The sequence below is a fragment of the Paenibacillus harenae DSM 16969 genome, assembly GCF_000422465.1.
Classification (GTDB): Bacteria; Bacillota; Bacilli; order Paenibacillales; family Paenibacillaceae; genus Pristimantibacillus; species Pristimantibacillus harenae.
Genome location: NZ_AULV01000016.1, coordinates 1 through 115,343, shown reverse-complemented (window position 1 = coordinate 115,343; position 115,343 = coordinate 1). Strand labels below are relative to the sequence as shown.

Here is a 115,343-nt window from a genome sequence, read left to right as displayed (position 1 = left end):
GCTTTCCTTGCGTCTTGCAATCGCGGCATATTCGCCTATTTCGCCTGATAGTCCGATTGACTCATCCCAAACCACAGGCAGCTTCTCCCAAAACCGTATTTCTTGTTCGCCCTTCCAATCAGAGGGCTTATCATACCAGAACATCATCTGCATAGGACTATATACAATAACGCCCATAGCAAGCATATGTGCATGAGTCACTTTCAATCGTTGATCAAAATAACAGAGAGTATAATCGCCCGCACCAGCCTGGAACCGTACAAAAGGCAATGTTGTATTATGCGAGGCTGTGGGAAAATGCTCGTTCCCCCGAATCCCCTCCTGCGTTAGCAAATTAGGATAAGTGCGAGAAAGGCCTGTAGGGCGGTATGCATCGTGAATGTTTACCATCAATCCATATTCATGGCACTTTTTTACGGCCTCCACAACCCAACGCGTCCACTCTTGAGGCCCCGTTTTCACAAAACCCAATTTTATGCCTGCTATCCCCCATTCCTTCCATACAGGCAGTGAAGCATCCAAATACGGTTCTGCCGCCGTTCTATCCACATACAGGAATATCCCTATTCCTTTTTCTTTGGCATACGAAATGACTTTCCTTAGATCCAGGTCGCGGCTCGGGTCCTCCCTTCTAGGATCAATTGCCTTATGTTCAAGCGAATCAAGCGGTCCATACCACCCTCCATCAAACAGAACATATTGAAAATGATGATCTGCGCAAAAATCGATGCAAGTTAGCGCACTTTCTGTAGTCAGCAGCATATCCCGCAACGCTTTTCCAGGCTTTACATATGAAAAATCCTCAGCCTTGCATGGTTCGCTTAAATTAAGCGTCATATTGCTCCGGCATAACAACTCCGCTGCATGATCTGCAAGTATAAAAGTACGCCATGGCGAAGCAAATGGCGTGTCTCCTTTCACATTGGAAACTAAACTATCCGGTTCATCCTCATTTAATGTAAACCCATACCCTACATAATCATCTTGGCTGAAAAGCCCGCACAAATGTCCTGACAAATGGACTTTCAAGGTGTTTTCTGCTTCTTCATCTTTTACAATCAACATTCTGGCATAATCGATTAGACCGGCTTCATGAATAAGAACATATCCGCCTTCCGGTAATTGCACGGCAAATGGACGCTCACAATATCCGCTTACGTCTGTCACTGGTTTTACAAAATATTCTCCTTCAACTCCATGCTCTTCCCATGCCATACTTCCTTGAGGAAAGGTAAATCTAGTATCCTCGCAAGTAATCGTGAAATGATTGATAGACTCCTGTTCAGGCAAGAAGTATTGAAAAGCCGTTCCCTCGGCATATGCACGTAAACGGATTCCCATTATCCTGCCGAAGTCATCTTCCACGCAAATGGTTGCCTCTTCGAAACTTTCATCAATGACAGCCCGCTCGCCGTATAAAGGGTTCCAAGAGCCTTTCACAATTCTTTTTGTAACGCTCCCGATTTTGAAACCGTCACATAAAGGATGGGCATCTGCAAGATACAGACCAAGCCTTGATGGCATAACCATAGTTGATCCGTTACGCTTAACGGTATACCATAGTTTCCCGTCCTGATCCAAGCGGAGGCCAATACAATTCCCGCCATACGATGCTTCAACCGTCATTTCTCTCGACCCTCTTTACGGAACTGAATGCCTTTAGCGTGTTCGTTGATGTCGAAATTCCCCTGCTCCGCGTCCAGAATCCACTCGCCGTTTATACAGAGATTGGTGAAGATGACGCCCTCCACGGTCCGCTCACGGTCAAACCCGTAAATACGGTTTTTATTTTCATTTTTTCCGTTATAGGTCACATTCCGGAATTGTACGTTTTCAATCCGGTTGCCGGGTACAGGGTTGTATTTCTCATTCCACACTACCCGAATGTCCACTAACTGGCCGAGTTCGAAATCCTCCACGCGGATATCCTCGTAAGTAACATTCCGCACCGTGTTCTTGTCGCCGCAATTGATATTCATTGCGCCCCAATAATTGGGCTGGGGCTCATGATGCTCCAAAATATCGATATTGCGGAACTCGATGTCCTGAATCACGTCTCCACGATGGTGGTCCCCGTGTCCGCCGATATTCAGCGCATGAGCCACATCGGCCCAGAGTACGGAGTCTGTGACGCGGACGCAGCAAGAGTCCCCTCTGTAGTCCCAACGGCTTCCGTATATGGCAATGCAATCGTCGGATGTCCTCAGGAATACATCTTCAATCTCAATATGCGAGCTGGACATCATGTCGATGCCGTCGGACCAGCCCCGCGTGCTGAAGGATTTGAAGTTGCGGATCCGGATATATTCGGACTTGCCGATGTATATGCTGTAGTGCGGCGGGTCCAGCAGCACGATTCCTTCCACCGTAATATGGTGCGAATGAATGATCCGCACGCCTCGGAAAGCGGAAAACCGGTGGAAGTCGGATAAATACAGCACGCCCCTGCCGCGAATAGTGACATCGTGAACATGGTCGCACACGAGGGAACCGACTAGGATGGCGCCGCCGGCAATATAGACGGTTTTCCCGGACGGTATACGGAAGATCGTTTCCTCCAGATAGTGCATCCCCGGCCCAAAATAGATCACTTCCGGCGCCGCACCTCCAGGCAGCGGACTATCCACTAGACGTTGAATATCTTCCATCCTGTGGATGGCAGGCTTCAAGAACAGCACATTCGGGTCATCCGGTTTCGGCGGGTTGTCCTCCGGGGCATTCGCGAAAAGATGCAAATTGCCAAACCGGTCCCCATTCACTTCAATGGACAGCTTACACGGTTCATTCAAACGGAAGGTAACCGCCGCTCCTTCTACCTTGAACGGAATTTGCTTCGAGAGGGGCCGGATGACCGCTTGATGAACAGGCCCCTTCCGGCTCTCAACCCTTACCTCCACCGTTCCTTCCATTTCGAAAAAAACCATGGAGGCCTGTCTGACATTGTGCATGTCAACCTTTGCTTCGTATACGAAAAGCGGCATCCAGCTCTCTCCCGGAATGCGGACGCTAACGTCAAAATCATCCCTGCCTACCGCCTTTTCGGGCGCCTCCCAAACCTTTAATAAGCTCATCGGTGTTCTCCTTAAGATGATTTTAGTAAGCCGGCACCCATCAAAGTAAAACTTTGATAAGCGCCGGCCGTTTTATGATCTCTGCCGTCTATTTACCGCCTGCGTCAAGATAAGCTTGTACTTGCTTGAGGACTTCCTCACGTACTTTTTCCAAGCCTAAATCGCGCCATTCTTTATTGGATTTCTCCGCAAATGGTTTCCAATTCGGCTCCAGACCGGTCATCAGAATGTCATAGGTTTGCTGCAGCTTGGGATTGATCTTTGCGATTTCCGTTGCGACCGGTTTGGAATCAAAGACGAAGCCGGACAGCGGAACTTGGTAGTAGCTGCTTGTGTCCTGCGCATACTCAACGTATTTGATCACTTCCGGTTCATTGCTCGTATTCAGTCTGGACAACGTCGGATTCCAGGTCATTTCATAGCCTGGGAATTTATAATCCGGAGACTTGTCCGTCGTTTGGAATCCGCTGTCTCCATCGGCAATCCAATGCTCGCCCTCGATCCCCAGCTCGATCAAGGCATGATTCTCCCGGTTGCTGAACATCCAATCCAGGAATTTCATGGTGCGGTCCACATTTTTCGAGCTTGCGGGAACAACCGCACTATTGTTGGCAATGAAGGTGGTGCGTATCGCGCCTGGCTTCATATCCCGAATATCGTCGCTGGTATAGAAGAAGGGCTCGTAATCCGCATCCGGTTTAAGCTTCTGAAGCTTCAATCTATCTTGGCTCAGATTGGAGATGGTTGTTTCGATTGCCCCCTGCTTGATCGGGTCAAGCGCATCCGTTGCTTGTTTCGATAAAGGATCCTCGTTCGTGTACGTTCTGTACTCTACTCTCGTTCCGAAATGGCCGTAAATCGAATCGTGCGTGTTAAACGGCGCCGGGAAATCGGCAAATGCGGATTCCGGATCGCCGATGGTTGCCGCGCCGAGCACTTTCTTCCCGTCCGGCGAGATGGAAACGCTGAACGGTATTCCGCCAGTAAACGATTCCGGTTTGATCGTGGCAAGCCGAATGTCATTGCGCCCTTTCTCCTCCGGTAAGCCAAGACGGAAAATACCGCGGCCGCCGATCACCATCGGCACATAGTCAGGAAGCTGCGTCTTTACGGCTTCCAGATAGTTTTTGAAATCATCCATCGTTTTGACCGGCGGCAAGCCCAATTGTTCCCGGACATCCTTCCGGATCCCTATAATGAATGGATCGGCATAAGACGTTTGGAAAGGTATCGTGTAGATATGGCCGTTGATTTTATTCGATTCCATCATCTCCGCAGGGAACGCATTCTTCAGTCCCGGGTACTCATCATTGTTGAAGTACTTGTCAAGCGGCTGATAGTAACCCAGACTGAGGTGGTTATAAAGCGTCGCCCAAGGCGCATCGAAGGTCAAGTCAAACGACTCGCCGGTTGACATGGCTAATAGCTGTTTTTGTCTGAACTCGGCGCCGGGGACGAAATCAAATTCGATTTTGGTATTCAGTGTGTCTTTGGTGCGTTTCTCGAATTCGGCGAGCACCTTATCCAAATCTGTCGGCTTATCGCCGAAGAACATGAACTTCAACGTTGCCGGGTCTGGCGCTTGCGCAGCATTTGTGTCTGTGTCCTGTGACTCTTCTTGCTTTGTGCCGCTGTTAGTATTGCCAGCGGATTCGTTGCTTGAGCAAGCTGCCAATACGGTGCTCAACATAAGAAGCAGTGCAATTACGGGTAAGGCGGCTTTCCTGAATTTGCCTTTCATTTTCTTTTTTCCTCCCTTTATATGATGATTCTATACTAAACCGCCGAAGCGGGTTTAGCCTATCTGTGGATCAGCCTTTCACGGCACCGATCAACAAGCCTTTAACGAAATACTTTTGCAGAAACGGATACAAGAAAATAATCGGACCGATCGTCACAATGGTAGCGGCCAACCTCGTTGTCAACGTAGGCGTCGTGTACTCGAAGATATTCACATTTTGTGCGAGTTCCCTGCTGAAATCGGCACTGTCGAGAATCCGTTTAATCAAATATTGCAGCGGGAACAAATTCTCGTTTCGAATATAGAGCATGGCCTCAAACCATTTGTTCCAAAAGGCCAACGCATAAAACAAACTGATAGCCGCAATAGCGGGCATAGATATTGGAATCATGATTCGAAACATAATGTAGATCTCGTTAGCGCCGTCGATTTTGGCCGATTCCGCCAACGATTCATCAATCGATTTGAAAAAGTTGCGCATCAAGAACATATTAAACGGATTGAGCAGCGATGGAATAATCAGCACCCAGATCGAGTCCGTCATCCCCAAATATTTGGTGATCAGAATATAGCTGGAAACCAGCCCTCCATGAAACAGCATCGTAAAGAAGACATAAAAGGTAATATGGTTGCGATATTTCAAGTGACGCAGAGACAACGGATAGGCCATGGCACACGTAACCAACATGGCGAGAACGGTCCCGACGACAGTGACAAAGATGGTTACGCCATAGGATTTATAGATCGTGTCGTTCTGTAACAATAACTTATACGCCTCTAACGAAAACGCTTTGGGGAACATTTGAAAACCAAATTGCTGAATCGATGATTCCGTGGTCAGCGATGAGCTGAGTACGGTAACGAACGGAATCAAACAAACGAGTGCAAAGACGGCAATTCCCGCGTACATAAGGATAAGCAGCAGACGGTCTCCGGAACTTTCTTTAACCTCCATGCGTTCATTCACCTCTATCTTGTTGAATGTTAATATAACGCCGAATCAGGCGAATATTTGCGTGTGATTTGGTTGACAGTCAGTACGAGTATAAAACCGACAAAGGATTGGAATAACCCGATCGCAGACGACATGCTGATATTGGAAAATTCCGTAAGCGCACGATACACATAGGTATCGATTACATCGGTGGTTGGATAAAGAAGAGCATTCTTGCCGACAATGGCATAGATCATTCCAAAATCACCGTAGAAGATTCCCCCCAAGGCGAGCAGCAGCAACAGGATGATCGTTGGCTTCAACAAAGGCAAGGTAATATGCCATATCTTCCTCCACCTGGTTGCGCCATCCATCGATGCCGATTCATAAATTTCGGGATTAATGCCGGAGATGGTCGCCAAATAAACGATTGACCCGAAGCCCGCCGCGTGCCAAACCTTGATGAATACCAATAAAAACGGCCAGTATGCGGCTTCATTGTAGAATGCAACCGATTCAATTCCGAACGCGTTCAAGATTTGATTCACCACTCCGCCTTGATACGGCAAGTAAACCGCTACAATCATGGCGACAACCGTCCAGGACAAAAAATGAGGCAAGGTTGCAAGAGTTTGGGTGATAACTTTGAACTTTTTCAGCTTAATCTCAGAAAACATGACCGCAAGCGAAACGGAAACGACCGTCGTGAATAAGATAAACAAAACGTTTAAAAATACAGTATTCATTACAACGCGATAGACCTCTTTCGATTCAATGAAAAAACGGAAGTTTTCGAATCCGACAAAAGGGCTTCCAAAAACCCCTTCTATGGGTCTGAAATCCTGGAACGCAATGACAATGCCGAATATCGGCAAGTAAGCAAAAACAAAGATTAACAGGATTCCCGGCAAAGTCAAAAGGTAAAGCAAATGATTTTTGCGAATTTCTCGAATGAACGAGTTTTTACCCATTTTTTTTATTTTTTGGGGTTGGCTTTGATAGGATATCGTTCTTTCCATATGGCTCCTCCTTCAAGTTTTGCTGCAACTGTTGCTGACACTGACAAGTATGCTTGCTCGCGCCTAACTTGCAAAGGTTAACAAATGGAATATTGAATAAAATGTCGAAAATACCGTATTTAAAAAGCGGAAAATGAATTAATTTGGGCTGAAAAACAAGCTATACAAGCAAAATACAAGCAAAATCAGCTGTTTAAATGATTCTGATGCTAACGAAAGACCGCCGGTTGCTGTTGAGCAACCGGCGGTCTTTCGTCAGTCTGTCATCATTATTTCCAATTTATTCTCCCTGCGATAATGATCCGGCGTCTTCCCTACATGTTTTTTAAACAAGACATAAAAGTAACTCGCATTCTCGAATCCGACCATTTCACCGATTTTTTTGGCTGAATGATCGGTATGGATCAGAAGCTCTTGCGCTTTAAGGAATCGGTGCTCGGCAATATGCTCCGCGACGGATTTGCCTGTCTCCTCTTTGAATAGCTGTCTTACATATCGGGTCGACAAACCGACCCGTTCCGATAATACGTCCAAAGTTAAATTGGGCTCTGAATAGTGGTCTTTAATGTATGCCGTCATTTTTTCAACTGTCTTGCTATTTTTGGATCTTGCTGTTCTATCTCGGATCGCGACAATTCTCTCGCATAACGAATGAAACCAAGTCTCGATTTGTTCAAGCGTATCCAAGCGTAATAATTGCTGTTGGCATGTATGAATTTCCAAATCGGCGTCTTCACGATCGAAGCTTGACATGCCTTTGGCCGTTCGAATGGTCATCACGAGCAATTGCACAAGCGAAAGGATAATCTCATCGTATTTGAACGGATGAATCCCCGCAAAAAATTCAGCTGACAACTCCCGGAGCTGCTCCAATTCACCTGCCTTTAAGCTGTTCATCATCTGCTTCTCTAATTCAACCGGATAGTGATACTCTTTGGTTTCCTCCAAGATAATGTCCTCATAGGATATCAGGCTGTTCGTCCCGTATACTAACCTGAAGTGAACGGCTTGGTAAGCGCCCAGTCTGGAGTATTTCAGGTTCTCAACTTTGGTTGCGACAGGACCAATTGACGCCGTAACGGTCATCTTTAGAAATTTTTCTATATTCATCTGAATCTCTTCCAATATCGACTTGATTTTCGATTCATGTGAATCATCATCAGAACAACCCATATTAAAAATCAGATCAAGCGAATCATGACCGTCTTCGAGGAATTCCAATTTATAAAAACCTGAAGCAACTTCCCTGCCAATATTCTCAATGGCATACTTTAATAACGAAATATCGACCATATCGTATTTTTCCGACATTTTATGGAAGTGATCCATTTTTAGCACACAAACCACATATTGATCCGATTCCAGACCAAGATCAAGCCTCTTCATTGCTTGTTGAACTTCGGCGCCGGTTATTGTCCCATGCAAGATAGAACGTAGAAGACTTTGCTTGCGGGCCGATAACGATTGGTTGATATCGGATTGAAGGGTATTTACTTTATTCTCCAACAAAGAAAACGATTTATTTAATACATCGTACTCATTTAGCAGCGGCTTATCCTTTGTCTCAGTGGTTGCCAAAGATCGCTTCATCAAATGATAAATAGGTACATAAATGATTTTGGTGAAAAACGCCGAGGTAATCGCCATAATGGCTAAACACAGAAGGGTCATTCTTAAAATAAAGTTTTGGAGCGCGGACACTTTGCCCAGCAGCTTATCTTGATTAGCCAAAATAATGAAGTTCCATCCTAGCCGGTCCGCTTTCACGTAAGATACCATATACGTCATGTCATTCAGATTGGAAATCATATTCCCGCGCTTTTCCTTATTGCCCAGAATGGACTTCATCATTTCTTTAAGCGCATCGTTGTCCTGTAAAGTCTCATCTCCTGGGCCGGTAATGATGAGCCCTTGATCATTAACGATCATCATTTTATACGTCCCGTCGCCGCTTCCCTTCATAACAAGCTCCCGCAGCACACTTTGATCCAGATTCACAACCATGCTGTCTCTCATTCCGTCAGGCCGTAAATTCGAGAAAACGATCGAAATCAAATCTTGTCTCTCTGTAAGATCGGGACTATCGGAGAACGAAATGGCAGCTTTGCGCGGAAAAAAAATACTTTGCCCGTACATTTTATTTTCTTCCAGTAAATCGGTCATGCCCTTATCAAAAAAATTGTCAATGCTGCTGAAAGTCATTGCCGAGGAAAAAACAAGCCGTTCATTGTAATTATATACATATATAGAAGCAATCATTGGGTTGCCCTGTTTGAAGTTATGAAGCTCCGAGTTAATTTTGTACATTTCGCCAGAGGTAAAGCTCTTGCCGTTCATGGCGCTGTTAATCCATTCATTCTTGAGAAACAATTGCGAATAATAATTATAGGTAGACGATAGAAGGATGTCAGCCGTATTGTAGGACTGTTCGATCATTCTAGAGGAGGTTTCATTGACTTCGTTAGTCAATTCACTTGAAACCCTATTCAAAATCACGTATGAAAATCCGGCAATAAATAAAATGCCTACTAGAGCATAGGACAGAATCATTTTAAACAGCATATTCTTTTTACGTACAAAAGCTAAAATCTTTTTCATTATGCTCGACCGCCTAAGAGAATATTTTGAAACAGATTAATATATTATACCTTTTAAACGACTAAGAATCACAGATATTGATCTTTTTCTGGAACATTAGATATAGGAAAATTGATTAAATAATTACATGCGGTTTAAATTTGATCCGGATTATAACGTTTACATTTGGCCCGCAAAAGCACGTACTTGCTTATTCCACGCCTGACTTCCCTCAGTAGGACCTCTACTTCGGCTACGTGAGCGCCAAATAGCCCCCACCTATCGGCGGGAGCGAGTTTCGACTATACTTTTGTTACTTCTTGTTCATTCGGCGGTCAGCTGGAAGTGAATCCGACCAAGGTAGTATCTGAATCAATAATAAGTGAATAAATAAGCAATATCGAGGAACTTACATAAAATCCCTCAAAACGTGGAATGGTAATGGAATGTTTAATTACTATTTTAATCCATGGGGGATTTAGGAATGCATATGCATCAGGATAAATTGCAGGAACATGCGCACAAGCTCGCGCTGGAACACGATCCGAGCGGAAAACGCATCACGTCGAAAGCGATATGGGTTCGAATGGAAGAGGATATCCGGGAGCTGCGAAACTTCATTAAGCATCTGCATGAACATCGCGGCTCATGCGAGCAGCCATCCGAAGAGTGGCTGCTGGATCATTCAGAATTTCTGGAAGCCGAATTAATCGGGATTGATGAGGAGCTGGACCAGCTCTATATAAAGCCTCTTCCTACAGTAAGCCATGGCTCGGAGCTAAGAATCTCTTCGATTTGCGAAGCGTACTTGGACTATACCGACGGGTTAGTTGAGGAAGATACGTTCATGACTTATTTCAACTCCTATCAGGAGGTGGCCGTGCTCGCCACGGCGGAGGCTTGGTCAGTCCCTCTATTTATGAGAATGGCTCTGATTCGCCGGCTGGCGCACATCATGAAGCCGGTGAAGGAACATCGCGCCATCTGCGAGCTCGTAGAACGAATGCTATCGGGCATTCCCGCGGCAGAACTGACGCCTGAACGATTCAAGCAAGCCTTGGAGGAGGCAAATGTGGAGCTTCCGTTATCGGGCGCTATGATTGTCCACCTTGTGAAGCATCTAAGAGAACATGCGGAGGATTCAGCCCACATCGGAGAGTGGCTGATCTGCAAGCTGGAGAATGCTCCTGACAATTTGGACTCTATTCTCTCATACGAATACAATCTTCAGGCGCAATATCAGGTGAGCACCGGCCACGTAATCGGGAGCTTGCGCAAGCTTTCCAGATGGACGTGGAGCGACCTATTCGAACAGATCAGCATAGTCGAGCAGACGTTGCTGCAGGAACGCGCCGGAGATTATCCAAGATTGGATAGCGCAAGCCGACATACGCTGCGCCATCGGGTGGAGTTGTTAGCCAGGCGCATGCGGGTTCCCGAAAATCTGGTTGCTTCCCAGTCGATTCAATTGGCAGACACGTGCTACGAGGCCGCAAGCCAATCCAGTGGCTCTTCCTTGCCTCCCAGAAACGCGAATGCCGCTTATTATCTAATGGAAGCACGGGGGATGGGAATGCTGCGGAAGGCGCTCAAGCAATGCGGGAAGACCGGACCATTGCCTGAGGCCGGGTTCAAGCTGAGGGCGCCCGGCTTGTACATTCAATTGCTCGCGCTGTTCATGCTCTCAGCACTTATTGACTTCTCCCTGTCGGTGGGAGCAAGCGGTCCCATCTCCCCGCTTGGCTGGGCAGCCGCGTTATTGCTTCTCGTCATCCCGGCCAGCGAATGGGCTGTCACGGCCATACATTGGGCGATAGAGCGTGTCACCCTGCCCGCCAGATTGCTCCGCTTCGATTTCTCGAAAGGCGTGCCGGAGGAAGCGTCCACGATGGTGGTCATTCCTGTTATTTGGTCCAGACCGGAAGAGGTGACGGCTACCGCCGATCGTCTGGAGCTGCATTATTTGGCGAATCGGGATCCTCATGTTCATTTCGCCATTCTAAGCGACTTCCGGGATGCGGATGCGGAAGAGCTTCCCGAGGATGAAGCGCTTCTGAGCTTGGCCAAGACGGAGATTAACCGCCTGAATCAAGCGTATACGGGCCATACGTTCCACTTGTTCCACCGCCGCAGGCTATGGAACGCTTCTGAACAAGCCTGGATGGGATGGGAGCGGAAACGGGGCAAGCTCGAGGAGTTTGTGCAGCTGCTGAAGGGCAGCGGGAATACGAGCTTTCGCACGCAATTAGGCGATATGGCCGTCTTAAGAGGCATCCGGTACGTCATCACATTAGACGCGGATACGCAATTGCCTCTCGAAAGCGCGCATCGAATGATCGGCGCCATTCATTTACCTTTCAACCGTCCTCGTATGGATGACAACAGAAGCAGAGTCATTGACGGTTACGGCGTGCTTCAGCCGCGGATCGGAATGACTTACGAAAGCGCGCAGAGGTCACGGCTGTCCGCGCTTTTCTCCTACGAAGCCGGGCTTGACCCGTACGCCTTCGCCGTATCGGATCCTTACCAGGATGCGATCGGACAAGGCATATTCACGGGCAAAGGCATTTTCGATGTCGATACCTTCCATCATGTACTCGGCAATCGTTTTCCCGAAAACAGGGTGCTCAGCCACGATCTGCTGGAAGGCGGATTTTTGCGGGCCGGCCTCCTCTCGGACATTGAGCTGATCGATGATCATCCGACCACCTTCTTATCGTATCAGAAGCGGCTTCACCGGTGGACTCGCGGTGATTGGCAGCTGCTTCCTTGGCTTAGGCGCAAAGCGCGGAATGGCAGCGGGAAGTTGGCACCAACGAACTTGTCGATCATGACACGGTGGCAGATTCTCGACAATCTCAGGCGCAGCTTACTCCAACCCGTGCTTGCGGCCATTCTGTTGCTTACCTGCACGGCGCTGCCTGGCTCGCCTATTGCCTGGTTTGGAATCGTTCTGCTCACGTTGCTGCTTCCGCTAATCCGTCAGCTCTTTACTCCGCATACGTTGCTTCAAAGACCAGACAGCTTAGTTCGCACTTTGGGATATGCGTTCCTTTCGTTCCTGACGCTTCCTTTCCAAAGCGCGGTACTGCTGGATGCCATCGTCCGCACGTTATTTCGGCTGTTCTTCTCGAAACGCCGTCTGCTGGAATGGACGAATCATGCAGAGGTAGATCGGTCAAGCCGTACAAGCGGCATTTTGAAGCTGGACGGACTATTCTTCGGATACTTCCTGGTCGCTCTTATGGCGGCAAGCGCCATTCTTAGCGGTTCTGCCTTGGAACGAACATCGGGACTTTCTATCGCTCTGCTTTGGTGTATCGCACCGTTGGTCATTCGGTGGCTTGATCAAGCCCCGGCACGCGCAACGGAGACGTTCAACGAGCAGGAAAGAGAATCGCTGCTCAGGCTTTCGCGCGACATTTGGTCCTTCTACGAGGATTATGTCACGGAACGCGACAATTGGCTGCCCCCGGACAACGTTCAGTTCGAACCGAATAGAGGCATTGCGCATCGCACCTCCCCCACCAATATCGGGATGTATGTGACATGCGCTCTTGCCGCCCGGGATTTCGGGTTCATCGATACCCCCGGACTTGTCGATCGATTGGAACGAACCGTGGATACGATTGAACGGATGGAGAAATGGGAAGGGCATCTCTACAATTGGTACGATACGGAATCGTTGTCCCCTCTAATGCCCGTATACGTATCCACAGTTGATTCCGGAAATATGGTCGCGTCCTTAATGACCGTAAAGGAAGGTCTGCTGGAATGGCTGCGGGCCGACAGGGACGGAATGACGGAGAAGTCTCTCCCTATTCGCCCGGGGGGACAGTCGCAGCAGCGGTTCGAAGTCGCCTTCGCGCAAGAGCTGGGCTCCGCGGGCCTTGAAGAAATAGGGGTCCGCGGCCACCGTCTCGCGGCCCGTATCGATGCCTTTGTAAAGTCTACCGACTTCCGGCCTCTCTATGATCCGAAGTCAAATCTCTTCTCCCTTGGTTATCATGTGCATCAGCATGCAAGGGATAACGGTCTCTACGATCTGCTAGCCTCGGAGGCTCGGCAAGCCAGCTTTGTCGCCGTCGCAATGGGACAAGTGTCGGTCTCGCATTGGAACGCGCTCGGCAGAACCATGACGAAGGTAGGCAGCCTTCCTGTTCTGATCTCATGGTCGGGCACGATGTTCGAATACCTGATGCCATGGTTGCTGATGAAGACCTACCGCCGTACGATATGGGATAGCACCTACAAGGCCGTAGTCGAGCGGCAGATCCAATATGCGAAGCAACGCAACGTTCCATTTGGCATCTCGGAATCCGGTTACTACACCTTCGATAACCAAATGAATTACCAGTACCGGGCATTCGGCGTCCCCGGTCTCGGGTTCAAGCGCGGTTTGGATCAGGATCTGGTGATTGCTCCATATGCAACGATCATGGCATTGCCTTATGCTCCGAAGGCGGGACTTCATGCGCTGAAGCAATTGGAACAGATAGGCGCACGCGGCGAATACGGCTATTATGAAGCGGTCGACTTCACTCATAGAAGACTGCCAGCCGGCCGCGACCATGCGATTGTCCGCAGCTTCATGGCGCACCACCAGGGAATGAGCCTGTTGACGTTGTCCAATATCCTTCTGCCGAATACGATGATTGACCGGTTTCATCGGAACAAGGAGGTGCGCGCAGCCCAATTGCTCCTCCAGGAGCGAGTCCCGCGTCGCTCGAAACTGATCAAGCATCCGGCGTTGTACCGCTTACCGGCTAGAGAAGAGGAGACCGTTCAGGCTGCCGGCCCGCTTCGGGAGTTCACCTCTCCCCACACCGCAACGCCTGAGACATGCCTGTTATCGAATGGACGCTTCACCTCGATGGTAACCGTCAGTGGTAGCGGGTACAGCAGTTGGGACGGACTCTCCGTCTCCAGATGGCGGGAAGAGCCCGTAACCGATTCATGGGGATCCTATGTATATATCCGGGATGTCATGTCCGATCGGATCTGGTCTCCCTCCTACCAGCCGTGTCTCTTGGAATCGACCGAGCAGCGAGTCGTGTTCGAAACGTACAAGGCGACATTTACGCGCCATTATGATGAGGTTGAGACGCGAATGGAAATCTGCGTTTCACCCGAAACAGACACAGAGGTGCGCCGCATTACGCTGATGAATCGTGGAGAGCAACCGAAAGTGCTTGAAATCACGTCTTTCCTTGAGCTGGCGTTGTCCAACCCGATTGCTGACGATGCCCATCCGGCTTTCAGCAAGCTGTTTATCCGAACGGAATATGATGAAGAAACCGGATGTCTGGTAGCCGGTCGGCGGAAACGCGAAGCGAAGGACAGAGATCTCTGGGCCGCCCATACCTTGGGCGTTGAAGGCCACGCCTTGGGAGCGGCGGAATTCGAGACAGACCGGGCATCATTCATCGGCCGGGGGTATCGACTGGCAGAACCGGGCTCGATCCGCTGCCAGTTGAAGGGGCGCACCGGGTCCGTTGCCGATCCCGCCTTCGTCATGAGACGTCGCGTGCAGCTGGAACCGGGCGAGCAGGCCTTCCTGTATGCCGTCACATCGGTCTCGGAAACCAGGGAAGGCGCGGTGGAAGCGACTGCCGGACTGACAGACTCGCAATCCGTGGAGCGTGCCTTCCAACTCGCATGGACACGCAGCAAAGTAGAGCTTCGCAGTCTTCATTTGGATCGGTCGGACGTTAACGCCTTCCAGAGGCTCGCCTCCCAGATTCTGTATACGCCGCCCTTAAGCTCCGACCGCAGCAAGCGGATTGCGGCGAATTCGAAGGGACAGCCGGGTTTATGGCCGTTCGGCATATCCGGGGACAGATCGATTATCCTCGTTCAGATCGACAATCCCGCTCATTTGTCTTTTATTATGAAGCTGCTCACAGGCCATGAATATTTAAGGAGGCTCGGCCTCCGGTTCGACCTTGTCCTTCTGAACATGTCAACCGGCGGCTACCAGCAGAATTTGCAGGACGCGCTGAACCGCGCGGTAGAGCATGGCGTAGACCGGTTCGGTGCGGGTCCCGCCGGCATACATGTCGTTCCGATCAACCGGCTAAGCGAGGAAGAGCACACGCTTCTTATGGCTGTCGCGCGCGTAACGCTGCGGGCCGGCGGGCCGAATTTGGCCGGCCAGCTGCGGCTGCAGCGTCGCGACAACGTGATCAAGTGGCCGAAACCGTCGCAATCGGAGGCTGAATCAACACTTCTTCCGGCAGGAGGCCAATCTCGGCCATCGTCTCCCAAGGCCGATGACGTTCTGTTCTATAACGGCTGGGGCGGATTCACCGCTGACGGAAAGCAGTACAAGCTATCGATCGAGGACGGCAAGCATCTGCCTGCGCCGTGGATCAATGTTCTTGCCAATCCCGGCTTCGGCACGCTTGTATCCGAGCTTGGCACCGGATATACGTTCTGGCGAAACAGCCGGGAATGCAAACTTACGCCGTGGTCCAACGATCCGGTGCTTGACCCGCATGCGGAACTTGGCTATGTCCGGGATGAAGATTCCGGCTCACAGTGGACCATTACCCCTGCCGCCGGTAAGAACATAGAACTTTATGAAGTGACCCATGGTCTGGGCTATACGACCTTCGACCATGAGCGCATGGGCATCCGTCACTCGATGACTATCTTCGTTCCTACGGAAGATCCCGTCAAAATTATGAGGCTCCGACTGAGGAACAACTCATCCGAGACCAGACGTATCTCCGTTACCTATTACGCGGAATGGGTCATCGGTGTGCAGCGACAATCGAGTGCCGCCTTCATTGCCAGCGAATGGGATAAGGAGAATTGTATATTGACCGCCCAGAATCGGTATCAGGAAACATTCCGGGACGCGACGGCCTTCCTCGGGATCTTCACGCAGAATGCGGCTGACCATGATGACTTGTCCTGGACGTCGGATCAACTGGAGTTCATCGGCAGGAATGGCAGCGTATTGCATCCGGCAGCATTGCACCGCTCCCACCTTTCCCGGCGGGCAGATGTGCACCATGCCAGTTGCGGCGCCGTTCAGCGCAAGTTGACACTGGAAGCCGGAAAGGAGACGGAAGTGCTCATCCTGCTCGGCTGCGCCTCTTCGCGAGATGAGGCAGCGGGCTTAGCTCGGCAGTACAGCAACGCTGCCCGCTGCGATGAGGCTTGGCAGGAGAACTTGGACCATTGGAATCTAACGCTTGGTCAGATTGTTGTAGAAACCCCTTCCCGGGACACGAATATCCTCCTCAACGGCTGGCTGCTCTATCAATCGCTCGCCTGCCGCGTATGGGCGCGTTCAGCCTTTTATCAGGCCGGAGGGGCTTATGGGTTTCGGGATCAATTGCAGGATTCGCTCGCACTGCTTCATACAAGACCCGAGCTTACGAGAAAGCAGATTCTGCTGAACGCATCCCATCAATATGAAGAGGGCGATGTGCAGCACTGGTGGCATGAGGAGACGGAACGCGGCATACGAACCTTGTTCTCCGATGATTTATTATGGCTTCCGTATTCCGCTTCCCGTTATATCGAGCATACGGGTGACGGTACGGTGCTGGACGAGCGCGTTGCTTACATTACCAGCGAAATACTAAAGGAAGACGAGCATGAGCGATATGAAGAGACTGTACGATCCGACCAAGCAGGCACGGTATTTGAACATTGCTGCCGGGCCATAGATAAAGCGTTGCAGCGGATCGGCGAGCATGGACTCCCGCTCATTGGCGTTGGGGATTGGAACGACGGCATGAACCTGGTCGGGGATGAAGGGCGCGGCGAGAGCGTCTGGCTCGGGTGGTTCCTATGCGAAGTGCTGCAGCGGTTCGAGGGCTTATGTGCGGAAAGGAGCGGTGAAGCGGAGCGCGGCGCCCGTTACAAGAAGGCGCGCGAGGGTCTGGCAGCGGCTATCAATGAACATGCCTGGGACGGCCAATGGTACCGCAGAGCTTTCACAGATGCGGGTACCTGGCTGGGCTCCATCTATAACGATGAATGCCGGATCGACTCCATCGCGCAATCGTGGTCCGTCATCTCCGGAGCAGCTCCGGAGGACCGAGCTTACCAAGCGATGCAATCCTTCGACCGCGAGCTGGTGGACCGCGAGTTGTCCGTCGTAAGGCTCCTGACCCCGCCGTTCGATCGTACTGAACCTAGTCCGGGGTATATTCAAGGGTATCCGCCCGGCATTCGCGAGAACGGCGCGCAATATACGCACGGGGTTATCTGGAGCATTATCGCCTGGAGCAAGCTGGGCCGCGGTGACAAGGCATTCGAACTGTTCCGCATGCTCAACCCGATTAACCATACACGCACCGACCACGAGGTTCGGCAATATTTCGGAGAGCCTTACGTCATGGCTGCCGATGTCTACACAGCGTCGCCACATCACGGGCACGCAGGCTGGACCTGGTATACCGGAGCTTCGGGATGGATGTATCAGAGCGGAATCGAATGGATACTGGGACTTCGCAAACGCGGAAACCGGCTTTACTTGAATCCGTGCATTCCTGCCGAATGGCCCGGCTTCAACGTAACCTACCGTTACGGCAACACGAAGTATCATCTGTCTTTCCAACGTGACGCAAGCGAGACGGAAACTCTGAAGGCCGGCCCCGCTGCTTACATCGAGCTGGCGGACGAGGGCGCGGAGCATCACATCACGGTTAGATTGTAAGCAAGAACCATCGGCTTCAAGCATCATCACGAACAACCCTCCGAAACTGATTCAGTGGATTCGGAGGGTTTTCCATATTTTCAAGAAAGGCTGCTGTTTACCGGGGAAGTTAATTGGAAACTGACTTCCCGATTCACGGTATCACAATCGTTACAGTTGTTCCTGCTCCCGGACTAGATTGTATGGTGACGCCATATTCTTTGCCGAAGTAGAGCTTAATGCGTTCATCTACGTTGTTGATGCCGACACCGCCCAATCTGGGCAGGGATGATGTCTGTTCGATGTCACCAGCCTGCTTGCGCAAGTCCGTATCGAAGCCTACTCCGTCATCCTTCACTTCGAACATTACGTTTCCGTCATCCGTATAGTCGCACGTAATCTCAAGCAAGCCGGAACCTTCTTTTTCCCGAATGCCATGATAAATCGCATTTTCAACGATAGGCTGCAAAATGATTTTCGGAATCTCCTTGACGGACAGAGCCGGATCAAAACGGATACGATAATGAAGCTTGTCTCCATAACGCTCCTTTTGAATAAATAAATATTGGGAGACATGGTTCATTTCATTTTCAATCGTTGTCATTTCGCTTCCGCCGCTTAACGACAATTGGAAAAACTTAGCTAATGCCTTTGTCGTCGATATGACGCGATCGCTTTCGTTAAATTCCGCCATCCAGACGATGGTATCCAATGTATTATACAAAAAGTGAGGATTAATTTGGCTATGCAGCACACTCAGTTCGTAGGAGTGCAGCGTTTTTTCCTTTGTCTCGATATCCTGCATCAATCGACGCATCTCCGAAACCATCGCATTGAAATGTTGTGCGAGCCCTTGCACCTCCGTCACTCCGGATTCCGGGACGGTCACTTCCAATTTGCCAGCCTTCACCTTCTCCATCGCCTGCTCTAATCGGCGAATCGGCCGGGTAATGCTTTTAGCAATGTAAGGGGATACCGTTATTATAAGCAGAAGCAGTCCAACGCCAACAATAGCGAAAGATCGAAGCAATTGACTGCGAATTTGCTCCAATCCATCCAGAGAGCTGACACCGACTAGCGTCCAATCGGAATTTTTCAGTTGCGTTTTTTTCACCAACAAATTTTGAGACTTATCGAGTCCTTCCTTAGACATGCTGATCTTCATTAGCTGCGCCTGCTTAGCCGGATCACTGAAATAAGACGGATCTTTATGATAAACTATTCCGCCTTTGCTATTAATGATAAAAGCAAAGCCTTTGCTACCCAGATCCAAATCGTTCAAGTAATCCTCGATGCCTTTATATTCGATATCCAGCAAAACAACTCCCAGGTTGCGGTTGTTCTCATCTTTCACTTCTTGGCTCATCGAGATGACCCATTTATCTTTGTCCATCGAAAATTTCGGCATCCTGGCAGAAGTGAGCGCCGGGTTCGTACTGTTTATCGCTTCAACATACCAGGGCTCAGTCATCATATCAGAAGAACGCTGCATATTCAGTTGATTTTCATTCGACAACACGTAACCATCTTTACCGATGACAACAACGGATTTAATGTAGGAATCAGACATCAACACCGTATTGATGAATTGCAACTCTTCCTTCGCCCCGTCTTTCGTCGGAGAGGAAAGGGTCTTGATCGTCTGGGGATTATTAGCAAGCAGCGTGGACGATACCTTCAGGCGATCAACATACATTCCAACTAGGTTGCCGCTCTTTGAAACCGCCATATTGGATGATCGAATGGATTCATTCAGTACCACTTGAGAAATTCCGACATACAAAACAGCGCCTATAATACCTATCGTCGCGATGCTGATCAACATATAAACGAATGAAATTCTAGATTGCAGAGAGCGGAGAAATCGCTTCACGATTGTTTGATCCTTTCCCGGTATTGCTGGGGAGAGACCCCGAATTTTTTCTTGAAGGCGGCGCTGAAATAATTGGGGTTATCAAAGCCTACGGCAGATGAAATTTCATATATTTTCAACTCGGACATCAGAAGTTGAAGCTTGGAACGTTCCAGTCGAACAACCATCAAATAATCTTGGAATGATATATTAAACAATCTTTTGAACAGGACGCTCATGTACCCAGCGCTAAACCCTTTCCGATCCGCCAGGATGGCCAGAGAGAAATCCGGATTTGCTATGTTATCCTCGATGATTTGGGCGATAGATGCTTTGTTGTCGGATTCATCTGTTACTGACAGCGTAGTTTTATAATCACTAATTAAGCTCTGCAGCTCAATTTGCTGATGCTCGCTTTGAAGTTTTTCCACTAATTTGCGCAGCACTTCGTACACGTCATCTTTGGAAACCGGTTTTAGAACATAATCATCGATGCCAATTTTTAAGGAGGTAACGGCATAATCATAATAGTCGTATCCGGTGATAACGGCAATCTTGACATTAGGCTTCTGCTCTTTGGCTTTTCTCGCAAAATCCAATCCGTTCATCTTCGGTATATTAATATCCAGCAGCACGATATCGGGAAGATGAGCGAGAAAGAGCCTAAGCCCTTCCTCTCCGTTACCTGCTTCTATGATTTCCGTGATGTTAAACTTCTCGAACGGCACAAAACGTCTGATTCCATTCCTGACCAGCTCTTCATCCTCGATAAGCAGCAACTTGTACATGGATTCATACCCCTCAATAGTTATTCAACGGCTGCGCGCAAATATCCGTAGCCTTCCTGCTGCATGTTGTCCAGTGGAACAAATCGGATAGATGCGCTATCGATGCAATACCTTTTACCTGTCGATTCGACAGGTCCGTCATCGAACACATGACCCAAATGAATACCGCCTACTCGGCTCTTAAGAGCCGTTCGAACCATGTTGAAGCTGGTGTCCTTCACGTAAGTCACCACATCCGGGTCAATCGGTCTTGTGAAGCTAGGCCATCCACAGCCAGAATCATACTTATCGCGGCTGGAGAAAAGAGGTTCGCCCGTTGCGATATCAACGTAGATGCCAGGATCATACGTATCCCAGTATTCATTGGAGAAAGCTATCTCCTCGCCTCCAAGCACCGTTACGTTATATTGGAGATCCGTTAATTTCGCTTTCAGTTCCTCGTTGCTTGGACGAGTGTACAATGAAGGGTCTACTTTAACGGGCTCATCCAGGATGGTGAGATCCACGTGGCAGTAGCCTTCCGGATTTTTTACCAGATAATCCTGATGCTCCTCTTCGGCTAAGTAATAGTTCGTTAAAGGCAGCACTTCCGTTACGATCTTTTTATCATATTTTCTCTGTTCTTTCGCTACCGCTTCGTGAATAACGGCGGCGTCGCTATCATTTACATAATAAATTCCCGTACGGTAACTGATACCTGCATCGTTCCCCTGCTTGTTCAGGCTGGTCGGATTAATGATTTTAAAGAATCGATCCAGCAGATCAGACAACTCGATTCGTGCCGGATCATATTTGACCTCAACCGTTTCTGCGAACTTGCGGTTTTCCCGAACGACATCCATATAAGTCGGATTTTCCCCTATCCCGTTAGCATATCCCGAAGTCACATCCTGTACGCCAGGTATACGAGAAACGTAGGCTTCAACTCCCCAAAAACAGCCGCCAGCCAAATAGATCGTTTGCAGCTTGCTATTCGAGTAATCAATCTTGTCATTGGGATTTTCGGTTCTCGTAGTCGTAGGCTCTGACTTAGCCGTAGTCGCGGTGGAAGAATCTAAGGATTTAGAAGTGAAGTTTTGATTGGCGCAAGCTGTAATAAACAATAACAGCAGTAAAGAACTGATATAAGGAAATCTTTTCATGTTTTTCCCTCCCCTATTATTTTAGCGATAAATTAAGAAACTCCTTTAAAATTATTCTTTATCACATCATTTGAATTGTGACCTGGCACAGATTTGACCAGAATGCCATCAGAACCGATATAAAACGAGGCAGGATATCCTCTTACTCCAAACTTCTGAGCCCACTTCCCGTCTTCATCCAGCAAAACCGTTAGGTTAGTGCCCGTTTGATCGGCCTGAAGCCCCTTAAACCACTGGGTAAAATCTTTGCTGGATTGCTCCCCTCTATAATTCGGACTTACAATCGTGATCAACTTGAAACCATTGTCCTGCGCGGCTAATTCATTTATTTCATCCAACCCGGCCAAACAGATCGAGCACCAAGAAGCCCAGTACTTCACATACACTTTATCACCGGCAAGACTGGCCAAATCGACCTTGTTCCCATCCAGATCTTTTAACTCAAACATCGGGGCAGCCTGTCCTTTGTTCACTCCGGGCTGACCCGGCTGTACAGTGTCCTTATTCCCGCATGCCGAGAGAACCGCCAGAGAGAGCAAGAAGACGAAAGACATCAACCATTTACTACTAATCATGATAAACCCTCCTTATTGGAATAAAATCACAATGTCATTTAATTGATTCGTCATAAGCAGTACTCCCATCACAATGAGCAGGATACCGGAAATGATTTTTATTCTAGGCATATGCTTGTTAAGTACTCTCAACCGTCCTATCAACAAATCCGAGAAAATCGAAAGAACGAGAAATGGAATAGCCAAACCAAGCGCATAAATAAGCATAAATCCTCCGCCTTGCAGCGACGAGCCTTCGCTAGCGGAAAGGCTAAGAACAGCGGCTAAAATCGGGCCTATACATGGCGACCAGCCGAAGCTGAACGTAAAACCAAGTAAAAATGCCGAAGCAAAACCCTTCTTCCCATTCATGGCTAGGGTCAGTTTTTTCTCGCGTTGCATAAAGAGCAGCTTGACCACGCCAGTTTGAAAGATTCCGAATACGACCACGACGGCTCCGCAAAAGACGATAAACCAGGAGTTATTAATAATGCTCCCCAAGGCCCCTGCTCCGAAACCGAGTAATACAAAGACGAAAGATATTCCGAGCATAAAAAACAATGTGTTTCCGATCAGATGAGGATGAATACGCATCCTTCCCCATTTGACCGCGTTCGTGTCGCTTCCCGGGGAAACACCTCCAAGATGGGCAACATACACAGGCAATAATGGCAAAATGCACGGTGAGAAAAAAGAAAGCAATCCTGCGATAAACACGCTACCAGCGAAAACCTGTTCCACCAACACGGCAACAGCTCCTTTCTTTAATCAAGTTTACGACTTTTTCAGCGCAAATGATCTACACTCTAATGATCAGTTTCTATGAAATGATAATGAGTTATCGAAGCTGTAGCACAAGCAAAAAGAAACCTTCCTAATGGCATTTATAACCGTCGAAAAATAATGCCCGCATACAAAAAAAGCAGTCCAAAGTAGCCTTTGAACTGCTGTTTTTATTAAACGGTTACAAATCCTTCTTCTTAGCGGCAAGCTGCCGGCGATACTCCAACGCAGGCAGCCCACCCCCACCTCAACTCTCGGTAACAACCTCTTCGACAACTACGAAGGTAGATTCTAACGGCTTGTTTAGAACTCTACCAAAACCATAACAAATCCAAATCATGTAAAAACGCCACCTTCACCAAGGTGGCGTTCCCAATCATCTCTTCGCCTTATAAAACTCATCTTTTAGATGAAGAATTACCTGCGGATGATCAAATGTATGGATGACAATGGCGGGCCGTTTCGTGTGTAGGGAAGGCGTTTTGCCTCCCCATTACGCGGTCATCCTCTACAGCTGCACCTGCTGCATCAGCCCATTTTCACCGAAGGTGAGCGGGTCTATGCAGACTTCGCGATGATAGCCTTTTCCATGTGTAAACCGAGTCAGCGGCGTGACAAACCGGTGATAAGCAATCCAATACTTATCGGTGCCGGGCACCTGGAGGATGGAATGATGAGCGGTGCCGAGCATATCCTTTTCCTTATTTTTGACTAGAACCGGGTAATGATAGGTTATCGGTCCGAAAAGATGCTCCGCGGTGCCATAGTTCACGTGATAATCCTCGCTGCCGGTATCGTCGCAGGACCACGTGAAGTGATACTTTCCGCCGCGCCTCAGAACGGTCACAGCTTCCCGAAAGTCTTGCAGGCCGACAAGATTCTTCATCGTAGCCTCAATTACGGTTACCATATTTTCGCCGAGCTGTACGATTGCAGGGTGTGCATTCCCAAACAGCAGGTAAGCCGTACCGTCATCCTCAATAAAGACGGATGGGTCAATGGTCTGGCCCATCGCGATACCGAGACGCGTCATCTGTTCCATCGTAATGAGCGGCTGCGGCTCTGCATGAAACGGGCCAACCGGAGTCTCGGCAACCGCAACGCCTATGGCGCTCTCTCCGCTTATCAATTTGCCGCAGAAATAAAAGTAATATTTACCGTCTTTGCTGGCAATGGCCGGAGCCCATGCGCTGCCGACAGCCCAAGGCACATCCTCCGTCGCAAGATCCAAAATCACGCCTTCGTCATTCCATATCCTCATATCAGCCGAGGAAAACACATGGAATTGCGTGCCGGACCAGCCCGTGAATCCATCGGTTGTGGGATAAAGGTAATAGCGGTCGCCGAACTTCGCAAGGTCCGGATCGGCGAATTGCCCGGGCAGCACCTGATGGCCGTCGCCAAACGCCGCCAGAAGGCGGCTGCTCTCGGCAGCGGTAATTTGGAGGACTCCGCCGTGGCGTTTCTTGGTTTTTCCCAAATCGAACGTCCCTTCCGGCATAACCCTGAATTCACCGCTTTCAAGGTCGGAGGTCAGCAGGGGGAGATAACCCTTTCCTTCCGCAAAGCGATCCACAATAAGACACCACTCCTCGCGGTCGTTCAGCTTGTAAATTTGCGGGCCTTCCACACCTAACAATTCTTCCAAAGCCGGAGCGGGCAGATTGGTAAATGATTCTTTTTCCAACGATGTGCCCCTTTCGACACGGATATTCTTGGTCGTTTCATCCTTGGAAAAACGGTAGTAGGCACCATTATGTGCAATGATCGTAGTGTCAATGATGTGGTTATCCCGTTCAATATACTTTTCAGGCGCCGTAAAGCTGCGAAAATCCTTGGTGCGGGCGCTATAGATTTTTTGTTTCCGCTCCTTCTCATGCGGTTCCTGCGTTGCGGAGGCCCAAAACACCAGGAAATCGTCCGCGGCTTCATCATAGATGGCCTCCGGCGCCCAGACGCAGCCGGCGCCCGGTACGCCAAGCGTGACTGCCCACGGTGAAGACCAATGTACCAGATCGGCGGATTCCCATATGATAATGTCGCGGCTTCCGGCAGTCGACGCGGCGGACCAGCCCATTCCGTTTGCAATGCGGAGATCCGTGGCAATCAGATAAAACTTATCCTCCTTGGGCGAGCGCACGATAAACGGATCCCTCACGCCCTTGTCCCCCAGCTCGGAACGCAGAACCGGCAAGCCCCCGTTCAGGTCTTTCCAATAAAGGCCGTCCTCGCTGTAGGAGAAATAAACCTGCTCGCCGTCAGGCTGTTCCCCGATAAAATGCACCAAAAGATAACCTGAATAACTGCAATGATGTCCAGTCAAAAGAAAGCCCCCCAAATAAATGAATGTTTTCTTGTTATTCTCGCTAATAGGCATATTTGCATCAGATCCGTTGTGAATCCAGATAAGGAGTGTCTGCCCCGTCGTACACTCATCTCGAATTCTCACTCCTTTTAATCGATTCTAAGTGTTTGTTCATCTGGAATCAATCAATTATGATGACAAAAAACTGACCTATCGTGCTTTATTTGGCGTTCAGAATGACTTCTCGCCTTCGATATAGTGCCCGCCGGTTTGCTGGAGTACGCGCAAGTCGTCTTCAGAACAGAAGCCGCGGACTACTACCGTGATGACACGTCCGAGTTTCCAACCGTTCAAGTCTTTTGGCATTTTTCAGATTTGTGTTTTCTACGTCATTAAGGAATGAGTTCTATTATAGATCTGCTTGATTATAACAGCATCATTTGCTAATTCAAGGTACGCAACTTTTTATTTTGGTGTACAATATAGTACCCGTCAGGTACCTGTTTCCTCTCTTGCCTCTCTTATCGCCGCAGATAACCATGATTCGTCGACCTCTACTGTTCGCACCACCCTTGCGATGCTTCGCATGCAAAAAAAGCGTGGTCAGGATTCGAAGATCCCGACCACGTTAGAAAGTAACCTATTTTAGAGAAGACACATCATTTTCTACTTTGACCTGATGATCGAGCACCCACATAAAATATAATGCTTTGGCTGCTTTCTCTCGGGTGACTAACACTTCCGGTTCCAATTCTGTTCCGTTAACCATTTTGCCTCTTGCAATGCCTTTCTCGGACCGGATGAGCCCCAGTTCATAGGCATCCTTTATTTTAGAAACCAAATGGGGTGCGATATCCGCAGTATCCGTCAGCTGCTCCCAGGAAACGAGAGGATAGTACATCGCCCCTCTGGCTCCCGAATCCAGATTCGGATCATACCCCGGATCACCAGGTACCACCGATGTTCCGTTATAATCCGTCATGTATTTCGGCATGCTGGTGAACTTCGCATGATACGCATCATCCAGAATGGCGCCCATCATTTCCCGGGAGAGTTCCCCATCCGGGTATCCGTCGAAAATGGTTTTCTTCAAATCCATGAGCTCAGAAAGGCTTCGAATAAATTCACCAACGGTCATCGCCGCATCGGGATTAAAGTTTCCTTGATGGTCCTTGTTCATCACACCCAGCTGAAGCAATTTCTCAATCTGATTGCGGTAAAAAGCCCCATCAGCGGTTATGGTGTCATTAGCCATTTCAGGGAAAATCTTCGACCAATCTCCTGTTAAGGCTGCCTGCTTCACATTCCCTTTCAGATACGACACAATCGACGAGGCAGTAGGATCGCCGGCAAGCTCCTTCTTCATGAACTCGGTAACAATGATTCGTGCGAATTGTTTGGCCAGCGCTTCTTTATAGTGAGTCCCGTCAATTTTCTTCGACGGGTGTCCGTTGGCGTAGCTTCCGTCGTTTGTCTTACCAGGGGTTTCCCCCGCTTCAATGGACATGAAGATGGCTGTCGTCGCTTCCACACCGATTTCGTTATAATATTTCAAACTCTCGGAGTTAAGATCGATAAGCGTAAGTCCTTTTTCCTCGGCAATCCGTTTCAGAATATCAGGGAACTTTCGGGTTTTGAAAGAGTTGGTGTAGACATAACCCGGACTTGCATCCCCTTTCACTCTAGACATCGGCGTTACTAGTACCGGTATCATGCCCCTAGCCTGAATGGCCGGCAGATAGACCTCTTTTATTAAGGTCTCATACATGGCTTCCGTCGACCCTCTGCCATAACGCCTGAATTCATCGGTACTTTCGTCATTATGTCCGAACTGAATCAACACATAATCACCGATGCTTCCGGTCATTAAAATATCGTTTAGCCGGCCCTCCGTATACGCATTTTTAAACGAGCGTCCACCCATAGAGTAGTTAATCACATTCACCTTGTTCAGATGAAACATAGAATCCATGATCTGGCCCCAGCCGCTCATTGGCGCTTCGTCGAAGGTGTAGGATTTAACGGTTGAATCCCCGAGTATATACATAGTCGGCAGCGTTTCATCTGCTCGCATCCGCGGGGCAATAGGCTGCAAAACAATTTCCTCAATACCGACCGGGGTATTGATTTTATTCGGCTCAATTTCAATGTCCAGATATTCGCGGCCGTTTGCATACGTATAGGTCCACTCTTTGCCTTTTGCCGATATAGTATACTTCATAGGTACCAGCTTAGCCGCATCCCAATACCCGGCTTTCAACAAGCGGCTGGTCTGCATTCCCGAGACGGATACGGTTGTGTCCGCAGCGTCGGATGTGGTTTTCACATAAACGCTATAGGCACCGGGAGGAGCTTGAATGCGGAAAGCCATGCCGTAGTTATTATAATTATCTTTCTCGTATTTCGGTTCGGCATAGAAGCCAGGCTCTTTGATGTAAAAGCCTGTGCCATCGGAAGTAATGGAAGCCGGATGCACTTCCCGCGGCGGTAAAGCACTGGTTTGATTCACAAAACCATAGCCCACCGAGGAGTCATATAAGGGCGCACCGTTATTATCATACACGACAGTCCGGTATCCGGTTTTTTCCTGATTAGTAAAGTTAAACTTATAAGAGCTATCCACTTGAACGGGAGTCCCCTCCTCTGCCAATCCGTTCATGGAGGTTTCTGCAGCAATGCTCTGAGCGGGTATCAGAATAGCTGTAAGAAGAAGAGACGATAGCGCCGCATTCATGAACCTTTTCACTGATTACACTTCCTTCCTGTTAGATCGGTATAATTGATCCGCGCACTCACCTTAGTTAGAAGTCGTCATGTTCACCCGGTACAGAAATTGGTTTTGCGAAGACTCCGGTCAACGTAGGGTCCCAGCTGTCCGCGCCGCCCAATACCCGCTGCACCGTTAAGGCGTTTGCTTCCTCTACGGTCATCTGCTTGCTCCAAGGCACACGGGCTTTGGCATTGGCCCCGGGCCCTGTGCTTCCGAATTCTCCGTAAACCGCCGTGGATTCATTCTCCACCTTGCCCCAGTTATGCCAGCCAACCGGGTAGAAATGCGCATCCATCCACGTGTCTACGAATTTCACATTCCCGTACGGCCGCCAAGGTCTTCCCAGGTATACCGTACTGTTCGTCTTGGAGACCCCCTGCAGCTCTAGATCCCATACGTCATCCCAAACACCGGTATACGTTCCGGCCTGCCCGTATTTCTGGATGTACGGCTTGAGCGAGGTGGTTCCTCTTGTTTTCTTCGCTTGATAAAAAACATACCCGTTTTCCGCCGTCTGATCGTGTGAGGCTGCCGTCGTATAGCCGCCGAACGTGCCGACATGCTTCATCTCGGATCGGTCGAAATAGGCGATTCCGTTACCATAGATATAATCCACGGTCCCTTCAATATACAGATTATGGAAGTATTGCCGCCCTCTCTCCACGTATAGCGTATCTTGAAAACCATACAGATTTATGTCACGGAACACCATCTTATCCCCTGATACGAACAAGGCTAGGGCTTGCCCTACTCCCTTCACTCCGCCCGTATCTTTGTTCGGAAAAGCGGAATTCTGCACCGTAAAGTTTTCCATCGTACTGCCGGCTCCCCTTAGCTCGAAGGTGGCTGTTTGCAGGCCCGGGTGGTACGTCACATTCATGTCATACGTAATGACGACATCTTTGCGGCTTTCCCCGATAAAGCTAAGGTTGGGCTTATTGGCCGGGGCAATGACCTTTTCCCGGTAAATCCCGTTGCGAATATAGATGACGGTTCGTTCCGTTTGATTCGCAGGAACCGCGTTGATCGCCTCTTGAACGGTACGATAATCCCCGCTTCCGTCCTGAGCCACAATGATTACCCGAGAGGGTGTAGCGATCACCGGCTCGGAACCGGGTCCTTCTCCAAACGGGTTGATCGCTGAAATTACATAATAATAGGCTGTACCGTTGCTAACATCGCTGTCGGTGAAAGCTGCCTGTTTCGTTTCTGCAACCTGCGTATATGGTCCGTTGTAAGCCGTTGCCCTTTTCACGATATAGCCCGTAGCTTCCGAAACGACATCCCAGCGTAACATAACCTGACCATTGGTAGCTACGACTACACCGCCGGTTGGAGCGGATGGGGCGCCATCGGGGGCTGTATACGGAACTGCCCTTGCTTGGGAAGAGTTCATGCTTCGAGCGGAAGAGCTTTCCGCACTGACAACGTAATAATAGGCCGTTCCGTCCGCAACGGTGGAATCCGAGTAGCGGGTGAGTGCCGTGGTTCCAATCGTTGTATAAGGACCTCCGGAAACAGCGCTGCGCTTAATCAGATAGATGGCTGCTCCTTCCGAGCCCTTCCATTTGATATCCACCCGGCCGCTCTTGGCAGTGACTTTAAGCGATTCAGGCTCGGAAAGCGGTGCGCTCGGATGGACCTCTAGCGGCGTGCTCTCCTCTCCGGTACCCGCTATATTTGTGCTGGACAGCGTATAATAGTAGGTCTGATCAGCATTCAGGCCCGTATCGTAGTAGCTCGTTGTCGAGTTCGGAATGACCGTCGCTACCGTGTAAGGCCCTTCCTTCGCTGTACTCCGTTTTAAAGTATAGGTAGCTGCATCCGGTACGGCACTCCAAGTGATCATGACGGCGGATTCCCGAGCGGTCGTAGAAATCCCCTGAGGCGGCACCGGTGCCGGCCTCTCGCCGCTTGGCGTTACGGCATACGGAGCCGAATCGGTTGTCCCGTAAGGATTCACCGCCCGAACGACATAATAATAAGTTACTCCGTTCGTCAAGCCAGCATCCCGGAACGGCTCCGAGCTGGAAGCGGCTTTTGTAAGGCCCTGCCCGACCATCGTAAAAGGGCCTTCTTGGGATTCACCCTTCAGCACATCGTAGGTGACTGCATTAGGCGCGGCTGACCAAGACAGTGCAGCCTGACGGTCCCCGCCAATGCCGTACAAGCCAACGGGTGCGTCCGGAGGCGCATTCAGCTTATAAACCTGGACATTGTCAAGCACAATGTTCTCAGCGGTAGTACCTCCGGTGGAAGCGCTGAAAGACTGGATCGCAGCAAAGTCTCCGGCTCGACTGCCGAGCGTCCGGTTGTAGAAGGGCTGCTCCCTCAGTTCACCGACAAGCGTACCGTCACTCCCATTCGTCACGTAGTAATCCACACGAAGCGTGTTCAAATTGACCACCGCTTTGAGGTGGTACCATACGGCATTGGTTAGATTGGCCGGTGTTATGTTCGTATAAATGCCGCCCGTATCCACCCATGCAATTTTGCCGCCTTTCAGGTCCACTTGGATTACCGTATCGGACGTATTGGTTTGGCTGTTCACGCCACCGGTCAGCTTTATTACATTGCGGCCTCTGCTGATGTCATTGTTCGGTCCGTAGAAGTACATATCCTGCTCGACAGTCAGAATGCCATCCGATACACGGGTTTCGAGCCCTTTCGTAATGGTTGTGGAACCGGAGCCGGAGCCGACGGTGCCCGAACCATTCGCTCCGTCCTCGTCCCGAATAAGCAGTGCGTCGGAAGGAAATGGAATTCCGTCCTTACCTGACGATGTAATGCTTACCGAACCGTTCGGACCGGTTACGTTTGCGGTATAGCCTGCTATCGACTTCACCGTGGAAGTGCTGGTAACGTCCGCATCCGTAATACCGTTAAAATCATCATTAATGAAAGCCGTGTTACCCGGCGGGACTGGTAGAGCAGCCGCTGAAACCGTGGAAGGAAGGCCCGTCTCCGTTAAAAAGGCCGCAGCCACGAGAGTAGACAGTACGATCAATCCAACCTTGTTCATCATGAACTTCCCCTCCCGATCGCATTCATAAATCTTTGTTTTCTCATGTCACAATCCTTTCTTTTATGAAAGTCGGTAAACCCTTACACCACCCCTTTCTTACCACCGATGCACGCGGAAGCCGTTCCGATCATACTAGAAAAACCATTGCAGCAGCGATAAGACTAGATTCATCCGCTTCTTCAACCGTAATACCTCCTGATGAAATTAGGTTGCTTTGTTACAACGAACGATGTTCCCCTCACCTCCTTTCCGCGGCGCTCTCAGCCGCTATCGGCAGCCGGCCCGCTGTTCATGCCGATCCCTCGCTCCCGTGCGATATTCACCCGGCGTGATGCCGGTCAGCTGCTTGAATCGGCGGATAAAGCCGGTTACGTTGTTATAGCCGACATCTTCCGCAAGCGCTTTCAAGGTAAGTGACGTGTAAAATTCGCCTCGCCGACAGTCGAGCCGTTTGTTTGCCGGTGTTGATCATTCAGCCGCGCTCGCTTCTCCCGCGAACCAGCTTTCGGACGCCGGAAGATGCTCCAAGGGAAGCTCGGCCAATTCCCGCAGCGTGTACCGGATCAAGACCGCTTGGGTTCCCGCATTCATGTCGCTCTCAACAAGACCAAGTCCGAGCGGAACCGCGATCGGCATATCGGGATATTCCTCGCCCGGCTTCACCTGCGCTACGTTCGGAGCCGGCGGGGAATGCTCCAGCTCCCGCGAGAATCCTCCGTCTTCCCGCTTCAGCTTTGCCAAGTTCGTCAACGTAATGTCCGCAATCTCCGTCAGCTCGCCCGGCGGAATGGATAGCTTCATAGAGGATAGCAAGCTGATCGGATTTCGAATATAGCACATATCGTTAGCTGTATCCGTTCGCAGCACGCGCAGGATAGAATTGTAAATTTGTTCCTTGCGCGGAACCGGCACGCCGAACCGATTGTAGAAGAGCTGCGTCTTGAAAGTGCCCGAAAGCTGCGTGTACGGAGTTCCTTCTCCCCAGAATCCTGTTTCCGGGTTCTGAATACGGTTCAAATAATCAAATACCTCGCGCTGATACGGCTCTCTTGTATCGGCAGGCATCGCTGCCAGATGCGCGCCGCAATGCGACAGCTTGTCGCAGCCGCGCCAGCTGTTCGCTAAACTGATCGAACGCAGCCAAGCTCCGAAGGTTTGCAAGGATTCCATATAAGCGGGCGTCGCCTCGCTCTGATGCCGCGACGGATACAACGGCTCCGCTCCGAACTTCCGCAGCGCGCCAAAGCTGTAACCCGCTGCGCGGCCGACCATAACGTCGTCTAACCTCATATTAGGATTGATATCATAGAAAAATCCGGTCGCCTCATCCTGCTTAGATTGGAAGAATCGAATCGCGCGCTCCCTCACAGGATTGCTTAAACGATCGAGCAGACCGCAGCGTTCAATGATGTTAAAAGCCTGAGCCGTTGATTCGATATCCGGTGTAAACCGCCCGGACTGCTTCGAGCTCCTTGCGTAGAAAAATCCGCCCGACCTCTCGTCATATTGCTCCTTCAGCCATTGGAAAAAGCCGTCAAATAAGGTGTCGCCATAAGCTAATAGGTCTGCCAATCGCCGATTCATGTTCTGTTCCCTCCTACGTTGGTTAGTGGTGCATACGTAAACGAATGGAACGTCGCGCGCCCGTCCCCGACCGTATCCAAACCGACTCTCAAACTCAAAAAACCGCCGAACGTATTATGATGAAATCCGGAAGCATCGATGACCTTATCGTATTTTGACCAAAATATCCCATCAAAGCTGTAGAATAACGAGACAATATGAGCATCGTTCCGAATACGAATCCATGCTTTCCGGGTGTCGCCGGGCATGGTGGAGTAGTTCTTAAACGAGCGGAAGTGACGCACGCCTGCCGCGTTCAACCCTATGCCAAAATAAGCCTCTTCATTATAGTAAAGAAGCACCCTCGCTTCCGCGTCCCCTTCCACCGACACCTCCGCCTCGATTTCGTAACGTTCATGCGCCGGCATATAAAGGAGCGGCGCGGAGGCGGATGCCCCCTCAACCGAAAGTCCTGCCGGGCCGGTGCGGAACCGGTCTGATGGAGAGAAGCCCTCGCACTGCCAATTCAGAGGAAGGGCATCGCCGTTGAAACGCTCTCGAGCAATGACCGGCGGCGGTACGTCTAACCTGCTTGGCGCCGTCTTGAACCATCCGTCCTCCATCCACTTGATCGGCTCAAGCAGCGTCTGTCTGCCTAAGGTATGAAAGCCATTCAAGTACGCATGGTACACGATCCACCACTGGCCGTCAGGCGAATCGATGAGCGACCCATGCCCCTTCGACCACCAACGCTCCTCAGCGGATTCGGTATGGATGATCGGATTATAGGGAGAATGCTCCCACGGTCCCAAAGGGGTCCGCGAACGTGACGATACCGCCATATGGCTGGTAGGCGGGCCTGCCGTGCCGCCGATGGCGACCGTCAAATAATAATAGCCGTTATGAAACGTCACTTTCGGTCCTTCCAAACTGAACGCTTCGACCTCCCAATCGTCGGGGTACCGCCAGCTCTCGTACACATGACGCGGTACACCGGCGACGGATAAACCGTCCTCGGCAAGTTCGACGATATATCCGCCCGACATATGAAGATACCGCTTGCCATCCTGTCCGACCGTATGTCCCGGATCGATGCCCTTGATGCCGAGATCGATCGGCTGGCTCCACGGACCCGTCGGATGAGATGCCGTTACAACCCAGTTTGACCGGTTCGCCGGGAAGTAAATATAATAAGTGCCTTTGTATTCCGTGAAATCCGGGGCCCATACGTCACCGATATATTGCTGCAAAGCGGCTGCCGCCGGCCTCCAGCTTATGAGATCACTGCTTTGCCAAATAATGAGTCCTGGAGTGAGCTTATACGAAGAATGCGTCATATAGTAATGATCGCCGACCCGCAGCATGGATGGGTCGGCGTAATTGCCTCCAATGATTGGAGCATACGGAGTTATTTCCAACATGCCCTTCTCCTCTCATAATCCGAAATTACCCTTTTATCGATCCGAGCAGAGCGCCCTTCGCAAAGTGTTTCTGAAGGAACGGATAAACAAGCAGGATAGGCACCGTAGCAACCACGATAACAGCCATTTTCACTGTCTGCTCCGGCGGACGCACGAAGTCATCCATGCCCGAGGTATCGGCAGCCAAGCCGCTTGCCAGAATGACGATTTGCCGGAGGATAACCTGCACCGGCCACTTCGCTGCATCATTCAAGTACAGAATTGCTGTCATATACGTATTCCAGTACGTTACCGCATAAAACAAGGAAATGGTTGCAATCGCCGGCATCGAAAGCGGAATCACGATACGGAGCAGAATCCCCCAGTCGCTGCACCCATCCATTTTTGCCGACTCCTCCAAGCCATCCGGAAGATTCTGAAAGAAGTTTCGCATAATAATCAAGTTGAAAGCATTGATGGCCGTTGGCACGATGAGAGCAGCCAGAGAGTCGATCAACCCGAGCTCCTTCACAACTAAAAACGAAGGAATCATACCGCCGCTGAACAACATGGTGAACACGACCATAAACATAATGCCTCTGCGCCCGTCCAAATCTCTTCGCGACAAGCCGTATGCCATTAACGCGGTCAATACCATACTGAACAACGTGCCAAAGATCGTAACGCCGATGGATACGCCCATCGATTTCATAATCGTGTTGGTTGAAAAGATATACTTGTACGCGTCGAGCGACCAGACCGTCGGAATGATGACGAACTGCTTTTGCGCCAGCTCCCCCACCGTTGTGAACGAACCGGCAATGACATGAATGAAAGGAAGGAAAGTAACTAATGCGATAATGACAAGCAAAGAGTAGTTAACCGCATCGAATATGCGGCTTCCCAGCGTTTTATCCTGCACCATGGTAACTCCACCTTTTTAAAATAATTAATAAATACCTTCTTCGCCGGCCTTCTTCGATAACCAGTTCGCGCCCATGACCAAGATAAGACCGACGACAGACTTAAAGAATCCAACCGCTGTACTGTAGCTGAACTGCCCTTGACGTAAACCTGCTGTATAAACATACGTATCGAAAATCTCCGCGACCTCGCGATTCATGGAGTTCAATAGGAGATAGATGTGTTCGAAGCCAAGTTCCAGCACGTCCCCGATTTTCAGAATCAACAGCACCATGATGACGCTGCGAATCGACGGCAACGTAATGTGCCATATTTGACGAAAACGGTTAGCGCCGTCAATACGGGCCGCTTCATACAGCCCTGGATCGATTGCCGCCATTGCCGCCAAGTAAATAATCGTGCCCCAACCCGCTTCTCTCCAAATGATCTGAAGCACGTACATCGGCCGGAACCACTCATTGCTCATTAAGAAGTTCACTTTTTCCAAGCCCATCAAGACCAGCAGCTCGTTAATAATTCCGCGGTCCATGGAAAGCATAACGAATGAAATCGACACAATGATAACCCAAGACATGAAATGCGGAATATAAACGATCGTCTGGACTATTCGCTTAAACGCATCCCGCCTGACCTCGTTTAACATTAAGGCGAGAATGATCGGAATCGGGAAATAAAACAGCAGGTTCATAAGGAATAACAGCAGCGTATTTCGTAAAATCGTAAAAAACATCGGTTCGGTGAACAGTCGCTCGAAATGCTCGAAGCCGACCCACGGACTGTTCAGAATGCCCAAATAGGGTTGATAATCTTGCAGCGCAATGAATAATCCGCCCATGGGAATATACTTGAAGATAACGAAGAAGAGGAACCCCGGAAGGATCATTTGATACAACGCCCGATTTTTGATAAGTCTCCTCTTTAGTTCTGAACTTTGTTTCGGTTTGGTGACCATCTCGTTTCCAACGGCTGTATCACGCATCATTTCTTCTCCCTTTCTCTATAGAAAAATGAGGAGGCTATCGCATGCTTCCAACAGCCTCCGGCATTACATAACGACATTATTTCGCTGCAGCGTAAGAAGCATTATATTCGTCGATGATCTTCTGACCGCCTTGCTTCAGCCATTGATCTACCGCTGCTTGGAATCCGGCTTCGTCAATGTTGCCCAACATGAATTTGTAAGAAGCATCTTTAATGATTTCTTGCAGACGCGCGCCGTCTTGATTGTAAGTAAGGGAATCAAGCGCTGCCGCAGGATCGTGGATCAAGTAGTTGTTGTTGTCGACGATCAACTCTTCCGCTTTCGCCTTGGATGGCAATAGGTGTTTTGCCTCCAGCATTCCGTCAATCGTGGAAATACCTCCGATTTGAAGCGATAAGTATGGCTTCGTTTCGCGGTCTGTCAGCGCTGTGTCTGTGGAAGGAATGACTTTGCCGTCTTCAATCGTATGATGCTTGCCTTCGATGCCCCATGTGATTAAATTCATCAGCTCAGCGCTCATCAATTGATCATAGAAAGAAAGGACATCCTTCAACTCTTCTTCCGATTTCACGGCGGATTTCGGGAACAATACGACGGAGCCGAAGCCCGGGATCGCCCAGGTGCCGTATTCGCTGTTCGGACCGCTCACCTTGTGATGGACGTCAAGCAGCGCATCCGGATTTACTTCAGTAATCTTCTGATCCAGGCCCGCCACGTCACCCATGGAACCGACATATACGCCGGCTTTGCCTGTAATCAACAAGCTTTGCTGGTCGGTCTTGCTCGTTACCGGGAAGTCTTGGTTCATGTAGCCTGCACTATGAATGCGCTTAAAGAACTGCAAAGTCTCCATATATTGAGGGAACATAAATTCCGGCATCAGTTTGCCGTCCTGCATTCCCCAATTGTTCGGCGTGCCGAACCAGGAAGCTACCGTCTTGAATGCGCCGTAAACAAAATCGCTGCGATCCGTCATCCCAATCGTATCGTCCTTGCCGTTTCCGTCCGGGTCGTCCGTCGTAAATTTCTCAACCATCGTAAAAAATTCTTCTGTTGTCGTCGGCGCGGAAAGCCCGAGCTTGTCCGCCCAATCCTTCCGGTAGATAAAGCCCTGACGGGACAGCGGACGCTCTGCGTAAAGAGCGTATACTTTGCCGTCTACCGATGTGTTAGCCAATACTTCCTTTTGCAATTTACTTAAATTCGGATATTGATCGAGCAGCGGCCCGATTTCCCAGAACTGGTCGTTCCGAATCGCGTCTCGCAGCATAACGAGCGAGGTTTGGTTTTTAATGTACGTCGCTTGCGGCAGCGTGCCCGTCGCGAATGATGCGTTCATCTTCTCGTCGTAGCTTCCATCCGGTACCCACTGGATTTTAAGATCTGTATTTGTCGCTTCTTCCAGCAACTTCTCGATCGTGTCGTCTGGCACCTCTGGCGTATGAAGATTAGCCATAATGGAAATCTTGACCGGCTCTTTCTTTGTTCCTGCCGGTGTCTCGGTTGCCGTCTGGGTGTTATTGTTCGGCCCCGCTGCGGGGCTTTTCGACCCGCCCGAATTACCTGCACATGCGGTCAATACTGCAAACGCTGTCAATACCGCCAACAGGGCGCTGGCTTTTTTCTTTGCCATGATTATGACCTCCGTATTATTATTGTTGTTGAGATTTCGTTGCCCCCTCAATATAAGACGGTTACGGTCGTTACGTATATAATCCGAGGATTTGCGGGGGAGTAAAAAGCCTGTTCCCGCGCCCTATTTCCGCGATTATACCCCTGATCTAATCTGATGATTATCCCTGTAGCGGAAGTTCCTGCTGAAACGCTGAAAAACCGATGGAGCATAACATCGCTCCATCGGTCTATAAGTTCCAAATATTGCATTCAAAGGATAGCGCTTGTGGAAGATACCTTTGTTATGCGTATATGCGCTGAAGGTACGATCAGGGAGCGCTCCGATACGATACATTATATTCATCGATGATGTCCTGCCCGCCTTCGCTAAGCCAACGATCCACTTCCGCTTGAAAGCCGGCCTCGTCAATCAATCCTAAAATATACTGGTACGTTGCATCCTGAATATATTCTTGAAGTCTGGCTCCCCGTTCATTGAAGGTGTTCGATTCGAACGGCCACGTCGGATCATGAACCAGAATTGAATTATTATCAAGCGTCAAAGTCTCTGCCTTATCTTTGACACCCATATCAAAGTTGGACTCCAAATAGCCCATGATCGTTAGAGGCCCCCCGATTTCAATCGCTTGGTACGGCTTGACGTCCTTATTCGTCATTTCGATATCTGCCGTCGGAACGACCACTCCGTTATCGAGGTTATAATGCTCTCCTTCTATACCCCACCTCAGCAAATTCGCGAATTCCGGTTCCATGAGCTTGTCGAAGAACGAGAGGACCTCCCGCAGTTCCTCCTCGGTCTGTATGGACGAGGTCGGAAACAAAACAACCGTTCCAAAGCCTATAGAAGCCCAAACCCGTTCTCCCTTAGGTCCGGCGATTCGGTTGTGTACATCAAATACAGCAAGAGGGTTCACTTCTGTCGCTTTAATCTGGAGATTATAAACGTCACCCATCGCCCCGATGTATACGCCGGCTTTTCCCGAAATGAAAAGATCCAATTGGTCTGCTTTTGCCGTCACAGGAAAGTCTTGATTCATCATCCCCTCCTGATGCAGCTTACGGTAGAAATTCATCGTATCCCTATATTCCTGGAACATGAATTCAGGTAAAAGCTTACCGGCTTCATCACCCCAGCCATTCGGTGTTCCGAAGTAAGTCGAGACGGTTTTGAAGCTGCCGTAGACCAGATCGCTTCGATCCGTTAATCCGAAGGTATCCTGCAGACCGTTTCCGTCGGGATCGCCATAGGTGAATTGGTGCAGCATATGGTAGAACCCGTCAATCGTTTGCGGCGCTTCAAGGCCGAGACGGTCCGCCCAATCCTTCCGATAGATCAGTCCTTGGCGAGATAAGGGACGCTCTTGATATAGGGCGTATATTTTGCCGTCTACTGAAGTGTTTTGCAGCACCTCGAGCTTAAGCTTCTGCAAATTGGGAAAGTCTTTGAGCATGGGCCCGATCTCCCAGAACATCCCGTTCCGGATCGGATCCCGCAGCCTGTCCAGCATGTCGGCGTTCTTTAAATATACCGCCTCGGGCAGCGATTCCGTAGCCAAGGAAGCATTAAATTTCTCCTCGTAGCTGCCATCGGGTATCCATTGAATGTCGAGCTCAGAGCCAATCTTCTCTTCTAACCATTGTTCGATCTTCTTGGACGGCACTTCCGGCGTGTGGAGATTCGCCATTATCGTGATAGTGCCCCGATCTCCAACTTTAGCGGATTCACGAGATACGCCTCCACCCCCCGCTAGCGGATTCGCGCATGCTGTAAGCACTGTCATTAACACTAAAATCGTTAGCATAAACAAGATCGATGGTTTCCGATTCATAGGCTCGTTCCTCCCGTGTGTGGCTGTCTCTTCAATTATGGCATAATCTGCAGTCTTTTTCATGAGTACCCTGTTTCCAGCTGACAAGATCAAATCCAAGGATTATTAAAGGTTTTAATTGAAGCGTTTACATTAATCTTATACAATGGGGTTATCTATCGAAAGGCGGCGAATCTATTAAATTGAGAAAATTTAGCATGTATACCAATTTGGTCCTATTCGGATTTGCCATCAGCATAGCCCCGATCATTACGCTCGGGTTTTTCTCTTACATGAAATCATCGGATTCGATCCAAACTCATGTCAATCAGAGCAATATTCAGATGATGAATCAACTGAACGGGAACATAGAGCAGGTGCTGCGGACAATCGACTATACGCTAAATTACATTATTAACACGAATCAAGTGCAGGATGCGTTATACCGCCCGCTGACATTTAACGACTTTCAGCTTTATAACCAGATGAAAAAGGAGCTGAATCTCCTGCAATCGCCGGAGATGATGGTGACCGACGTTATTCTGGCCAACGCCTCCTTGAACTGGGTGATTCATAACCGGGGATTGTCCTCGTTCGAGGAATTCTCTAAAGGGACGGCGCTCCCGAGTCTCCTCGAGCTCGAAGGCAGCACAAATTGGGTGATGCTAAAGACCGGATCGCTTGGAGCAAGCGACACATCGAGCTACGCCTGCCCAATCACCTTAACGCTCGTTAAGAAGATGCCGCTTCACACCTTATCGAAACGGGGCGTCGCCCTTGCGACGATTCCGAGCTGCAGCTTAGCGGACATGTTGGAAAATCAGCTTCCCGGAAGCAGTGTCATGGTGATTGATGAGAATCAAAACATTCTGGTGCATCCCGACGTATCGATGCTCGGCAGGACCTTGGCAGAGACGGACTTAATCCATGAATCCGACGCGTCCCGCTTTACGGGACGTACCGGTCAATTCCAGACAAGCATGGGAAACGAGACGATATCGGTGACCTATGTCCGGTCCGAGTTTAACGGTTGGACCTATGCTTCTTTCACGGAAATGTCCGAATTTACGAAGGAAGCGCACTCGATCGGTTGGTTCACGCTGTACGTCTGCTTACTGATCATTTGTTTATGCGTCTTGCTCGTATGGCTCGGAAGCCGCAAGGTATATACGCCGATTCGGGCCATCTTCCAACAGATCGCCGACCGTCTGCCGGAAACCCAAGCGAACAAGAAGAACGAGCTTCAAGTCATCGACGAGCATATCCAGGATCTGTTCGCCTCCAATACGAAGCTCCGTCACGAGCTGCATCAGAACAGCCAGCAAGTGCGGACGTTCTTCCTGCATAAGCTATTTCAGGGCCAGAGCAGCCCCTCCGAAATTGAGGAGAAGATTGCGCTGTTCGGATATACCGACCAGGTGTCGGAATGGAGTCACCTCGCCGTTCTGACGCTTCAAATCGACATTCTCGAGGAAACCCGCTACGAGCAGAAGGATTTAGATTTATTATTGTTCGCTGCAGGCAACATTATAGAAGAGATCGTCCCTGCCTTGGATCATCTTCCTCCCGTCATCGTGGATCAAACCCAGGTGACGCTGATCGGCGGGAAGAGCATGTCCCCGGATCATTTTAATGATTATATCTATAAGCTCACGGAATCCATTCAGCAAAATATGCGCAGCTACCTTGATCTGGATGTCAGCATCGGTATCAGCTTGCCGTTCAAAAGCTTGAAAAGCGCAGCGCGCGCCTACCAAGAAGGCTTGGAATCGCTTAAGCACCGGTTGAAGCTGGGCAAGGGCGTTATCGTCCCCTACTTCAGCTTGAACTCCGGCAAGCATACGCAGGTGTATTTCTACCCGATGCAGATCGAGAATCAGCTCATCGATGCGATCAAACTCGCCGATGAAGAACTCGCCTTCTCGCTGCTCAAGCAATGGCTCGAGCAAGTTTTCCTCAAGGACCGTACGCCGCATGAATATCAGATTTCGCTTATCCGGCTGTTGAACGGGCTCATGATCGTCATGCAGGAAGCCGGGATCCGATTGGAACAGCTGGACATCAAGGAAAGCTCGCTATACGAAGAGCTCCTTGAGCTGTATGTGCACTCGGAAATCGAAAGCTGGTACAAAACCCGAATCATCGTACCGATGATCCGCGTGTTCCAGGATCGGCAATCGTCTCAGTACCAGAACATTTCAGAACAAATCATCGATATCATCCGCAACGAGTTCGAAAGCGACATTACGCTCGAGGAATGCGCAGCCCGCTTGCATTATAACGTTTTCTACTTAAGCAGCGTCTTCAAGAAGGAGACCGACATGACCTTCAGCGAATATTTATCGCAGTACCGTCTGAACATGTCCAAAAAGTGGCTCGTCGAAACGGAGATGTCGGTGAAGAACATCGCCGAGAGGCTAACGTATAATAACCCGCAAAACTTTATTCGTTCATTCCGCAAGCAGGAGGATATGACCCCCGGGCAATACCGGGCGAAATACGCCAAGCCTGATTCATAAGGTATCAAAACAAGAATAGCGTGTAAAAAGCAGCAGGTAAACGGCTGTTTTTTATACGCTATTCGTATGCTCAGACCATTGCTTGGAGCCAATCGAACGAGGCTCGCCCTTTGATTTCATGCGCCCCTTAAACAAGTCAAGCGTCACCCTTTCTACCGCAGCGATAGCTGCGGTAGATGTCCTTTAGTTGAAATGACGCAGCTGAAAGAAGAGAGTCTCTCTTCCGCGTTTCTCTTACCACCTATTTTGTTGTCCGATATTGCTCATTGATCTCTTCAATTACTTTGCCGCCGCCGTCTTTCAACCATTTATCAATTGCAGCCTGAAAGCCCGCTTCGTCCAGGTTGCCCATCATAAATCTGTAAGTAGCATCCGTTATAATCTGCTGGAGTTGAACACCCGACTGATCTCTCGTCGGGGAGTCGAAAGCCACCGCTGGGTCGTTAATCAGAATGTTGTTATTGTCGGCCATCGAATCGTTAGTCAATTGAGCCAGCTCCGTATCCGCGTAACCGACCAACCCGTCGACTGTTTCCGGACCGCCGATTCTCAAGCTTAGTAGCGGACGAACCTCCCGATCGTTGATCGCCGCTTTCTCCGGGTCTTTAAACACCTTCGCTTGTCCGTCTACGATCTCATAATGCTCTCCCTCTATCCCGTAATTCAGTAAATTATAAATTTCCGGTTTCATCAGTTGATCGAAAAAAGCCAATACTTTCTTCAGTTCCTCTTCGCTCTTCACTGTCGATTTCGGGAATAAGACCATGTTCCCATACCCCGGAACGGACCATACGCCAACTTCTCCTCCCGGACCTTTGATCCTGTTTACAACATCCAAGACTGTTTCCGGCATCGACGCGGTCATGTCCCGCTGATACCCCGGGGCGGCGCAAATGCAGCCGACGAACATGCCGGCTTTCCCGGACTTGAACAAAGCCTCGTGATCCGGCTTGCTCGTAACCGGGAAATCGTGATTAATTAAGCCTTCGGATTGCAGCTTTCTGAAAAATTTCATCGTTTCCATGTAAGCCGGAAACATAAATTCCGGTCGAAGCTCCCCATCTTGCTCCCCCCAGTTATTCGGTGTACCGAAGTACGAACTGACGGTTTTAAATGCGCCGTACACGAGGTCGCTTCTGTCCGCCAAACCAATGGTGTCCTTCTGCTTGTCGCCGTCGGGATCTTGCTCTGTGAACGCTTTCATCATATTGTAAAGATCATCGATTGATTCCGGCCTTTTCAGACCCAATTTGTCCGCCCAATCCTTCCGGTAAATAACCCCCTGCCTGGATAAAGGCGTGGCCTGATAAATTCCGTAAATCTTACCGTCAACGGAACTGTTCTTCAATACGGCCGGATCCAGATTGCGTAAATAGGGGTATTCCTCCAGGTAAGGACCGATTTCCCAAAATTGTCCTTCGCGCAGCGACTTTTTGAAATTGTTGTATATCGCCACGTTTCCTACATAAATGGCTTGAGGCATAGTACTGGTAGCCATCGACGAAAGCACCTTTTCTTCATATGCGGCATTCGGCACCCAGTTAATTTTCAACTTTGTATTCGTTTTTTGCTCAATTAACCGTAGAACTTTATCCTCCGGAAGTTCCGGCGTGTGAAGCACGGTCATGATACTCAGTTCGAAAGGCTTATCGGGTGCAGATTGACCGCTCTCCGCCTTCGAATCTGCGTTCCCGCCTGGGTCCGCCGGTTTGGCGCCGCCCGAACAAGCCGCACTTATAACCAGCAATACAAGAGAACCTACGAGCGCGACCCGCTGCCAGCTTCTTTTACGGTCGTTACTTGTTTTCGTCATTAGTTAGTGACCTCCTGTTTCCATTGGACAATAGGATGATTGACTTACCACCCTATCGTACGCAAGGAAAGAGGAAACGCCTATAATCCGCGGATTTGTAATCCTGTATCCATTGCGGGGTTTCCATACAAATATGATGAAATGATTATGCCGGTTATATCCATAGATTCGAAGTCCTGTACCTTTGCCATATCCCCTTCCATACCTGGTCACCGCTATTTATCATGTTAAAGTCTCCACCCCGGCACGGCGAAGCTCGTCTTCGATCAATCCCTGCACCAGTGTTAGGGTAGCTGCCCGGACGGCGCGGAAATCGGCTCAGGGATCTAAGTTACTAGTGAATAGATATTTCATGCACTAGGGTGTATTATCAATATCTCCGGCATCATTAGCTTGTTTTACGAAAGCTTCAATCTGTTTGATCATTCCTTTAAATATGTCAATCTGTGTCTCAGACAGGTCGTAAGAACCAAGGTTATGGTTTCCAGATAAAACCGCTCTACATGAAACACTCTTTGCTATGCAATTATCAGGATATTTTTTTCCCCATTTCTCGTCTGAAACCTTAATGGATACATCTATCCCATAATTAATCGAAGAGATGTCAACAAGAGCAGAAGATAGCCCTTCATACAATTTTTTGAGTGTCATTACGGCATTCTTGATAGGGTTATCGAATGCTGTCATTGAAGTATTGGCCGAAGAGGTCAGGATCGTTAAATTGGCTGAGGTTTTCCCATCCCCAAAAAAATCGGCATTCAATAAGTGTCCTGCCTTGAAATGGCTGTCAGGATAGTCTTGTCTCGCCCTTACGATAGCCTTTGGTAAACTGGAATTGGCATCTGTACCCATCCCTTTTAAGCTATTAGGCCCTAACTTGGCTGTCGTTTTTTTACCGCCTGCATCTCTATGAGCACTTTCTTTTGTATAGAGTGGCCTTCGGAAATGCAGATCCATACTTTTAACCTGTACTACTTTTCGTCTTTTTGGCCGCGAATTAACCTCAGTTTCAACTTTTGTTTTTTTCTCTCTTTTACTTTCCTTTACTTCGACTTCATCCTTACCCTCATCGCTGTCCTCATCTTTGCTATCAACTTCATCCTTAACGTCATCACTGTCATCACTTTTAATGTCGTCTTTATCAATCTCGGTATCTGCTTTTCGTTTTGCTCCCCTTTTATCAGTCTTAACCGAAGCAGCATCAGAGGAAGAAGTGCTGGCTGTAATTGAACTTACGACTGTTCCGGCAGCTTTGTTATCTTCCTCTTCCGCCTTTTCTTTTGTGCCGTAGGCTCTGCCTGTATTGCTGCTCATCCAGCGATATTTTTTACCTTTTTTCCCCCATTTTTTTTTGGTTACGACTCTCTGAATAACTGCTTTAGAACCTGTGTTATCTTTAGACGAATCGTTATTAGCAACGAATTGAGCAACTGTTGGGGCATGCCTAGCATAATCGTACTCTTCGTTATTTGGATAGGAAGCAGACTTATCCTGTCGCTGAGTAACAGGGCTGCCCGTTGTTGAGTGCAGCAGCTGCCCGACAGCCTGATTCCCAACTGAATTCTGAAGACGAAGCATGTCAACCGGACTCAAAACTTGTGGGCCTTTCTTGGCGCGTTGAATAATAGAACCATCATTAGACAAGTAGTTTAGTGTCACATTGTTATACGTCTCTTGCTGAGATAACCGTGGTGAATCACTGAGATTCTGTTGCCGTTCGTTCTGACCTTCTTTACCCATGAATCGTTCCTCCCAATCATATGTATTATATTACCATGAAACGAAATGGAATCTATAATTTTGAATGCGTTATCTTTTTTGACCATCATCATCAAAATTGGTCGTCACAGAGAAACGCAACCTTGGACAGGTTGCGTTGGATGATCGTCCTATTGCAGTACGAATCAGGAGAGATGCTCATAATAGTACCGGATTAAGATATCCTGATTATAATTGCCGAAGCCTTTGCCAAAAAGCGTCAACCCTCCTCTCCCGAAAGCGGCATCCTCGGGGCTTATGCTGAACGTCCAGTAGGGCGTATCCAGTTGCAATTCGTTAAGGTTTATATCTGAAATTCGCTGGCCGTCGATAAAGGTTCCTTTTTCGTTGATGCGCAGCACCTTCAATACGCCATATTGATTGACGTCCGAATGCCACCACTCCGGAGTCAATCTCCCTTTTTGTTCGCCGAAATCCCCTGGACTCGTCCAAATCCCCAGCTTCTTATGGTTTAGCGAAAAACAAATGTCCGATGGCCAGTTTTCATTCACTTGAGGCGCTTCCGAGCTAATTTCCATTGAGATCTCGATTTCTTTCAACTGATGATCCTTACGCAAGTAGTTAGGCACTTTATATTCGACAAAACCGCGGGCAAACCAAAGAATGCCGGCATTCACCCTTTCCGGGTCCATGAAGCAGGCCGGATGATCGAACTGGCCGATCATTTTCGTCGTCGTGGCGATGCCGCAGGTGGGCCATGCCTCATAATCCGTATAATGGCCGACCGGCACGGATATCTCTTGGCAGGTCGTCGCGGTTTCGAAAATAGGCGAGAGCTTAATTTGCATATACTCTTGCTTGACATGACAATATTTGTAGGTGCCTCCGTTCACCCGCCTCATGTGGCTTCCTACGATTCCCGCCTGCTCCAGCTTGTTCACATGGCTGCTTACGATCGCGTTGCTAAGGAAAAGCTCAGCCGCGAGCTCTTTAATAGACATCTCCTTCCGGTACAGCAAGTCGATGATTTTCAAACGCGCCTCGCTTGCTAATGCTTCATATACTTTAAGCGAAACCGAATCCGTCGTTAATAACATAGCGCCACCCTTTAACTCTATTAGAATTAATAATTTTACGAATCCTAAAATATTTTCTTGTTACTATATTCATATTATGATACAAATTAAATAAGATATCAACTTTATGAATTCGCTTTAGACTAAATTCTAATACTATGGAGGGTTATGCTAATGCTAAAGTCCAATATGCTCATTGACAAAAATTTCGCCATTTCCGCCGTCGATCCCCGGCTTTACGGATCCTTTATCGAACACTTGGGCCGAGCCGTGTACGGCGGTATTTACGAACCGGGGCATCCAACGGCCGACGAGAACGGCTTCAGGCAGGATTCCATCGAGGCGATCAAAGCGCTGAACGTTCCCATCATCCGTTATCCGGGCGGAAACTTCGTATCGGGCTACAATTGGGAAGACGGCGTAGGCCCGCTATCGGAGCGAAAACGTCAATTGGAGCTCGCTTGGTGGACGACGGAGACGAACGCGGTAGGCACGAATGAATTCGCGGATTGGGCCAAGCTTGCCGGCACGGAAGTGATGATGGCCGTCAATCTGGGAACGCGGGGAATCGACGCGGCAAGAAATCTGGTGGAATACTGCAACCACCCTTCCGGGTCCTACTGGAGCGACTTGCGCATTGCTCACGGCTACAAAGAGCCTCATCGTTTCAAAACATGGTGCCTCGGGAACGAGATGGACGGTCCATGGCAGATTGGCGCAAAAACGGCGGTAGAATACGGACGGCTGGCAAACGAAACGGCCAAAGCCATGAAATGGGTCGATCCGTCGATCGAACTCGTTGCTTGCGGCAGCTCCGGCAGCGGCATGGACACTTTCGCCGAGTGGGAAGCAACCGTGCTGGATTTATCTTACGAGAATGTTGACTATTTATCCCTGCACACCTACTACAATAACAACAATAACGATACGCCTAATTTCCTGGCCAAATCGCTGGATCTGGACCAATTCATCCATAGCGTGGCTTCGATTTGCGATTATGTGAAGGCGAAGAAGCGCAGCAAGAAGACGCTGATGCTTTCGCTTGACGAATGGAATGTATGGAACTCCATCGGATCCAGCCGCGCAGAGGAACGTTGGCAGATCGCTCCTCCGGAATTCGAGGACGTGTATACGCACGAAGACGCGCTGGCTGTCGGCTGCTTCCTTATAACGCTGCTCAAGCATGCCGACCGCGTGAAGATGGCCTGCATCGCTCAATTGATTAACGTAATCGCGCCGATCATGACCGAAACGAACGGATCGCTTTGGCTGCAAACGACTTATTATCCATTCCTGCACGCGTCGAATTACGGCAGAGGTACCGTGCTTCAATCCATTATATCTTCGGACAAATACGATTCGAAGGACTTCACGGACGTTCCTTATCTGGATGCGGTCAGCGTGTATAACGAGGAGCAGGGCCAAGTTACGATCTTTGCGGTCAACCGTCATCTTGAAGATAAAATGGAGCTCAGCTTGGATGTCCGGTCGTTCGGCGATGCCCGGGTAATTGAGCATATCGTGCTGGAGAGCGACGATCTGAAAGCCGTCAATACAAAATCGAATCCGCGCAACGTCGTTCCCCATTCCGGAGGCCAATCTGCCGTTGATAACGGAAACGTCCAAGCGATACTGAACAAAGCTTCGTGGAACGTCATTCGTCTGCAAATCAAATAAGGTATGGTTACCCAAACAGGGACTCTTCATTCGAAGCGTCCCTGTTTGGGTTTAGCGAGTCCATTTTTTATACACGAGACAGCCTAGCCTCCTGTTCTATTAATGCACAAGCGAGTCATTGAGCGGATTCCCTCGCGAAGTCCCGATACTCCTGAGGGGACATCCCGGTTGCTTTCTTGAAGAAACGAGTGAAGGATTGCGGCGAATCATAGCCGACCCGAGTCCCGATCTCCTGGATCTTCAGATCTTCTGATGCAAACAGCTCCTTCGCTTTCCTGATTCTTGCGTCTTCAATGTATTCCGATACGTTCAAACCTTTCTCTTGTTTAAAAAGGCGGGATAGATAAGACGGGTTGAAATGAACGTACTTAGCCAACCGAACAAGCGAAAGCTCTTCAGAGATATGCTTTTCAATATAATGGCAGACTGCTGCCATGGCTTCAGCAGCCCTGCTGTTCTCGACATTTCGTCTAAGCGTGAATAACAGCTCTGCTGTCCTGGAGAGGTAAACAAAGCCTTCCTGCCACGAGCAATGCGCATCAAAGCGCAGCAATGCCGCTGTCGGAACTTGTTCGTGAAGCTGTCTGCGGTTAATGTAGGATATAAGCACCAAGGCCAAAGAATAATATAACTCCGCAGCTTGGGCACCTTCCGCCAGCCGTCCGGTGTCGATGGGCATAAAAAGCTCTTGCAGGAGTTCCATGAAAGCGTCCTTCCGCCCGCCTTCCAAATGACCGGCAAGCTGTTCGAACTTCTCGCTGCGCACTCGCTCGTTCGTCTGCCCGGCCGGATCGTTCCCTTCGATTTGTACGGTCATCACCATGTTTGCGCCGTCACCAGCCCGGTTGTACTGCAATTGCCTGATTCTGTCATAGGTATCTGGTAAAGTTTCCCAGTGGACAAGCGTCCTGCAGACGGTAAAAGACGATTCTAATTGGAGGGAGTCGCAGCAGACGGCTTGGATATGCTCTAATGTACCTTCAAGAAACCGCATGATTTTTTCATACGTCCGGGCCGATTCGACCGGCGGAGTACAGTCTTCCGGTTGAATCAACCAAAGCAGGTCGCCATATCTGTCAATCAGCCCTACGGATCTTGTTTTTTCTCTGAAATAGCCGTCACCAAGAAGCTTGACGGCTAACGCCGCTTCCTGCCTCTCGGTAAACGATGGCAGTGACCTTGTCCGAATCAAACTGCCTAGAACCATCAGGACCGGATTGTGAGGATCGAGCAAAATATTCAGCTTCCGGAAGTCTTCCGCTCTAGCTGTCGACATGCTTCCTTCGGTACCGAACAGCAAATGACGGAAATAATCGCCATGCGCCAGTGTCTCCAGCGTGTTGCGCTGCTCCGTCGCCCGCTGCAGAAGATGATCCCTCCGCAACTCTCCGTCCAGCTCCCGTAAAACTTCACGCACCTCTGCAATCACTTTGGCATTGCCTTCCGTCTTCAGCAAATATCGCACGCCATATGCCTGAATCGCCTTGTAAATGGATTCAAAATCATTATAGCCCGTCAAGAAAATGATCCGGCATCTCGGCCAGTTCCGGCGAATGATCTCCATCAGCTCTAATCCGCCGATTTCAGGCATTCGTATATCTGAGAGAACAATGTCGATTCTGTTGTCATTTAGCCAATCCAGTGCTTCGCTCCCGGAATAAGCTTTGTGAATATCCAGCCCCGGTATGCCCAGACCGCTCAGAATTTCAGCTAATCCATCCGTTATAATCTCTTCGTCGTCCACAACGAGCAGTTTATACAATTGGTTAACCCTCCCTCAGCGGTACTCGGATCGTTACCCGGATTCCTCCAAGCTCCCCTCGAGATAAGTGCAGGCCGCTCCCCTCGCCGAAAGTGATGACAAGCCGGCGATGGATATTCACCATTCCTGTCGTTTCAGAATTGTCATCCTGATGTACAATTGCAAGGGAAATTCGCTCAAGCTCCTCGTTGCTCAAGCTGTTCCCGTTATCTTCCACGATAATGCATGCCCAATTTAAGATGCGTTCAAATTGAACCGAAATGAAGCCGTTTCGCGCCATTTTTTCGAGACTATGTTCGAACGCGTTCTCAATAATGGGTTGCACGATAAGCCGAGGAACCAGTATCTCCTCAAACGCTGAAGGCAAATCGTCGAACCGGACCTGAATTCGTCGTGAAAACCGCAGCTTCTGAATTTCGGTATACATCCTTGCATGATGAATCTCTTGCTTCAACGTCACCTCATCCGATGCATTACGGGTCACAAATTGGAAGTACTCGCCTAGTTGAACCGAAAACTGCTCGATCCGCTCATTGTCTCCCATCTTGGCCATCGTGTTGATGATAAAAAAGCTGTTATACAGAAAGTGCGGATTAATCTGCGATTGAAGCTGCTTCAATTCCGACCGCTGCGCCAAAATTTTCTGTTTGTACACTTGATCGATAAGCGTCCGCAAATTGGCCACCATCTGATTGAAACGAGCATAGATATAACGAAACTCATCGTTTGAATCATGCGCGATGGCTAGCTCAAGATCACCGCTTTCCAGACGGCGGAATCCTTTGACCAGCTTAAGCAGAGGTTTGTGGATAAACTTGTATGTCGATAAGGCATAAACCATAATGATGATGAGCGTGACAAACGCGAAAAGCCAAGCCCAAATATAAAACTTGTCCAGCGGCCTTCTTACGATTTGCTCCGGGATAAACCGGTAAATGGACATGACCAGTTGACTGGAGTAAGCATGGGAAACGAAATAGGAGCGGCCTTCAAGCTCAAGCGATTCGGAATTGCCGTCAGCTATCTTCGAGAGATCATTCTTAAGCTCTTCCACGTCCTTTGTCCGATCGACTCCTTGTCCGCTTTCGAGAACTAATCCGGCATGGCCGGTAATAAGGACGGCAGAGCTATCCGGATACACATTAAATTGCTGCAGCGCTTCCTGGAGCTTCAGATTATCAAGCCCGATTTCAACGATGAAGAGCGGCTCTCTTTCCATCGTTCCGGCAGGCTTGGCTGCTATAAGGAGAAGATGACCCTCCCATTCCGTCAATTGGGTTTGCTTACCTAACAGTACACGCATAGCCTCGTAACGCTTTTCGTCAAAATCTCTAACGCCGTAAATGGCCGAAATGGTTTTGCCGACCGCCCGAATATGAACGTTGACATCCAAAATATAGTCACTGCTGTTCTGCATTGTAATGGCACGTCCCAGAACCGAATTGATGCTTTCCATCCGTTCAATGTCGCCCATCGATTCCCAAATGATAGCAAGATTGTTCAAATCGGTGTCTTCCACAAAGCCGTACTGAAGGAGCTTCATTCGCTCAATTTCATTCTCCAGATCGTTCAGATAGAACGAGATTTGGGAGACGGCCGTCTTCGAGATGTCTTCGCTCGCGGTTCGGATGCTCCAGTGATAAATATAAATGCCGAGCAGCGCGACAGGCACCATGATCAGCAGAAAGGTGACGATCAACCGGATGAAGATCGTATTTCGTAATGAGAATTCGGGACGTCTAACCAAAACAGTTTCCCCCTGATCTTTTCCTCTAGAATACACCGCCTTCCCCGGTACTTGCTGCGCTATCCTTTTACGCTTCCAAGCACGATTCCCTTGACAAAGTATTTTTGCAAGAACGGATAAGCGGCGATAATAGGGAGTGAGCCAAGAAAAATTTGTGACGCTTTTAATGTTCTATCCGAGATCAGAGCCAAATTCAACAGTTCATCACGCGACATCGATCCGAAGTTCATCTGGATGACGATCGTTTGTATATAGCTCTGCAACGGATAATGAACAGGATTCCCCATCAATATGAGGCCGTCGAACCAACTGTTCCAGTGCTCCACCATCGAGAACAGCGCAAGCGTTGCGATCGCCGGCTTGGATATCGGCACATAAATACGCCATAGGGTCGTCCATTGCCCTGCTCCGTCGATAATGGCGGATTCCTCCAGCTCTTTGGGTACTTCACGGAAAAAATTAAGCAGCAGCACGATGCTGAACACCGGAACCGCACCAGGTAATACCAGCGCCCAGATGGAATCGAGCAATCCAAGCTGCTTAATCGTCACGTACCAAGGGATAAGGCCGCCGTTGAACAGCATCGTCACGAAGAAAATCCAGGCATATACGAGTCGGAAACGGAAATGCTGCGTCTCCTTGGACAACGGGTAGGCAACCAGAATCGTAAGCAAAAGATTCAGCGGGGTACCAATTGCGATCCGCTCCAGGGAGATCACCATTGATCGCCAGAAGCCTTCCCTCCCTGCCGTAAAATCGTACGACGCCAGCGTAAAGTCCACGGGCCACAGCTTTACGTAGCCTGCGGATGCAGCGGCGCTGGAGCTGAATGATAAGGCGATAATATGGAGGAGCGGCAGCACGCACAGAACGGCAACCACAATCAGGAAAGTAGCGTTAACGACGACGAACCAGTCGAAACGTTTGCCGGTTCCTGGCGAGCGGTACATGACAGTAGATGCCGATTTGGTAGAGTTACCTGACATGTTGGAACCTCCTAAAATATTCTGTATTTGGCAAATCGGTAGGCGAGGAAATATGAGCCCGATATCAGGACGAGAGATACGATTGATTTAAAGAAGCCGACCGCCGTAGCTACGCCGTATTGTGCATCTAGAAGTCCTATCCGGTACACAAACGTATCGAGAATATCGCCGCTCTCATACACCTGAGGGCTGTAGAGATTGAACACCTGATCGAATCCCGCATTCAACAGCTGACCGAGACTGAGCACCGACAACAGCACGATGACCATTCGCATGCCGGGCAGCGTAATATGCCAGGCCTTCTTCCATCGATTCGCGCCATCGATCGTTGCCGCTTCATAAAGGCCCGGGTCGATGCCGGTAATTGCCGCCAAATATACAATAGTGCCGTAACCGAAGCTTTTCCAAATATCCGAGACGATCAGAGTAGCCGGAAACCACTTGTTGTCCCCCAAAAAAAAGACGGGTTCGATGGAAAAAGACTTCAGCAATGCGTTAACAATGCCGCCCGAGGGGGACAACAGATCGATCAGAATACCGCCAAGCACAACCCATGACAAAAAATAAGGAAGATAAATCGTCGTTTGGATCGACCTCTTAATGGTCTCATTCTTCAGCTCATTTAGCAGAATCGCGAAGATGATCGGTACAAGCAGGCCGAGCACAAGCTTAAAACTCGAAATGTAAAGCGTATTCCAGAGCACTTGCCCAAAGCTTGGCAGCTCCAATACATAGCTGAAATTATCCCATCCTACCCATTTTTGCTGCCCGAACAGCCCCTTTGCGGGAATGAATTTTTGGAAAGCAATCGTGATTCCGGCCATCGGGATGTAGGAAAAGACCGCGATTAACAATAAAGCCGGTAATATCATCAAGTGAAAAGGAAGCTCTCTCCATGTCCTTGCGCTCCTCATCGTAATCTCCTCCGATGCTTGGGCAAAATGAAGGGGAGAGCCACCAAGATGCACCTCCCCCTGTCCGCCTCTACTTATTGGATGCGTACCAATCGTTTACTTCCTGCGTGATTTGATCGCCGCCGAGCTTCTTCCAATCCGTGACGAACTTATCAAACTCCTCAATCGGCTGGCCCAGGATGATCTTGATAAACACCTCGTTTTGCATCTTCTCCAGCGTCGATTTGCGCTCCACCATCGTTGGCGTAGGCGCGCTCACGAATTTGTCAAGGAGAAACTGGTTGTTTTTATCGTATTGATCGGTGATGCCCATCGAGCCTTCAGGACCGTAAATACGTTCCCAACCCCATACTGCAAAGCCTTCTTCAGAGCCTGAAGTATAGAGATCAATCTTTTCCTGAATCGTCTTGGCTTCGCCCTTAAGCGTCGACATGTCGCCCGCTTTGCGAGCCGCGTCAATCTGACGGAACGCCTCAAGATTTTTCTTAGGCGGAGCTGGGGTTACCGGAGATAGTTGCCATACGCTTTCGGCTTCCTTTGGAGCATAATATTTATCGAACTCAGCCGTATCACCCCAGTTTTTCTCCAGGTGCATATTGAAAAGCTTGATTACCGCTTCCGGATGCTCTGTTCCTTTCCTGACCGCGATAAATTTCGTAGTGCTGAACTTCTGCGGCACCTTCGGCGTTTCGCCATTCTCCGATACGATTGGAAACGCCCGCCATGACGCATTTTTGTCGTTATCTTTGCTCAGCTGGAGAGGCCAGATGGAGTTCCATTGTTCGCCATATTCCATTCCGATGTTGCTTGATGCAATCTGCTCTGCAACCTTGCCACCGTCTTTGGTTCCAAATTCTTTGTCTATCTGCCCTTGTTTCACCATATCCTGAATCACCTGCAGAGCCTTTTTCACCTCAGGCTGGATGCTGCCAAACTCAAGCTGGCCGGATTCATTCTCAATCCAAATATTCGGGTATGCCTTGTAGCCGGCCATGAATCCTTCCAGCCCCATGGCTCCGCCCCAGAGTCCTTTAGTCATACCAAGGCCGTACGTATCCTTCTGTCCGTTACCGTCCGGATCGTCCTCTGTAAACGCTTTCGAAATCGAGAGCACGTCCGACATCGTCTTCGGAGGCTGGAGTCCAAGCTTATCCAACCAATCTGTGCGAATCCAAATGAACATGGAGCGTTCGATTGACGGATCCACCTGCGGGATGGCCATCAGCTTGCCGTTGAAAGTCGCGGCGTCGAAAGGGCTTTTCCCTTCCTGAGACAAAACGTCCTTCGTAAGCGGGGACGCGTATTTCTCGTATAGCTCGGTCATGTCTTCGATCTGGTCCGATTCCGCAAGCTGTTTCAGCTGAATGGCGTTAACCGGGATCATGTCGGGCAGATCCCCGGATGCGAGTGTGACATTCATCTTTTGTAAGTATTGATCAGAGTTATCCGAGCCTTTGACGACCCAATTATATTTAATCTTGATGCCGAGCTGCTCCTCGTACACTCGGGACCATCTGTTGTCTTCCAGCGTTTCGTCCTTCAGAACGCCTAGCACATTGTTCTCGACGACATCGCTCAGGCTTCGAACGGTCGTCACTTCAATTGGCGGATCATACTTTCCCAGCGGTTCCGCGACCCCGCTGTTTCCAACCGTCACTCCTTCGTTTGTGTCAGACGAATTTGTCTTTGCAGGCTCCTTGTTGTTACCTCCGTCATTGCCACTGCAAGCCGAAAGCAGCATGACGGCTGCCATCGCCACCGTCACTCCCTTGGCATAATACTTCTGTCGTTTCTTTTCGTTCACTTCCCTTTCCCCCATTCTTTTTTGGTAACTATGCAGAATGTATGAATGTATTGTGTACGCTTTCATTATATATACCCCGTAATATTCTTAACAATTTTCATCTTTTTACTTTGTTAACCCGGATTTACTTCATGCATACGCTTCCCGGATTTCATGTCGTTAGTTATCCGTATTCATCCGGTCTATCTTAGAAAAGCAGGCTCAACCGTCAATCATCGTTCCCTTCCGCAGTATCCGCGGCACCGACGATTCCCTTGTAGTATCCAGGCGTCATGCCCGTGTATTTCTTAAATACTTTTGTAAAATAATGCTTGTCCTCGTAGCCAACCTGCTGCCCGATCTGGTTAACAGGCAGATGCTGCTCAATCTCCAGCAGCTTCTTCGCCTCGCGGATCCGTAATTCATGCAAATAATTGACAAAATTCATGCCCGTTTCTTTTTTAAATAGACTGCTTATATAATTCGGATGAAGGCTCACGAGCTCGGCAAGCTTATCCAGTGAAATATCCTCCATGTAGTGCCTTTCCAAGTATAAAAGAATTTTTGCGGCATGCTGCGGATATTCGGAATCAACCGTAGTATTGGGCAGCTCGTCTCTGATCTGTTTCAGCAAAACGGCTATTTCATCTCTGTCAATCGGCTTCAGCAAATAGTCGATGACGCCGCATCGCAGGGCCCTGCGAACAAATTCGAATTCGTCGTAGCCCGTCAGAATAATGAAACGGTCGCATAGCCCGTTCTGCCTGGCTTCCTCAATCAGCTCGAAGCCGTTTTGCTCTGGCATCTGGAGATCCGTAACCGTTACGTCTGGCATGAACGTCTTCATCTTCTCGATCGCTTCTTTCGCGTGTCCGGCTGACAGCACCTCCGTGCAGGCCGGGGCGGCCTCCTTGACGACTTTAACCAGTCCGCCCAGAATCAACGGCTCGTCATCCACGATCAGAATCTTCATCTGTATTCACCATCCTTCCAGTCAGGAATAAAGTCAGTATCGTTCCCTTGCCGGGCTCGCTTTCAATTTCGAGCCGCGATGCTCCGCCATAGAACGATTTGACCCTTGCGGCGACGTTGCTCAATCCCCAGCCTCTTTCTCCCTCCTGCGGCATGCCGGCTTCGCTATTGTTCAGCCTTTGGCGAATTTTTCGTAAGTTCTCAGGCAAGATTCCCGATCCGTTGTCGGATATCACGATACGTGCCTCTTCCTCCGTTTCGCAGGCTTCCACTCTGATATGAACGGGACGCAGAACGTTCGAGATGCCGTGCACGATGCAGTTCTCGATGAGCGGCTGCAAAATAAATTTGGGACAAGCGAAGCGTTTGGCGTTGACCGCGACCGCGATTTCGTAAGTCAATCGTTCTTGTAAACGCATTTTATGAATATCCAGATAAAATCGGATGATCTCTATTTCTTTGTCCAGCATCGTCATATCCTTTCCGGTGGAAAGGCTGTATCGCATCAGCTTGCCGAACCAGAACGCAATATCGGCAACTTCTTTGTCATTGTTCGTTTCGGCGAGCATTCGGATCGTTTCCAGCGTGTTGTACAAAAAGTGCGGCTTAATCTGCGCTTGCAGCACTCTGTATGCGGCCTCTTTATTTCGCAGCTCCGCGCGATGAACGTTATTGATCAGCTCATCCATTCGCCCAATCATGTTGTTATAGGCAGTGATCAGAAATCCGATCTCGTCCTGTTTCCCCGGCTTTTCCATTTCGACGATCATCTGCTTCATATTGTCGTCGTCAATAGAGCGCATATGCCTTGCAAGCCGAAGAATGCGCTTGGCGATAATCGACGAGAGTGCGTAATAGAATAGTGATAAAACCGTCAGCAACGCGATAATCGCGGCCACGATAATGATTTCCTTTTCTTTGATCCCGTGAAACACGTCGCGGATCTGTCCGACAATCACGATGCGGGCACCCAGGTCCTCCAGGTACATTTGGTTGATAATGGTTTTTCGATTAATGAAATAGGCGTTCTGCTGGTCCGAGTCCACCCGTTTAATCATCTTTTGAACTTTCTCCGGCAGCTCTCCGCCGGCGTGCAGCGGCTCTCCCGAATCGTTAAGCAGGTATGCTTTCCAATCTCGTTCCACACCGGCCGCTTGATAAAATTTCCCTAGCAGCTCGTCGCCGGCGTGAATCTGAAGGATGCCGATCCTTTCCGTGATCAACGTGTTGTATAGGCTTTGCAAATAAACGAGCTCGGGCTGACTCCCATTCGGGTGGAGAATCGTCCATTTGCCGCTCCCCGGCTTCAGTGACAGGGCAATCGCCTTCTTCTCCGGGTCCATACCGGACACATCGATAAATTGCTCGGTAATAGGAAGTACCTGCTCTTTCATTTTGTAGATCATCAAAGAATCGATCTCCGGATTAGCAAAGAGCGACTGGGTGAATACGGGGCTGATATAGCGAATATAGGCATAAATGCTATCCAGATCGGAAAGGTATTTACCGTCCAAATAATCGGTTACATAAGGATTATATTGCAATACCCGATACACCGATGCGATTCGGTTCAGATCCCCCTTCATATTGGCGTATGCCTGCTCTAAAATTTTTTGCCGGCTTTCAACGAATTGTTGCGTCAAATTTCCGTATATTAACAAGTACATGTAGCTTCCCAGGGCGATAACCGGAATAAGAATCAGAATGACATACCCCATTATCATCTTGCGCGCGATGCTCATGATACTGGATCTCCTCCTGCTGACGGTATGGTGTCGGTTTCCATCACGTGCAAGTAAAAAACGGGTAGAGGCGTCAATGCGCCCCTACCAGCAAATTTCGATATTCACTTTAGCAAGTCCTTTTTCTCCTGATACGTTTGGTTCGCCCAGTCTGTCAACTTTTGTAGCCCGATATTCTCGGCATTTTTTACCAAGGCTTCATAGTTTTGCACGGCTTCCTCCTCGGTTTTCGCCAAATAAATTTTGACCTTCTCGTTCCTGATCATATCGTCGATCTTTGTCTTGATCGTTTTCTCCGAAGAATCCGGCTTCGTTTGGATCATACCGACAGCTGGTTTGGAGGTTCTGATATCTTTTAGCTCCATCAATGCCTGAGTCGTTTGCGTACCTGGTTTATATCCCAGCATCCCCTCGGTGATGCCATCGTTGTAGAGGTACCACCACTTGATTCCGTTGCTGTTGACGAAATCAGCGTCGGAAGGATCGTATTTTAGGTTTGGATAACCTTCCTCATTCCAGGTCCAATGCTCGCCTTCAACCCCGAACATCGTCAATTTTTTGCCCTCTTCGCTGGCTAGGTACTGCAAAAATTGGATAGATTTCTCTGGATTTTTGTTGTCTTTGGTAATGAAGGTTCCGGCGAAGCCAAGCCCCGTGCCTACGACCTTCGCATCTTTCGATAATGCCGAAGGCAGCATTTTGAAGGAGAAATCGCCTCCGTCGTTTTTAATGGCGATGTTGTCCTTGTCCGCCGTGCTTACCGTTTGACTGTGGGCGAACGCTTTGCCGCTCGTCGCATATTGATCGTCGATCAAGTCATTGGCATGAGCGAAGTTCTCGGCTTGTATATAGCCGTTGCGATAAAGGCTGTTCATGAATTTGAAGAAATCCAGCATTTTGGGATGCTTGAGATAATATTCGATCTTTCCGTCCTGTTCGTACCAATTCTCAAAGTAAGCATCGATGCCAAACTGAATGATAAAGTATTGTTCGATCCAGTTTTTGTCCATCGCGAGCGGTACCATATCGGGATACTTCTCCTTGACCATGGCCAAAACATTCGTGAAATCCTCCAACGAGGCGATCGTCGGATTTCCAAGCTCCTTCAGGATGTCTTCCCTTACGGCAATGCCGGGGTTGCCGTCGCTGCCGACCGCGTATTTGTTCTGCTCCGATTCCGCTTGCGTGGCGAAAGAGTTCCGCACCGTGTAGAAATTACCGTCATCCATCGTGTGAATTCCGATTCTCGTGTCGTCGATTTTAAAGTCCGGCGCGTACTTTTCGATTAATTCATTCCAGGGATACGACAATTTGGAATCGGACAGGCGATCAATTTGGGCATAAGTAAAAATGAGATCCGGCAAATCGCCGGAAGCAATCATCAATGGAAGCTGCTTGTCATCCGTCGCGACCGTCACGTTTAATTTAACTCCCGTCATTTCGGTGATTTTTTCCGCTACCGGACCTTTCCATTCCCGGACCGGATACCATGGCATGTCGATAAATAACGACAGCTCTTCGATTTCTCCACCCTTCGCCGATCCGCCGCCGGAGTCGGACGCTTGCGGATTACCGCTGTTCGCGCCGTTGCCGCTGCATGCCGACAGCAATGACAATAATAGAATAACCGCTACAGATGTCGTCAGAGTCTTTTTAAACTTGCCTTGATTCAAAACAACCCCTCCTATGATTTGTATTATATATTAAAGCAAAAAGCTTTAATAACAAGCGGCAGCATCAGCCCTTGACGGAGCCAAGCATAATGCCATGAATGAAAAACCGCTGCAGGAACGGATACACGCAAACGATCGGTGCGATTGAGACCACCATGGCGGATAGCTGCAGGGAATAACTGGTGACGCCGGACGATGCGCTGTTGGCGGCACCGACGGCATCCATCGGCGCATTGCTTTTGTTTATGACCTCCATCATCCGGTAGGCAAGCGTCCGCAAATTATCGGATTGAACAAAATAAGCGGAGTCCACCCATGAATTCCATTGGCCAACGCCCATGAATAGCGCCATCGTAGCGATGAGCGGCATCGAAACCGGGAGAATGATGCGATAGAAGGTAACAAAATCATTCGCTCCGTCCATATACGCGGATTCTTTCAGCTCCCCCGGTATTTCACGGAAGAACGAAATGGCGATCAGCAGGAAGAACGTACTTAGCATAGACGGGATAATATAGACCCCAAATGAATTCAGCAGCCCGACGGAACGCAGCACCACGTAGTAAGGAATCAGACCGCCGGAGAAATACATAGCGAAAATAATCATGGTAAAATAAAACTTGCTAAACAAAAGCTCGCGATGCGAAAGTCCGTATGCAACAAGGCACGTAAGCAGCACGCCCAGCGCGGAGCCGGATATCGTGCGGACCACCGTCACCAGGAACGCCTTATACCATTGCGGATCGTTCAAAAATGTGGCATAGTTCTCGAACGTCACGTTCCGGGGCCAGAAATAAATGCCTCCGAGAAGCGAATCGGTACCTTTGTTAAACGAGAGAATCAAGACATAATAAAACGGGTACAGCATGGCCAGCATGATGACAAACAAAATAACGGTAACAACGCTGTCCATGACAAGATCCTTATTCCTTTGACTTACATTCATCGATGGATCTCCTTTTCTAAAACAGGCCGGAGCCCGAAATTCGTTTGGCAATGTAGTTACTGGAGAAAATCAGCGCGACAGAGATGACGGACTGAATGAAATCGATGGCTGCCGCATAGGAGAATCTTCCGTCTTTCAGGCCGACCTTGAATGCATAGGTCTGTACGATTTCGGAGGTAGGGTTGTTGATGCTGTTTCCGAACAAAAAAGCTTGTTCGAAATTGGAGCCGACCAACCCGCCGCCCAGGATGCTTCCAATCGTAAGAATGAGAACAACGACAATCGTGCCTTGCATGCCGGGAAGCGTAATGTGACGAATCCGGGCCAGCCTCCCCGCCCCGTCTATCTTCGCCGCTTCGTAAAGCGACGGGTTAATGCCCGTAATGGCCGCCAGGAATATAATGGTCCACCATCCCATCTCCTTCCACACGGCGCTGCCAACGGCCAGCCCCCAGAAGTAGTCGGGGTTGGTGAGTAGATCAAGCGGCTTGTCGATAAGCCCAAGGCTCAGCAGCGCTTTATTTACAAGTCCGATATCGGCGGACAAGAAGGCGAATGAAATGCCGACGACGACAACCCATGAGATGAAATGAGGCAGGTAACTGATTGTTTGCGCGAATCGCTTAAATGCCCCGTTTTTGACTTCGTTGAGCAGGATCGCCAGCAAGATCGGAGCCGGGAAGGTGAACAACACTTTAAGAAGGCTTAAGGCCAACGTATTCCTGACAATCGTGCCGAATTGGTAGTCGTTAATAAACTCGTCGAAATGTTTGAGTCCGACCCATTCGCTGGTGAAAATCCCAACAATTCCTTCGGATATCGTGTAATTCTTGAAAGCCATGATAATGCCGAACATTGGCGTATACGAGAAAACAATCAGAAAAATCATCCCGATGCCCACAAACAAATGCAGCATCCATTGTTTTTTAAACCGCTTCCATTTTCGCGTTTGCCCCAATTTAACCGTTTCCATCACTTGTGAATCCACATTCATGCGATAATCCTCCTTTGCTACAAGTCTATACGTTCGGGACAGCGCCCAGATAGAAGACATTCTTAAGAAAGCGTTGTCATTTTTGAAGATGCATCGTTCGGAACGCAACGTACGCGTTCGACGAACAAACCAAATGAAACAACGTCAGCCGGACAAGTAAAACGGAGTCCTGGGCTGACGCTGTTTGTATGTATATCTGCTTTGAATCAGAAGCTGACCTCCACGGGTTAGTGCTGCTCCGTAGTATTTTAAGCGAATGTTACCTATCCGATAAAATAAAAAAACCATGATATATGAGGCCACTGAAGAACTTGTGGTTTTGATAAAACAGTAAAGGTGAATGCACCAAAAACGACTTCCATTCCCAGTATATGGGCTTGGAGGTCGTTTTTTCTCTAAGCAATAGATGCTCAGATTGTAGTCGCTAGACAAGTTATCTAAAAATGAGTTGGGAAAAATGGTATAAATCGTTCTTCCAAACCGGCCAATCGTGACCGCCGCTCTCCTCGTACCAAATGTGTGGCACATTGTTCTGTTTCAAATAAGTATGCGTCCGATCGCTGACATGCTTAAGATTATCCAAAAGCCCGCATGACAACCAGAGCAGTCTGAGCCTAAACGACGTTTCTTCCGGATCCGGGACAAGCAACTCGGGCTCCTTCGTGTTAGGCGCGGAAGAAAAACCCCCAATCCAAGCAAATCGATCGAGATTGCCTAAACCGATGTTGAGCGATTGGCCTCCTCCCATCGATAAACCGGCAATAGCACGGTTCTCTCGCCCCATTAGAACTGAATAGTTCGATTCTATATAAGGTATGAGATCATGTAGCAAATCGGATTCGAAATCTTCGAACGCCTTTAATTTGTTTGCTTCAAATAGGTCCCCCTCCGCCCGGTCGTTCAGCATTGCACGACCGTTGGGCAAGACCACGATCATAGGCGCAAGCTTGCGGTCTGCATACATATTATCAAGAATCACTTGCGGACCCGCATGATTGTACCATTCCGCTTCGTCACCGCCGATACCGTGCAATAAATAGAGAACGTTATACCTTTGATCTTTGGAATAACCGGGAGGGAGGTAAATCATCGCTTTGCGCTTACTTCCCACTGTCATTGAGAAATACTCAACCGTTGTTATTTTTCCGCGGGCAATGTTTTCCCTGTACTGGTCATACCCTGGCTGAGCGGCATGTCTTATAGATTCATCGTGATCCGGATTCAACATATTCCCTTCCCCTTTCTGATTGCACTTGTTTTATTTCCAAAAATTATAAACTTTACAAACTGTACTAACAACCCGTCAATTGATACTTCTCACTCGTACGTCAAAGTTAGAGTTAAAAGGGGCATAGAACCATTATTTGACAGGTTAAGAATGAGTAACGGGTATTGGAACATCCTCAACGTGAACAGCAATAAAGCGGTTGAGGTCGTCGGATCCTCCACCGCCGATGGAGCGAAGATTCAACAAAATCTATATCGCGGCGATCTCAATCAGCAATGGCAACTGGTACAAATTAATTAGCAGGAAGATATATAAAAGAAGGTATCCTAAAAGCCTTGGCTTCTAGGACACCTTCTTTAGATTCCTTCTTTCTCGCCTCCATTTTACGCAAGTAAAAGGTCGCAATTATTTCGGTGACATCATTGAAAAACCCTTCATTTTCTCGGTGAGTCAGCCTGGCATTGAATATTTCCCAACTCTAACTCTTCTTTTTCACTCCGCAACCGGTCTCATCGTTCGCAGCATACCATAGATGCCGTTCAGCTTGTCTTCCGGAACAAACCTGAATTCCACTTGCGATTTCCCCTTCACGATCTCAGCGGGGATCAGATAGCGCTTCGTGATAAAGTCGCGTTTCCACTCCCAGGATGGCTGCTCGCGTACAAGCAATTCGCCATCCGCATAAATGTTCATCACCCGATCATGATGGATGCAGAAATACATCACCTGAAGCACGTTCTCGCTTTCCGGATCGACGTTAAGCTTATAGCTGAACCATCCGCCGGGATGCGCCAATCTTCCATTTTGTCCGTCCCAGGCTCCACTGAACGTTTCTTGTCCATGTACTTCATGCTGAAGCTCGTATTGATCATTGCCGACCTGGACGCTGTCGATCGTCGCCTCTTTCACAAGCTGCTCCATTCGTCCAAGCGCCAAATGCTGTTTCAGCTCTTCCGAGTCCGCTTCGACAATATTCCAATAGATGCCGTAACGCTCCTGATGCTGCTTATAATGCGGGGTAAATACAAGCCGCTCGTCCTCATCGGTATTTCGGAGCCTGAAGACGAGCTGGCCGTCTTCCTTCACCAGGTGCCGCTCGATATCGCCCAGCCACTGCTGCGGGCTCATTCCCCGGGGAATAATAAAATCCTTCACAAGCATTCTGCGTGTCGGCACTCTTACCATAATCCCCGTATTCGCCTGGGTCATGTCCTCTGTTCCGAGCGCCGCGCTTAAGACGACCGGCCCATATTGAAAACCGACCGCATAGCGATTATCCGGCAGGCCGGAGTAAAATACCTTCATCGGGAGCTTAAGTGTGAGCGTATCGCCATGGTTCCATTTACGGTCGATCACGATGTAATGGTCCTTGACTTCGAGCGCCAGCGGCTCACCGTTCAAGTGCGCTCTGACATCTCCCCGAACCCAGTACGGAATGCGAAGATGAAGCTTGAGCGACCTCGGCTGTTGATCATCCGTCTCAAGCCGGAGCGTTACGCAGTCGCTGTCCGGGATGCCGGAGCTCAGAGCAAGACGTGCTTGCTGCTCGCTCCAGTCTAACGTGGAGCTTACATATTGATTAATAAACAGCTCATTCGCTTTATGGAAGTAGATGCTGTCGCCCAGCTTCGTAAAGCTCTCCATCCCCGTTCCCGTACAGCACCAGAAGTGCTCGAACGGCGAGCTGTAGATCTTGAAATATCCTGTCGCCATCGGCTGGAAATACATGGTCATGCCCGTTTCGGGATTCTGCGAGGAAAGGATCGCGTTCATATAGGTTGTCTCGTAGAAGTCCGCATACTTTCGGTCTCCGGTCAGCTTGAACAGCTCGCGGGTCAGCTTCAGCATGTTGTAGCTGTTGCACGTCTCGCAGGTGATATCCGTGCGTCTCTGATCGAGTGAATCCGGCTCGCCAAAATGTTCCGCTTCGCTGTTGCCGCCGGTCATATAACTGTGGTGATCAACTACGATATCCCAGAAATTCATAGCCGCTTCCAGATAGAAACGCTCGCTTTCCCCCAGCACGAGAAAACGGTTCAACGCTCCCAAAAATTTCGGAATCGTCGTGTTTGCATGCTTCCCCCTCAATATATTCCGGCCTTGCCGGATCGCCTCAAACAAGGGGAGCTCGTCGAATTTGTGAGCCGCCTCCAGATGCTTCGGATCGCCGGAAATTTTGTACAAGTCATAGAGGCAGTCATTCATCCCCCCATACTCGACGGCCAGTACGGTTGCTTGCAGCTCGTCTGACCAACGGGATGTCCGCGACGCCACCCAGTCACCCAATTTCACAACCGTGTCGAAGGCGACCTTGGATTGAGTTGCTTGGTATGCGGATATCAATCCCGCAATAATCTTGTGCATCGTATACCAGGGAACCCATGCCGGCTGCTTCTTCTCGATGTTATCAATAAGCGTTTCAGGAAACGCGGAGAGATAACCGTTTTCAAACCGGCATTCCGACAATTCGTTTGCCATATACGTCAGTCTCTCCAGCATCGCCGGATCCTTCGTCACGGAGTACGCTTGCGCGCATGCCGTCAGATAATGGCCGAGCGTATGCCCGCGAATCTCCGTATCTTCCCATCCCGGGTATTTCGCTGCCTTCGGCTTGAGCCCCCGGGTTTCCCGGAATCCGGCCAGCAACCTGTCAACATTATAGCTGTTCAAGTATTCGAGTTCCTTCTTGAAAGCATTGGCTTGATAGTCTCCGGTAAGCACCACTTGATCCAGTCCGAAATGCTGCAAAGCAATTCGCTGCAGCGTCGCTTTATTCCTGTTCATCATCCATTCACCTTCCATGTCCCTTAGTGATCTCATATCCGTACTATCCCCAGATTACCGTTTTGCGACTAACAAGGTAAATGGCGAAAGGTTCGAATATGTGTAAAAAAGTCAGGTTTATTCCCAATCGTTGACTGCGCTGAGGATATGGAAATTTGGCTAACATAAGGTTATGATTAAACCAGTGAAGTGAAAAAAGGACAGAAAGGCGGCGTCTATTCTAAATGATCGGCTATACCTTTAACATAGAAAAACCGTTAACGTTGACGATGACCGGCAAATTCGTTTCACCTTTCCCCGAATGGATGCATATGAACAGAGTGCTCATGGATTATGAATTGTTCATACAGACCAAAGGACAGTTATACATTGCAGATGACGAGGAGCGGCACGTCTTGCAGGAAGGGGAGTTTCTTCTTATGGCTCCCCGTACCAGGCAATTCGGGTATCAGGGGTCCGACTGCAGCTTTTATTGGCTTCATTTTACCGCGGAGGAACAATCGGCGGCTCCAATACTCGTCGAAAAGTATGAAGCCCGGACGGGACATATGATGATACCGCGTCAAGGTGCGCTGCAGCGTTCGGATAAGATCATCGTCATGATGAAACAGCTGCAGGACTCCGTCCGAAGCTATCAAGACCCGACGCTGAATAATTTTTTGGCAACGAGTATTCTATACGAGTTGTACAAGCAATGCGATCCGGGCACAAACGCCGTAAAAAAAGAGCTGAAGCAGCTTCAGCTCTACAACGATATCGCAGACTATATCAAGTGGCACCGCTTCGAACCGCTGAAGGTGTCCCAGATCGCGGATCATTTCGGCTATAATGCCAAATACTTGTCATACCTGTTCTCAACAATCTCCGGCATGTCGCTCAAGCACTTTATTATGAAGCAAAAGATTGAAGCCGCGTCCTTTCTCCTGACGGATACGAATCAGAGCATCAACGAAATCGCGATGCAGCTCGGCTATTGCGACAGTCATCATTTTATGAAATCGTTCAAGCAGATGACGAATCTTACACCGACCAGCTTCCGCAATGCATCAGCGAAACGATTGTTGTATTACAAGTGAGATCAGAGTAGTATATGCAAAAATAGATGATCCCCCTTGAAAGTAATGCCGCAAATATGAACTACCGGCACGAGCGGCCTGCGTTCGTATAGATGGCTTCGCCGTTCTTCTTCATGAAAGCTCTATAGTGTTGACGTACCACGGTCTTTAGATGATTTTGCCTTGTAATGAGAAGGTTTTTTACCTAAGTTTTTTTTGAACTTCATATGGAAATAGTTAACGTTAGAGATTCCTACACGGGCGGCAACCTCGTGAACCTTGAGACCGCACTCAAGCAATACCTTGGCTTTGCGGATTCGAACTTTATCCAAATAAGTGCGGAATGGATCTCCTGTGACGCTTCTAAACAATTGGCCCAAATAAGCGCTGTTATAATGAAACTTCTCTCCAAGCGTTTTCAACTTCAAATTCTCAGAGTAATGACACTCCACAAAGTCCAAAACTTGCGAAATAACCGTATCATCCCTGCATTGCGATCCTGACCGATCAAGAATAAGCATCAGTCTATCTTCGATCATCCTCTGCAACGTCTGAAAATTGGGCTGCTTGAAAATGTCGGAAGTCAAAGACTCCGTGTCTTGTATATCGAAATATGCTATATTATTCATTTTCAACAGTCTGGTGAGCATGAGCGAAATCCACTGTGAAGCGGCGGCTTTAATTGCCAGCTCATTTCCATAGTATTGTGCGATCGAAAGCAGACCTTCCTCAAGCACGCGACGAAGTAAGGATCGACTTCCGAAATCGATAGCGTAGACCAACTTTTCAGATAAAATGCCGATATCAGGCGCCTCCTGCGGCTGAATATGAGCGCTGCGGTCGATAATTCTCGTTTCCCCTCGGTACAAAAACTCATTCTTTAATAAATTTACAGCCTCGTAGTAAGATTTCCCGATTTCGGCGATCGATTCGACAGCTTCTCCCACGACCGCAATAAATTGTCCATTTTCCAATGCAAGCGTTTTCAATAATTCACAATACAAGCCTGCAGCATCGAGATTATTTAACCTCGTTTCACGTAAAACTACTCCTACGGTCGAGTCATGGATGAATACAACACCCTCTTCACGATCTTCAAAATGTCTCATTAGTTTCAGCTTAATGGCTTCAAGTAGAACACGACTATTACAATCTGGCGAATACATCTTTAGAAGCAGCACCCGATACAACTGCCAATTAAGGGATTGAAGGGAGACAGGCAGCTTGGCTTGTTCATTAACCAAAAGCAACGATATCATTCGCCCCCACTTTGATTCTCCTGCCGATCGCTCGGATTTCTTTTGCATTAGCTTTCCGATTCTCATCAATTCCGTCTCGATTTCGTTTACATCTACGGGTTTCAATATATAGGCGTTGACCCCCCATGAAATCGCAGTCTTGGCGTATGAGAAATCTGCATGACCGCTTACGATGATAAATTGACAATCCGAATCAAGCTTTCGAATTTCTTCAATCAACTGAAAGCCATTTATATCCGGCAAACAAATATCAATGACCATAAGATCAGGCCGTAAATCCGTATACAACAATAAAGCCTCTCTTCCATTGCTTGCTTCACCAATTACTTCAAAGCCGTGACTTTTCCAATCGACCATCACTAGCAATTCCTGACGTATTAGCTTTTCACCATCAACGAGAATGACCTTACCCATGGGAATCCCCCTTAATCGGAATAAAAAAGCAAACCCCCGTCCTCACCTTATATGAGTCATATTTTTTACGTTGCGGCATGAATGCCTCCCTTACAATATTTTGCTCTCTCACTATTGCTGATTATATAGCACTGTTTATTATTACACCTTGATTATCAAGTCATGGAATAGCATGATACAGACATCCGTCTTTATGATTGACGAATATAACGACAAGATTCCGGGGAATCAGACGATGCAACAAAGGAGTCCCGCCCCAGCGCACAGGCGCAAGGCAGGACTCCCTTTTTTACCGAAACGATTTCAGTTCTACGATGCTGTGCCCGTGATGTTCGTGCCGTTCTTCGTAATTGTGTACTCGATGATGGCGCCGCTCCAAAAGTGGAACTTCAGAATCACCGTTCCGTCGTTCACTTCCTTGAAGAGGGTCTGTGTAAGCGTGATTTCATTTGTTGTATAAGATGGTTTGAATGTTTGGCCGAACGCCTTGAACGAAGTCCAGTTATCCGGACCGGCGTTGCCCCCTTCAGCATACACGGCCTCCATCGTAGCAAGTCGGTCGCCATTGAAGGCGGTCGGGATCGCCAAACTTTCGGTGGTGCCTTCCGCGTTTTGAAGCACCGGGGTGTCATTGTACAAGACATGGAAGGTCCAATCGGCGCCCTTGTTAAATTCGGCTTTCAATACGGCTACCTCGCCGAGTGCGGCCGATTCAGTCAGCTTGGCGGTAAAACTTGCTTTGAGGGTCAGTTCTTCGCCGTTCAACTCATAATCTTTGCCCTCTTTCAACTTATAGTCTCCGGCCCGGATGCCGGTCAGCTTATTGCCGTTCAAGTGCAAGGGTACTAAAGTGTCCTGAGCCGGCGCGTCTTTCCTGACAAAGATCAGATCGGATTCGCCAGTGGAAGAGCGGCCTTTCAAGCTGGCCATGATCTGATTGTAAAGCTCCGGATCGTTCCACTGAAGCGTTCTGCGGTCAAGACGCCCGCCGTTGTCCCACAGCATAAGGGCAAGTTTGTTCTCTACGGCTTCAGAGGTGAAATACTCGATAAACTTCAACATCTCGCCATGCTCGGGCAAACCTTCGCTGACATCCCAGCCGAGCAGTCCGAATTCGCCTACGATAACGGGAATTCCTTTCGATACAAACGCATTAGATACATTGTCAATCAATGTATCGACAACCTCAATCGAGTCGGCCTCAAACTTCGGGTAGCCCCCAATGTTAACGCTGAAATTCCATAGGCCGTAAAAATGAACGGTCGTGATCAAATTCGAATCGTTCAGCTTGGCAATCGTGCTTGCAAGCGAATCCACACGCACTTTCTCGTGATGGCAGTATAACGTCGGCAGCACAAGCGGACGAACGTCATTCTTGCCACCCGACTCTCTTATAAGATGAACGAAGGTTGTGTTGATCTCATCAAGTAATTCGAGCTGCTTCGTGATATCAACGTCTAAAAATTCCGGTTCGTTGATGCTTTCAAACATCAGTTTGTTGGAATGATTCTTGAAGCGGTCGGCAATTTGCGTCCATATGGCGGTATACCGAGCCATTACTTCATCATGATTCGTCGGCATCGTTCTGACCCACTTCCAAGCGTCGTGGTGAACGTTGATCATGACATACAGACCCTCTTCGAGCGACCAATCGACAACTTGCTGAACCCGGTTCATCCAATCCGGATTGATTGTATAGTCCGGTGCGCCGCCCATCCGACCATCCCATGTAATCGGAATACGAATGCTTTTGAACCCCTGCTTCTTAATTTCCTTAATGAATTCTTTGGTAACGATCGGGTTGCCCCAGGACGTCTCGTCACCATTATTTGGAGCAGTCGCATTAAATGAATCAAATGTATTGCCCAGGTTCCATCCAGGCTGCATCGCGCTGACATAAGACTGCATTTTGGATTCTTTCGGGGAAGCTGCGGCTGAGCCGACGGATGAAAACAACGCCATCAGCAGGGCAACGACCACAAAGACGGATAGATATGATCTTTTTGTACGCATCGATATTCTCCTTTGGTTTCATAAATTGTGCTTACTCTGTACATGATTGGAATGCCGCGTGTTTACTTAGGTACGCCTGAGATCCGGTTCCCTTTATTCGCAAGCTGATATTTGACGGTAGCGCCGCTCCAGAAGTCATACCAGCGGCACTTGCCATTTGTGACTGCGCTTCAATTTCATTTACCTCCTCATTTGACGTTTGATGGAAGCGGAACATTTTTATTCTAACTGCATAACGTTCCTGATGATACATCAAAAACTATTCCAAAATTCATCTAATAAATCATCAAAATATTCAATTTTTAGATGGAAATCCGGAAATACGCTCTAAATTGTTCTGAAAATATTGAGTTTTAGACGTGTACTGCATAAAAAAATCTCCTAAACTGAGAAGTACAGGTAGTCCCTGTCCAAATCCCTCATTTAGGAGATACACGCATGTATAATCAAAACTGCAAAATCTGATTCGAGGCGCTTAACATGAAGAAACGATGAGGAACGGTTTTCGACATCCGAGATTCTTACTTCACACGGTAAAGCGGAAACGACTCAAGCTGATATCCCCGATCAAGCATAGGTAGACCGAGCGGGTCTGCTGAACGCCGATCGTTCTGCAGGCAAAAGTCTCCCATACTTGTGACCCCCCCGTCTCGGAAACGGTGCACTCTCCGATCGACGGTCCATCCGCTGCATCCAGTCTAAGCTCTATTCTGCCGCCTCTCTTGGCGGACGAACAGCGTGCTTCAAAGCCGCCGATCCCGGCGCGGAAATCCACATCACCAAAGCGCAGCCAGCCAGATTCGCCCGATAATCTGACAAAATTTCCGCCTTCATTGCACTCGTCCAGATAGACGCCTTCGTAATCGTCATAGTTTATGGCCTGGGTTATATTCGTCAAGTCGCGAAGAGGCACGATATCGCCTTCTATCGTAAGCTTCGTCTCCAAGCGGACATCCTCCGACGAACCGCCGATCATGAACGTATACGTGCCGGATTCAAGGCAATAAGCCTCTCTGGTCACATCCCAGAATGCCAGCTCGGATGACGGCAGCATAAAGCTGACGGTCCGTTTCTCACCAGGAGCCAGACGGATGCGCCGGAAGCCCTTCAGCTCTTTGAGCGGCCTTTGCACGCGGGACGAATCAGCTCGCACATACAACTGGACGACCTCGTCTCCCGCCTTATCTCCCGCATTCTCGACCCGAACGCTGACCGAGATGTCGAGGTTCGCGCCAACACGCTCCGGGCTTACTTTCATCTCATCGTAACGGAATGTCGTATAGGACAATCCGTATCCGAACGGATACAGCGGCTTACCTTCAAAATATTGATAGGTGCGCTTCCCCTTTCGAATATCGTAATTCATAATATCCGGCAGTTGATCTACGGAGCGATACCAGGTCATATTCAGCCGTCCCGCCGGGTTATAATCGCCGAACAATACATCCGCCAAGGCGTTCCCCAGCTCTTGGCCCGCATGCGATAAATACAAGACGGCCGGAATGTTCTCATTGACCCAGTTCAGGGCAAACGGGTAGCTTCCGATAACGACAACGATCGTATTGGGGTTCGCCCGGTGAACTTCTTGTATGAGCTTCTCCTGGGAGGTGGCCAACGTCAAGTCCGGCCGGTCGTTCGTTTCCCTCCCGTTGATCAGCGGATTGTTTCCTACAACAACGATCGCAACATCCGACGCTTCCGCTGCCGCAATCGCTTCCTGCAGTCCGTCAGTGACGATCTCCTTACGGAAGCGCCCCTCCGCTTCGCCGGGCAGCGATACGGGACCCCCGTTCCAGGAGGCGAGCGATATCGTCCCGTCCGGTCCCTCGACCGGGCGAAACTCTTCTTTGACGAACCATCCGTAAACTTCATCAGCTGACGCTGTAACCGTTACGTCGTCGGTCGTCACGAATTTATCGTTGGAAAGTGCCTTGAGCGTTATACTGCCGAAGCCCCAGTCGGTGAGCTGGAACGTCTCCGCCGAGTCGGCTTCCGTCCGGTCCGCCTTCAGCGCACTATTCTCCGCCGGCTCCGGTGAAATTCCCACATAGTTACCCGAGACAGCCGAACGAAAGCGCACACGGTCACACCCGTCTGCATAGACGACGGAACCCTTGCTCATTTTCGCTTGAATGCCTTGCAACGGACTTACCTTGTACGGCAAAGTGCCGGAATACCAATCGCGGTACACCACATCTCCGAGCGGTCCGATTACGGCGACTCGTTGCAGGGCGTCACCGTCGAGGGGCAGCAGCTGACGCTCGTTCTTGAGCAAAACAACGGACTCGCGGGCCGCTTCCAGGGAAAGATCCGCATGCTCCGGCTTGCAGACCGTATCATCCGGCATGCCGGCGTAAGGGTTGCGCTCATCCGGATCGAACTCGCCGAGCAGGAACCTCACCCGGAAAGTATTGATCAAAGCCCGGTCCAAGTCGCCCTCCTCCAACAGCCCATCGGAGATCGCCTCCCGTATGGCTTCACAGGTAATATCGGATTCGTCTGTAACGCTGTCAATTCCGCTCTTGATCGACGCCGCAACGGCTTCTTTCAGCGTCTCAAAATAATGGTGATCATTCACGAGGCCGAGCATGTCTCCTGCATCACTGACGATAAAGCCGCTCATCCCCCACTCCCCTTTGACTACCCGATTCACATCGGGATGTATAATGGTGGGCGTACCGTTGACCGAATTGTACGATGTCATCATGGACAGCGCCCCCCCTTTGCGGAAGGCAGGCTCGAACGCTTTCAAATAATATTCCCTCATGTTGCGCGGATCGATGCTGGCCGAGCAGTGGCTGCGATCCTTCTCATTGTTGTTGGCAAGAAAATGCTTCAAGGTCGCGATTGCTTTGCGGTAGACAGGATGCGGCCCCTGAATGCCCTTGACGAGTCCGGTAGTGAGATCGCCCGTCAAGTGCGGATCCTCCCCGTACGCCTCCTCTGTCCTGCCCCACAGCGGATCCCGCTCCATATCGACGGTCGGCGCCCATAGCGTCAATCCGTTGCGCGCGGGATCCCGTTGATAGAACACTCTGGCCTCGTCACCGATAGCGGAACCGATACGCTCCAGCAGCTCCGGGTTCCAGGTACAGCCAAGACCGATCGGTTGCGGATAGGAGGTCGCCTCTCCAAGCCAAGCGATCCCGTGAGCGGCTTCCGTACCGTGTTTGTAAGGTTTCACTCCCAGCCGTTCGACTGCGGTTTGATATTGGGGCATGAGCCCGACTTTCTCCTCCAGGGTAAACCGGGACACCAGATCGGTGACGCGGTCTTGGATTGGCAGATCGGGGTTTTGAAACGGCAGCAAAGATTCTTTATCATTTGTCAACACCAGCCAGCCTCCATTTTATGATCGTTAATTAGACTTGCCTAAACCTTTGGCTACGAACGCGAGAGGGCAACCTTCATGATGTATGGGAACGTCCGATATTAATCTCTCGGCTCATAGTCGAACCAATCAAAGAGCGCCGGCGAAGCCTGCCCCGTTTCACAAACGGCATACATCGCAATGAGTATTCCCGTAAAGCCGCCCGCTACCTCCGTTGAGAGCAGATGAGTTTCTCCCGAACCCAATTCAAGAACATGGGATCCCTCTTGCTGAATGGCAAAACCAAATGATTCCGGACGAGCCTCAATCTTGAGTACGACATTACCCTCTGCGCAGTCCAGCGTACGCTCCGTTCTCAATGACCCAACCGTGCGCCGGAGTACAATTGCCTTACGTCCTTCTTTGCACTTTACGGCCAGATCGTAATGATACTTTTCGTTCATATATACGGTAAGTCCGGCTTCCTCACCGTCGTTTACCGGCTCGAAATTTAGTAGGGCGGCAATGTTGCATGACATATGGCTCAGGCGGCGCCCCACAAAGGCGGGTGCGCCGGTATCGTCGAGCGACGTCTTGTTTCCGCGAAGCACAAGATGCCCCGGACATTCGCGAAGCGACCAACTGTCCGGCGCCGGATTGCGCAGGAAGACCCAGTCGGAGCCTGGTATTGTTTCGTCAAAATCATCCCTGATTGCCTTAGGCGGCCACCGGACTTCAGTTAACTGCGGTGCCTCCATAAGGGACTCGACTCTGCCCCCATCGCCTATGATCGGCCAGCCGTCAGATGTCCATGTCACAGGCGCCAGAAACGTCTCCCGGCCCAGATGATGCCGGTAGGGATAGGAGACAGGCCTGATGCCCAGGAACACCGCCCACCAGCTTCCGTCATGCGCCTGTACCAGATCCGCATGCCCGGTTGCGTGTATGCTGCTGTTCAAGCTTCTGTGAGACAAGATCGGATTCGCGGGACATGGTTCAAAAGGACCGTAGGGATCGCCGCTTCTCGCAATCGTCACCATATGCCCGTATTCCGTGCCTCCTTCGGCAATCATTAAATAATAAAGTCCGTTGATCTTGTAAAGATGAGGAGCCTCCGGGTGCGCTCCGCCCGTTCCCTTCCAGAGCAGACGGCTCTCAGTCAGCATGCTTCCGGTCGAAATGTCGATCTCGCATTGATAAATGCCATAACCTTCATTGCCTTTACAATTGGATTGAAAGTATACGCGGCCGTCCTCATCGAATAACAGAGAAGGATCAATACCGCCCTGCGCGACAAGTACCGGATCGGACCATGGACCGGTCGGCTGCTTACTGCGGACATAGAAGTTGCCGATCCCGCTCACATTCGTCGTCACCATATAGAACCAGCCGTCGCTATAGCGTATCGTCGGGGCGTAGATCCCTCCCGAGAGCCAAGTGTTTGCCAGCGGCAACTGCCGCTCGGTTGTGAGACAATGTCCGATCTGGCGCCAATTGACAAGATCCTTGCTATGAAAAATAGGGACGCCGGGAAAATAGGCAAAAGTGCTTGTCACCAGATAATAATCATCATCGACCCGGCAGATACTCGGGTCGGGATAAAAGCCAGGAATTACGGGATTGGTATACGTCACAATGGTGCACTCCTAATCGTTCGAAAGTTTTTATACGGTTTAAAAAGAGAATCAACTTTGATGATCTCTTTTCATTTTCGATTGTATAACACCGATTAATATCACACCTTGATTATTAGGTCAGTGAATAGCATGATATAGACATCCGTCCGATTATGGATGATTCATTCCACAAAAATACCCCCAAACCATTGCGGTTGGAGGTATATAAAGCTTGAGTGCATGCTGAGCATGAAATCAGCGAATCGCCAGCGGACTATTTTGAACGACTGACAACCATTCGCGGGCTATAAGCTCATGACCGGCTGCCGTCGGATGAACGCCGTCCCATAACCAATAAGCGGCTTCCGTGCCGGATGCGGCCTTGTCGAACGCCGCCTGCAGAGAAACGAACACTGCATTAAATTCCTCGGATAACCGGCGCGATATGCCGCTATATTTATCAAGCTGTTTTTGCCAGAGTTCCCATTTCTCCGCCGTACAGCCCGTTTTTAAAGCAAATGGCTCGCATATGACCAGCCTGGTATGCGGCAGCACCTCTTTGGTCTCCTCAAGCAAATGCCGGTACGCTCTTTCGAATCGGTCGGTAGCGCCGCTTGGCAGCCCTTCAACAATTCGCCAGGCATCGTTCACGCCGATCAGCATGCTGATCAGATCCGGTTTCAGGCTGATTGCGTCCTCGTTCCAACGCGCGTACAAATCCGATACCCGATCTCCGCTGATGCCTCTGTTGATAAAATGCGGCCGCTCTCCAGCCAGTTCATATCCAAACTTCCCTGCCAGGATAAAGACGTAGCTGTGACCCAATATATGATTGGGATCTTCGTTGCGGCCCCGACTGCCGTCGGTAATGGAATCGCCTTGAAATAAAATCGTTCTGGATTGCCGGTTCATTGAGAATTCCTCCTATTTTATACAAAAGATGTCGTCTTCAACAAGCTTGACGATTTCCACCGCATACGGCTCCAGCTCTATAACAGGACCAACCGGCTCCTCTCGCAGAAGACTCGAATACGCGCCCCCCAACTCGACTGTCTGTTTCTTCCGCGAGAGATTCAACACGAATAAATAACGCGCCGTTCCCTTCCGGCGTATCGAAATCTGAACCCCCTCCGGCAAAACGGCAAAACGGGTTACTCCGGACTCGTCGGCAGCCTTCCCGAATAAATCCAGGTAGAAGCTTTCCTCGGCAACGGTGCCAATATAGTACACTTTGCCCTCACCCCATGCATGAACCGTTACAGCCGGTTTCCCCGCGAAGAAATCGTCCTCATACCAAGCAATCGTCTCGGCGCCGGCAGGTTCCAGAATATCGCACCACTGACTGCAGGTATGCGTTTTCCCATCCGTCATACGGATCGTATGAACGTCATTGCCGACCGGATCGTATTCGGCTACGGTTACCCCTGCCGCCTCGGCCAACTGGCCAGGCAGCGGATGAATCCAACAAACGTTGTTCGGGTTTTTCACGCCGGTACGATTCGTCAAGATTAAGGTGGCTCCGTTCTTTACGCAATTCTTCAGCTTATCCGCCAGGTTTTCATCCAACAAATAGAGCGACGGCGCAATAATAAGGCGATACCTGTCCAGATTGTCCGTTGTATTCACGACATCCGTCAGAATGCCCGATTTGGTCAGAGCCCGATGATAAAGCTTCAGATTCTCGAAATAATCCATTCCTTCTGCCTGGGGCTGAATCGCGAACGCATTGTACAAGTCGTGCGAATGGAGAACGGCAGCCTCGCCAAGCACCTCCGATTCCGCCAAGACAGGAGAAAGCCGGTTTACTTCATCGCATAACATCCGATATTCCTCGAATCGTCTGCCGGGTACATTGCTGTGGTCAATTAATCCGTGCCAAAATTGTTCGGCGCCGAACGGAGCGCTTCGCCACCGGAAATGAACGAGCGTGTCGGCGCCGCGGGCCATGCATTGCCAAGCGAAGGCCCGAATAAATCCGGGCTGCGGAGTCCGCCACATCGGAAACCAGCATCCGGGAGGACCGCTGATCGTTTCCATGATCCAGAAATTGCGTCTCTTGATGCCCCGGGTTAAATCGAGTGTCAACGCGCCGTTGTATCCGCCCGAAACCGATTTCTCGGGGCTCGTGCCGGGGTAATAATCGAGAGAAGCAAAGTCCAATTCCTCGCAAAGCTTGTAATAATCGAGAGACATCGGATAACTCCAAATATTATGAGTGACGAAATGGTCCGGACAACATTTGCGCAGGATGCTCAATTGCAATTGTTGAAATTCCACTACGGAATCGGTTTCGAACCGCTTCCAGTCGAGCAGATAAGACGGATTCCTGAAGCTTGTACCGCCTAACGGGGTAGAAATTTGCGTCCAGGCGCTATATTCACCGCTCCAGACAACCGTACCCCAAGCCTGGTTCAAGGCCTTCAAAGTACCGTACTTCTTCGAAAGCCATTCGCGAAACCGCTCGTTGCAAATCTCGCAATGACACTCGTTCAGGCTGAACTCATTATCGATCTGCCAACCGGTCACCGCGGGGTGTTTGGCATAGTGAGAAGCCAGCTTCTCCACAATTCTCTCCGTAAAGACACGCATGGAAGGGCTGTTATAACAACGATGCCCTCTTATCCCGGGATATTTCGGATTCAGCATCGCGTCCCGGGGCAGGACATCCGGAAAGCGTTCCACAAGCCAATTCGGAGGCGTACAGGACGGCGTGCCGATGACGACTTGGATTCCGTGCTTAAAGAAAACATCGATTGCATCATCGAGCCAGCCGAACTCATACCGCCCCTGCTCCGGTTCCAAGCGTGACCAGGCGAATTCGGCCACACGGATCAGGCTTATTCCCGTCTCCCGCATCAGCTTTGCATCCTGCTCCCACATAGAGCAATCCCAGTGCTCCGGATAATAATCCACTCCCATTTTCATCAAAACCAACCCCCATACTCTCTCTTAACAGAAATATCCTTACAATATAATATATCGTTTACCCTGGTTTAAACATATCGAATAATTGTATATAAAATTACGGAAATACCGCAGCAGACTGTTTGAACCGCGCGCTTTTGTAACAGACGCCCTCATGATCCGAAACCCTTGACAACCTCACCATATACTAATAATCTTAAAACAAGACAAAATATAAAAAAACGGAAGTGTAATGATGCCTATGTTTGAGACAAAAGTCCGCTTGCTGATGATGCCTCCGGAACAATTCGTTCCCTTTTACATTGATAGTATCGGTTACAATCCGTTTCAGGAGACGGTCATAAGACGCGGCGGTTATCCATTTCATCATTGGCTGCAAACGGTTTCAGGCGAAGGGAAGATTATCATTGAGGGATCTGCTTTCTCCCTTCCTCCCCGTCACGGGATCATGCTGCCGCCGAATGTTCCCCATCAGTATTATTGTCTGGGCGATTCGTGGTCCACTTATTATTTAATAATAGACGGTCCGCAAATCTCCCCGTTTATGTCTATTTTGGACATCCAATTTTCTACGGTTTACAGCTGGCCGGAAGGGACGGAACCCGAGAATCTCATCGGGCAGATGCTGGAATCCTCTCTTCTCTCCCAAGACGCGACCGGTCTGGACAATTCGATTGACGTTTATCGTTTTCTTGTACAATTGAAGAAGCACGGAACTACGGTTAACACGTCAACCACCCAAAGCCTCGCTGGCCGGTTGCAGCCGCTTGTCCAATATCTGGACAATGAGTATCACAATCCGGATCTGGGCATGGCAGAGATGTCGGAACAGCTGAATATCAGTCCGAGACATCTCAATTCGTTATTTAAAAAAACGTTCGGGTACACGCCTTATCAATATCTGATCAATCTGCGGATTCAAAAATCAAAGGAAATGCTCACTAGCGAACAAACGACGCCCATTCAGCATATTGCCGCATCGTCCGGCTTTCGCGATGCCAGTCACTTTATCGCCACTTTCCGCAAGCTCGAGCACATGACACCCGATCAATACCGGCAAAGGAGTGAACGGAAGTGAACACCTGTCCATCCTTTCCTTTCCAAAACATAAAACTCTCTTTAGAAAAACGCGTCAGCGACCTCGTTTCCAGACTCACGCTTGAAGAGAAGCTCTCGTTTATCCCATTCAGACAGGGATCCGTAAAACGGCTCGGAATCCCGGGGTATTGGATTGGCGGAAACGCCGTTCAAGGTCTGGTTGCATACGAGGGCGCCACAACGGTCTTCCCGCAGAACTTGGGCTTGTCCTGTACATGGAATACCGAATTGATCAAGGAAATCGGCGGGATGATCGGCGATGAAGCAAGAGCCTACTACAAGCTCAGAAGCGGTCTGCGAGGTCTTATGCTCCGTGCGCCTGTGGTCGATTTAGCCCGCGATCCAAGATGGGGAAGAACGGATGAAACCTTCGGCGAAGATCCTTTCTTAACGGGGTGTATGTACTCAGCTTATTCGATAGGAATGCGGGGCGATCATCCGTTTTATATCAAAACAGCAGCGATTTTAAACTATTTTTATGCAGGCAACAACGAGAGGGACCGGCTGAAAAGCTCTTCATCCATCAATCCCCGCAATAAAAGGGAATATTACCTGAAAGCATTTGAGACTGCTGTCCGCGAAGGTTCCGTACATTCCGTCATGACCGCATATAACGCCATAAACGGGACCCCCGCAATCTGCCATCCAGATGTAAAAGCGGTTCTTAAGGATGAATGGAAGCTGGACGGATTTGTCGTTTCCGCATTCTCAGATATGCAACAGACCGTCGATGAACACCAGTATTGCAATACTTATGCCGAAGCGGCGGCGGCGGCAATAAAAGCGGGAATTGATTGCATGATGGATGACAGCGGGCTTGTAAAGAAATCGATTCGAGAAGCCTTGGAACAAGGCCTGCTTTCGGAAACGGACATTGACCGGGCGATTCGCAACGTTTTCCGCGTTCGCATGCGGCTCGGCCAGTTCGATCCCGAAGCAATCAATCCATATGCGCAAATTACGGAAAGCGTCCTATACAAGCAAGAACACCGCGAGCTTGCGCTCAGGGCTGCACGTGAATCGGTCGTCCTCTTGAAAAATGAGAATAATATGCTTCCGCTCGACAAGGAAAGATTGCAGAGCGCAGCTGTTATCGGGCCATTGGGAGATGTCGTTTGCCGCGGATTTTACACAGGCAGTCCACCTAATCAGGTTACGCCGCTGCAAGGCATCATAAGCAAGCTCGACCCGAATTTCGTTCAGTTCAAGGACGGCTGCGACCGGATTATACTGCAATCCGCCGCAACCCGCAGATTTGTCGGACATAGGCATCTCTACGATGCAACTCTGGCAGCGAATAAAGAGGATGCAGGCAGCGGAGAACATTTCAAGCTGACCGATTGGGGCTTGGGGAGCCACACGCTGCTCTCTGCAGCCAACGGCAGCTACGTGACGTGCGAAGCAAGCGGAATAAGCGCGTCGGCCAAGGAGGTTTGGGGATGGTACAATAAAGAACTGTTCAACTTCATTCCTCAGGACGACGGGACTGTTGCGATCAAGGCATGGAACGGCCAAATCGCAACGGTCGTTGACGAAACAATCCGGCTGAAGGACGATGCACAGATTGGCATTTCCGAAAAATTTATTATACATCCGGTTATCGATGGTATTGCAGAAGCTGTTGCCGCTGCACGAGCCAGCGATGTTGCCATTGTCGTGGTCGGCAATCATCCGCTCATCAACGGCAGGGAAGAAGTCGACCGGCAGGACCTGTCCCTTCCGCCGCAACAGGAGAAGCTGATTCAAGAAGTGCATAAGGCGAATCCGAATACGGTTGTCGTCATTATAGGCAGCTATCCATTTGCGCTCAACTGGGCGCAGGAGAACATTCCGGCAATCGTCTATACGGCTCACGGCTGCCAAGAGCTCGGTAATGCCGTTGCCGATGTGCTCTTTGGAGATTACAACCCTGCCGGCCGTTTGAGTATGACCTGGTACCGTTCCGTCCTGGATCTGCCCGATATGTTGGATTACGATATTATTAAAGGAAAACGAACGTATTTGTATTTTGAAGGCGATCCGCTGTATCCTTTCGGACATGGCTTGTCCTACACCGACTTCCAATTCAGCGATCTGAAGCTCAGCAAACTTAAAATGACGGCAGATGATCAGGTGAAGGTCAAAGTGACGGTTAAAAATACGGGATTGCGCCCGGGCGACGAGGTCGTACAGCTTTATATAAGGGCGAACAAATCGAGAGTGAAACGGCCGCTTAAAGAGCTGCGCGGATTTACACGGATTCACTTGCAGCCCGGGGAGAAGGGAACGGCGGAATTCGATCTGGCCGGGACAGACTTTGCCTGCTGGGACGTTACCCGCGACGGGTATGCGGTAGAGACCGGCCCCTATACGATCATGGTCGGAAATTCATCCGGCCATATTATCCTGGAAGCCGCCGTGCAAGTCCACGGTGAAACGATTCCGCCGAGATACCCGTATCGCGTGATCCGTGCCGAAAATTATGACGATTACGCGTCTGTCTTTCTGGATGAGTGCCGTGACGGTGAAGCTCGTCAGCATGGCTTCGAGGTAACCGGCTCTTGTGTGAGCGTTATCGGCCGGGACGGCTGGATCAGCTTTCACGACGTCGAATTCGAATCGGGCGCAACCGGCTTCGAAGCGCGGGCCGCTTGCGCGACCGAGAACGGATCCATTGAAATGCGGCTGGACAATCCGGATGGCATACCTACCGGCATTTGTCATATCGGCCATTCGGGGGGCAGGCAAAGCTGGGGAACCTATTCTTGCCGTCTCACAGGGGCGGAAGGCAGGCACGATGTTTACCTCCGTTTGAAAGGAGGCGTTCATTTGAGCTCTTTCCGTTTTGTAAAATGAAAAAAAATCGGCCGGCACCTTCAACGTGCCGGCTCACAAACTTACCGATTCAGTCCTGTAGGCCTTTGGGGAGAGACCGTAATTTTTGGTAAACAGACGAGTGAAATAATTGCTGTCGTTAAACCCGCATTCGTGGGAAATCTCCATAATGGTGAGATAGGTATGCTTCAGCAAATTACATGCGCGCTCCAAACGAAGCCGTTGCAGATAGAAAATAGGGGTCGTTTGATAATAGGATTGGAAGATCCGGTTCAAGTGCCTGACCGAAATATCAGATTTGACCGCGATTTCCTCCAGCGTTAGCGGTTCGAGATAATGATCTTCAATATAGGAGATCGCATTCGCCAAATGCATCAGATTACCAGGTATATCCTTTTCCTGATTGTCATACTGTCTTGACAAATAGACGACTAGCTCCATAAACCGGGAAATCAGCATCGTCTGATATCCCTGATGCTTGTTGTTATATTCGTCGATCATGACAGAGATGAGCGTAGAGACATAATCCAGGCTGGGAATCGGCAAACTGAGCTTGCTTTGGTACGGATGAATATTGCGGTAAAAGGGCTCCAAAACGAAAAGCGCCTGAAAACCTTTGGAAGTCCTTAGATCCGAACCGGCCGCCCGCAGCATTTCAGGCCGATACATAATATTGCAAATTTTAAAATCATAAGGATCTTTGTAAGCATGGGGGGTTTCGTCGTTGATGACAAATACATTTCCTTTCTTAATAAAAGAGGTTTCGTTATGGACAATATGCGTTGCGTTCCCATTCAACACAATCACGAGTTCGGAGAAGTCGAAATGCTTATGCAGGTCTGTGTCCTCGTCGTGTCCGCCATATTGAATAAAGAACGGAAACTGCTCATCCTTCGCGAACCATTCCAAATAGACGTTCTTCAAGATCCCCCCCCTTTATCAGGTATTAGCCGCTCGAAATGTTTCTCGGCCCGCTTTTGATCTAATATTAGTCATATTCATAATCGCTTGTACATCAAATAAAAACGAATTCTAATATCAATATTCTGCATCATATTGAAATAATGAAGTGTTATTGGAATATCAATTCTTCATTATCCAAATCTTGCAGATATCTCTGATACACCACTTCTGGAAACTGAACAAGTCACATGAATTTCGAATTATGCTGGATAATACTTTAACTTGTGAAAAAACCGGCACAGATCGATGACTCGACCTCGTGCCGGTTTTCCTTATAGTCCCATTTTTTCCCGGTTTTTCGCCCATACTTCGGTCTCATGTACAAGTAGATCCTTGTATCCCGATGCGTTCAAAGCATCTTCAAATTGTTTGAATAAGGAATCGAACTCCGCTTGATCTTTTGCAAAGACAAGCTTTGCTTCGTAATCCTTAACAATTTGTTTCATCCTCGCAAAGCCGATTCCCAGCTTGGACTTGGAGTCAACATTCATTCGTCCGTTGAATTGGTCGTTATTTGTTTTGACGAATTGACCGTAGAACAAGCTGGCTCTGACGTCCCATTCAGCCTTCTCAGGGTTCTGCTTAACCCTTGCCGCTCCCAGCTTATGGAACCACCAAGTACCAAGCGGATTCCAGCCGATCTTAAGATTGGCTTTCTCCTCCGCAGACATCTTCTGACTATTCTCATTGTCGATCGGCGCGCCATTCTTATCAGTGGTATCCCATAATACTCCCGGGGGTCCATAGGCACCGATTCGTTGTCCTTCTTCACCTGCCCACCAGTCGAAAAATTGGAAGATACGCTCCGGATCTTTGGCGGATGTCGTAATAACTGTTTCATTCCAACCCAGCATTCCGTAACCGATAGGTGCAACTGTAGCTGGATCTACACCTTCCGCGTATAAGTAAGGGATATAATCATAACCCGCAGCAGAATCCTTTGCCTGTAGGATATTGTTTGCCGTCCGTCCTATTCCGGTCATATTATTGCCTGATTGTATCGCAACTCGTCCGGAGTTCAGCTTCTCCGTTGCTTGATCGCCGCTTTGAGTAAGGAAATCCTGAGAGATTAGTCCTTCACGATAAAACTTGTTGGTCATCTCTTTTGTTTTCTTATATGCCGGATCCGAGAAGATGGATTCAATCGTGTTTGTCTTAAAGTTAACAAATACCGGAACCTCTTTAAGCGAATCCGACCACCGCAAATCACCGAAACCACCGTAAATCATCATTTCTGAAGGGTCTTGCATAGGAACAATATCCGGATATTTATCTTTAACCTGCTTCAAGTAAGCATACAGATCATCGAATGTCTCTAGCTGCGGCTTACCTAGCTCAGCATATATTTTGCGATTAACGATCCAGCCAAAGCTTGCCATCTGGTTCTCATTCCTTGAACTGCCAAACCAACTTGGCATTCCGTAGATATGACCGTCGGATGCCCTCATCATGTCCATTGCAGTCGTGTCGATCAAATCCTTCAGGTTGGGATATTTCTCATAGTAGGCATCCAATGGAACCATCTTTTTATTTTTCACCAAATTCTCGTATTCCGCTGTGTTCGGATCCAGCGCGATAACGTCCGGCAGGGTATCCGATGCAACCATAGTACCGAATTTTTGCTGAGCATTGCCATTGGAACCGATTTCAATCCAATTCATCTTTTTCTCATCTTTTAACCATTTGGTTACGACATCCGTGGTACCATACCCGCTTGGCGAAGCCCAGTCATAGTTCATATAGTAGCTAAACTCTAGTGGTTGTTCACCAAATGCGGGTAACTCTTCCCCTTGAGCAGCTTGAGAGTTTGTTCCCGTATCGGCTGCATTATTACTTGCATTGCTTGCTTGTTCACCGTTCGAATTCTTATTGCTGCAAGCGCTCAGAATCAAACTAATAGCGAGGACTAATGCAAGCCCCCCGAAAAGCGTCTTTCTTGTTATCCTAAACACATGATTACCCCTCTCAAACTTGTTTATTATATTTAAAGGCATGGAGCCCCTAAATCACTCTTTCAACGAACCGATCATGACTCCCTTGACAAAATATTTCTGCAGGAACGGATAAACCATAATGATCGGAAGAGTAACCACCATAACGGCAGTCATCTGGAGCGATTTCGGCGTGACAGTCTGAGTTACTACACTGACACCGCCCATTTGACTTAGCATCTCGGCGGTAGAGCTGGAATTGATCATATTCATTAGATAGTTCTGGACAGGAAGCAACCCTGAATCATTCACGAATATACCGGCATTAAACCATTCGTTCCATAAGCCAACTGCCGTGAATAGCGATAATGTCGCGAATACTGGACCCGAAACAGGAAGTACGATTCGGAAGAATAAGCCGTAATAGTTGCAGCCATCGAGCTTAGCCGATTCTTCAAGCTCCTCCGGCAGCCCTTGAAAGAACGTGCGGAACACAATCATGTTCCAAATACTTAGAATCCCGGGAATAATTAATACCCAAAAGTTATTGAACAATCCCAATTCCCGGAGCCATAGGTAGGTTGGTATTAACCCGCCTTGAAAGTACATGGTAATAATACCGAAGATCATGTAATATTTCTTGCCCTTCAAATCTTTCTTCGCTAGCGCGAAAGCCATTAATGCAGTAACCAGAATGGAAAGAAATGTACCTGACACCGTTCTTGCAACGGATATTCCCATCGCCCGGAAGAAACGTTCGTCGCTGAATATCACCTCATAATTGTCGAATGTGAATTCGCGAGGCCAGAACGTCAGCCCCCCCATAGAAGTGTCCTTGCCTTCATTCAGTGACATGACCAACGTATTCCAGAAGGGATATAGAGCCGTAAAAGAGAGCATGATCAACAGTGCATAGATAGTAATATCGACGATGCGATCGTTCCATCTGTTTCTTACCATAGGGAATTACCCCCTACTCGTTTGGCAATTGCATTCGCGCCAACCAATAATACAATGTTGATGAGTGATTTAAACAAACCAACTGCCGTCGCGAACGAATACCTCTGTTCGCCGAGTCCGACACGATAGACGTAGGTGTCGAGCACTTCCGCCATACTGGTAAGGGTCCCATTCTTTCCGTTATTGGTAAGCGTTAAGATATCCTCGAAACCAGCGCTAAGAAGATTGCCGATTGCTAAAATCAAGAAAATAATAACTACCGGAGCGATGCAAGGCAGCGTAACACTGAACATCTTGCGGAATCTGCCCGCTCCGTCTATTTCCGCCGCCTCGTATAAGCTCGGGTTGATTCCGGCTATGGCAGCCAGGTAAACGATGGAGCTGAACCCGATCTCTTTCCAGAGATTGCTGCTAAGCAGAATCCCGTAGAAATGTTGAGGCATGGACAACCAGTTAATCGGATTATCAATGAATCCAAGCTTCATAAGAAGATAATTTACGCTGCCGCTTTCAACAGATAGGAGAGAAAATACCAATCCCGAGACGATAACCCAGGAAATAAAATGTGGCAGATAGGTAGCTGTTTGAATAAACCGCTTAAATCCATTGTGCTTGATCTCATTCAACAGGAGCGCTAGCAAGATCGGAGATGGGAAGATCAAGATCAGCTTCAAGGTTGAGATGATAATCGTATTTCGCATAACCATACTCAACTCAGGCGAATCAAAAAACATATTAAATTGGTATAGACCAACCCAAGGACTCGCACCAATTCCCAGGAAAATATCATACTCCTTAAATGCTATAATGACTCCGTACATCGGAATATAGCTGAAGAGGATCAGACATATCAATCCAGGCCATACCATCGATTGGAGATCCCATTGTCGCGTGATGCCCCGCAACTCGTTACCGTGATGGAATGTCCTTACTTTGCGTGAATCCGTCTTTATTGCGGTTTGTTCTTTCATTGCCGTTGGTTGCTCCTCTCTCTTTTTTTCTTAATGATAGATGTCAACGGATGATCGAACAATTGAGGAAAATAACGAAAACTAAACTAAATCAACGAATATAAGAAAAACCCCAATTACTTTGGGGTTTCAAGGAGCATTCTACTAAATGTTAAGCCGCTTCCGGTAGTCGCCGGGCGACATGCCTGTCACCTGTTTGAACTGACGGTTGAAATAAATAATATTCCTATAACCTATGCTCTCTGATATTTCAAAGACTTTTAATTTGGGATCCTGGAGAAGCTGGCAAGCTTTCTTAATGCGTTGTTCATTAATATAGCTATTGAAGTGCTGACCCGTCTCCTGCTTGTACAAGTACCCCAAATAATTAGTAGAGAAACCAAAATGATCCGCTGCTTTTTTGAGCGTAATTTTCCGTTCTATCTGATCTTCCACGTATTGCATAATTTCTAATATTAGTTTTCTCTTCTGCTTCTGCTTCTTAAGGTACCATTTCTCCGAGAATGCAAAAAACTTTCTTCTGAGCCATGACTTCAAATCCAGCGCCGTTTCAAATTCCAGCAGGTTGTTAGGAAAAGGAGTCTCCCATTCCATCAATTCGTCGAAGTTCTCGTTAAGCGCATGGAACTGCTCATTCAATTTGACGATGGAATGGATGAGATGCTGGAAGACCGCACCTTTGGATTCTAATACCCCGCCCTGATTGAAGAGCAGCTCGATCCAATCATCTATCGTCGTAAGATTATAATCGGCAAGTGCCTTCACGATTTCCGGCCATTTCTCGTCAGGATTGTGCGATAAGGTATCCACTTCACTGTCACGTAATGTAAGTGTCTTATTCTTACCTGCATGCCACTTCGTTCCAAGCGCCGTTTTGGCTGCTTGATAAGACAGGGGCAGCTCCCTTAGATTTTCCGTATGAAAGCCGAGTCCGATAGAAATCGTAAGTGGATGCAACTTACCCACCTCAGCTATAAGTTCGTCTGTCCGTGCACCGTGAGTATTCTCGTCACCGAATAGAATCAACGTTTTGCGTTGCTGCTCTCCATGAATGCAATAACCCCATCTCCGATCCGCAACATACCCCTCCACAAACCGGGAAATCTTCAGATACAGCTCCTGCCACTCGCTGTCGGCATTCTTCGTCGTCCGCCAATCGAATTGATCAATTTCGATAACGGCTGCAGCGGTGCCATAAGCTTGCACTTCCTCTTCAAGCATGATGGCTGCCTGGGCAGACAATTGCCGATTGTCACCTTCCAGCCATCTGAAGAGCATTTCTTGTTTCACTAGCGAGAATGTCTCCTTTAGCTTCAATCTCTCTTCATTACGGTCCTGTTCCTTGTCCAAATCGGCGATGACAGCATCCAGCTTATGTGACAACTCATGATCCTCCACCGGCTTCAGCAGATAACCAAAAGCATTAAAATCTACGGCCTGCTTCGCATACTCAAACTCCTTATGTCCGCTGACAAACATTACTCGGATATGCGAGCGGATTTCCTTCACCTGTCGGATTAGCTCCATACCGGACATAATAGGCATTCGAATATCCGATAATATAATGTCGATTTGCTCTTTCCTGACAACGTCGAGCGCGGAATACACATTATCTACGGCTGCAGCCACCTCAAGCCGTTTGCCGCTGCTTTGTATTCTTCTTCTCATCCATTCCAAATCCACCGATTCATCGTCGACAATCAATATCCGATAGGTCATGCTTCTTCCCCCCGCATTGTTGTTAGGTCTATCTGGGATGACTTCGATTGATCATAGGGAAGGACAAGTAAAGCTGTGGTTCCCCCTCCGTAGAAGCTGGAGATCGTGACGCCATAATCCTCGCCGTATCTTAATCGAATCCGGTGGTTAACATTGCTAATCCCATGACCTGAATCCGGCAGTTGATCCGTGTTGATCTTATGCAGCCGGCTCCGGTGAATACCAATGCCGTTATCGATAATCGATAGGAAGATACGTTCGCCCATTCGTCTGCCGACGATCTTAACAGTTAGACGTTCTACATGCCAAGCATACTTCAATGCATTTTCGACAAAGGGCTGCAAAATAAGCTTCGTGACCTCACATTCCAATAACAGCGGGTCAACCTCTATCCAGGTATCAAATCGGTTGGCATACTTGATCTTTTGAATATCGATATATGACCTCACCTGTTCCAATTCATTAACCAACGGAATCATAGTTCGACCGTCATTGAGCGTCAGCCTGTAGAATTTCGCTAACCCGGTTACCATTGAGCTGACCTTACCCGTTTCCCCCATATTGGCAAGACTATTAATCGAGGATAACGTATTGTAAAGAAAATGAGGATTGATCTGGGCTTGCAGAGCTTTAAGCTCCGCTTCCTTAACATTAATCTTCTGCAAATACACGGTACTAATCAAATTGTCGATGTCAGATGCCGTTTGGTTAAAAGCGACTGCGATTTGCGCAAATTCGTCCTGACCTGTAATCTGGATTCGTTTGCGAAATTCACCGGATCGCAGCGAACGGACATAAGAAATGATTTTCCGCATCTTCCTATTAGACAAACGCGCTACAAAAATACCGATAATTAGCATGATAAGAAAGCTGGAAACACATACGAATAGCGTTACATTACGGATATTGCGGGCATCCTTCAGGAAATATTGATCAGGAACCAGAATCTCAAGCCCATAACCAGTTCCCTGTATGTCATGCTTGACCGTAAAATAGGATTCCTCGGCTTGAATCCGTTGTTCACCGTCTGAAACTACTTGATATACAATGACATCCTCCGTTTTATCCCTCACCTGCACAATAATGGATTGTTCCCCGATTCGTACGTTATCCAGCGATTGAAATAACTCCTCCAAGGGGAGGGATATTCGCAAGTAACCTATTTCAGTTTGATAATCGTTAAACCAGATCAGCTTTCGTATAAGGGAGAGATTATTTTGGTTCAGATCGGTATCAACCTGCATCCACTGATTATCCAGCTTTTGCAAGGTCAACTGCTTAAACCAATCCTCGTTTTCTATACGTGAATAATAGAGCAAGTTTGATGATTTCTCTTGAATGCCGACATTCGGGTCTTTGAAAACCTCTTTGAACCTCTCGTTCTTGACATACAGCATAATCCGTATATTGTTTCTTGCTAATTGCAGAGGTGCAGCAAGAAGCGGAAGTAAATGATCTCTTGTAATTCGATATATTTCAAATGGTGAAGCTTCTAAAGCTAAATATCTCTGAATTTCAGTAGATTGGAACAAGGAATCCGAAATTTGCTGTGCCTCATGGAACTGATACCCGATATTGTCCGTTATTTGTTGAAACGTCATTTTCATATTTATTTCCGTCAGCACTTTACTTGAATTGGATAGCCTTGTGTAGGTATAAGATCCAATAATAATTTCAGTCAGAATGATGAGCAGTAAATAAGGAATCATTATTTTATAGGAAAATGGCACATAAGTTATCGATTGATTCACCTGGCTTCCTCCCACTATAGAGGTTCGATTGTGCAGGACTCGAATCCGTTTTCTACACAACTTATGCAATAAAGACCGCTGACTTTGGCTTGCACCCTTGTCAACGGTCTTAAGAATTTCACTTCTATTCTTCGCTTTCGGGCTCTGCTGTTTAATCCATCATCTCTAAAGTGATCTTGTATACATAGATGCCCTTTCCGATTTTATATTCATCGTGAATATTTTTGGTCCAGCCGTTGTCTCCGCCAAGACCTGCATGCTTATGATCGATATGAAGGAATACGGAATCGGATGCGCCAAGCTCGTCTTCATAGGCGGCATTGTCATACTGTCCGATGCTGTATTGATGAATATCAAAGTGGAAATGACCCGCCGCGTTAACTTTTACCTTGCGGTCATCCGCGGACACAACTAAATAACGGACATCTTCCTTGCCCCCGCATTCAACCGGCACGATGTAGGGAACATGTTGTTCTTCAACAGAGCTTTCATATATACCGACGAAGGCAGACGTTTTACGGTCCGCATAGTTTTCCCATGGCCCGCGGCCATACCATTTAATATTCTTCCAGGCATCGGAGAAGGTAAAACTTAGACCGATTCTCGGAAGGGTATCGATAGGGGCATTATTCACGACAGTGTTGGCAATTTCAATGCCTTTACCGCCAATCGCATAGTCGGTTCGCGTTTCTATGCACCCAGAATACAAAGCATGAACCTGAATGATGACGGAAGCTGGCGCCGCATATACCCGGATACGCTTGATCTCTTTCTGACCGGAGTTCAGCCCGAGGCTTCTCCAATCATCCGCATAGTTCTGCGTCTCGCCTTGTACGCCGACGTCTATTCCCGTTGGCGGACGATAGAAATGGTTGGCTCCGCCCGTAAAGTAGTCCCGGTTATGGTATCTCACGGAAATGAACTCTGCCGTTTCTTTCGAGAAGACCACGTTCGTATGTTCATTATATATATGAATTCGATCTGCGGCTTCCTCATATGCCAGGCTTCCGCTTTCAATATCTCCGGTATGCATTTCATAAACGGAATCATTCAACTCGATCTGGCATGCATAAATACAGGTTCCCTTATCGGCATAATAGGTGTCCTCGTTCAGATTAGCATAGAAATTCAGGTACGCTTCTCCATTGACCTTGGTTGGATCGTAGGGCGCCTGAACACGTTCCATAGATCCGGCCGGCGTGTTCAATTGGGGCAATGTACCGTTTTCGACAACCTTCCCGTCGCAAACAAGCTCCCAACCGATGTCCAAGTGGCTTAAGTCTCGATGCGTATAATGATTATAAATTCGATAACTTTTGTTACCCTGAACATAATAAGGCCGTTCAAAGTAATCGATCTGGACGGGAGCCTGAACATATTTGATTTCATTGGCAGCCGGTTTCGGCGTTAAATCCGGAAATACGATCCCGTTCAGGCACATATCGGGCGCGGAATCAATAATCTCTTCTTGGAACGCGCCGCCATATACATATTTTTTGTTCCCGGATTCATCAAACCTGACAAGCGCTTTATCCTGGAAATCCCAAATAAAGCCGCCCTGAAACCGCGGGAATGTATGAATGAGGTCCCAAAATTCCTTGAAATTCCCGTTGCTGTTGCTTTTCGCGTACGCATATTCACACATGATAAACGGTCGCAAGTCTTCGCTGTTTGCCATACATTCCATGATCCATTCTTTCTGAGGATACATGGGCGCCAGGATATCGGAAATATGGGCCGGAGGATTCAAGGACTCGTATTGGACATATCTTGTTTTATCATATTCTTTAATCCAGCCGTACATGGCGGCATGGTTCGCTCCGTAACCGGATTCATTACCAAGGGACCAGAGAATGATCGAGGGATGATTCTTATCTCTCAGCACCATCCGCGCTGCACGTTCCATATAAGCATGCGTCCATTCGGGAGATGCGCTGAGCTGACCGCCGATGCCATGGGTCTCAATATTGGCCTCATCGACGACATAAATGCCCAGTTCATCACAGAGGTCGTACCATTCGACCGCATGCGGATAGTGACTCGTCCTTACCGCATTGATATTTAGCGACTTCATGATCTTGATTTGCTCGCGCATATACTCCGTCGACACCACGCGCCCCGTTTCGGGACAAAACGCATGCAGGTTGGTTCCACGGATGATAAGCCGTTTGCCGTTCATTTTCATTATCCCGTTTTTATCGATGCTGACTTCGCGGAAGCCGACATTTGCGCTCTCGATGTCAACGACATTTCCGTCAGGGCCGATCATTTCCAATACCAATCGATAGAGGTAAGGAATTTCGTCGCTCCACAATTTGGGATTCATAATGGGTTGTTTTACCTTCGCCACAAAGATCTCTTGCAGGTAGGATCTGTAATCCGCAAACTTATCCGTTTCAAATTGCGTAACCAATTGTTGATCGTGATCATAAAGAGACAGGCGCACATGAGCTTCCCCGTAACAGCTTGCCTGATTATTCGGATAAACCGTCACGGCTAATTCGGCATTGTCGTATTGACCTGAGAATAGCGTTTCGATTTTATAATCATGAATGCGCATTCGCGGTTTTGCATAAATCAGAACATCTCTGTAGATCCCCGATAGGTGCCAGTAGTCCTGATCCTCCAGATAAGTTCCGGCTCCGAATCGCATTACCTGTACGGATAAATGGTTCTGTCCCCTTTGGATGAAATCCGTAATATCGAAAGAAACGTTAAGCTTGCTGTCCGTCGAATAACCGACGAGCTTCCCGTTTAACCACAAATAAAAACAAGATTCCACGCCGGCAAAATCGATAAATAGATCGCGGTCGTGAAAATGCTCGGGGATTTCGAACGTGTGGACATAACATCCGGTGAGGTTATCCTCTGGCACATAAGGCGGATTCAAAACAAATTCATCTTTCTTCAGTTGAATTTCATGATGGGAGTCCGTCCCCTTCCGCGTAAAGGGATATAATGTATTGGTGTACACAGGCTTTCCATATCCGGAAAGCTCCCAGTTGGAAGGAACAGGGATATCATCCCAACGGGACACGTCATATTCAGGATGATAAAATTCATCGGTTACAACATAGGGAGACGAAAACATCTTAAATTTCCACGAGCCGTTTAAGCATAGTACGTACTTTGACTTTCTGCGATCGCCGCTTAGCGCCTGTTCTACCGTTTCGTATACGCCGTACGGCTCATGCATGGGGTAACGGTTCTTTTGAGCGACATGCGGATTCTCCCATTCTCTGTTCGGCTTCATATGTTTCGACTAATCCCCCTATCAATTGTTCTAATTGGTTGTGCCATAATAACGATACCCTTATAATATAAGGACAAGTCTTCATATATAAATGTTACGTTTGGTAAATCATTTATCCATTTTGGTAGGTGTAGCGACGATATGAATGGTGACGACATAAAGGAAAATGATGTTATATACCGGTGTATAGGCGACGATTTCGACCAAGGCATTTTGTCGTGCGGCTTTATGAGAAAAAGAACGGCGGATCGTTCCCAATATGACTTTAAGATCGGATATTACAGCTGTTTTTTGATCCTGCAAGGCAACGGACGATTTATCTCACAGGACGGTTCCGTTATTCCGATGCAAGCAGGGGATCTCGTTCAGCGTTTGCCCGAACGTTTGCACTCCACCGAGATCGAGCCAAATGGGGAATGGATAGAGTTTTATATTAGCGTAGGTTATCCTGTCTATCATTACCTGAAAACGCTAGGAATTTTAAATTCCGATAAAGAGGTGCAAGCAACGCGGCTTACGAGCGATTTTGTTTTTGATTTTGCCGCCTTGCTAAACAGCCTTAAAGACGCTGCTGATGAAAGGCTCCCCTATTTGCTAATAAGAGCGCAAGAGCTCATGATCCGATTGCATGGCAGCGTTCATTATACGCAGAGAGAGCATGATGATCATAAAATATCGAAGGCTTGCCAATTAATCGGCAGCTCCAATAATATCCATTATGATATGAAGGAAGCTGCAGCGGCCATAAATATGGGCTATGAGAATTTCAGGAAGGTATTTAAAGCCGTGACCGGAATTTCCCCTCAGCGGTACCATATTGAGCATTTAATGAAACAGGCAAAAATGATGCTTCTCTCCGGACTCCCCATCAAACACGTAGCCGTTAGTCTTGGATATGGAGATATTTATTCCTTTACCAAACAATTTACGAAATCGGAAGGAGTGCCTCCGGGACGTTATATCCGTAACCGCCTCAATCAGATGGTTTGAATGGGCTTACAATAAGCAGCAGCAATGGAACAATCAAATAGTATAGCCGGCATCACCGCTCTTCCAGCAATGAATGATGTTTTTGCGTGTGTTGTTATCATACATTTTTTTACTCCTGTTTTCGATAATTTGTAATATGCCCACCCTTACCTCAAAAATATGCCCTGAAAAATATCCAGTTCTCCAGCGAAATGAAGTATTTGAGCCGCAGCAATGAAATTTCAATATGATTTTTAGTTTATTTTTTGTTGTATTATCTAGAACGTTACACAGTTAAAATAAAAATGATACCGCTTACACTCATTTGAGGAGGTGCATGAAAAGCAACATAGGAGCGCTGTCACAAGTGTCGCTGTTATCGGTTTCCCGAAAGAAAGCAAGCTTGTATTTTATTAAAGCAAGGGAGGAATTTTATGCGTAAAACAAAAGCTTTCCTATCGTTGATGTTGACTATTGCTTTGTTGTTTACAGTGTTTTCGTTTTCGTTCCCGGCCTCGACCTCTGCCGCAACTCCCATGCAGACGTATGTGAACGCGATGCAGCCCGGATGGAATTTGGGCAATACTTTGGATGCATTTGATCCGAATGATCCGACAGGAGGCGGCGAGACGTCTTGGGGCAACCCGGTTGTCACCCAAGCCTTTATCCAGCAGATTGCGGAACAAGGCTTCAAAAGCATCCGCATTCCGATAACATGGAATTATCGGATTGGCGGCGCTCCGAACTATGCGATCGATCCGGCATTCATGGACCGGGTTCAGCAGGTTGTCGACTGGTCGCTGCAGGCGGGACTGTATGTCATGATCAACGTTCACCACGACGCTTGGATGTGGGTTAGCTCGATGCCGACGGATCATAACGCCGTAATGGCCCGATATAACGCGGTATGGACGCAAATCGCCGACCGCTTCAAGAATCATTCCGACAAACTGATGTTCGAAAGCATCAACGAACCGGAATTTTCAAACGTTGATATAACGACGCAGCTCGCATTGCTTAATGAGCTCAATACATCCTTCGTGCATCTTGTAAGAGCGTCGGGAGGCGGAAATGCCGTTCGTCCGCTTGTGCTGCCGACGTTATACTGCAATCACGAGCAAGTGCGTGTGGATTCGCTTGCAAGCACGCTTGCCGCGCTGAACGATCCGAATTTGATTGTCACCGTTCATTATTACGGCTTGTGGCATTTCTCTGTAAACATCGCAGGCTACACAACGTTTAATGCCGATGCGAAAAACGATATCGATACAATGGTTAACAATGTCTATAATACGTTCGTATCGAAGGGTATTCCCGTTGTCATAGGCGAATTAGGAATACTCGGTCACGATAAGAACAGGGAAACCGTCGAGCGCGGAGAGATGCTCAAATTTTTCGAATACCTTCTCTACAGTACTCAAGCGAAGAACATTACGACGATGTGGTGGGATAACGGCTCGTACTTTAACCGTACTACTTATCAGTGGAGTGATCCGGATCTTTTCAATATATTCAAACAAAGCTTGACAGGCCGTTCATCCACCTCGGATACCGATCTGATCTTCCTCAAGGCCGGCACTGCGGTTCAAGACGCCGTGATCAACCTGAACTTGAACGGCAATACTTTCGATTCGCTGTTGAACGGAACTGCCGCATTGAGCTCCGGCACGGACTACACATTGAACGGCAATGTATTGACTATCAAAGCAAGCGCGCTCTCCAATTACGCTTCAGGCTCGTTCGGCGAGAAAACAGTATTGTCGGTCCGTGTCAACTCGGGCCCCGATTGGAAAATCCATGTCCGTTATTCCAATACGCCGGTCCTGTCAAAAGCATCAGGCAACTCCAGTGGCGGCTTGGTGATTCCGACAGCTTTCAACGGAGATGTGCTTGCCACGATGGAAGCGGTATACACGAACGGCACTAACGCCGGTCCGCATAACTGGACCTCGTATAAGGAGTACGCCTACGCTTTCTTGCCAGACTATGCGAACAACACGATCATGATAACGCCGAAATTCTTCGCCGAAACAACAGGCGGAACGATTAACTTGACGTTCCACTTCTGGAGCGGCGCCATAGTCAAATATCAGCTTACGACTAAAGGTGGCCGAATCACAGGCACACCGAAGTAATGTCCTGCAAGCAACACATGTCCAGCAGTAGCCCAATGAAACCAAAGGAGAATTTCAATGAGAGCAAAAAAATCGTGTTTATCCGCCCTTTTGGTCGTTGCCCTGCTGATGGCGTTGTTTCCATCCGTCAGCTCGGCCGCTGCTTCCCCGAAAGAAACTAAAATGCAGTCTTATGTAAACGCGATGCAGCCCGGATGGAACCTGGGCAATACATTCGATTCATTTAATACGAACGCACCAAATAATGGTGACGAGACGTCCTGGGGCAACCCGATCGTTACCAAAGAATTCATTAAGGAAATTAAGAAGCAGGGCTTCAAAAGCATCCGTATTCCGATTACATGGAGCGGGCGGATGGGCGGCGCACCTGATTATACGATCAATCCTGACTGGATGGACCGGGTACAGCAAGTTGTCGACTGGTCGCTGCAAGAGGGACTGTATGTCATGATCAACATTCACCACGACTCCTGGATGTGGATCAGCAAGGCGCCGGAGAATCATGACGCCGTATTGGACCAATATAATGCGATCTGGACGCAAGTCGCCGACCGCTTCAAGAATCATTCCGACAAGCTGATGTTCGAGAGCATCAACGAACCGTTATTTGATAACGTTGATGTGGCGACGCAGCACGCGTTTCTTGATGAGTTCAACACATCCTTCTTCCATATTGTAAGAGCGTCGGGAGGCAAAAATGACGTTCGTCCTCTTGTGCTGCCGACTTTATTTACGAATAACTCGCAAGAGCATGTGGATTCGCTTGCAAGCACGATTGCCGATCTGAACGATCCGAATTTGATCGCTACCATTCATTTTTACGGCTTCTGGCCGTTCAGCGTAAACATTGCGGCCTTCCCGAAGCTTGAAGAATTAACGATTAACGATATCGATACAATGGCTAACAATGTATATAATACGTTCGTATCGAAAGGAATTCCCGTTGTCATAGGCGAATTCGGTCTGCTCGGCTGGGATGCTACTCCTTTCAAAACGCCGTTCAGCGAAGGTGTGCCCGAGCATGGCGAGATGCTGAAGTTTTTAGAGTATTTCACCTACAAATCCATAGAGAACAAACTTACTCTTATGCTGTGGGACAACGGCGGGCGGTTTGACCGCAGAACGCTTCAGTGGAACGATCCTGAGCTATACGATCTGATCATGGCCAGCTTGAAGAGCCGCTCTGCCACTGCCGAATCCGATTTGATCTTTGTCAGGAAAGACGCACCGGCTCAGGACTCCGTAATGCCCTTGAACTTAAACGGCAATGTTCTGACCAGCATTAAACTCGGAGACTACGAATTGATGGAAGGCACGGACTATGCGTTAAACGGCGAAGACCTGACCCTCAAAGCAAGTTTTCTCGCCAACCTGACCGACTCGGCCGAACTCGGCGAGGTTGCCGTATTGAAAGCCCAATTTAACAAGGGCACCGATTGGACCTTCTATGTCATGTACAATGACACGCCTGTGCTGCAAAACGCGGAAGGCACCACAGCAAACTTTGCGATCCCGACCGCCTTCAACGGCGACCGTCTCGCTACGATGGAGGCCGCGTACGCTGAAGGTGGCAACGCCGGTCCGCATAACTGGACTTCGTTCAAGGAGTTCGCCCGGACATTCAAACCATCTTATGCTGCAAATGAAATCACACTTACACAGAGCTTCTTCAACGAAGTGAACGACGGAACGGTGATTCTGAAGTTCCACTTCTGGAGCGGCGCCATCATTGAGTACACGATTACGAAGAACGGCACGAACATCACGGGCACAGCATCGTAGAGCCGGATTCGTTTCGGGGAAAAGGGAGTCCTGCCTTGCGCTCGTGCGTACGGTAGGACTCCCTTCTTGCTCCCAATAAATATCCAAACCTTTGCCTATTCGGTCAAATCGGGTCGGCCGTTCAAGATAATAGATAATATTATACTAGAGGAAGTTAGGATTTTACATTCAATAGTTTGCTAGAATAAGGCGGTATCCAAGTAATAGGAGGCCAGTTATGCATGGTTAACGCGCAAATCGCCAAGGGTTCTTTCGAACCCACATTTGAATCGCTCAGGAAATTCGAGTGTCCGGATTGGTTCCGTGACGCGAAGCTAGGAATATGGTCGCACTGGGGCGCACAATCGGTGCCGATGTACGGGGACTGGTACGCCCGAAACATGTATGACGAAGGTTCCGAGCAATACCGGTACCATATTCGCCATTACGGACATCCGTCGAAATTCGGCTACAAAGATATCGTTCAGCTGTGGAAAGCGGAAAATTTCGATCCGGAATCGCTTATGGATTTGTACGCAGCTGCCGGCGCCAAGTATTTCGTCGCACAGGCGATGCACCACGACAACTTCTTCAACTACGATTCGAAAATCCACCGCTGGAATTCGGTCAACATGGGACCGAAGAAAGATATAGTAGCACTATGGAAAGCCGCCGCTTCCCGCCGGGGACTGCCTTTCGGTTTGACCGAGCATCTGGGAGCGACGTTCAGCTGGTTTAAATTCAATAAGGGCCAAGATAAGGAAGGCCTTTATGCGGGCGTCCCGTATGATGGTAACGACCCTGAATACGAGGATTTGTATTTGCCGAACCGCGAGCATTATGATCCGGACAATCTGCTGTCCGAACCGAAACCATGGTATACAACCAATCCTTGGTGGCATCAGCGCTGGCTTGACGTCATCAAGGAAGTCATCGATCTGTACCAGCCGGATCTGCTGTACTCCGACGGCGGCCTGCCGTTCGCCAGCGCTTGGGATAATAGAGACGCTTCCTTGGACGACCCATTGTTCGCAGCCGGGCTGAATGCGGTCGCACACCTATACAATACCAGCGCAGCGGCTAATGGCGGGGTGAATCGCGCCATTTTTAATCAGAAAGACCGCAGGCAGGACGTTTACCGCATCGGGATCCTCGACATTGAGCGCAGCCAGTCTCCGGACATCAGGCTTGACCCGTGGCAGACCGATACTTGTGTCGGGGATTGGTTCTACCATGTGAAAACCGAATACAAGAAACCGGGGCACGTCATCGAAATTCTGGTCGATATCATTGCCAAGAACGGCAACCTGCTCCTCAATATTCCGCAGAAGCCGGACGGTACAATTGATGACGAGTGCACGTATATCCTGCAAGAGATGGCCAAATGGATCAAGGTTTGCGGGGAAGGTGTTTACGGCACCAGACCGTTCCGTGTATCGGGCGAAGGCCGTTCCAGCGTCGTCATTGACCATTTTACGGAGGACAGGGTAGATTGGAACGCCGGCGACTTCCGTTTCACACAAATAGGAAATACGCTGTACGCTTTCCAAATGCGGTGGCCTGAAGATCATCGCGCCGTCATTCGTACGTTGACTCCGTCAGACCAAGTGAAGTCTGTCCGGTTGCTAGGAGCAGGTGAAGTTCCGTTCGAGCAGCCGTACGGAGCTTTGATCGTTTCGCTGCCGGACCAGCAGCCGACGCCGTACGTCAACTGCCTGGCGATTGAACTACATTCTTCATCGCCCGCATAGAAAGCAAAAAAACCGATCGATACCGGGCGTCATTACCTGGTAATCGATCGGTTTGCTTTTGGCCGATCAGCCTACAATGCCTGTGCGCTCGATCCCTTCAACAAAGTACCGCTGCACAAAGAAATAAATGATAATAAGCGGCAGGATAGCGAGCAGAATGCCTGTATCCTGCACCATGCTCAAATAGAAAGGATCTACTTGGGAGGAACCTCCTCGATCAAGACTGTTCAGGTTGTATGGCAATGCAGCCAGCTGCACGGACATGACCTTGCCTGAAGCCAGATACGTTGTCGTAAAGAAGCTGTCGTTCCATTGCCACACGAACGAAAAGAGCAGCACGGTGATCATCGCAGGGATCGCATTCGGGAGCATAATTCGGGAAAACGTCGTCCCGATCCCTGCGCCATCGATATATGCGGCCTCCTCGATCTCTTTGGGGATTCCCCGGAAAAATTGTCTGAATATAAAAATATAAAGTCCCGCCTTCAGCGAGTTGGCTGTCACGGCTGTCAGTATGAACGGCCAGTAGCTGTTCAGCAGATTGGCGGATTTGCCCGTAAGCAATGGAATTAGCCCCATAAGCGTAAAATCCTTCAGATTGAGATAAAGGGGAATAAGAATCGTCGAAGGCGGAACCAATATGGTCAGAATGACTCCAGCAAACAGCAGATTGCTTCCCTTGAATTTCAGCCGGGCAAATCCGTAACCAGCCAAAGCGCAAGTTATCGCGGTAAGGATGGTAGTAGAGATCGACAGCGCAAAGGTATTGACCAATGTTTCCCAGTAATCCATAATCAAAATCGCTTGTTTGAAATTGTCCCAAGTAAAATGGACGGGAACCCACACCACGATCGGCGAATATAGATCCTCCTTATCTTTAATCGCTGTCGAAATTTTTTGCAAAATCGGATACAAAATCAAAAACGACAGTCCTGCAATCAATACAAGACGGACGAATGACCAAATCCACCTTTTCCAGGATTCTATCGATAACAGTCGGGAATAGCGCACTCGTACATCCCCCCTAATCATAATAAAAAACTTTCCTCGATATCAGATAAGTGCTTATCAGTAAGATTAGAGCAACGGCCAGAAAATAAATCGTTGCCATCGCCGAGCTGAGACCGAAATTAAAAACTGAAAAACCGGTATCCAGGATCAAGTCCGTTATTTCGTTGCTGGAGACCGAATCTATAATGGTATAAATCACATTGACCAGAATAAGCGGACTGACCATCGGGAACGTAATCTTCCAGAAGGCTTCGTAGCCGGTTGCCCCTTCCATCTTGGAGGCTTCGTACAGCTGCGGCGAGATGGTCTGGATTCCCGCGAGGAAGATCAGAATCTGAACGCCGGATTGGCTGACAATCTGATAGATACGGTCAACGGAACCTGTGAGGTAATTGACGATCCATTCGCTGACCCCGGCTTGCAGCATCAGCTTCTCCAATTCAAAGCTCTGTAACGAACGAACGACCTTTGCCCCCGAACTTGCATCGCTTATCGCTTGCACCAGGCTTGTGCTCTCCAGATTCATTATAACGCCGGATGCAAGAATAACGGGAAGGAAGAAGATCGCCCGGGCGGCGGATCTTCCGATGAATTTCTGGTTCAGCAACACCGCCAGGAATAAACTGAAAATGACGATCAGCGGAATATTGACCACGATATTCACGATCGATTCGGTCAAAACACGGTTGAAGCTTGTGTTTATCGTTAAGGCTTCCACGTAATTTTTGAATCCGATGTATTTAACCGTTATCCCGTCCGAATTGGCCGTTATCGAGCTGAAGCTGAATCGCAATGAACTCAACAAAGGTACAAAGAAAAAGAGAACAAATCCAAGCAGCCACGGCAAAACGTAAAGAAAACCCCATTGTGCCTTTTTTTCCGCGTAAGACCTTTTCAATTGGCGAGGTTTCAGTATGGATTTCATTTTTGTACACCACCCATTACATAACCTCCGGCTTCGACGTTTAGGCCATCCGCCTGTACCATTGATCGATTGTAGTTCACAATAATATAGATACTGTTCTCATAAACGGTTTTGAAGACGCCGTCTCTTAACTTCTCATGCGAAATCATCTTCTGGTTCTGCACTTTGCCCAAGACTTCATTCACATTCCCATAGATCTGTGCAGCCTGGTCCAGCCATTGCTCGTAATTGACGGCGTATAAGTCGTCGTAGTCCGTATCCTTTACTTTATCATTCGGTTCATGAATCCATTTGAATGAAACGCCCGAGCCATATTCCAGACACTTCAATATATACTGGTTCATGTCGGTGAGGGTCGATAGATTATAAGGCATGCCCGTATAGTCGATATATCCGCGAACGACCATTTGATAGAATGGAATTTCTTCGTCTTCAATTTTGAGCCCGCTATTGGTCATCGGCGCATTCGTAATATCCGTAACGTATGGAAACGCATAAGCGTTGCCGCCATTCGCCATAATCTCGAGATTCCGTTCGCGGATCTTGGTCATCGCCTCTTTCGATATCGTTTCGGACTCCGTACGGTCGATCTGATGATTTGTCCGATAGTCGGTATTCAACTGGTTGCCCAGATCCTGCAGCGATATCCCTTCAAGACGATAGCCGTCCAGTTCGTTCAGCATGGAATCCACAACCTTCAACATATAGCTCGGCGATACAACATAGGACGGAGCTTTGCTGTGGTCGCGCTGATTCAAGACCGGTTCAATCGGGTAGATCGCGGCAGGATCTCCCCTTAATGTTCTGGCAGCTTCCTTGGTTACATCGAATCCGCCGCTTGTACGCGCCTCTGCGATATAGACGTCCGGGAAGAAGGAAAGGTCCTTGTCCCGAGCGAAGGAGATAAATTCCCGAAGCGCTTTGCTTCCGCCTACAGCTCCGTCGACCGAGACATGTTCCGGAACCTGATGATCAAGTCCTTTATTAAACCAACCCGAATACTGAAGCTTAATATTGCGAATATTGCGGTTCTGCATCTGATTTACGATATCCTCTGCCTGTTTAAAGGTTGTCAGAGGTTCGAGCGCCTTATAGGGAATTCCCACCGCATGTTTGTTTTTGGCGATGCTTCCGATCAGCTGCAAATAAAACGGCGCATCCCCTCCGGATTTTGAATCGCTTGCCGACTTCGGTTCGGGAAGTCCATGCGTTTTGATCAAATACTGTTGATAGTACTGTGCCATTCCGGAATAAGTAGCTTCTTCCCCGCTCAGAAAAGCGTAACGGATCGTAAAATCCGATTTTGTCGGATTCTCTTGATACCTGGGCAAGGAACGCGCCTGACCGTTCGCGTCCAGGGACACCTGGTCCTTATTGATCACATAAAAGCTTGGATAAATAAAGTTATAGCTATTCAGCCTGCCGCTTACATCTGCATGAACGCTTGCAACGGAATCGCCTTCTTCAATAATGCCGAGAAAGGCGCCATCCTTGCGAAGCATTCCGAATACCGGCAATCTGGCTTTTTCTTCCCAGACGCCGTCTTTGACACTCTCCATCGTTAGATCGGATCCATATATCCTTTGTTCATATGACGAATAATTAATTTTGCCATTGTTGAAATGAATGAGCGCACCGGATCCGTCCGGTACAAATAATGAACCTTCTGACTCCTCCCCTTCTGCGCCGAAGAAACCAAGAACCGACACCGTACTGATCGGATATTCATCTGAGTAATGAAGGCCGGAAGCCGGCACCTTGACCACGAGACTATCGTCATCCAAGGTATACTCGATCGAGGCAAGGAATATACGCGGGTCGGGTTTGGTTTGCTCCAGCTGAAGCGCCTCGAGATCCTTCCGGAAATCTTCATCCGTATAGCCGGCATCTTCGAATGCCTGAAGAGTTCGTTTCAGTTGAATCCCTGCCAGAGATTCATTTCGCACATACACAGATGGGTCAGCGCTTTCTTGGTAGGCAATCATCAGCGCGCGCTGTCCCGTTTTATCCACTTTCCCTTTAAGTTCCTCTAAGCGCTCTTTCGTCAGCTTGCTTGGAAGATCCTCAGCCGTTTTCTCGTCCGTTCCGAATTGATAAGTCACTCTGATGCCGTTAGGAATGCTTTCGAATCTGACTTGTTTATGAATGACGCTATCCGTATAGGAGTTGACCGAGCTGAGCTGGCCGAAAGCGTTATGGAAATCGAGCTTCAATTGAGCGGATAATAAATCCTTGTTAATTCCTGTCGCGAGTTTATCGGATTCCCGCTCCGGCGGGTTGCTGTACCAAACTTCTCCGCTGCTTTTATCGAGGACGGCAATAACTCCCGACTGATCGTCTGCGAATAATTGCAGACGATTGTTTTCTGCAACGCCTTTCATCTCCGCGACTCGAGGATCCGTGAAGGAAACGGGCAAAGCCGTTCCCTTAACAAATTCCGCTGCGACAGAACGATTGGCTTCCGTTTGTTTATCAGTACCGGAGCCCGCACACCCGGCAGTCATTATTCCGAACAGGAACAACGAAGTCAGTAAGGCATATCTTTTCAAATTCATGGCTGCGCATGCCTCCTTCCTTAGCTTCTCAGGTCAATTTCCTGGTAAATCGTTGATACAAATGATGAGATCTGCTGAATCAGGCTGAAGAAAAGCAGGCACAGGAACGCCAGAAACCCCATGGCGATAACCGATAACAGCAGGGTGCCGATGGTTTTTGACGGCGTAAATTGATGAACCGTCATATTCCCGACGAACAGCAGATACAATGTCCAAATGACGGCGACGCTGTGCGAGAAGTAATAGAAGCTCGTCTCCTGGATCGAGATGACGTTGCTTAACCAAATCCATGGAAATGGGATGATCACCATTGGAATGAAGGCAAAGCAGGTTGACGTGAAAATTTCGACAAACTTTCCTTCTCCGTCCATCAAGGTCGTGAGCGACCAATTGGCCACGCACCAGAACAACACCGGAAGCAGGACGTACAGAACCTCCATCAAACTGTTCATCTCGGTGGGATTGTATATATTGACGAGGAATCCGCTATACTGGCTGCTCATGATATTGGTAACGGCCAAGAGGAACAAGATCGAGAAGGAAACGATCAGATTCGTTTTTTTGTTCCGTTCATACTTCAAATCCCAATAGCCGTTAAATGGGTGCAGAATCAGATAAAATGGATATTTAATCAGTTCACTGTTCAATTGCGGCACGTTTCCTTCCCCCTTTCCATTGCCGGAGCTTCCTGAAAATAATTGTACCGAGAACGATCAAGACAATACCGGTCATGATCGCAGGGAAGTATTCGCGCAGCACTTCCTTGCGATAGAGCAGGAATGCCTTCGAATAGTTCAGCTGATCCTTGCTTTGCTTAAAATATTTCATCGCCTCTGCGTATTCCCCTTGCCGAAGCAGCGCTTTGCCGATCCCGGCATAAGCGAATTCCAGGTTGGCGTTCATATTGATTGACTTCTGGAATAAGGCGAAGGCCGCCTCTTCATCGCCCCTGTAGTAGCTTCGCACGGCTTCGTTCAGGGTCCGGCCGTATTCCGTTGTCTCGAATAAAGTGATTTCCCCGAGCCCCTTATCCAGAACGAGAAACTGATCCCCTACACGCTCGATGGCTGACGGCGTGTTGAATTCGCCCAGCCGATTGCCCAGACCGCCGAATACATACATGAAATGTCCATCGCCGTTGTATGTGAAAATCCGTCCGCGCCTGGAATCAAGCACCGAATAGATTTCGCTGTCCGCGACATCGATGTCAATCAGTCTCGTTCTCTCCTCTGATGACATGACGAGGTCGCCGCGCGGGTTGAAATACCCCGTTCGCCTCAAAATATCGTTTCCCTGGGCATTTAATTTCTTGATCGTATCGCCATACCTGTCGCCGTTCGTCGTATAAATAAATCCTTCATCGTTAATATCCAGGTTCGTGAATTCCGTAGGCGTAAACGTGGCCATCTGACTCCGCTGGGCGCGGGTAGACAGCCGTTTCCACAACAGCTCGATCGGATCGACCCTTACGCGGTTCGCGCCAATGAACGTCGAAAATTCGCCATTAGCGTTAAACTCCATAAATCCGTCAAATATGCCGACGGCCATGACATAAATTCGCTGGGCCTTATCGACAACAACACGAGCGGGTTGGAACTGGAACTTCTCCTGAAAGAGCTCGGACTCAGGATTCTCGATCACCTTCACAAGCGTACCATTCGAATCGAGATGGACAACTCTTTTATTTCCCGTATCAGCGACGTATATATGCTTGTCTTCGGTTACAAACAGGCCTTGCGGGCTCATAAACTTATCGGGCTCCCCCTTGCTATCGAAGGAATCGATGATTCGAACCGGCTTGAAGCTCGCATCCATCACCACGATTCGATTATTGCCGGAGTCCAGCACATAAATTTGCTTGTCTGCCGTAACGTGTATATCGTTCGGTTCCTTAAATGGTCCGACTCCCAGACTGTCGCCATTCAAGAGAGCCGTTGCCCGATAGGCGGCAGGCGAGGCGACAGCGTCTCCCCAGTAGGAATAATTATAGGATGCGGGAGTTTCTTCGGCATGAACGATCGCGCTTCCCATTCCAATGCTTAGCAAACAGATGAGCGTCGTGAGGACAAATGTCCTTGTTTTATATAGGCTGCTCAACATCGCGTCTCATCCTTTCTACTCTTTCATCCCGGAGGTCGCCATCGTCTGCATGACGCTGCTCTGCGAGATGATAAAGAGCGTAATCGGAACGATCATCAAGAGAAGGGCGACCGCCGCTCCAACGCCTGCGCGGGCGATGCCGCCTGCCGAGATTATGCCAAGCGCGTAATGGAGCGTCTTCAGGTTCTCGCTATATATGAAGTTGCCTCCGTCGGTCCCCCATAATGCGGGGAACTGCAATATCATAAGCGTCAGCCATGCGGGCTTCACGTTCGGCATGACGATACTCCAATAAATCCGATATTCGTTCGCTCCGTCGATTTTGGCCGCTTCCAGCAGCGCATCCGGAATCTGTTCCATGAATTGCTTCATGAGGAACAGTCCGAGAGGGAAGGCGAGAGACGGCACGATCACCGAGGCGTGCGTGTTGACCCAGCCGAGCCAGGACATGACCATATAGTTCGGTATCGCGGTCACATGTCCCGAGAACATTAAGGACAAAATGACGATCGAGAACAAAGTCCCCGATCCCCAAAATCGGTATTTCGCCAGAGGATAGGCCGCCGCAGACGCCAGCAGAATATGTCCAGCCGTCCCGGCGATCGTGATGAACAGGGTGTTAGAGATATAACGGGATAGCGGCACCCACGAGTTCCCCATCAGGGCGAACAGATCGAAGAAGTTGTCCAGCGTCGGATTGTTGACCAGAAACCGCGGCGGGAATATAAACAGTTCGTCAAGCGGCTTGAATGCATTGCTCACCGCATAGATGAGCGGAAGCGCCATAAACGCGCCGAAAACGGCAAGAAGCGCAAACATTAAAAAACTGACGGCAAAGGATCGGTTTAACCGCCTGGGGGTCCGGAATACAGTTAGCACCCTCATGACCATTTCTATTCACCTATCTTTCGCAACAGTTTTTGCGTTAACTTATTGGAGCCGATCATAATGCAGAAGAGCACTGTCGCGATAGCAGATGCGTAACCCATCTCGAAGCGGATGGTGCCGAAGTCCATCAAGTGCGTTACGATGGTATGCCCCGCGTAGTTAACGCTTGGAAATCCGGCTAGTGCGACCGATATATCGGCGACCGCAAGCGAGCCTGTTATCTGCATTACGGCTCCGAACATCAGCTGCGGCCGCATGGACGGCAGCGTGATGAACCATAACTCCTGCCAGCGGTTCTTGATGCCATCTACGGCTCCTGCTTCGATCAGTGACCGGTCGATCGTCTGAAGACCGGCGATGAAGGCCAGGAAGCTGGTGCCCAGGCTAAGCCACAGCTGGACGATGATGATAATAGGCAGAATATATTGTTCGTTCGAAAGCCATTGAATCGGTTCGAGAATAAAACCGAATCTCATGAGGAAACCGTTCAAATAGCCGTAGCTGTCTCCAGAGAATACGATCAGCCAAATAAAGAAAACGTTCCCCGAAATGGACGGCGCATAAAACACAAGGGTCATAAACGCTCTGACCTTGGGCGACAATTCATTGATAATCCAGGCAAAGAGGAAACACGCGATATAGCTGACTGGACCGGTCACGACTGCGAACATGAACGTATTCTTCAGGGCGATCATGAACACATCGTCGCCCAGGAACAATCGGGAATAATTCTGCCAGCCTACGAATCTCGGAAACTCCAGCATGTTAAAATAAAAGAAACTGAGTGCCAGCGAGATGACGACTGGAATGACCGTAAAAGTGAAGAAGATCAACATGTACGGACTCATCAGCAAGTAGTAGTGCTTGTTTTTTCGAAGCTCTCGGGCAACATTGGCGAGTCGTGACGGCTTCTTTGCCTGGATGAGGCTCGACGCGGCATGACGGTTTGCTTCTGCTTGCATCGGCTTCCACCCCCTAACTAATTCTGCAGATTGAATTCCTGCCGCTTGAGTGCGATTTCATCATTCATGTACAATATATAATCCGATAGGGCTTCGCGCGGATTCTCGCTCTGGTTCACGACGCGCCGGAAGGCGTTATCCAGATGCCTGCCGGTGAAATACCCGCCCGGCACTTGAGGGATGCCCCTTACCCAATGCCATTGGCGTTCAAGATTGTTGAAATCCTTGACCGGCCATGGCAGCTGCTCCAACGCTTCGATGTTGGCTGTCGGATATCGCGCAGCCTCGCCGAGCAACCCTTCCAGCTCTCGTCCGTAAGCGATTTGGGTATCCTTGTCTGTCCACCACTTCATGAATGACCACGCCGCGTCCTTGTCGTCGGCATTATCCAGCATCATGACCGCGGTCGTATGGCTGGCGACCTCATGACTTACGGAGCCGTCCTTGCGCTCGGTGCCGGGTACGACGGTAAAGTCCCACAACCCTTTGATCTCCGGCGCAAGAACCGTTAGCAAATTGTACGTTGTATAATCGGCAATGCCGATTGGCATCTCTCCAGTCCGGAACCGATTAGCGAAATCCGCTTGCAACGGAAATTTGTAGTTCGTATAAAATTGCGTCCAGCGCTTGAAAACCTGCATGGAAATCTCGGAGTCGAGTGCGCTCTTCATGTCATTGTCCCGATAGAACTGGCCGCCGTTCTGGTAGAGCAGCATAGCGAACGCCGCATTCGGAACCAGAGTCGCATTGTTCGCAGCCGATTCGATCGGCAAATAAAATTCCATGTTATGCTTCTGCAGCACCGAAATCATGTTATACACATCTTGCCATGTCTTCGGTGGCTCCAACTCCAGCTCCTTGAGAATATCCTTGCGATAGAACAGCATCGGGAAGGTCTGCTGCTCCGGCAGCGCATATACGCCTTCGTCATATCTGTAAGGAGTTATTGCGCTTTCGCGGAACCTTGCGGCGACTTCCTCGAAATCCGGGAAAGCAGTCAAATCGGCTGCGGCTTTCCTCATCGCATAATTAACAGGGAGATCCTCGCCGGCCTGCAGGGCAATATCCGGTCCTTCACCTGCCAGTACCGCCGGAAGCAGGATACCGCCCGGAACAAGCCTTAAATTTACCGATATGTTTGTATCGGGCGTAAACGTGTCGTCAATCAACGCTTTCAACACTTGCGCCTGGTCCCTTCCCGTCGTTACCCAAACCGTGACGAAACGCCCGCTTTCTTCCGTGCTTCCGATACTATCGTAGTCTTCGGTATAAGAGGCGACGTAAGCGCCTAACTCGTGCTTGACCTTCTCAAGCATAGTCGCTTTCGCTCTCGGGAGCTTGCTGTCCGGAGACGCGACGATCAGATAATCCAATGTAAGCGGCTGTTCGCGCACATTCAGAATCCACGTGCCAAGACCGCCGACATTCACCTTGAAGGAGTTCAGACGGTTCGCGATCGTTTCCGGCTTCTCCGCCATTTCGTTCAACTGCCTTACCATCGTATGAAGAACAGCGACTTTATCGCTTCTCTCCCCTGTCGATTGTTCGAGATAATCCGCCACAGCCTGGATATTGCCAGCTTGTTCCCGGAAAACATCGATCATGCCGGGAATCCGCTTCTCCAATTGATAATCGCGGTTTGGGTCCGGCGTATTCGAGGTAATTAACAAAATTTTTCGATACATCTCGTTAAGCTTCAGCACGCTCGACTCGATCGTCTCAATGAGCGGAGCGAGCTCGCCGAGTGAAACCGTCATACGAATGCGATGCTTTCCTTTCGTCAGATGGAACAGGTACGGCTCTTCCCCTCCCAGCACATCCGTCTGCCATTCCATATTGAAGGCGAATTGCGTCCTCTTCATTTCCTGGAATGGATATTTGCCGTCGATCATGATGCTGCGCGTCGCATAGACGCCACGCAACTGATCCTGTTTGCGCTTCAGCGCAATCTGGTACAACCCATCCTCTTCCACTTCGAATTCCCATTCAATCCACTGCCCCGGCAGCTTCCAGTTGAGGCCACCAATCGCGTTGACCCGAATTTTCGAAGCGCTGTACGGCGTGACCGCAGGGCTTGACCGATCGGAAAGCGGATAAAGCGTTGGAGAAGATTTTAGGGTCGCATCCTCAGCCTGAATCACTATGAATTGACCTTCGGCGGCCGCAGCCCCTTCGGCATCGTATTCGGCTTTCCGTTCTTCATAGGATTTTGTCTCCGGCTCCTGGTACAACTCGATATAGTCGATAGCCATCGGTTCCCTTAAGGAAGTCAAAGAAACGGTCTGAACCCCTTCGTCAAAATAAAACAAATAGGGCTCGTCATGGTAACCTTCTCTGTCCTCCAAGGACGCGATTTGCCAAGCCGGCTTCTCTATTTGCCTCGGGCGCAAATCGTTGCCGCGATTGTCCCGCTCGATTTCGTCTTCGCGATTGCTCCAATATCGATCGAACAATAAGATTTCGGCGTCTTTAAAAGGCACTTCCTGATTGATCGCCAACTCCCTCTCGATAGCTGAGCTTTTCCCCTGAATAGGAAAATAATGAATTCGAATATTGTACAGCCCCGGTTGATCAACCTGGACCTTCCAACTAATTGTGCCCGACTCGGGCGTCAACACAGCTTGACCCTCCAGGCCTTGAAATCCATCCGCAAGCTCAAAGCCGTCCCCTTCGAGTGCAGCATATTGTTCGCCTTCGATTCGAATCTCCGCCGTCGGTCTGTCTGCGTTCGAGTAGCGTTTCATATAGGCGTCATATCCGTCATTTGCATCAGAATCCATTACCGCTGCAAAATCGCTAAGAGCCTGAACATCGCCGTTGCCTTTTTGACTTGATGAGTAGATCGCCCATATGGACAAACCTAAAACAAAACAAATAAAGATCCATTTCACTAATTTCTGGCGTCTGACGCTCAATTCTGCTCCCCCCCGCGGCAAGAGTGAAATTCAAACAGTCCACATTATTATATTGGGTGCGGACTGTTTGATCACTTCAATCGTTATTTCTTATAGACTTCATCGATCGCCGCCTGGAAAGGCGTTTTATACGTCTCGATGACCGTGGATACGGATTGGCCTTTGCTAATCTCATCAGCAAACGCATAATATGGCATACTTGGGTAGGTGCTTAGACTGTCAAAACTAAACCGTTTACTCGCTAATACAACATTGTTGATATCATTTTCGTTGTCAAATAATGACTCGTACCAGTCCTGACCAGGATAGTCGTAAACCGAATCGTATGTTTCAATTTTCTCCCAGATATACATGAGCTGCTCCGGATTCTTTACTGCCTTCGGAATTACCATTGCCCCTGGATTGGTATCTGGTGTATAGTAGGAAGTTCCATTCGGTCCTTTAGGGAAAGGAATAAAGCCGATTTCGAAGTCCTTCATGTCGTTCTTCAAAGCACCCGCTTCATAATTTCCAGATGAATACAACAATGTGTTGCCTTGACGGAAAAATTGACTTGGCTCCGTCCAATCGCCGCCCTCTGAAGGTCTGACGAGTTTTTCGGTATACAGTTTGGATATGAAATTCAAAACTTCGACGGTTCTAGGATCATCCAGGTTCTGCTTATCCCTCTTCGTCAAGCTTGTCTCGTTGGAGGCAAGCGCTGAATCCAAAACCCCGCCACTTGCCAATCCCCATGTATCAAGTTTTCCATCGTTATTCGTATCTTTATTAGCCTCTTTGATCACTTGTACGAACGTTTCCCAATTCCAGTTATCTTCATCAACATATTCTTGAAGCGGTTTCATGCCGAGATTGTTTATCAACGTGCGGTTGTAGAAGAAACCAGTCGCTCCCATTGTAGGCCCGCCAAAACCGTACCCTCTCCCGTTATACTGCATAACCTTATTCGTTACTTCCGGATTGAATACTTTGTCATTTTTGGTGTATTCGTCAATCGGCCACAACAGATCTTGACTTGCCAGCGTTGGAATGGTGTACGATTTGCTTACGGCAATGAAATCGCCTACCGGTTCGCCGGCAAGTAACGATGCCGTAACCTTGTTCTGGTACTCCGCGCCATCGATGACAACGTATTCAACCTTGAAATTATGTTTCTTCATTAGAGATTCCAGATTCTTTTTCCTTTGGATATTATCAGGGTTATCTTCAGGGATTTCCAAGCTCCAGAAGTTTACAATCTTGATTGTTCTGCCGCCCATATCGAAATCCATCTCCGGCGTTTTCTTGGAATCTCCCGAGCCTTCTGCAGCGTTATTCGTCTCCCCGGAAGCATTCGACGCCGCCGGATCGTTTGATGCCTTATCGGGAGCAGTATTGGTGCTTCCTGGATTGTTCACGCTGTTGCCTCCGCTGCTGCAAGCGGCTAAAGTAAATATCAACATCAGACTAACAAGCAACATAACCAGTTTTTTGTTATTCATTTTTCATCCCCCATTAATTGTAATGTAACCGCTGTCGCTTTCATGCAGTGTTAGTGAAAGAACCGCCTTTCTTGAAAACTACGCCGTTTTAGCTTGTGCTGCTATTCTTTCCGCGCTTTTCACCTCCTGCCCGCTTCAACTCCACAATATTTAGTTGAAAGCGGTATCAAATTCATCATGTATCGCGCATGGGACGAAATAAATTCATATAATGTCCCTCCTTGCTTCTTTAAAATCATATTGTAAAAAAAGAATGCAAGCCTTCATTTTATAGCCATGGGTATAGCATTATTTAGTCATAACCCCATCAAGGCGGAATAAAAATCTCGTCATGCTTGAGTCAAGTGTTCTGGATCAGTTGCAGGAAATTGTTGGATTTACGCCATACGCATGCAAAAAACGCACAAGAGAACCGAGTACTATTCTCGGATCGCTTGCGCGTTTTTTTGCCGTAATTACCTGCCGTATTATCAATGTTCGTATTCCATCCGGAAATGAGCAGCCATCTAGCGTTATTGTATCCTCCGCTTTGTCTTACGGTATCAACAAAGCCGAACCTACCAATTCATCACCGCTTTAATATTAGCAATCAGCTTGGCTGCGGCTTTGGTATTGGTTGCCTCCGTCGGATGCCAATCTGCAGCGAAGCCGTCTGCCGCCGATTGAACGTCAAACTTCATAGCCGAAATATTAGTATCGCCTGTTTCATTCGAATAAGCTGCGACTGCTTGCTCCACCATCGGAAAAAGACTATCCCCCATTATGCCCAAGGTGCACATCAAATGCGCATTCGCGTTACGCGATCGAACCTGCTTCAGAAATTCCACATAGGCATCTCTGTACTCAGCCTGCTTCACCGGATCATCCTTCGTATACGAATAGTCGTTCGTCCCGAGATTGATGACAATCAGATCAGGTACGAATTTGTTAAAGTCCCATGGTGAGGAGTTGACATCCAGATTCCCGTCTATACGACCGGAAGATCTGGCAATGATGTCATAATTATTCGGAACCAGCAGCGAGACGTTCTTCTCACCGTTACCGGTATAGCCAGAGACGATGCCATGACCGCTGTAGGCAACCATGCTGTAGTCGGCCTGGAGCGCAGCTGCCGTTTTATAGGCATAGGTTTTGGTCACATCTTCTGTCGCAGTGGAAAATCCGTGCTCCTTCACCTCATCATCTACACCGTAGCCGGCCGTGATCGAATCGCCGATGATCTCGATCTTCCGAGCCGAACTCTGCGTCGGTTGAATCCCATTCACAGCATTAACGCGAATCTCCTGAATTCCTGCGGTAGATCTGATCGCCTCCGACAGTTTGACGACCTTAATGACGACATCCTGTTGTGTAGCACTTTCAAATACGGTGTAAGTCTTCTGAGACTGTTTTAATAAATCGTCTACGACTCGTACTCCGTTAACATAAATGCCGATCCTTGCATAATCGGTCTGCCCTAACGCAACCTGGTCGCCTTTCATCGTAATTTGAGCCTTCGTGCCTCTAAACTTGAACTCCGCCCCACTGCCGGACAACGCCAACCAAAGCGTGTCATTATAGAAAACGGTCCTGCCGATCGGCTTTACGAAGTCCTTATCTGCTCTAAACAATTGATCACCCTGCTCCAATATAATATAGTCTACATTCCAGCCCGTATCTCCGGCATCATATTGGAGCTTCAATGTCGCGCCTGCAGGGATATTGACCGGCACGGTCACGAAAGTGTAGGCACCATTCCAAGTGCCATTCCCGGTGATGTTGATGGTCTTTGTCTTAACCCCATTCACGTACATACTATATGTACCCGAGTTAGTGGCAGCATATCTCACAGTAAGGCTGGTTGCAGCAGGAACATTGTTGAACTGAATGCCATTGCCGTTCACATGAAGATACTCAACCGCTTGACCGCCTGACGCTGAGGAGTCATTGTAGACAGAAGCGAATCCCAGCCTGGTCGCAGTTTCCGCTTCCATT

General features: G+C 48.8%; 69 protein-coding genes and 1 pseudogene (1 of these 70 running past the window's edge). 11 read left to right on the top strand and 59 right to left on the bottom strand.

Annotated elements, in window-relative coordinates:
- The 6 genes from H581_RS32960 to H581_RS0104375 all read right to left on the bottom strand — a co-directional run.
- Positions 1–1,626, bottom strand: partial view of a glycoside hydrolase family 97 protein gene (locus H581_RS32960; RefSeq protein WP_051250441.1) — the 5' portion only. Its footprint begins 231 nt before the window's first position; 1,626 of the gene's 1,857 nt are visible here — the first part of the coding sequence; its start codon is at positions 1,624–1,626; its stop codon lies off the left edge, out of view.
- Positions 1,623–3,071, bottom strand: a complete 1,449-nt coding sequence (locus H581_RS0104395; RefSeq protein WP_028608972.1) for a glycosyl hydrolase family 28 protein — start codon at positions 3,069–3,071, stop codon at positions 1,623–1,625. Before H581_RS0104395 ends, H581_RS32960 begins: the two co-directional genes overlap by 4 nt.
- An 88-nt stretch (positions 3,072–3,159) precedes the next feature.
- Positions 3,160–4,812 carry an ABC transporter substrate-binding protein gene (locus tag H581_RS0104390; RefSeq protein WP_028608971.1) on the bottom strand — a complete coding sequence of 551 codons (1,653 nt, stop codon included), beginning with the start codon at positions 4,810–4,812 and terminating at the stop codon, positions 3,160–3,162.
- Positions 4,813–4,882: 70 nt separating this feature from the next.
- Positions 4,883–5,767, bottom strand: coding sequence for a carbohydrate ABC transporter permease (locus tag H581_RS0104385; RefSeq protein ID WP_028608970.1), 885 nt, complete (start codon positions 5,765–5,767; stop codon positions 4,883–4,885).
- A gap of 29 nt (positions 5,768–5,796) precedes the next feature.
- A complete protein-coding gene (locus tag H581_RS0104380) occupies positions 5,797–6,765 on the bottom strand; it encodes an ABC transporter permease (RefSeq protein WP_028608969.1) in 969 nt (322 codons plus the stop codon).
- A 255-nt stretch (positions 6,766–7,020) separates the two neighbouring features.
- Entirely contained in the window at positions 7,021–9,363 is a 2,343-nt protein-coding gene (locus H581_RS0104375; protein WP_028608968.1) for an AraC family transcriptional regulator, read from the bottom strand.
- Positions 9,364–9,826: 463 nt separating this feature from the next.
- Here H581_RS0104375 and H581_RS0104370 point away from each other — a divergent pair, with 463 nt between their 5' ends.
- Entirely contained in the window at positions 9,827–18,019 is an 8,193-nt protein-coding gene (locus tag H581_RS0104370) for a glycoside hydrolase family 94 protein (RefSeq protein ID WP_028608967.1), read from the top strand.
- Between the two features lie 133 nt (positions 18,020–18,152).
- Here the strand turns inward: H581_RS0104370 and H581_RS0104365 are convergent, their stop codons facing one another.
- The 15 genes and pseudogenes from H581_RS0104365 to H581_RS0104295 all read right to left on the bottom strand — a co-directional run bounded on the left by H581_RS0104365 (position 18,153) and on the right by H581_RS0104295 (position 39,550).
- A complete protein-coding gene (locus H581_RS0104365) occupies positions 18,153–19,871 on the bottom strand; it encodes a sensor histidine kinase (RefSeq protein WP_084134458.1) in 1,719 nt (572 codons plus the stop codon).
- A complete protein-coding gene (locus H581_RS0104360) occupies positions 19,868–20,638 on the bottom strand; it encodes a response regulator transcription factor (protein ID WP_028608965.1) in 771 nt (256 codons plus the stop codon). The genes H581_RS0104365 and H581_RS0104360 overlap by 4 nt, the downstream gene beginning before the upstream one ends.
- 20 nt (positions 20,639–20,658) lie before the next feature.
- The gene (gene msrB / locus H581_RS0104355) at positions 20,659–21,780 is read right to left on the bottom strand and encodes a peptide-methionine (R)-S-oxide reductase MsrB (RefSeq protein ID WP_028608964.1); all 1,122 of its coding nucleotides are present in this window, start codon (positions 21,778–21,780) and stop codon (positions 20,659–20,661) included.
- A 32-nt stretch (positions 21,781–21,812) separates the two neighbouring features.
- Positions 21,813–22,355, bottom strand: a complete 543-nt coding sequence (locus tag H581_RS0104350; RefSeq protein WP_036717707.1) for a redoxin family protein — start codon at positions 22,353–22,355, stop codon at positions 21,813–21,815.
- 12 nt (positions 22,356–22,367) lie between these two features.
- The gene (locus tag H581_RS0104345; protein ID WP_028608962.1) at positions 22,368–23,081 is read right to left on the bottom strand and encodes a cytochrome c biogenesis CcdA family protein; all 714 of its coding nucleotides are present in this window, start codon (positions 23,079–23,081) and stop codon (positions 22,368–22,370) included.
- A 544-nt stretch (positions 23,082–23,625) separates the two neighbouring features.
- Complete coding sequence (locus H581_RS0104340; protein WP_028608961.1) at positions 23,626–25,440, bottom strand: glycoside hydrolase family 43 protein; 1,815 nt, start codon at positions 25,438–25,440, stop codon at positions 23,626–23,628.
- Positions 25,441–26,062: 622 nt separating this feature from the next.
- Positions 26,063–28,168 carry a GDSL-type esterase/lipase family protein gene (locus H581_RS0104335; RefSeq protein WP_028608960.1) on the bottom strand — a complete coding sequence of 702 codons (2,106 nt, stop codon included), beginning with the start codon at positions 28,166–28,168 and terminating at the stop codon, positions 26,063–26,065.
- 55 nt (positions 28,169–28,223) lie between these two features.
- Complete coding sequence (locus H581_RS0104330) at positions 28,224–31,217, bottom strand: pectinesterase family protein (RefSeq protein WP_245599913.1); 2,994 nt, start codon at positions 31,215–31,217, stop codon at positions 28,224–28,226.
- A 267-nt stretch (positions 31,218–31,484) separates the two neighbouring features.
- Positions 31,485–31,640: pseudogene (locus tag H581_RS36910) on the bottom strand (helix-turn-helix domain-containing protein); the annotation flags it as partial.
- Positions 31,641–31,685: 45 nt separating this feature from the next.
- Complete coding sequence (locus tag H581_RS0104320) at positions 31,686–32,801, bottom strand: prenyltransferase/squalene oxidase repeat-containing protein (protein ID WP_028608958.1); 1,116 nt, start codon at positions 32,799–32,801, stop codon at positions 31,686–31,688.
- The gene (locus H581_RS0104315) at positions 32,798–34,201 is read right to left on the bottom strand and encodes a family 43 glycosylhydrolase (RefSeq protein WP_028608957.1); all 1,404 of its coding nucleotides are present in this window, start codon (positions 34,199–34,201) and stop codon (positions 32,798–32,800) included. Before H581_RS0104315 ends, H581_RS0104320 begins: the two co-directional genes overlap by 4 nt.
- 25 nt (positions 34,202–34,226) lie before the next feature.
- On the bottom strand, positions 34,227–35,105 hold the full coding sequence (locus H581_RS0104310) for a carbohydrate ABC transporter permease (RefSeq protein WP_028608956.1): 879 nt from the start codon (positions 35,103–35,105) through the stop codon (positions 34,227–34,229).
- Between the two features lie 24 nt (positions 35,106–35,129).
- Complete coding sequence (locus H581_RS0104305; protein ID WP_028608955.1) at positions 35,130–36,083, bottom strand: ABC transporter permease; 954 nt, start codon at positions 36,081–36,083, stop codon at positions 35,130–35,132.
- Positions 36,084–36,162: 79 nt separating this feature from the next.
- Positions 36,163–37,719: an extracellular solute-binding protein gene (locus H581_RS0104300; protein ID WP_028608954.1), complete on the bottom strand. Its 1,557-nt coding sequence runs from the start codon at positions 37,717–37,719 to the stop codon at positions 36,163–36,165.
- 310 nt (positions 37,720–38,029) lie between these two features.
- A complete protein-coding gene (locus H581_RS0104295; protein ID WP_028608953.1) occupies positions 38,030–39,550 on the bottom strand; it encodes an extracellular solute-binding protein in 1,521 nt (506 codons plus the stop codon).
- A gap of 197 nt (positions 39,551–39,747) precedes the next feature.
- Here H581_RS0104295 and H581_RS0104290 point away from each other — a divergent pair, with 197 nt between their 5' ends.
- The gene (locus tag H581_RS0104290; RefSeq protein WP_211231445.1) at positions 39,748–42,048 is read left to right on the top strand and encodes a helix-turn-helix domain-containing protein; all 2,301 of its coding nucleotides are present in this window, start codon (positions 39,748–39,750) and stop codon (positions 42,046–42,048) included.
- 241 nt (positions 42,049–42,289) lie between these two features.
- Here H581_RS0104290 and H581_RS0104285 read toward each other — a convergent pair whose 3' ends face one another.
- The 3 genes from H581_RS0104285 to H581_RS0104275 all read right to left on the bottom strand — a co-directional run bounded on the left by H581_RS0104285 (position 42,290) and on the right by H581_RS0104275 (position 46,677).
- Positions 42,290–43,861: an extracellular solute-binding protein gene (locus H581_RS0104285; protein WP_028608951.1), complete on the bottom strand. Its 1,572-nt coding sequence runs from the start codon at positions 43,859–43,861 to the stop codon at positions 42,290–42,292.
- 357 nt (positions 43,862–44,218) lie between these two features.
- Positions 44,219–45,601 carry a hypothetical protein gene (locus tag H581_RS0104280; RefSeq protein WP_028608950.1) on the bottom strand — a complete coding sequence of 461 codons (1,383 nt, stop codon included), beginning with the start codon at positions 45,599–45,601 and terminating at the stop codon, positions 44,219–44,221.
- 164 nt (positions 45,602–45,765) lie between these two features.
- Entirely contained in the window at positions 45,766–46,677 is a 912-nt protein-coding gene (locus H581_RS0104275; RefSeq protein WP_028608949.1) for an ArsR/SmtB family transcription factor, read from the bottom strand.
- A gap of 147 nt (positions 46,678–46,824) precedes the next feature.
- On the opposite strand from H581_RS0104275, the gene arfA reads away from it, so the two are divergent.
- Complete coding sequence (gene arfA, locus H581_RS0104270) at positions 46,825–48,333, top strand: arabinosylfuranosidase ArfA (protein WP_028608948.1); 1,509 nt, start codon at positions 46,825–46,827, stop codon at positions 48,331–48,333.
- 115 nt (positions 48,334–48,448) lie between these two features.
- Here arfA and H581_RS0104265 read toward each other — a convergent pair whose 3' ends face one another.
- The 11 genes from H581_RS0104265 to H581_RS0104215 all read right to left on the bottom strand — a co-directional run bounded on the left by H581_RS0104265 (position 48,449) and on the right by H581_RS0104215 (position 63,080).
- Complete coding sequence (locus H581_RS0104265; protein ID WP_028608947.1) at positions 48,449–50,095, bottom strand: helix-turn-helix domain-containing protein; 1,647 nt, start codon at positions 50,093–50,095, stop codon at positions 48,449–48,451.
- 4 nt (positions 50,096–50,099) lie between these two features.
- Positions 50,100–51,842, bottom strand: coding sequence for a sensor histidine kinase (locus H581_RS0104260; RefSeq protein WP_028608946.1), 1,743 nt, complete (start codon positions 51,840–51,842; stop codon positions 50,100–50,102).
- Positions 51,843–51,901: 59 nt separating this feature from the next.
- Positions 51,902–52,792: a carbohydrate ABC transporter permease gene (locus H581_RS0104255; RefSeq protein WP_028608945.1), complete on the bottom strand. Its 891-nt coding sequence runs from the start codon at positions 52,790–52,792 to the stop codon at positions 51,902–51,904.
- A gap of 47 nt (positions 52,793–52,839) precedes the next feature.
- Complete coding sequence (locus tag H581_RS0104250) at positions 52,840–53,742, bottom strand: ABC transporter permease (protein ID WP_028608944.1); 903 nt, start codon at positions 53,740–53,742, stop codon at positions 52,840–52,842.
- 70 nt (positions 53,743–53,812) lie between these two features.
- A complete protein-coding gene (locus H581_RS0104245) occupies positions 53,813–55,495 on the bottom strand; it encodes an extracellular solute-binding protein (protein WP_245599919.1) in 1,683 nt (560 codons plus the stop codon).
- A 259-nt stretch (positions 55,496–55,754) separates the two neighbouring features.
- Positions 55,755–56,498, bottom strand: coding sequence for a response regulator transcription factor (locus H581_RS0104240; RefSeq protein ID WP_028608942.1), 744 nt, complete (start codon positions 56,496–56,498; stop codon positions 55,755–55,757).
- Complete coding sequence (locus tag H581_RS0104235; RefSeq protein WP_028608941.1) at positions 56,476–58,239, bottom strand: sensor histidine kinase; 1,764 nt, start codon at positions 58,237–58,239, stop codon at positions 56,476–56,478. Before H581_RS0104235 ends, H581_RS0104240 begins: the two co-directional genes overlap by 23 nt.
- Positions 58,240–58,343: 104 nt before the next feature.
- On the bottom strand, positions 58,344–59,912 hold the full coding sequence (locus tag H581_RS0104230; protein ID WP_028608940.1) for an extracellular solute-binding protein: 1,569 nt from the start codon (positions 59,910–59,912) through the stop codon (positions 58,344–58,346).
- Positions 59,913–59,976: 64 nt separating this feature from the next.
- Positions 59,977–60,858 (bottom strand): carbohydrate ABC transporter permease, encoded by an 882-nt coding sequence (locus tag H581_RS0104225; RefSeq protein ID WP_028608939.1) that lies wholly within the window; start codon positions 60,856–60,858, stop codon positions 59,977–59,979.
- A 16-nt stretch (positions 60,859–60,874) separates the two neighbouring features.
- Positions 60,875–61,852, bottom strand: coding sequence for an ABC transporter permease (locus tag H581_RS0104220; protein WP_028608938.1), 978 nt, complete (start codon positions 61,850–61,852; stop codon positions 60,875–60,877).
- A 433-nt stretch (positions 61,853–62,285) separates the two neighbouring features.
- Positions 62,286–63,080: an alpha/beta hydrolase gene (locus H581_RS0104215; protein ID WP_051250439.1), complete on the bottom strand. Its 795-nt coding sequence runs from the start codon at positions 63,078–63,080 to the stop codon at positions 62,286–62,288.
- Positions 63,081–63,230: 150 nt separating this feature from the next.
- Between H581_RS0104215 and H581_RS38765 the strand changes: the two genes are divergently transcribed.
- Positions 63,231–63,380: an RICIN domain-containing protein gene (locus tag H581_RS38765; protein WP_245599912.1), complete on the top strand. Its 150-nt coding sequence runs from the start codon at positions 63,231–63,233 to the stop codon at positions 63,378–63,380.
- A gap of 192 nt (positions 63,381–63,572) precedes the next feature.
- Here H581_RS38765 and H581_RS0104205 read toward each other — a convergent pair whose 3' ends face one another.
- Positions 63,573–65,867, bottom strand: a complete 2,295-nt coding sequence (locus H581_RS0104205) for a glycoside hydrolase family 127 protein (RefSeq protein ID WP_084134454.1) — start codon at positions 65,865–65,867, stop codon at positions 63,573–63,575.
- Between the two features lie 221 nt (positions 65,868–66,088).
- Here H581_RS0104205 and H581_RS0104200 point away from each other — a divergent pair, with 221 nt between their 5' ends.
- Positions 66,089–66,940, top strand: coding sequence for an AraC family transcriptional regulator (locus tag H581_RS0104200; protein WP_028608935.1), 852 nt, complete (start codon positions 66,089–66,091; stop codon positions 66,938–66,940).
- Positions 66,941–67,062: 122 nt separating this feature from the next.
- Here the strand turns inward: H581_RS0104200 and H581_RS0104195 are convergent, their stop codons facing one another.
- The 6 genes from H581_RS0104195 to H581_RS0104170 all read right to left on the bottom strand — a co-directional run bounded on the left by H581_RS0104195 (position 67,063) and on the right by H581_RS0104170 (position 78,456).
- Positions 67,063–68,592: a response regulator gene (locus tag H581_RS0104195; RefSeq protein WP_028608934.1), complete on the bottom strand. Its 1,530-nt coding sequence runs from the start codon at positions 68,590–68,592 to the stop codon at positions 67,063–67,065.
- Positions 68,593–68,901: 309 nt separating this feature from the next.
- Complete coding sequence (locus tag H581_RS0104190; RefSeq protein WP_028608933.1) at positions 68,902–70,605, bottom strand: cellulase family glycosylhydrolase; 1,704 nt, start codon at positions 70,603–70,605, stop codon at positions 68,902–68,904.
- A 526-nt stretch (positions 70,606–71,131) separates the two neighbouring features.
- The gene (locus H581_RS0104185) at positions 71,132–73,936 is read right to left on the bottom strand and encodes a glycoside hydrolase family 3 protein (RefSeq protein ID WP_036717733.1); all 2,805 of its coding nucleotides are present in this window, start codon (positions 73,934–73,936) and stop codon (positions 71,132–71,134) included.
- Positions 73,937–74,037: 101 nt separating this feature from the next.
- Entirely contained in the window at positions 74,038–75,549 is a 1,512-nt protein-coding gene (locus tag H581_RS0104180) for a glycoside hydrolase family 43 protein (RefSeq protein WP_028608931.1), read from the bottom strand.
- Positions 75,550–75,786: 237 nt separating this feature from the next.
- On the bottom strand, positions 75,787–76,443 hold the full coding sequence (locus H581_RS0104175) for an SGNH/GDSL hydrolase family protein (protein WP_028608930.1): 657 nt from the start codon (positions 76,441–76,443) through the stop codon (positions 75,787–75,789).
- A gap of 12 nt (positions 76,444–76,455) precedes the next feature.
- On the bottom strand, positions 76,456–78,456 hold the full coding sequence (locus H581_RS0104170; protein WP_028608929.1) for a beta-galactosidase: 2,001 nt from the start codon (positions 78,454–78,456) through the stop codon (positions 76,456–76,458).
- 241 nt (positions 78,457–78,697) lie between these two features.
- On the opposite strand from H581_RS0104170, the gene H581_RS0104165 reads away from it, so the two are divergent.
- Positions 78,698–79,534, top strand: coding sequence for an AraC family transcriptional regulator (locus H581_RS0104165; protein ID WP_169507433.1), 837 nt, complete (start codon positions 78,698–78,700; stop codon positions 79,532–79,534).
- The gene (locus H581_RS0104160) at positions 79,531–82,389 is read left to right on the top strand and encodes a glycoside hydrolase family 3 protein (RefSeq protein ID WP_028608927.1); all 2,859 of its coding nucleotides are present in this window, start codon (positions 79,531–79,533) and stop codon (positions 82,387–82,389) included. The genes H581_RS0104165 and H581_RS0104160 overlap by 4 nt, the downstream gene beginning before the upstream one ends.
- Positions 82,390–82,422: 33 nt before the next feature.
- On the opposite strand, the gene H581_RS0104155 is transcribed toward H581_RS0104160, so the two are convergent.
- From H581_RS0104155 to H581_RS0104125, 7 genes are all read right to left on the bottom strand, one after another.
- Entirely contained in the window at positions 82,423–83,292 is an 870-nt protein-coding gene (locus tag H581_RS0104155; protein WP_028608926.1) for a helix-turn-helix domain-containing protein, read from the bottom strand.
- Between the two features lie 311 nt (positions 83,293–83,603).
- Entirely contained in the window at positions 83,604–85,283 is a 1,680-nt protein-coding gene (locus H581_RS0104150; RefSeq protein WP_156889494.1) for a type 2 periplasmic-binding domain-containing protein, read from the bottom strand.
- A gap of 54 nt (positions 85,284–85,337) precedes the next feature.
- Entirely contained in the window at positions 85,338–86,222 is an 885-nt protein-coding gene (locus H581_RS0104145) for a carbohydrate ABC transporter permease (protein WP_028608924.1), read from the bottom strand.
- Positions 86,216–87,193 carry an ABC transporter permease gene (locus H581_RS0104140; protein WP_051250437.1) on the bottom strand — a complete coding sequence of 326 codons (978 nt, stop codon included), beginning with the start codon at positions 87,191–87,193 and terminating at the stop codon, positions 86,216–86,218. Before H581_RS0104140 ends, H581_RS0104145 begins: the two co-directional genes overlap by 7 nt.
- Positions 87,194–87,337: 144 nt before the next feature.
- On the bottom strand, positions 87,338–88,912 hold the full coding sequence (locus tag H581_RS0104135; RefSeq protein WP_028608922.1) for a response regulator transcription factor: 1,575 nt from the start codon (positions 88,910–88,912) through the stop codon (positions 87,338–87,340).
- On the bottom strand, positions 88,909–90,663 hold the full coding sequence (locus H581_RS32955; RefSeq protein ID WP_036717694.1) for a sensor histidine kinase: 1,755 nt from the start codon (positions 90,661–90,663) through the stop codon (positions 88,909–88,911). The genes H581_RS0104135 and H581_RS32955 overlap by 4 nt, the downstream gene beginning before the upstream one ends.
- Before the next feature lie 151 nt (positions 90,664–90,814).
- Positions 90,815–93,916 (bottom strand): glycoside hydrolase family 2 TIM barrel-domain containing protein, encoded by a 3,102-nt coding sequence (locus H581_RS0104125; RefSeq protein ID WP_028608921.1) that lies wholly within the window; start codon positions 93,914–93,916, stop codon positions 90,815–90,817.
- Positions 93,917–94,057: 141 nt separating this feature from the next.
- Here H581_RS0104125 and H581_RS0104120 point away from each other — a divergent pair, with 141 nt between their 5' ends.
- The 4 genes from H581_RS0104120 to H581_RS0104100 all read left to right on the top strand — a co-directional run bounded on the left by H581_RS0104120 (position 94,058) and on the right by H581_RS0104100 (position 100,532).
- Positions 94,058–94,906 (top strand): helix-turn-helix domain-containing protein, encoded by an 849-nt coding sequence (locus H581_RS0104120; protein ID WP_028608920.1) that lies wholly within the window; start codon positions 94,058–94,060, stop codon positions 94,904–94,906.
- A 413-nt stretch (positions 94,907–95,319) separates the two neighbouring features.
- Positions 95,320–97,020, top strand: a complete 1,701-nt coding sequence (locus tag H581_RS0104110) for a cellulase family glycosylhydrolase (RefSeq protein WP_028608919.1) — start codon at positions 95,320–95,322, stop codon at positions 97,018–97,020.
- A 57-nt stretch (positions 97,021–97,077) separates the two neighbouring features.
- Positions 97,078–98,802, top strand: coding sequence for a cellulase family glycosylhydrolase (locus tag H581_RS0104105; RefSeq protein WP_028608918.1), 1,725 nt, complete (start codon positions 97,078–97,080; stop codon positions 98,800–98,802).
- A 221-nt stretch (positions 98,803–99,023) separates the two neighbouring features.
- Positions 99,024–100,532, top strand: coding sequence for an alpha-L-fucosidase (locus H581_RS0104100; protein WP_036717692.1), 1,509 nt, complete (start codon positions 99,024–99,026; stop codon positions 100,530–100,532).
- A gap of 66 nt (positions 100,533–100,598) precedes the next feature.
- On the opposite strand, the gene H581_RS0104095 is transcribed toward H581_RS0104100, so the two are convergent.
- The 10 genes from H581_RS0104095 to H581_RS0104050 form a co-directional block, all read right to left on the bottom strand.
- On the bottom strand, positions 100,599–101,543 hold the full coding sequence (locus tag H581_RS0104095; RefSeq protein WP_028608916.1) for a carbohydrate ABC transporter permease: 945 nt from the start codon (positions 101,541–101,543) through the stop codon (positions 100,599–100,601).
- Between the two features lie 13 nt (positions 101,544–101,556).
- Positions 101,557–102,468: a carbohydrate ABC transporter permease gene (locus tag H581_RS0104090; RefSeq protein WP_028608915.1), complete on the bottom strand. Its 912-nt coding sequence runs from the start codon at positions 102,466–102,468 to the stop codon at positions 101,557–101,559.
- Positions 102,465–105,023: a DUF5696 domain-containing protein gene (locus tag H581_RS0104085; protein WP_028608914.1), complete on the bottom strand. Its 2,559-nt coding sequence runs from the start codon at positions 105,021–105,023 to the stop codon at positions 102,465–102,467. The genes H581_RS0104090 and H581_RS0104085 overlap by 4 nt, the downstream gene beginning before the upstream one ends.
- A gap of 20 nt (positions 105,024–105,043) precedes the next feature.
- The gene (locus tag H581_RS0104080) at positions 105,044–105,679 is read right to left on the bottom strand and encodes a Yip1 family protein (protein ID WP_036717689.1); all 636 of its coding nucleotides are present in this window, start codon (positions 105,677–105,679) and stop codon (positions 105,044–105,046) included.
- Positions 105,660–107,123 (bottom strand): SMP-30/gluconolactonase/LRE family protein, encoded by a 1,464-nt coding sequence (locus tag H581_RS0104075; protein ID WP_028608912.1) that lies wholly within the window; start codon positions 107,121–107,123, stop codon positions 105,660–105,662. Before H581_RS0104075 ends, H581_RS0104080 begins: the two co-directional genes overlap by 20 nt.
- 15 nt (positions 107,124–107,138) lie before the next feature.
- Positions 107,139–108,008, bottom strand: coding sequence for a carbohydrate ABC transporter permease (locus H581_RS0104070; RefSeq protein WP_084134467.1), 870 nt, complete (start codon positions 108,006–108,008; stop codon positions 107,139–107,141).
- A gap of 8 nt (positions 108,009–108,016) precedes the next feature.
- A complete protein-coding gene (locus tag H581_RS0104065; RefSeq protein ID WP_028608910.1) occupies positions 108,017–108,973 on the bottom strand; it encodes a carbohydrate ABC transporter permease in 957 nt (318 codons plus the stop codon).
- Positions 108,974–108,990: 17 nt separating this feature from the next.
- Complete coding sequence (locus H581_RS0104060) at positions 108,991–111,888, bottom strand: extracellular solute-binding protein (protein ID WP_028608909.1); 2,898 nt, start codon at positions 111,886–111,888, stop codon at positions 108,991–108,993.
- An 83-nt stretch (positions 111,889–111,971) separates the two neighbouring features.
- Positions 111,972–113,369: an ABC transporter substrate-binding protein gene (locus H581_RS0104055; protein ID WP_028608908.1), complete on the bottom strand. Its 1,398-nt coding sequence runs from the start codon at positions 113,367–113,369 to the stop codon at positions 111,972–111,974.
- Positions 113,370–113,926: 557 nt separating this feature from the next.
- A partial coding sequence (locus tag H581_RS0104050) for an SGNH/GDSL hydrolase family protein (RefSeq protein ID WP_245599911.1) occupies positions 113,927–115,343 on the bottom strand: 1,417 nt, incomplete at its 5' end.

Excerpts from the sequence above, each read along its gene's own strand:
- H581_RS0104395 (WP_028608972.1), bottom strand. The coding sequence starts at position 3,071 with ATGAGCTTATTAAAGGTTTGGGAGGCGCCCGAAAAGGCGGTAGGCAGG.
- H581_RS0104390 (WP_028608971.1), bottom strand. The coding sequence starts at position 4,812 with ATGAAAGGCAAATTCAGGAAAGCCGCCTTACCCGTAATTGCACTGCTT.
- H581_RS0104385 (WP_028608970.1), bottom strand. The coding sequence starts at position 5,767 with ATGGAGGTTAAAGAAAGTTCCGGAGACCGTCTGCTGCTTATCCTTATG.
- H581_RS0104380 (WP_028608969.1), bottom strand. The coding sequence starts at position 6,765 with ATGGAAAGAACGATATCCTATCAAAGCCAACCCCAAAAAATAAAAAAA.
- H581_RS0104375 (WP_028608968.1), bottom strand. The coding sequence starts at position 9,363 with ATGAAAAAGATTTTAGCTTTTGTACGTAAAAAGAATATGCTGTTTAAA.
- H581_RS0104370 (WP_028608967.1), top strand. The coding sequence starts at position 9,827 with ATGCATATGCATCAGGATAAATTGCAGGAACATGCGCACAAGCTCGCG.
- H581_RS0104360 (WP_028608965.1), bottom strand. The coding sequence starts at position 20,638 with ATGTACAAGTTGCTGCTTATCGAGGATGAAGAGCTGGTCAGGAATGGA.
- msrB (WP_028608964.1), bottom strand. The coding sequence starts at position 21,780 with ATGAAAAGATTTCCTTATATCAGTTCTTTACTGCTGTTATTGTTTATT.
- H581_RS0104350 (WP_036717707.1), bottom strand. The coding sequence starts at position 22,355 with ATGATTAGTAGTAAATGGTTGATGTCTTTCGTCTTCTTGCTCTCTCTG.
- H581_RS0104330 (WP_245599913.1), bottom strand. The coding sequence starts at position 31,217 with ATGATGAACAAGGTTGGATTGATCGTACTGTCTACTCTCGTGGCTGCG.
- H581_RS0104320 (WP_028608958.1), bottom strand. The coding sequence starts at position 32,801 with ATGAATCGGCGATTGGCAGACCTATTAGCTTATGGCGACACCTTATTT.
- H581_RS0104315 (WP_028608957.1), bottom strand. The coding sequence starts at position 34,201 with ATGTTGGAAATAACTCCGTATGCTCCAATCATTGGAGGCAATTACGCC.
- H581_RS0104310 (WP_028608956.1), bottom strand. The coding sequence starts at position 35,105 with ATGGTGCAGGATAAAACGCTGGGAAGCCGCATATTCGATGCGGTTAAC.
- H581_RS0104305 (WP_028608955.1), bottom strand. The coding sequence starts at position 36,083 with ATGCGTGATACAGCCGTTGGAAACGAGATGGTCACCAAACCGAAACAA.
- H581_RS0104300 (WP_028608954.1), bottom strand. The coding sequence starts at position 37,719 with ATGGCAAAGAAAAAAGCCAGCGCCCTGTTGGCGGTATTGACAGCGTTT.
- H581_RS0104295 (WP_028608953.1), bottom strand. The coding sequence starts at position 39,550 with ATGAATCGGAAACCATCGATCTTGTTTATGCTAACGATTTTAGTGTTA.
- H581_RS0104290 (WP_211231445.1), top strand. The coding sequence starts at position 39,748 with ATGTATACCAATTTGGTCCTATTCGGATTTGCCATCAGCATAGCCCCG.
- H581_RS0104285 (WP_028608951.1), bottom strand. The coding sequence starts at position 43,861 with ATGACGAAAACAAGTAACGACCGTAAAAGAAGCTGGCAGCGGGTCGCG.
- H581_RS0104280 (WP_028608950.1), bottom strand. The coding sequence starts at position 45,601 with ATGGGTAAAGAAGGTCAGAACGAACGGCAACAGAATCTCAGTGATTCA.
- H581_RS0104275 (WP_028608949.1), bottom strand. The coding sequence starts at position 46,677 with ATGTTATTAACGACGGATTCGGTTTCGCTTAAAGTATATGAAGCATTA.
- arfA (WP_028608948.1), top strand. The coding sequence starts at position 46,825 with ATGCTAATGCTAAAGTCCAATATGCTCATTGACAAAAATTTCGCCATT.
- H581_RS0104255 (WP_028608945.1), bottom strand. The coding sequence starts at position 52,792 with ATGTACCGCTCGCCAGGAACCGGCAAACGTTTCGACTGGTTCGTCGTC.
- H581_RS0104250 (WP_028608944.1), bottom strand. The coding sequence starts at position 53,742 with ATGAGGAGCGCAAGGACATGGAGAGAGCTTCCTTTTCACTTGATGATA.
- H581_RS0104245 (WP_245599919.1), bottom strand. The coding sequence starts at position 55,495 with ATGGCAGCCGTCATGCTGCTTTCGGCTTGCAGTGGCAATGACGGAGGT.
- H581_RS0104240 (WP_028608942.1), bottom strand. The coding sequence starts at position 56,498 with ATGAAGATTCTGATCGTGGATGACGAGCCGTTGATTCTGGGCGGACTG.
- H581_RS0104235 (WP_028608941.1), bottom strand. The coding sequence starts at position 58,239 with ATGAGCATCGCGCGCAAGATGATAATGGGGTATGTCATTCTGATTCTT.
- H581_RS0104225 (WP_028608939.1), bottom strand. The coding sequence starts at position 60,858 with ATGAATGTAAGTCAAAGGAATAAGGATCTTGTCATGGACAGCGTTGTT.
- H581_RS0104220 (WP_028608938.1), bottom strand. The coding sequence starts at position 61,852 with ATGAATGTGGATTCACAAGTGATGGAAACGGTTAAATTGGGGCAAACG.
- H581_RS0104215 (WP_051250439.1), bottom strand. The coding sequence starts at position 63,080 with ATGTTGAATCCGGATCACGATGAATCTATAAGACATGCCGCTCAGCCA.
- H581_RS38765 (WP_245599912.1), top strand. The coding sequence starts at position 63,231 with ATGAGTAACGGGTATTGGAACATCCTCAACGTGAACAGCAATAAAGCG.
- H581_RS0104205 (WP_084134454.1), bottom strand. The coding sequence starts at position 65,867 with ATGATGAACAGGAATAAAGCGACGCTGCAGCGAATTGCTTTGCAGCAT.
- H581_RS0104200 (WP_028608935.1), top strand. The coding sequence starts at position 66,089 with ATGATCGGCTATACCTTTAACATAGAAAAACCGTTAACGTTGACGATG.
- H581_RS0104195 (WP_028608934.1), bottom strand. The coding sequence starts at position 68,592 with ATGGGTAAGGTCATTCTCGTTGATGGTGAAAAGCTAATACGTCAGGAA.
- H581_RS0104190 (WP_028608933.1), bottom strand. The coding sequence starts at position 70,605 with ATGCGTACAAAAAGATCATATCTATCCGTCTTTGTGGTCGTTGCCCTG.
- H581_RS0104175 (WP_028608930.1), bottom strand. The coding sequence starts at position 76,443 with ATGAACCGGCAATCCAGAACGATTTTATTTCAAGGCGATTCCATTACC.
- H581_RS0104170 (WP_028608929.1), bottom strand. The coding sequence starts at position 78,456 with ATGAAAATGGGAGTGGATTATTATCCGGAGCACTGGGATTGCTCTATG.
- H581_RS0104165 (WP_169507433.1), top strand. The coding sequence starts at position 78,698 with ATGTTTGAGACAAAAGTCCGCTTGCTGATGATGCCTCCGGAACAATTC.
- H581_RS0104145 (WP_028608924.1), bottom strand. The coding sequence starts at position 86,222 with ATGGTAAGAAACAGATGGAACGATCGCATCGTCGATATTACTATCTAT.
- H581_RS0104140 (WP_051250437.1), bottom strand. The coding sequence starts at position 87,193 with ATGAAAGAACAAACCGCAATAAAGACGGATTCACGCAAAGTAAGGACA.
- H581_RS0104135 (WP_028608922.1), bottom strand. The coding sequence starts at position 88,912 with ATGACCTATCGGATATTGATTGTCGACGATGAATCGGTGGATTTGGAA.
- H581_RS0104125 (WP_028608921.1), bottom strand. The coding sequence starts at position 93,916 with ATGAAGCCGAACAGAGAATGGGAGAATCCGCATGTCGCTCAAAAGAAC.
- H581_RS0104120 (WP_028608920.1), top strand. The coding sequence starts at position 94,058 with ATGAATGGTGACGACATAAAGGAAAATGATGTTATATACCGGTGTATA.
- H581_RS0104110 (WP_028608919.1), top strand. The coding sequence starts at position 95,320 with ATGCGTAAAACAAAAGCTTTCCTATCGTTGATGTTGACTATTGCTTTG.
- H581_RS0104105 (WP_028608918.1), top strand. The coding sequence starts at position 97,078 with ATGAGAGCAAAAAAATCGTGTTTATCCGCCCTTTTGGTCGTTGCCCTG.
- H581_RS0104100 (WP_036717692.1), top strand. The coding sequence starts at position 99,024 with ATGGTTAACGCGCAAATCGCCAAGGGTTCTTTCGAACCCACATTTGAA.
- H581_RS0104090 (WP_028608915.1), bottom strand. The coding sequence starts at position 102,468 with ATGAAATCCATACTGAAACCTCGCCAATTGAAAAGGTCTTACGCGGAA.
- H581_RS0104085 (WP_028608914.1), bottom strand. The coding sequence starts at position 105,023 with ATGAATTTGAAAAGATATGCCTTACTGACTTCGTTGTTCCTGTTCGGA.
- H581_RS0104075 (WP_028608912.1), bottom strand. The coding sequence starts at position 107,123 with ATGTTGAGCAGCCTATATAAAACAAGGACATTTGTCCTCACGACGCTC.
- H581_RS0104070 (WP_084134467.1), bottom strand. The coding sequence starts at position 108,008 with ATGAGGGTGCTAACTGTATTCCGGACCCCCAGGCGGTTAAACCGATCC.
- H581_RS0104065 (WP_028608910.1), bottom strand. The coding sequence starts at position 108,973 with ATGCAAGCAGAAGCAAACCGTCATGCCGCGTCGAGCCTCATCCAGGCA.
- H581_RS0104055 (WP_028608908.1), bottom strand. The coding sequence starts at position 113,369 with ATGAATAACAAAAAACTGGTTATGTTGCTTGTTAGTCTGATGTTGATA.